The 114,117-nt window shown below is 66.5% G+C and carries 108 protein-coding genes, 1 pseudogene and 1 riboswitch (2 of these 110 cut by a window edge); of the genes and pseudogenes, 35 read left to right on the forward strand and 74 right to left on the reverse strand.

The window, feature by feature from the left end; translation table 11 throughout:
- The 5 genes from MUK71_RS13320 to MUK71_RS13340 form a co-directional block, all read left to right on the forward strand.
- Positions 1–235 carry the 3' end of an isochorismate synthase gene (locus MUK71_RS13320; protein ID WP_227902407.1) on the forward strand. Its footprint begins 1,115 nt before the window's first position, so only the last 235 of its 1,350 coding nucleotides appear in the window; its start codon lies off the left edge, out of view; the stop codon is at positions 233–235.
- Positions 236–421: 186 nt separating this feature from the next.
- Positions 422–1,204: a transporter substrate-binding domain-containing protein gene (locus tag MUK71_RS13325; RefSeq protein ID WP_227902408.1), complete on the forward strand. Its 783-nt coding sequence runs from the start codon at positions 422–424 to the stop codon at positions 1,202–1,204.
- Between the two features lie 154 nt (positions 1,205–1,358).
- Positions 1,359–2,147 (forward strand): transporter substrate-binding domain-containing protein, encoded by a 789-nt coding sequence (locus MUK71_RS13330; RefSeq protein WP_227902409.1) that lies wholly within the window; start codon positions 1,359–1,361, stop codon positions 2,145–2,147.
- Positions 2,148–2,219: 72 nt separating this feature from the next.
- A complete protein-coding gene (locus MUK71_RS13335) occupies positions 2,220–3,005 on the forward strand; it encodes an amino acid ABC transporter permease (protein WP_227928667.1) in 786 nt (261 codons plus the stop codon).
- Between the two features lie 5 nt (positions 3,006–3,010).
- Positions 3,011–3,760 carry an amino acid ABC transporter ATP-binding protein gene (locus MUK71_RS13340; protein WP_227902411.1) on the forward strand — a complete coding sequence of 250 codons (750 nt, stop codon included), beginning with the start codon at positions 3,011–3,013 and terminating at the stop codon, positions 3,758–3,760.
- A 64-nt stretch (positions 3,761–3,824) separates the two neighbouring features.
- Here the strand turns inward: MUK71_RS13340 and menD are convergent, their stop codons facing one another.
- The 3 genes from menD to MUK71_RS13355 form a co-directional block, all read right to left on the reverse strand.
- Positions 3,825–5,495, reverse strand: a complete 1,671-nt coding sequence (menD, locus tag MUK71_RS13345; protein WP_227928665.1) for a 2-succinyl-5-enolpyruvyl-6-hydroxy-3-cyclohexene-1-carboxylic-acid synthase — start codon at positions 5,493–5,495, stop codon at positions 3,825–3,827.
- A 65-nt stretch (positions 5,496–5,560) separates the two neighbouring features.
- Positions 5,561–7,132 (reverse strand): nucleobase:cation symporter-2 family protein, encoded by a 1,572-nt coding sequence (locus MUK71_RS13350; RefSeq protein WP_227928664.1) that lies wholly within the window; start codon positions 7,130–7,132, stop codon positions 5,561–5,563.
- A gap of 36 nt (positions 7,133–7,168) precedes the next feature.
- Positions 7,169–8,506 carry an amidohydrolase family protein gene (locus MUK71_RS13355; RefSeq protein ID WP_227928662.1) on the reverse strand — a complete coding sequence of 446 codons (1,338 nt, stop codon included), beginning with the start codon at positions 8,504–8,506 and terminating at the stop codon, positions 7,169–7,171.
- Between the two features lie 262 nt (positions 8,507–8,768).
- On the opposite strand from MUK71_RS13355, the gene MUK71_RS13360 reads away from it, so the two are divergent.
- Positions 8,769–9,215 (forward strand): ACT domain-containing protein, encoded by a 447-nt coding sequence (locus MUK71_RS13360; protein WP_227928661.1) that lies wholly within the window; start codon positions 8,769–8,771, stop codon positions 9,213–9,215.
- Between the two features lie 118 nt (positions 9,216–9,333).
- Here the strand turns inward: MUK71_RS13360 and MUK71_RS13365 are convergent, their stop codons facing one another.
- On the reverse strand, positions 9,334–10,359 hold the full coding sequence (locus MUK71_RS13365; protein WP_227928660.1) for an o-succinylbenzoate synthase: 1,026 nt from the start codon (positions 10,357–10,359) through the stop codon (positions 9,334–9,336).
- Positions 10,360–10,445: 86 nt separating this feature from the next.
- Between MUK71_RS13365 and MUK71_RS13370 the strand changes: the two genes are divergently transcribed.
- The gene (locus MUK71_RS13370) at positions 10,446–11,354 is read left to right on the forward strand and encodes a phosphatase PAP2 family protein (protein WP_227928658.1); all 909 of its coding nucleotides are present in this window, start codon (positions 10,446–10,448) and stop codon (positions 11,352–11,354) included.
- Here MUK71_RS13370 and MUK71_RS13375 read toward each other — a convergent pair.
- From MUK71_RS13375 to pdhA, 5 genes are all read right to left on the reverse strand, one after another.
- Positions 11,320–12,579, reverse strand: a complete 1,260-nt coding sequence (locus MUK71_RS13375) for an MFS transporter (protein ID WP_227902418.1) — start codon at positions 12,577–12,579, stop codon at positions 11,320–11,322. The genes MUK71_RS13370 and MUK71_RS13375 overlap by 35 nt on opposite strands.
- Before the next feature lie 41 nt (positions 12,580–12,620).
- Positions 12,621–13,481 (reverse strand): MBL fold metallo-hydrolase, encoded by an 861-nt coding sequence (locus tag MUK71_RS13380; protein ID WP_227902419.1) that lies wholly within the window; start codon positions 13,479–13,481, stop codon positions 12,621–12,623.
- A gap of 61 nt (positions 13,482–13,542) precedes the next feature.
- On the reverse strand, positions 13,543–15,072 hold the full coding sequence (locus tag MUK71_RS13385) for a dihydrolipoamide acetyltransferase family protein (RefSeq protein ID WP_227928681.1): 1,530 nt from the start codon (positions 15,070–15,072) through the stop codon (positions 13,543–13,545).
- A gap of 2 nt (positions 15,073–15,074) precedes the next feature.
- A complete protein-coding gene (locus MUK71_RS13390; protein ID WP_269436322.1) occupies positions 15,075–16,247 on the reverse strand; it encodes an alpha-ketoacid dehydrogenase subunit beta in 1,173 nt (390 codons plus the stop codon).
- A 23-nt stretch (positions 16,248–16,270) separates the two neighbouring features.
- The gene (gene pdhA / locus MUK71_RS13395) at positions 16,271–17,443 is read right to left on the reverse strand and encodes a pyruvate dehydrogenase (acetyl-transferring) E1 component subunit alpha (protein ID WP_227928656.1); all 1,173 of its coding nucleotides are present in this window, start codon (positions 17,441–17,443) and stop codon (positions 16,271–16,273) included.
- A 188-nt stretch (positions 17,444–17,631) separates the two neighbouring features.
- Here pdhA and MUK71_RS13400 point away from each other — a divergent pair, with 188 nt between their 5' ends.
- Positions 17,632–18,081 (forward strand): Lrp/AsnC family transcriptional regulator, encoded by a 450-nt coding sequence (locus MUK71_RS13400; protein ID WP_227902423.1) that lies wholly within the window; start codon positions 17,632–17,634, stop codon positions 18,079–18,081.
- A gap of 6 nt (positions 18,082–18,087) precedes the next feature.
- Here the strand turns inward: MUK71_RS13400 and MUK71_RS13405 are convergent, their stop codons facing one another.
- From MUK71_RS13405 to MUK71_RS13420, 4 genes are all read right to left on the reverse strand, one after another.
- Positions 18,088–19,410 (reverse strand): Dyp-type peroxidase, encoded by a 1,323-nt coding sequence (locus MUK71_RS13405; RefSeq protein ID WP_227928654.1) that lies wholly within the window; start codon positions 19,408–19,410, stop codon positions 18,088–18,090.
- Positions 19,407–19,961, reverse strand: a complete 555-nt coding sequence (locus MUK71_RS13410) for a copper chaperone PCu(A)C (RefSeq protein WP_227928653.1) — start codon at positions 19,959–19,961, stop codon at positions 19,407–19,409. Before MUK71_RS13410 ends, MUK71_RS13405 begins: the two co-directional genes overlap by 4 nt.
- A 375-nt stretch (positions 19,962–20,336) precedes the next feature.
- Positions 20,337–21,134 (reverse strand): copper resistance CopC family protein, encoded by a 798-nt coding sequence (locus MUK71_RS13415; protein ID WP_227928645.1) that lies wholly within the window; start codon positions 21,132–21,134, stop codon positions 20,337–20,339.
- Between the two features lie 109 nt (positions 21,135–21,243).
- Positions 21,244–21,906 (reverse strand): hypothetical protein, encoded by a 663-nt coding sequence (locus MUK71_RS13420; protein WP_227928643.1) that lies wholly within the window; start codon positions 21,904–21,906, stop codon positions 21,244–21,246.
- Between the two features lie 137 nt (positions 21,907–22,043).
- Between MUK71_RS13420 and MUK71_RS13425 the strand changes: the two genes are divergently transcribed.
- A complete protein-coding gene (locus MUK71_RS13425; RefSeq protein ID WP_227902424.1) occupies positions 22,044–22,862 on the forward strand; it encodes an SDR family oxidoreductase in 819 nt (272 codons plus the stop codon).
- 90 nt (positions 22,863–22,952) lie between these two features.
- Here MUK71_RS13425 and MUK71_RS13430 read toward each other — a convergent pair whose 3' ends face one another.
- The 7 genes from MUK71_RS13430 to paaA all read right to left on the reverse strand — a co-directional run bounded on the left by MUK71_RS13430 (position 22,953) and on the right by paaA (position 27,903).
- Positions 22,953–23,201: a DUF6480 family protein gene (locus MUK71_RS13430; protein WP_227902425.1), complete on the reverse strand. Its 249-nt coding sequence runs from the start codon at positions 23,199–23,201 to the stop codon at positions 22,953–22,955.
- 154 nt (positions 23,202–23,355) lie between these two features.
- Positions 23,356–24,123: an enoyl-CoA hydratase/isomerase family protein gene (locus tag MUK71_RS13435; RefSeq protein WP_227902426.1), complete on the reverse strand. Its 768-nt coding sequence runs from the start codon at positions 24,121–24,123 to the stop codon at positions 23,356–23,358.
- A 9-nt stretch (positions 24,124–24,132) separates the two neighbouring features.
- Positions 24,133–25,263 (reverse strand): 1,2-phenylacetyl-CoA epoxidase subunit PaaE, encoded by a 1,131-nt coding sequence (paaE, locus tag MUK71_RS13440; RefSeq protein ID WP_227928641.1) that lies wholly within the window; start codon positions 25,261–25,263, stop codon positions 24,133–24,135.
- A gap of 3 nt (positions 25,264–25,266) precedes the next feature.
- Entirely contained in the window at positions 25,267–25,770 is a 504-nt protein-coding gene (gene paaD / locus MUK71_RS13445) for a 1,2-phenylacetyl-CoA epoxidase subunit PaaD (protein ID WP_227928638.1), read from the reverse strand.
- A 5-nt stretch (positions 25,771–25,775) separates the two neighbouring features.
- On the reverse strand, positions 25,776–26,594 hold the full coding sequence (paaC, locus tag MUK71_RS13450; RefSeq protein ID WP_227928637.1) for a 1,2-phenylacetyl-CoA epoxidase subunit PaaC: 819 nt from the start codon (positions 26,592–26,594) through the stop codon (positions 25,776–25,778).
- Positions 26,591–26,971, reverse strand: a complete 381-nt coding sequence (gene paaB, locus MUK71_RS13455; RefSeq protein WP_227902430.1) for a 1,2-phenylacetyl-CoA epoxidase subunit PaaB — start codon at positions 26,969–26,971, stop codon at positions 26,591–26,593. Before paaB ends, paaC begins: the two co-directional genes overlap by 4 nt.
- Positions 26,972–26,973: 2 nt before the next feature.
- Positions 26,974–27,903 (reverse strand): 1,2-phenylacetyl-CoA epoxidase subunit PaaA, encoded by a 930-nt coding sequence (gene paaA / locus MUK71_RS13460; protein WP_227928635.1) that lies wholly within the window; start codon positions 27,901–27,903, stop codon positions 26,974–26,976.
- 147 nt (positions 27,904–28,050) lie between these two features.
- On the opposite strand from paaA, the gene MUK71_RS13465 reads away from it, so the two are divergent.
- Entirely contained in the window at positions 28,051–28,656 is a 606-nt protein-coding gene (locus tag MUK71_RS13465) for a hypothetical protein (protein ID WP_227928633.1), read from the forward strand.
- Between the two features lie 4 nt (positions 28,657–28,660).
- Here the strand turns inward: MUK71_RS13465 and MUK71_RS13470 are convergent, their stop codons facing one another.
- Positions 28,661–28,864, reverse strand: coding sequence for a helix-turn-helix transcriptional regulator (locus tag MUK71_RS13470; protein ID WP_227928631.1), 204 nt, complete (start codon positions 28,862–28,864; stop codon positions 28,661–28,663).
- 2 nt (positions 28,865–28,866) lie between these two features.
- Entirely contained in the window at positions 28,867–29,241 is a 375-nt protein-coding gene (locus tag MUK71_RS13475) for a hypothetical protein (protein ID WP_227928628.1), read from the reverse strand.
- 196 nt (positions 29,242–29,437) lie between these two features.
- On the opposite strand from MUK71_RS13475, the gene MUK71_RS13480 reads away from it, so the two are divergent.
- Positions 29,438–31,615: a S9 family peptidase gene (locus tag MUK71_RS13480; RefSeq protein WP_227928626.1), complete on the forward strand. Its 2,178-nt coding sequence runs from the start codon at positions 29,438–29,440 to the stop codon at positions 31,613–31,615.
- Positions 31,616–31,697: 82 nt separating this feature from the next.
- Here MUK71_RS13480 and MUK71_RS13485 read toward each other — a convergent pair whose 3' ends face one another.
- From MUK71_RS13485 to MUK71_RS13510, 6 genes and pseudogenes are all read right to left on the reverse strand, one after another.
- Positions 31,698–32,750, reverse strand: coding sequence for a LacI family DNA-binding transcriptional regulator (locus MUK71_RS13485; RefSeq protein WP_341482029.1), 1,053 nt, complete (start codon positions 32,748–32,750; stop codon positions 31,698–31,700).
- Positions 32,747–34,207 (reverse strand): GH1 family beta-glucosidase, encoded by a 1,461-nt coding sequence (locus MUK71_RS13490; protein ID WP_227902436.1) that lies wholly within the window; start codon positions 34,205–34,207, stop codon positions 32,747–32,749. Before MUK71_RS13490 ends, MUK71_RS13485 begins: the two co-directional genes overlap by 4 nt.
- Complete coding sequence (locus MUK71_RS13495; protein WP_227902437.1) at positions 34,204–35,151, reverse strand: carbohydrate ABC transporter permease; 948 nt, start codon at positions 35,149–35,151, stop codon at positions 34,204–34,206. Before MUK71_RS13495 ends, MUK71_RS13490 begins: the two co-directional genes overlap by 4 nt.
- Positions 35,148–36,107 carry a carbohydrate ABC transporter permease gene (locus MUK71_RS13500; protein WP_227902438.1) on the reverse strand — a complete coding sequence of 320 codons (960 nt, stop codon included), beginning with the start codon at positions 36,105–36,107 and terminating at the stop codon, positions 35,148–35,150. Before MUK71_RS13500 ends, MUK71_RS13495 begins: the two co-directional genes overlap by 4 nt.
- A 108-nt stretch (positions 36,108–36,215) precedes the next feature.
- Complete coding sequence (locus MUK71_RS13505; RefSeq protein ID WP_227928625.1) at positions 36,216–37,517, reverse strand: extracellular solute-binding protein; 1,302 nt, start codon at positions 37,515–37,517, stop codon at positions 36,216–36,218.
- Positions 37,518–38,535: 1,018 nt separating this feature from the next.
- A pseudogene (locus MUK71_RS13510) lies at positions 38,536–39,216 on the reverse strand (VTT domain-containing protein); the annotation flags it as partial.
- A gap of 253 nt (positions 39,217–39,469) precedes the next feature.
- On the opposite strand from MUK71_RS13510, the gene MUK71_RS13515 reads away from it, so the two are divergent.
- On the forward strand, positions 39,470–40,102 hold the full coding sequence (locus tag MUK71_RS13515; protein WP_227928624.1) for a TetR/AcrR family transcriptional regulator: 633 nt from the start codon (positions 39,470–39,472) through the stop codon (positions 40,100–40,102).
- Positions 40,099–40,239 (forward strand): hypothetical protein, encoded by a 141-nt coding sequence (locus MUK71_RS13520; RefSeq protein ID WP_227902441.1) that lies wholly within the window; start codon positions 40,099–40,101, stop codon positions 40,237–40,239. The genes MUK71_RS13515 and MUK71_RS13520 overlap by 4 nt, the downstream gene beginning before the upstream one ends.
- A gap of 1 nt (position 40,240) precedes the next feature.
- Here the strand turns inward: MUK71_RS13520 and paaZ are convergent, their stop codons facing one another.
- The gene (gene paaZ, locus MUK71_RS13525) at positions 40,241–42,313 is read right to left on the reverse strand and encodes a phenylacetic acid degradation bifunctional protein PaaZ (protein WP_227928622.1); all 2,073 of its coding nucleotides are present in this window, start codon (positions 42,311–42,313) and stop codon (positions 40,241–40,243) included.
- A 288-nt stretch (positions 42,314–42,601) separates the two neighbouring features.
- On the opposite strand from paaZ, the gene MUK71_RS13530 reads away from it, so the two are divergent.
- The gene (locus MUK71_RS13530; protein ID WP_227928620.1) at positions 42,602–43,648 is read left to right on the forward strand and encodes an SGNH/GDSL hydrolase family protein; all 1,047 of its coding nucleotides are present in this window, start codon (positions 42,602–42,604) and stop codon (positions 43,646–43,648) included.
- A gap of 54 nt (positions 43,649–43,702) precedes the next feature.
- Here the strand turns inward: MUK71_RS13530 and MUK71_RS13535 are convergent, their stop codons facing one another.
- From MUK71_RS13535 to MUK71_RS13550, 4 genes are all read right to left on the reverse strand, one after another.
- Positions 43,703–44,011, reverse strand: coding sequence for a transcriptional regulator (locus tag MUK71_RS13535; RefSeq protein ID WP_227902444.1), 309 nt, complete (start codon positions 44,009–44,011; stop codon positions 43,703–43,705).
- Complete coding sequence (locus tag MUK71_RS13540; protein WP_227928618.1) at positions 44,011–44,466, reverse strand: hypothetical protein; 456 nt, start codon at positions 44,464–44,466, stop codon at positions 44,011–44,013. Before MUK71_RS13540 ends, MUK71_RS13535 begins: the two co-directional genes overlap by 1 nt.
- 70 nt (positions 44,467–44,536) lie before the next feature.
- The gene (locus MUK71_RS13545) at positions 44,537–45,604 is read right to left on the reverse strand and encodes an ATP-dependent DNA ligase (RefSeq protein ID WP_227928616.1); all 1,068 of its coding nucleotides are present in this window, start codon (positions 45,602–45,604) and stop codon (positions 44,537–44,539) included.
- A 10-nt stretch (positions 45,605–45,614) separates the two neighbouring features.
- Entirely contained in the window at positions 45,615–46,166 is a 552-nt protein-coding gene (locus MUK71_RS13550; RefSeq protein ID WP_227902447.1) for an RBBP9/YdeN family alpha/beta hydrolase, read from the reverse strand.
- A gap of 91 nt (positions 46,167–46,257) precedes the next feature.
- Between MUK71_RS13550 and MUK71_RS13555 the strand changes: the two genes are divergently transcribed.
- The 4 genes from MUK71_RS13555 (at position 46,258) to MUK71_RS13570 (ending at position 48,977) form a co-directional block, all read left to right on the forward strand.
- Complete coding sequence (locus MUK71_RS13555; protein ID WP_227902679.1) at positions 46,258–47,277, forward strand: LLM class flavin-dependent oxidoreductase; 1,020 nt, start codon at positions 46,258–46,260, stop codon at positions 47,275–47,277.
- Positions 47,278–47,322: 45 nt separating this feature from the next.
- A complete protein-coding gene (locus MUK71_RS13560) occupies positions 47,323–47,616 on the forward strand; it encodes a hypothetical protein (protein WP_227928614.1) in 294 nt (97 codons plus the stop codon).
- Positions 47,617–47,879: 263 nt separating this feature from the next.
- Positions 47,880–48,012: riboswitch (SAM riboswitch) on the forward strand.
- Positions 48,013–48,027: 15 nt separating this feature from the next.
- Positions 48,028–48,462 (forward strand): hypothetical protein, encoded by a 435-nt coding sequence (locus MUK71_RS13565; protein WP_227928612.1) that lies wholly within the window; start codon positions 48,028–48,030, stop codon positions 48,460–48,462.
- An 80-nt stretch (positions 48,463–48,542) separates the two neighbouring features.
- The gene (locus MUK71_RS13570; RefSeq protein ID WP_227928611.1) at positions 48,543–48,977 is read left to right on the forward strand and encodes a VOC family protein; all 435 of its coding nucleotides are present in this window, start codon (positions 48,543–48,545) and stop codon (positions 48,975–48,977) included.
- A gap of 47 nt (positions 48,978–49,024) precedes the next feature.
- Here MUK71_RS13570 and MUK71_RS13575 read toward each other — a convergent pair whose 3' ends face one another.
- The 9 genes from MUK71_RS13575 to MUK71_RS13615 all read right to left on the reverse strand — a co-directional run bounded on the left by MUK71_RS13575 (position 49,025) and on the right by MUK71_RS13615 (position 60,093).
- A complete protein-coding gene (locus tag MUK71_RS13575; protein ID WP_227928610.1) occupies positions 49,025–49,168 on the reverse strand; it encodes a hypothetical protein in 144 nt (47 codons plus the stop codon).
- A gap of 127 nt (positions 49,169–49,295) precedes the next feature.
- Positions 49,296–50,057, reverse strand: a complete 762-nt coding sequence (locus tag MUK71_RS13580) for a CPBP family intramembrane glutamic endopeptidase (protein ID WP_227902452.1) — start codon at positions 50,055–50,057, stop codon at positions 49,296–49,298.
- Positions 50,058–50,141: 84 nt separating this feature from the next.
- Positions 50,142–51,023: an NAD(P)H-hydrate dehydratase gene (locus MUK71_RS13585; protein WP_341482028.1), complete on the reverse strand. Its 882-nt coding sequence runs from the start codon at positions 51,021–51,023 to the stop codon at positions 50,142–50,144.
- On the reverse strand, positions 51,004–51,744 hold the full coding sequence (locus MUK71_RS13590) for a histidine phosphatase family protein (protein ID WP_227928608.1): 741 nt from the start codon (positions 51,742–51,744) through the stop codon (positions 51,004–51,006). The genes MUK71_RS13585 and MUK71_RS13590 overlap by 20 nt, the downstream gene beginning before the upstream one ends.
- A gap of 61 nt (positions 51,745–51,805) precedes the next feature.
- On the reverse strand, positions 51,806–53,038 hold the full coding sequence (locus MUK71_RS13595) for an MFS transporter (RefSeq protein ID WP_227928606.1): 1,233 nt from the start codon (positions 53,036–53,038) through the stop codon (positions 51,806–51,808).
- A 35-nt stretch (positions 53,039–53,073) separates the two neighbouring features.
- A complete protein-coding gene (narI, locus tag MUK71_RS13600) occupies positions 53,074–53,889 on the reverse strand; it encodes a respiratory nitrate reductase subunit gamma (RefSeq protein WP_423724609.1) in 816 nt (271 codons plus the stop codon).
- The gene (gene narJ / locus MUK71_RS13605; RefSeq protein ID WP_227928605.1) at positions 53,886–54,584 is read right to left on the reverse strand and encodes a nitrate reductase molybdenum cofactor assembly chaperone; all 699 of its coding nucleotides are present in this window, start codon (positions 54,582–54,584) and stop codon (positions 53,886–53,888) included. The genes narI and narJ overlap by 4 nt, the downstream gene beginning before the upstream one ends.
- Complete coding sequence (gene narH, locus MUK71_RS13610) at positions 54,581–56,374, reverse strand: nitrate reductase subunit beta (protein WP_227902457.1); 1,794 nt, start codon at positions 56,372–56,374, stop codon at positions 54,581–54,583. The genes narJ and narH overlap by 4 nt, the downstream gene beginning before the upstream one ends.
- The gene (locus tag MUK71_RS13615; RefSeq protein ID WP_227928603.1) at positions 56,374–60,093 is read right to left on the reverse strand and encodes a nitrate reductase subunit alpha; all 3,720 of its coding nucleotides are present in this window, start codon (positions 60,091–60,093) and stop codon (positions 56,374–56,376) included. Before MUK71_RS13615 ends, narH begins: the two co-directional genes overlap by 1 nt.
- 127 nt (positions 60,094–60,220) lie before the next feature.
- Here MUK71_RS13615 and MUK71_RS13620 point away from each other — a divergent pair, with 127 nt between their 5' ends.
- Genes MUK71_RS13620 through MUK71_RS13630 form a run of 3 tightly spaced genes read left to right on the forward strand, consistent with a single transcriptional unit; the run spans position 60,221 to position 63,242 of the window.
- On the forward strand, positions 60,221–61,174 hold the full coding sequence (locus MUK71_RS13620) for a 1,4-dihydroxy-2-naphthoyl-CoA synthase (RefSeq protein WP_227902459.1): 954 nt from the start codon (positions 60,221–60,223) through the stop codon (positions 61,172–61,174).
- A 7-nt stretch (positions 61,175–61,181) separates the two neighbouring features.
- Positions 61,182–62,318 carry an AMP-binding protein gene (locus tag MUK71_RS13625; RefSeq protein ID WP_227902460.1) on the forward strand — a complete coding sequence of 379 codons (1,137 nt, stop codon included), beginning with the start codon at positions 61,182–61,184 and terminating at the stop codon, positions 62,316–62,318.
- A 39-nt stretch (positions 62,319–62,357) separates the two neighbouring features.
- On the forward strand, positions 62,358–63,242 hold the full coding sequence (locus MUK71_RS13630) for a 1,4-dihydroxy-2-naphthoate polyprenyltransferase (protein WP_227902461.1): 885 nt from the start codon (positions 62,358–62,360) through the stop codon (positions 63,240–63,242).
- Positions 63,243–63,308: 66 nt separating this feature from the next.
- Here the strand turns inward: MUK71_RS13630 and MUK71_RS13635 are convergent, their stop codons facing one another.
- Positions 63,309–63,614 carry a DUF4229 domain-containing protein gene (locus MUK71_RS13635; RefSeq protein ID WP_227902462.1) on the reverse strand — a complete coding sequence of 102 codons (306 nt, stop codon included), beginning with the start codon at positions 63,612–63,614 and terminating at the stop codon, positions 63,309–63,311.
- Between the two features lie 85 nt (positions 63,615–63,699).
- Between MUK71_RS13635 and MUK71_RS13640 the strand changes: the two genes are divergently transcribed.
- Positions 63,700–64,080: a PLD nuclease N-terminal domain-containing protein gene (locus MUK71_RS13640; RefSeq protein ID WP_227928602.1), complete on the forward strand. Its 381-nt coding sequence runs from the start codon at positions 63,700–63,702 to the stop codon at positions 64,078–64,080.
- Positions 64,081–64,209: 129 nt separating this feature from the next.
- Here MUK71_RS13640 and ccsB read toward each other — a convergent pair whose 3' ends face one another.
- The 5 genes from ccsB to MUK71_RS13665 all read right to left on the reverse strand — a co-directional run bounded on the left by ccsB (position 64,210) and on the right by MUK71_RS13665 (position 69,180).
- Complete coding sequence (gene ccsB, locus MUK71_RS13645; protein WP_227928600.1) at positions 64,210–65,241, reverse strand: c-type cytochrome biogenesis protein CcsB; 1,032 nt, start codon at positions 65,239–65,241, stop codon at positions 64,210–64,212.
- Positions 65,241–66,959 carry a cytochrome c biogenesis protein ResB gene (resB, locus tag MUK71_RS13650; RefSeq protein WP_423724608.1) on the reverse strand — a complete coding sequence of 573 codons (1,719 nt, stop codon included), beginning with the start codon at positions 66,957–66,959 and terminating at the stop codon, positions 65,241–65,243. The genes ccsB and resB overlap by 1 nt, the downstream gene beginning before the upstream one ends.
- Before the next feature lie 67 nt (positions 66,960–67,026).
- Positions 67,027–67,824: a cytochrome c biogenesis CcdA family protein gene (locus MUK71_RS13655; RefSeq protein WP_227902465.1), complete on the reverse strand. Its 798-nt coding sequence runs from the start codon at positions 67,822–67,824 to the stop codon at positions 67,027–67,029.
- A 4-nt stretch (positions 67,825–67,828) separates the two neighbouring features.
- On the reverse strand, positions 67,829–68,458 hold the full coding sequence (locus MUK71_RS13660) for a TlpA family protein disulfide reductase (protein WP_423724607.1): 630 nt from the start codon (positions 68,456–68,458) through the stop codon (positions 67,829–67,831).
- A 59-nt stretch (positions 68,459–68,517) separates the two neighbouring features.
- The gene (locus MUK71_RS13665; RefSeq protein ID WP_227902466.1) at positions 68,518–69,180 is read right to left on the reverse strand and encodes a histidine phosphatase family protein; all 663 of its coding nucleotides are present in this window, start codon (positions 69,178–69,180) and stop codon (positions 68,518–68,520) included.
- Between the two features lie 161 nt (positions 69,181–69,341).
- Between MUK71_RS13665 and MUK71_RS13670 the strand changes: the two genes are divergently transcribed.
- The 3 genes from MUK71_RS13670 (at position 69,342) to MUK71_RS13680 (ending at position 72,478) form a co-directional block, all read left to right on the forward strand.
- Positions 69,342–69,881: a YceI family protein gene (locus tag MUK71_RS13670; protein ID WP_227902467.1), complete on the forward strand. Its 540-nt coding sequence runs from the start codon at positions 69,342–69,344 to the stop codon at positions 69,879–69,881.
- Between the two features lie 231 nt (positions 69,882–70,112).
- Positions 70,113–70,778 (forward strand): hypothetical protein, encoded by a 666-nt coding sequence (locus MUK71_RS13675; RefSeq protein ID WP_227902470.1) that lies wholly within the window; start codon positions 70,113–70,115, stop codon positions 70,776–70,778.
- A 302-nt stretch (positions 70,779–71,080) separates the two neighbouring features.
- Positions 71,081–72,478, forward strand: a complete 1,398-nt coding sequence (locus MUK71_RS13680) for a hypothetical protein (RefSeq protein WP_244802782.1) — start codon at positions 71,081–71,083, stop codon at positions 72,476–72,478.
- Here the strand turns inward: MUK71_RS13680 and MUK71_RS13685 are convergent.
- Positions 72,475–73,233 (reverse strand): redox-sensing transcriptional repressor Rex, encoded by a 759-nt coding sequence (locus tag MUK71_RS13685; protein WP_227902474.1) that lies wholly within the window; start codon positions 73,231–73,233, stop codon positions 72,475–72,477. The genes MUK71_RS13680 and MUK71_RS13685 overlap by 4 nt on opposite strands.
- Entirely contained in the window at positions 73,233–73,484 is a 252-nt protein-coding gene (locus tag MUK71_RS13690) for a glutaredoxin family protein (protein WP_227902476.1), read from the reverse strand. Before MUK71_RS13690 ends, MUK71_RS13685 begins: the two co-directional genes overlap by 1 nt.
- A 66-nt stretch (positions 73,485–73,550) precedes the next feature.
- Between MUK71_RS13690 and MUK71_RS13695 the strand changes: the two genes are divergently transcribed.
- The gene (locus MUK71_RS13695; protein ID WP_227902478.1) at positions 73,551–74,363 is read left to right on the forward strand and encodes an HAD family hydrolase; all 813 of its coding nucleotides are present in this window, start codon (positions 73,551–73,553) and stop codon (positions 74,361–74,363) included.
- Positions 74,364–74,551: 188 nt separating this feature from the next.
- Here the strand turns inward: MUK71_RS13695 and MUK71_RS13700 are convergent, their stop codons facing one another.
- The 5 genes from MUK71_RS13700 to MUK71_RS13720 form a co-directional block, all read right to left on the reverse strand.
- Entirely contained in the window at positions 74,552–74,650 is a 99-nt protein-coding gene (locus tag MUK71_RS13700) for a 30S ribosomal protein bS22 (protein ID WP_003792170.1), read from the reverse strand.
- A gap of 182 nt (positions 74,651–74,832) precedes the next feature.
- The gene (locus MUK71_RS13705; RefSeq protein ID WP_227902479.1) at positions 74,833–75,045 is read right to left on the reverse strand and encodes a helix-turn-helix domain-containing protein; all 213 of its coding nucleotides are present in this window, start codon (positions 75,043–75,045) and stop codon (positions 74,833–74,835) included.
- Positions 75,046–75,257: 212 nt separating this feature from the next.
- Positions 75,258–76,598, reverse strand: coding sequence for an NADP-specific glutamate dehydrogenase (gene gdhA / locus MUK71_RS13710; RefSeq protein ID WP_227902480.1), 1,341 nt, complete (start codon positions 76,596–76,598; stop codon positions 75,258–75,260).
- Positions 76,599–76,705: 107 nt separating this feature from the next.
- A complete protein-coding gene (locus tag MUK71_RS13715) occupies positions 76,706–77,185 on the reverse strand; it encodes an ArsR/SmtB family transcription factor (protein WP_227902482.1) in 480 nt (159 codons plus the stop codon).
- Between the two features lie 53 nt (positions 77,186–77,238).
- Entirely contained in the window at positions 77,239–78,447 is a 1,209-nt protein-coding gene (locus tag MUK71_RS13720; protein ID WP_227902484.1) for an acetoin utilization protein AcuC, read from the reverse strand.
- Positions 78,448–78,598: 151 nt separating this feature from the next.
- Between MUK71_RS13720 and MUK71_RS13725 the strand changes: the two genes are divergently transcribed.
- On the forward strand, positions 78,599–80,008 hold the full coding sequence (locus tag MUK71_RS13725) for a TrkH family potassium uptake protein (RefSeq protein ID WP_227902485.1): 1,410 nt from the start codon (positions 78,599–78,601) through the stop codon (positions 80,006–80,008).
- Positions 80,001–80,669 (forward strand): potassium channel family protein, encoded by a 669-nt coding sequence (locus MUK71_RS13730; protein WP_227902487.1) that lies wholly within the window; start codon positions 80,001–80,003, stop codon positions 80,667–80,669. Before MUK71_RS13725 ends, MUK71_RS13730 begins: the two co-directional genes overlap by 8 nt.
- Positions 80,670–80,752: 83 nt before the next feature.
- Here the strand turns inward: MUK71_RS13730 and proC are convergent, their stop codons facing one another.
- The 7 genes from proC to trhO form a co-directional block, all read right to left on the reverse strand.
- Positions 80,753–81,598, reverse strand: a complete 846-nt coding sequence (gene proC, locus MUK71_RS13735) for a pyrroline-5-carboxylate reductase (RefSeq protein WP_227928596.1) — start codon at positions 81,596–81,598, stop codon at positions 80,753–80,755.
- A 57-nt stretch (positions 81,599–81,655) separates the two neighbouring features.
- Positions 81,656–82,483 carry a sugar phosphate isomerase/epimerase family protein gene (locus tag MUK71_RS13740; RefSeq protein WP_227928593.1) on the reverse strand — a complete coding sequence of 276 codons (828 nt, stop codon included), beginning with the start codon at positions 82,481–82,483 and terminating at the stop codon, positions 81,656–81,658.
- Entirely contained in the window at positions 82,484–83,530 is a 1,047-nt protein-coding gene (locus MUK71_RS13745; protein WP_227902491.1) for a Ppx/GppA phosphatase family protein, read from the reverse strand. It lies immediately after the preceding gene.
- A 27-nt stretch (positions 83,531–83,557) separates the two neighbouring features.
- Positions 83,558–86,293 carry a type I DNA topoisomerase gene (topA, locus tag MUK71_RS13750; protein ID WP_227928591.1) on the reverse strand — a complete coding sequence of 912 codons (2,736 nt, stop codon included), beginning with the start codon at positions 86,291–86,293 and terminating at the stop codon, positions 83,558–83,560.
- Between the two features lie 177 nt (positions 86,294–86,470).
- Positions 86,471–88,093: a DUF7059 domain-containing protein gene (locus tag MUK71_RS13755; RefSeq protein WP_227902494.1), complete on the reverse strand. Its 1,623-nt coding sequence runs from the start codon at positions 88,091–88,093 to the stop codon at positions 86,471–86,473.
- A 39-nt stretch (positions 88,094–88,132) separates the two neighbouring features.
- On the reverse strand, positions 88,133–89,992 hold the full coding sequence (locus tag MUK71_RS13760) for an FAD-binding protein (protein WP_227928590.1): 1,860 nt from the start codon (positions 89,990–89,992) through the stop codon (positions 88,133–88,135).
- Between the two features lie 163 nt (positions 89,993–90,155).
- Positions 90,156–91,049 carry an oxygen-dependent tRNA uridine(34) hydroxylase TrhO gene (gene trhO / locus MUK71_RS13765; protein ID WP_227902498.1) on the reverse strand — a complete coding sequence of 298 codons (894 nt, stop codon included), beginning with the start codon at positions 91,047–91,049 and terminating at the stop codon, positions 90,156–90,158.
- Between the two features lie 85 nt (positions 91,050–91,134).
- Between trhO and MUK71_RS13770 the strand changes: the two genes are divergently transcribed.
- Both MUK71_RS13770 and MUK71_RS13775 read left to right on the forward strand, forming a co-directional pair.
- The gene (locus MUK71_RS13770; protein ID WP_227928588.1) at positions 91,135–91,788 is read left to right on the forward strand and encodes a GNAT family N-acetyltransferase; all 654 of its coding nucleotides are present in this window, start codon (positions 91,135–91,137) and stop codon (positions 91,786–91,788) included.
- 82 nt (positions 91,789–91,870) lie between these two features.
- Complete coding sequence (locus MUK71_RS13775) at positions 91,871–94,210, forward strand: DEAD/DEAH box helicase (protein WP_227928587.1); 2,340 nt, start codon at positions 91,871–91,873, stop codon at positions 94,208–94,210.
- Positions 94,211–94,363: 153 nt separating this feature from the next.
- On the opposite strand, the gene MUK71_RS13780 is transcribed toward MUK71_RS13775, so the two are convergent.
- The 6 genes from MUK71_RS13780 to ssd form a co-directional block, all read right to left on the reverse strand.
- Positions 94,364–94,831: a hypothetical protein gene (locus tag MUK71_RS13780; protein WP_227928585.1), complete on the reverse strand. Its 468-nt coding sequence runs from the start codon at positions 94,829–94,831 to the stop codon at positions 94,364–94,366.
- Positions 94,832–94,925: 94 nt separating this feature from the next.
- Positions 94,926–95,270 carry a TadE family type IV pilus minor pilin gene (locus MUK71_RS13785; RefSeq protein ID WP_227928583.1) on the reverse strand — a complete coding sequence of 115 codons (345 nt, stop codon included), beginning with the start codon at positions 95,268–95,270 and terminating at the stop codon, positions 94,926–94,928.
- A gap of 206 nt (positions 95,271–95,476) precedes the next feature.
- A complete protein-coding gene (locus MUK71_RS13790; RefSeq protein WP_227928582.1) occupies positions 95,477–95,974 on the reverse strand; it encodes a DUF4244 domain-containing protein in 498 nt (165 codons plus the stop codon).
- 836 nt (positions 95,975–96,810) lie between these two features.
- Positions 96,811–97,557: a type II secretion system F family protein gene (locus MUK71_RS13800; protein ID WP_227928580.1), complete on the reverse strand. Its 747-nt coding sequence runs from the start codon at positions 97,555–97,557 to the stop codon at positions 96,811–96,813.
- On the reverse strand, positions 97,545–98,840 hold the full coding sequence (locus MUK71_RS13805; RefSeq protein ID WP_227928579.1) for a TadA family conjugal transfer-associated ATPase: 1,296 nt from the start codon (positions 98,838–98,840) through the stop codon (positions 97,545–97,547). Before MUK71_RS13805 ends, MUK71_RS13800 begins: the two co-directional genes overlap by 13 nt.
- Positions 98,837–99,889 carry a septum site-determining protein Ssd gene (gene ssd, locus MUK71_RS13810; protein ID WP_227928577.1) on the reverse strand — a complete coding sequence of 351 codons (1,053 nt, stop codon included), beginning with the start codon at positions 99,887–99,889 and terminating at the stop codon, positions 98,837–98,839. The genes MUK71_RS13805 and ssd overlap by 4 nt, the downstream gene beginning before the upstream one ends.
- A 363-nt stretch (positions 99,890–100,252) precedes the next feature.
- Here ssd and MUK71_RS13815 point away from each other — a divergent pair, with 363 nt between their 5' ends.
- The gene (locus MUK71_RS13815) at positions 100,253–102,688 is read left to right on the forward strand and encodes an alpha/beta fold hydrolase (RefSeq protein WP_227928575.1); all 2,436 of its coding nucleotides are present in this window, start codon (positions 100,253–100,255) and stop codon (positions 102,686–102,688) included.
- A 117-nt stretch (positions 102,689–102,805) separates the two neighbouring features.
- On the opposite strand, the gene MUK71_RS13820 is transcribed toward MUK71_RS13815, so the two are convergent.
- Positions 102,806–103,066, reverse strand: coding sequence for a hypothetical protein (locus MUK71_RS13820; protein ID WP_227902518.1), 261 nt, complete (start codon positions 103,064–103,066; stop codon positions 102,806–102,808).
- Between the two features lie 110 nt (positions 103,067–103,176).
- Between MUK71_RS13820 and MUK71_RS13825 the strand changes: the two genes are divergently transcribed.
- Complete coding sequence (locus MUK71_RS13825) at positions 103,177–104,895, forward strand: bifunctional 3'-5' exonuclease/DNA polymerase (RefSeq protein WP_227928574.1); 1,719 nt, start codon at positions 103,177–103,179, stop codon at positions 104,893–104,895.
- A 6-nt stretch (positions 104,896–104,901) separates the two neighbouring features.
- On the opposite strand, the gene MUK71_RS13830 is transcribed toward MUK71_RS13825, so the two are convergent.
- The 4 genes from MUK71_RS13830 to MUK71_RS13845 all read right to left on the reverse strand — a co-directional run bounded on the left by MUK71_RS13830 (position 104,902) and on the right by MUK71_RS13845 (position 109,986).
- Positions 104,902–107,025, reverse strand: a complete 2,124-nt coding sequence (locus MUK71_RS13830) for an acyltransferase family protein (RefSeq protein ID WP_227928572.1) — start codon at positions 107,023–107,025, stop codon at positions 104,902–104,904.
- A gap of 146 nt (positions 107,026–107,171) precedes the next feature.
- Positions 107,172–107,855 carry an NUDIX hydrolase gene (locus tag MUK71_RS13835; protein ID WP_227928571.1) on the reverse strand — a complete coding sequence of 228 codons (684 nt, stop codon included), beginning with the start codon at positions 107,853–107,855 and terminating at the stop codon, positions 107,172–107,174.
- Positions 107,852–108,649, reverse strand: coding sequence for an endonuclease III (gene nth, locus MUK71_RS13840; RefSeq protein WP_227902527.1), 798 nt, complete (start codon positions 108,647–108,649; stop codon positions 107,852–107,854). Before nth ends, MUK71_RS13835 begins: the two co-directional genes overlap by 4 nt.
- Positions 108,650–108,723: 74 nt before the next feature.
- Entirely contained in the window at positions 108,724–109,986 is a 1,263-nt protein-coding gene (locus MUK71_RS13845) for an ABC transporter permease family protein (protein ID WP_227928570.1), read from the reverse strand.
- A 300-nt stretch (positions 109,987–110,286) separates the two neighbouring features.
- Between MUK71_RS13845 and acs the strand changes: the two genes are divergently transcribed.
- Positions 110,287–112,272, forward strand: coding sequence for an acetate--CoA ligase (gene acs / locus MUK71_RS13850; RefSeq protein WP_227928568.1), 1,986 nt, complete (start codon positions 110,287–110,289; stop codon positions 112,270–112,272).
- Between the two features lie 79 nt (positions 112,273–112,351).
- On the opposite strand, the gene MUK71_RS13855 is transcribed toward acs, so the two are convergent.
- Positions 112,352–112,774 carry an organic hydroperoxide resistance protein gene (locus MUK71_RS13855; protein ID WP_227902531.1) on the reverse strand — a complete coding sequence of 141 codons (423 nt, stop codon included), beginning with the start codon at positions 112,772–112,774 and terminating at the stop codon, positions 112,352–112,354.
- Positions 112,775–112,902: 128 nt separating this feature from the next.
- Here MUK71_RS13855 and MUK71_RS13860 point away from each other — a divergent pair, with 128 nt between their 5' ends.
- Together MUK71_RS13860 and MUK71_RS13865 are read left to right on the forward strand one after the other, a co-directional pair.
- Positions 112,903–113,499 carry a TetR/AcrR family transcriptional regulator gene (locus tag MUK71_RS13860; protein ID WP_227928566.1) on the forward strand — a complete coding sequence of 199 codons (597 nt, stop codon included), beginning with the start codon at positions 112,903–112,905 and terminating at the stop codon, positions 113,497–113,499.
- A gap of 90 nt (positions 113,500–113,589) precedes the next feature.
- On the forward strand, positions 113,590–114,117 hold the beginning of the coding sequence (locus tag MUK71_RS13865) for an MFS transporter (protein ID WP_227902534.1). 813 nt of this gene lie beyond the right edge of the window; only the first 528 of its 1,341 coding nucleotides appear in the window; it begins with the start codon at positions 113,590–113,592; the stop codon falls past the right edge of the window.

Here is a 114,117-nt window from a genome sequence, read left to right on the forward strand (position 1 = left end):
GGATGGCGCCGGAAACGGGGAATGGGGCATTGCCCTGCGCGGCGCAGTGGTTGAAACCCCTACTGAAGTGCGGCTTTATGCAGGCTGCGGGATCGTCGCCGGATCCAATCCTGCCGCGGAACTAGAGGAAACCTGGAGCAAATTCCGGCCCATGCTGGAGGCCCTGGGATTGGACCGGCCCCGCGCGGTTCCGCGCCGCCCGTCAGAGTTTGCCTCTGCGCCCGCCGCATCCTGACGAGCCGGTCAGCAGTGCCGCTGAGTGCCACTGCATAGCCGTTTGGTCCTTTGCATAAATTTACATTAGGTAGAATAGAAACTCGGAAGCGGGTTGGGGCCCGTTTCTGTTAGCTGCCGCCTGGAGACAGATTGGTTTCCGCCTGCGGCCGAACCCTTTCCTACCGACCTAAGGTTCTGAATCGCCATGCTCCATAAAGCCCGCACCGCCGTTGTCGCCGCCCTGGCCGCCGGCGCGCTGTCCCTGACCGCCTGCGGCGGGGGAACCGATGCCGATGAATCCGGTCTGGCACTGGTCAATGACGGCACCCTCACCGTCTGCTCCAACATCCCCTTTGAACCGTTCGAATACGTAGTGGACGGCGAGTTCACCGGCTTCGACGTCGAACTCACCCGCGAAATCGCCACGGGGATGGGACTCGAGCACGAAATGCAGAACGTCGGCTTTGACGGCCTGCAGAGCGGCACCGTACTGGCAGCACGCCAGTGCGACATGATTGCCGCGGCCATGACCGTGACGGATGAACGTGCCGAAAAGCTCGCCTTCTCCGACCCGTACTACGATTCCCTGCAGTCCATCCTGGCCCCCGCCGGTTCCTCCATCGCCTCCCTGGCCGACCTGGACGGCAAGAAGATTGGTGTCCAGCAGGGCACCACCGGTGAGAGCTACGCCCGGGACAACGCCCCTGAGGGTGCAGAGATCATGTCCTTCCAGACCGACGCGGAACTCTTCCAGTCCCTGCAGGCCGGCGGCATCGACGCCGTGCTGCAGGACCTGCCGGTCAACCAGGACCACACCGAGGACGGCAAGTACGCCGTCACCGCCACCTTCGAAACCGGCGAGGTATACGCCTTCGCCATGAAGAAGGACAGCAGCACCGAACTGGCCGCCAAGGTGAACGAACAGCTTGCCAGCCTGCGGGAGAACGGTAAGTACCAGGAGCTCTACGACAAGTACTTCACGGAGTAGCACCCGCACCGAGGGCAGGCACCTTTGCGGCGGGCAGCGGACATGTTACCGAAATATGCGGTGCGTACGCTCTAGACTGCATCCCAATACCAGTAAAGGGTGAGCCGGGTCACAACGACCCGGCTCACACCGTCCGACGTAAGGTTGTAAAACAATGCCGCACAAAGCCCGTACCGCCGCCTTTGCCTTCCTGGCCATCGGCGCACTTTCGCTGACCGCTTGCGGCGGCGACGATTCCGCCGCCTCTGACGATGCAGGCTCAGAATTCAATCTGGTCTCCGAAGGGACCCTGACGGTCTGCTCCGACATCCCGTACGTGCCGTTCGAGTACGAAGAGAACGGTGAATACACCGGCTTCGACATGGACATCGTCAAGGAGATTGCCTCGGGGCTAGGCCTGGAACTTGCGGTCCAGGATGCCGGCTTCGAGGGCATTGCCAGCGGCACGGTGCTGGCGGCAAACCAGTGCGACCTTTCGGCCAGTGCCATCACCATCACGGAGGAACGCCAGGAAGCCATGGGCTTCGCCGAGCCGTACTACGACTCCCTGCAGTCGCTGCTGGTCCCCGTTGATTCGGATATCAAGAGCATTGAGGACCTGGACGGCAAGAAGCTCGGCGTCCAGGGCAATACCACCGGCGAGACCTATGCCCGGGACAATGCCACCGGCGCGGAGATCTTCGCCTACCCGAGCGATGCCGAACTGTTCCCGGCCATCCAGTCCGGCAACGTTGACGCCGTGCTTCAGGACCTGCCGGTTAACATTGGACACACCGAAGACGGCGATTTCACGATCGCCGAGGAATACGAGACCGACGAGTCCTACGGCTTCGCCATGGACAAGGACAACACCGCACTCGTCTCCGCCGTCAACGAGCAGCTCACTGAGATGCGGGACAACGGCAAGTACCAGGAGATCTACGACAAGTACTTCACCGAATAACGCCTAGACAATCGAGTCGTCCCGGGCCGGGTGCCCGGGACGACCCCTTTTCTTCCCCCGGAAGGCCCCATTTTGAAACCCTCCACCCGCAGACGCCTCTTCCAAGGTGTCCTGTATGCCATCTTTGTCCTTGCCCTGGCAGCCGTTGCACTGCTTGCCGATTGGGAAGCCATCGGCGAGAACTTCTTCGACCCCGAGGTGGCCCGCGAGGCGTTCCCGACCATCATCACGGTGGCCGTCAAAAACACCATCATCTACACGGTGATCGCCTTTGCCGGCGGCCTGTTGCTCGGTTTGGTGCTGGCCCTGATGAAGCTCTCCCCGGTGGCACCGTACCGCTGGGCTGCCACGGCATACATTGAACTGTTCCGCGGGCTTCCGGCCCTGTTGGTGATTTTCGGTTTCGCCTTCGCCGTCCCCATTGCCTTCAACTGGCGTCCGCCGGGCGGCAGCGCCGGTGCCGGCCTGCTGGCCCTGATCATCGTGTCCGGCGCGTACATTGCCGAGACCATCCGTGCAGGCATCCAGGCGGTTCCCGCCGGCCAGGCCGAAGCCGCCCGTTCGCTGGGCATGAGCCCGATGTGGACCATGATCTCGGTAACCCTCCCCCAGGCCTTCCGGATCATCACTCCCCCGCTGACCAACGAGCTGGTGATCCTGATCAAGGACACCTCGCTGCTCTTCATCGCCGGCATGGCACTGCAGGACCGCGAACTGACCACCTTTGCCCGCGACTCCGTCTCCCAGACGGCCAACGCCACCCCGCTGGTCCTTGCCGCGCTGATGTACCTGATCATTACGCTACCGCTGACCCAGCTGGTGGCCAAGCTTGAACGACACAACCAGAGAGGCAGGTAGCAGTCATGAGCGTCGAGAAGAACGCCGCCCCTGCCATCGAGGTCCGCAACCTTCACAAGTCCTTCGGCAGCAACGAAGTCCTCAAGGGCATCGACTTCCACGTTGACCAGGGCGAAGTGGTCTGCGTAATCGGGCCGTCCGGCTCGGGCAAATCCACCCTGCTGCGGTGCGTCAACCGACTGGAGGATCCCACCAGCGGAACCATCATGGTTGAAGGCGTGGACATTACTGACCCGGAGACGGATCTGGACAAGGTCCGCACCCGGATCGGCATGGTGTTCCAGCAGTTCAACCTGTTCCCGCACCTGAACGTGCTGCGGAACCTGACCCTGGCCCAGCGCCGGGCCAAGCGCCGCGGCAAGGCCGAAGCGGAGGAAACCGCCCGCCGGAACCTGGCCAAGGTGGGCCTGGCGGACCGCGCCGAGGCATTCCCCGCCCAGCTTTCCGGCGGCCAGCAGCAGCGCGTGGCCATTGCCCGTGCCCTGTCCATGGATCCGGACATGATGCTCTTTGACGAGCCCACCAGTGCCCTGGACCCCGAGTTGGTGGGCGATGTGCTCGAAGTAATGCGCCAGCTCGCCGAAGAGGGAATGACCATGATGGTGGTCACCCACGAAATGGGCTTTGCCCGCGAGGTGGGAGACCGCGTTGTCTTTATGGACGGCGGCGTTGTGGTGGAGCAGGGACGCCCCGAGGATGTCCTGGGCAACCCCCAGCATGAACGCACCCGTGCGTTCCTCTCCAAGGTCCTTTAGAGCAGCAGAGCTAAAAAGCGCGGTCCGCACCAGCAGGTGCGGACCGCGCTTTTTTGTTGCTTTGTTAACCCCGAAGTGAAGCGGCCACCGCGGCCTGCACCCGGGCGTGTAGGCCGCGAAGGGCATCCCGTGCCACGGGTACTTCCAGTACGGAACGGCCCTGCACCGGAGCTGCCAGGGCACTTTCCAGTTCGGCAGCCGAGCGGATGAGCTGGTGCCGCACCCCGTAACCCCGGCACAACGCGGCGAGGTCCGCGTTGTGCGGGGTACCGAAGAACCGTTCCACCAGTGCGGTGTATTTCGGGTCTTCGCCCAGGGCGCCGTGTTCCAGTACCGAGAAAATGCCGCCGCCGGAATCGTTCAGCACCACTATCTGCAGATCCGGTTCGGTTTCCCCCGGGCCCAGGAGCAGCGCGCCGACGTCGTGCAGGAACGTCAGGTCCCCCAACAGCAGCCGGGTCGGAATCCCGTTGGCGAGGGCGATGCCGGCAGCTGTGGAAATGGTCCCGTCAATGCCGGCGAGTCCGCGGTTGGCGTACACGTCCAACGGATGCCAGTCGGGGGAAGCCACCAGGTCCATATCGCGGATGACGTTGGAGGAGCCAAGCACCAGATTGGTGTCGGAGGCATCCCAGAGAAGGTCTGCCACCTGCAGCCCGGTCAGCTCCGTCTGTGTCTCCAGCAGGTTGGTGAGCGCGCTCTGCGCCGCCTCGGAGGCGGTCTGCCAGCGTTCCAGCCAGCCCGGGGCGCCTGTACCGGCAAAGGCCAGGAGTCCGGGGATGTCAGTGATGATGGTTTCGCTCCGACGCCCGGGGGTAAACCAGTTCACCGGCCGGGGAAGGTACAGTGCCTTCTCGACGTCGCTGCGTGCCAGCAGCGCCGCTACCGGACGGGAGAGCGTGGGCCGCCCGAAGACCACCACGCGTTCAATGTCCGGGCCCAGTTCCGGCAGCAGCAGCCGGTACGCGTTGACAGCGTTCGGGCCGAACCGGGCGTTTGAGGACGGCTCGGCCAGCAACGGCAGCCCGGTCCGTAGCGCGAAAAGAGCTGCCAGTTCCCCCGCCCCGTCACCGGCCACAACGACCGTACGGTGGGTACCGCGGGCGGGGGCGGCTTCAGCGGGTACCCGGTCCGCCGGCGAAGCTTCGGCGGGAAGGGCGGCCCGGGCATCCGGGGCATCGAGGAAGAGCGGATCGCCGGAATCGGGCGTGAGCGGATCGCGGAACTGCAGGTTCACGTGCACCGGGCCGGTGGGAACACCGCTGCCCAGCTGGGCCAGGGCGGCGGAAATGACCTCTGCCGGATCGGTGCCCGCTTCGACGTCCACGGCGGCGGTGGGGAAGCCGGAAAATATGCCCGGCTGCACGGTGGTCTGGTTCGCTCCGGTGCCATGCAGCTCGGCGGGCCGGTCCGCGGAGAGGACCACCAGCGGAACTCCGGCATGGTGGGCTTCCATCACTGCCGGGAGCAGTTCTCCCACGGCCGTGCCCGACGTCGTCACTACGGCGGACGGCCGGCGTCCGCCGCGGGCCAGGCCCAGAGCGGTGAATCCGGCGACCCGTTCATCAATGCGCACGTGCACGCGGATCCGATCCTGCAGTTCTGCCTCCGCCAGTGCGTAGGCCAGCGGGGCGCTGCGGGAGCCGGGGGCAATCACGACGTCGCGTACTCCGGCTTCCGCAAGTGCGGCGACGGCGGAGCGGGCGGCCTGCAGGGAACTCAGGGATCCAGTCACCCTTCCATCCTAGGGGGCCGGCGGACGCACCATCTGGTCCGCCGGCCCCATCCTGCCGCTGCGGGTCAGGCAGGCTCCCCTACGGACCGCGCCGGTTGCGCCGCGGGTTGGGCAGGCCTGCCCAGCGGCTGAGCGGGTCCACCCGCCTGTTGCCCCACCGGCTGTACCGACGTACCCGCCGGCTGGACCAACTCTCCCACCGACTGAACGGAGGTACCCACCGGCTGGGCCGACTCCCCCACCGGCTGAACGGACGTCGGCGCAGGCATAGTCCCGGTGCTCAAAACAGGCCCCTCTGCCGGCGCCGTTCCGGTGTCCGGAGCGTCCCCGCCCTGCCCGTCCTTCATCCTGCCCGCAACGTTGAAGATCAGGTTGAGCACAATGGCGGACAGGCAGGCCAGGACAATGCTGTTCTCCACAACTATCTGCAGTGACGCCGGGAAGCCGCTGAATATCCCCGGTTTGCTCACCGGGACCATGGCCAGGCCGAGGCTGACGCTGACAATCAGGATGTTGCGGGAATCGTTCAGGTTCACCCGGCCCAGGATGCCGATACCCACTGCGGCCACGCCGCCGAAGAGCACCATCGCGGCACCGCCCAGCACCGGCATGGGAATGGCTGCCACAACCGCGGAAATCTGCGGGAAAAGCCCCATCAGAACCAGCAACACCCCGGCGGCGGTGATGGCCCACCGGCTCTTCACTCCGGAGAGCCGGATGAGGCCAACGTTCTGGGCGTAGGCGGTAAACGGGAAGGAGTTGAACACTCCGCCCAGCATCGTGGACAGGCCGTCCGCCCGCAGGGTGGCGGCAACGCGTTTTTCGTCCACCTTCTCCCCCGTAATGTCTCCGATGGCCAGCGCATCACTGGTGGTTTCCACCATGGTGATCAGCATGACGATAATCATCGCGAGGACGGCGGAGAAGTGGAAGGTCGGCAGGCCGAAGGCGAAGGGGGCGGGGAACTCGAAAACAGATGCGGTGCCGACGCCGGAGAAGTCCACCAGCCCGAATGGGATGGCAATCAAGGTTCCGAGGACCAGACCCACCAGCACGGCAATCCGCCCCAGGAAACCGGAGAAGATGCGTGACACGGCAAGGATGATGACCAGGGTGGAGACCGCCAGCAGCAGGTTCAGACCTGAGATGGCAGTAACTGACTGGTCCCCTCCCACCATCCAGTTGGCAGCGATCGGGATCAGCGAAATGCCGATCGCGGCAATGGTGGTCCCGGTGACCACCGGCGGAAAGAGGAAGAGCACCCGGCTGAAGAACGGGGCGGCAATAAAAGTGAACAGACCGGCTGCAATCACCGAGCCGAAGATCGCCGGCAGCCCCCACTCCCCGCCGATCAGGATCATGGGTGCCACCGCGGTGAACGTGGTGCCCTGGACAATCGGCAGCCGGGCTCCGATGTTCCAGATGCCCACGGACTGCAGGATGGTCGCCACCCCGCTGGCCAGGGCGGTGACGGCCAGCAGGTAAATGACCTGTTCCTGCGGAAGCTGCAGGGCCACGGCAAGCACCAGCGGCGCCGCCGCGATACTCGCATACATGGCGAGCAGGTGCTGGGCCCCTGCCAGTACCAGCTTGGCCGGCGGGAGCTTTTCATCGACTCCGGTTAGCGCTGCGGACATGTCCGTTCCTTTCACTGGATTGGTGTTCTTCATGGTTCAGGCCCCGCTCCGTGCCCGGAGTGCGAGGGCGCTTTCGCGGAAGCGGCGGCGGACCTCGGTTTCGTCTACGCCGGGAATCTGTTTGTCATCAAGCAGGACCTCTCCCGCCACGATGGTGAAGCGGACATCGTCTGCACGGCTGGCATACGCGAGTGTGGATTCCGGATCGTAAACGGGCATGGTGTGGGCGGTATCGAAGTCCACCACCACAATGTCCGCAGGATGCCCGGGCGCCAGCCGGCCAAGCTCGGGCCGGTGCATGGCCGCCGCCGATCCGGTGGTGGCAAGGTTGAGCAGCTGCCGGGTCGGCAGGAACAGCGGGTCCTGCGTGCGGTCCTTGTGGATGAGGCCGGCGAACTTCATTTCCTGGAACAGATCCATGGTGTTGTGGCTGGCCGGTCCGTCCGTTGCCAGGCCCACAGTGATTCCCGCATCCGTGACCGCCCCCAGGTCCAGGGTGCCGGAGACCAGTTTCGCGTTGCTGACCGGACAGTGGGCAATCTTCACGCCGCGTTCGGCCATGATCCGCCGGTCGACGTCGTTCAGCCGGGTGCAGTGCGCGGCCGTGACGTCGGGGCCGAGGAAGCCCATGGACTCCAGCCACTGCACGCTGGTGGTGCCATAGGTGTCCTGCATATACCGCACTTCATTCATGCCCTCGGCCAGGTGGGTGTGGATGGAGACCCCGTGGTCGTCCGCCACTTTCCGGGTGAGTTTCCACATTTCCGCTCCCACCGAATAGGGGGCATGCGGAGACAGGGCCACCTGGATCCGGCCGTCGGCGCTCATGTGGTGCCGAGCGACCTTCTCGCCGAAGTTCTCCAAAGCCTTCCAGGACCATTCCGAGATGGGTTCGTAGATACCGCGGTCCGCAAACCCGTAGCCGAGGGTGGCGCGGAGCGGAATAATTTTCAGCGCCTCGACCTCCGGTTCCACGGCGTAGGCGTCAAAGTGCTCGTTGAAGCAGGTGATTCCGGAGCGGACCATTTCAATGAGGCCGCAGAGACTCGCCCAGTAAAGCGTTTCCGGGTCGAAGTTCTGCTTCAGCTTCCACATGGACTCCAGCCAGGACCACAGCTCGGCGTCTTCATCCAGGCCGCGCAGGAGCATGTTGGAGGCATTGTGCGTGTGCGAATTGATGAAGCCTGGCATGATCGCTCCGCCGCGGGCATCTATGATCCGGCCGGCGCCGCTGACATCAACGGATCCCGCAGTGCCGATCCGGTCAATGACCCCGCCGCTGAAGGTGACGACGCCGTCCGGTATGGGGGCCTGGTTGTTCATCGGCAGGACATAGCCGTTTATTACTGCGACATCTTCTGGACCCAAACTCACGGATAGCGCCTTCCATCTCGATCAATCCGGCGTTCAGGACGCCGTTGGACAGAGATTCGCAGACACATGTTTCCGGTGCGTGTTGTTTTGTTTCGACTGTGTTCCCCGCCCCGGCGGGATCCGGCCGACGGCCGTCATGACGCTTCATCCGGCGGCTGTCCCGCCGCTTCATCCGTTGACGGAAGCTTCTGGCATGATGGCGGGGTGCGATGAGCGCGGCCCTGCTGCACGGGCCTTCCGCACGGACAAACCAGGACATGCCATGACCCTTTCAACCCCCGCACCCACCGTGGAGCTGCACGCCCTTGCCGGTGACTACGTGATCGCACGGCTTCCCGTGACAGCAGAGGTTCCTGCGGCATTTACGGCGCCGGGCACAGGGGCAGGATTCATATCGGTCACCCGCACCCCGCAGGAACTTTCGCTGGTCTGCCCTGCCGCGCTGGCCCCGGCCGACGCCGAGACCGACGGCCCCTGGACGGCCCTCTACGCAGCGGGTCCCATGCCTTTCGGCCTGACCGGTGTGGTCACGTCGCTGGTGGCGCCGCTGTCCGCCGCAGGCTGCCCGGTATTTGTGGTTTCCACCTTTGACGGAGACATCCTGCTGGTTCCGTCAACGGATTACGCCCGGGCCTGCGACCTGCTGCTCGCGGCAGGCCACATACTCCGCCGGAACCTGGAGGCCGGGACGTCCGGGGCGGCGGGGTAACTGACCGGTAACTAAGCCCGGGAACCGGGGCACCCGGGAACCGGGGCCACCGGGGCCACCGGGGCCACCGGGGCCACCGGGCAACCAGGGTAACCCGGGTAACCGGAAGTAACGGCGGTCAGGCCTGCCCGTCTGCAGAGCCGGCCTGTCCCGACACCAGCAGCGCATGGACCCGGTCCAGACGGTCCAGCCACCACCGGGTGCGTTCCGGTGACGCGGCGAAACGTTCCAGCAGGTCTCCGGAAACCGGAACATCCCGCACGGCCAGGGCCCCGCCGTCGGGCAGCAGCGGTTCATTGGTCACATCACCGGCCATCAGGGACAGGGTGCCCAGTCCGCACGCGTAGGGCAGTTCCGGCAGCGCGGCGGCCAGAGCGACGCCGGTGCGGATGCCCACGGAGGTGTCAATGGCCGAGCTCACCACTGCCGGCAGCCCGGCCTGCTTCACTATTTCCACTGCCCGGCGCACTCCGCCCAGCGGGGCGGCCTTGATGACAATCAGGTCCGCGGCGTCTTCCCGCGCAACCTTCAGCGGATCCGTTTCCTTGCGTACACTTTCATCCGCTGCGATCAGGACCGGTACACCGCGGCGGCGCAGCTCTGTGCGCACCGCGCGCAGCCCGTTTATGCCGGCCACCGGCTGTTCCGCGTACTCCAGGCCGGCCTCGGCCAGCCGGCTCAGCGTATCGACGGCGGTGGGAATGTCCCAGCCTGCGTTGGCATCCACGCGGATCCCGGCCCCGGGCAGCAACCTGCGCACTTCCGCCACCCGGGCGAGGTCCTCGGCCGGGGACTGTCCTGCTTCGGCCACCTTCACCTTGACGGCGGACACTGACCCGAACCGGGCCAGCACTGCTTCGACCTGGCCCACGTCCACTGCGGGGACAGTTCCGTTGACCGGAATGGAGGTTCTGCGCGGCTCCGGGTACCCCTGCTGCGCGGCTTCGAGGGCGGATGCCAGCCAGGGAACAGCTTCGGCGTCCGCGTATTCCGGGAACGGGGAGAACTCGCCCCATCCGGCCGGTCCGTGCAGCAGCAGGGCCTCTCGGTGCAGGATGCCGCGGAATTTCACCCGCATGGGAATGGAAACCACACGGGCGCTTTCACGCAGGACGGAGGGCTCCGGATTTATCCAAGTCGACACCCTGCCAGCCTACGCTTTGCCGCCCTGCACCCGCCCTGGCCGGGCCGCTCAGGCAACCACCAAGATGATGTGGCAATCTGGAACCAATGGATACTCGCAATTTGCTGGCACAGCGCTCCCGGGCACAACGCCCGGCTGCGCATAATCCGGCGCTCTTCCTCTTTGCCGCTCTGTGCTGCGCTGCAGGCGTAGCCGTGACGTATTGGTTTTTTGTCCGGACCACCACCGGGCAGCTGGCTGACGAGTCGGCGTTTCAGGAAGCCGAACTGATCGCTGCCGGCAATCATCTGCCGGTGATCAGCTTCCTGGACAATCTGCCCCTGATCTCGGTGTTCATCGCCGGAATAGTGGTGGTGTTCGTGTCCATCCTGCGGCAGCGCCTTTCCCCGGCGGTCATTGCGCTGGGCACATTCGCGGCGGCAAACATCAGCAGCCAGCTGCTCAAACGGCTGGTTCTGGACCGGCCGGACCGCGGCGTCCTGACGCTGGACTTTAATTCCCTGCCTTCCGGGCACACCACGCTGGCTGCATCGGCAGCAGCGGCGGTCTTCCTGCTGGCCGCCCCGCGCTGGCGGCCGCTGGCAGCGTTCTGGGGCGGTTGTTACGCGATCCTCGCGGGCGCCGCCACGTTCCTCAACAGCTGGCACCGGCCGGCCGACGTCGTCGCCTCGCTCCTGGTGGTCTCGGCCTGGACCCTGATCGGGGGCCTGGTCATGATGCGGACCAACCCGGAGTGGAACCTGTGGCCCGCGTCCGGTCGGGGACAGGGCACGGCACGGGCGGTTACGCTGCTTTGCGCCATTCCCGGGACCCTCGCCGCCCTGGCCAGCCTTGGCCTGTATTTCTATGCCCGCTGGGATGCCGCGCCCATTGCCACCGCCGCACCCCTGTACTTCTGGGCGGGCCTGGCCCTGATAGCGGGCGTAGGCCTGCTGATCAGCGCCCTTGCCTGCTGGCTTTTCAGCCAGCAGGCCGGCGATCCGGCGCGGCGCTAGCGGACCTGCCGGGTTTTCCCTTGGGAACCCAGCACCAGAGGACGACGGCGCCGGCCAGTCCCAGCAGTGCGGTGGCCGCAATGCCGGCGGAGAGGGAGACCAGTGCGGTCACACCGGCGAGGATTCCCGGCCCGCCCATGTTGCCCAGATCGGCCAGCAGCCGCCAGATGCCCAGGAACTGCGGGCGGCCCGGCGAGGGTGAAAAGTCCGCTCCGAGGGTCATGACAATCCCCGAGCCGATACCGTTGCCGAAGCCGATCAACAGGGCTGCCAGCAGCAGGCCGGTGGCGTCGGTGGCCAGTGGCAGCAGTCCCAGCCCCACGCCCATTACGAGCATGCACGGCACGGCCACCGAACGCCTCCCCCAGGTGTCCATGGCTTTGCCTGCGGGGTAGAAAATCAGCATGTCGATGGCGCCGGACAGTCCGTAGATCAGCGCCGTCTGGGTGGGGTCCAGGCCAATGTGCTGGCCCCAGAGCGGAATGACTGCCTGGCGGGTGGCCCGCACCGCGGCGATCAGCAGTATGCCAATGCCGATGGTTCGGAACACCCGGGCATGGCTGCGCAGGATCGCCCGGACGGTGGGAGTGGGCACCGCCGCGGCCGCCGCGGCAGTGCCGGGTCCGGGCCGGGTGCCGTTTCGCTTGGCGGCCGCACGGACGGACAGGTCCGGCACGGTGAGGCTGAGCAGCCCCGCACCCACGGCGGCGGCTGCCCCCACCCAGTAGGCGCCCGCGGTACCGAGGAAGTGGATGGCTCCGGCACCTGCGAAGGGACCGATGAAGACCCCGATCCGGTTCACCCCGCCCAGGGTGGACAGCGCCCGTGCACGGAAATGCAGTGGTACGGCCTCCGTCAGGTAGCTCTGCCGGGCGAGCCCGAAGACCGATCCGGCCATACCGGTCATAAAAACGGCGAGTGCGAAGACCCAGAGGACGGGAACCGATGCCGCCAGGATCATGGCGAGGGCGCACCACGCCGCTGCGGCCGCTAGGGCCCACCTTTCCCCGAACCGCGTGGTGACCACCGTGGCCGGGACGTTGGTCAGGAGCGATCCCACGCCGGTGAGGGTAATTACCAGGGCAGCCAGGGCTACGGTGGCGCCGAGATCCCGGGCACTGAGTGCCACTACGGGCAGGATGGCTCCGGTTGCCAGTCCGTAGAGCAGGGTGGGCCCGTAGGCCGGAACGGCAATACGTCGAAGGCTGAAATCATCCGCTGGCACGGCCTCAGACTATCCCCCGCACTGGCAGTGTCCTGTCCGGACTACCGTTTCAGCCATTTCCATTTCGCCAGGGTCCGCAGCCGGGTGAGCAGCGCGCGGGACTGTTCGGGGCCGTACGGCAGGATGGGAATGGCCTTGGTCATGTCCACTGACGCCTGGTCCATGGCGCTGCGGGTCACGGCGACGGCGGTGCGCATTTTGTTCATCTGCGTGGACACGAAATCCACGGTGACGGGTTTGCCGTGGCCCGGCACGAAGACCGTATACAGGTCCTCCAGCGCGGTGACCTTGCCCAGGGTTCGGATCCATTCCTTCGGGAAGGAATCCTCGAACTGCGGATCGGCGCCCTGCTCCACCAGGTCCCCGGTGAAGAGCACGTCGCCCGCACCCACCAGCAGGTCGTGGTCCGTGTGCCCGCGTCCCAGATGGAAAAGCGTCACCGAAATGCCACCCAGGTCCAGATCCACCGGGGCGTTTTCCACCAGCTTGGTAGGCCCGGTGATGGCAGTGTGCTCGCCCATGGCCGAGGCCATTTCCGGTTCCGTGTCGGCGGCCTGCGGACGATGGTCCTCACCGTTTTCAAGGATGCTTGCGGCGCACCCGGCGGTGCCCCAGATATCCTCGACGCCGCGGGCCAGCATCAGCGTGTTTCCGAAGTAGTGGTCGAAGTGGGCATGCGTGTTCACTGCGGACAGCGGCAGATCCGTCAGCTGCCGTGCTGCCGCGTGGATTTCCTCTGCCATCACCGGGCCGGCACCGGTATCGATCAGCAGGGCACGCTCGTCGCCGATCACCAGGCCGGTGTTCACGGCGTACGCCTCGTTGCGCCGCACCCAGATGCGGGGGGCAATTTCCATCCAGCCCGCGGTGCTCACTGCGGGCTGGTGCGGTGTTTCGGTCATGTCAGCTTTCCCTTTCGCCGGCCTTCTCCAACCTACCGCGGGTAGGGATTCGGGGCACGTATTACAGGTCTACGAGGACCCTGCCCGGGTTTTCGACCGCGTCCGCCACGTACCGCAGGAAGCCTCCGGCCGTACCGCCGTCGCACACCCGGTGGTCGAAGACCAGGGTCAGCTCCGTCATCTTGCGCACGGCCAGTTCGCCCCGGACCACCCACGGTTTATCGATGATGCGGCCGACGCCGAGAATGGCGGATTCCGGGTAGTTGATGATTGCTGCGCTGCCGTCCACACCGAACACTCCGTAGTTGTTGAGGGTGAACGTGCCCGAGGTCAGCTCGGCAGCGGTGGCCCGGCCCGCCTGCGCCGCTGCGGTGAGCCTGCGGATTTCGGTGTCCAGGTCGCGGGTGGACAGGCTGTCCGCGCGACGGACTGCGGGGACCATCAGTCCCCGGCCGGCCTGGACAGCAATGCCCAGGTTGATGCCCTCGAAGGCCTCTATGGCGGCGTCGGGGGCATCGGCGGAAAGGCCGTCTGTGCCCATTCCACCGGGTACGTATCGGGTGTTGAGTTCCGGGAATCTGCGCAGGCCGGCCAGGGTGAAGCGGGCTAGGAAGGCCAGCAGCGAGGGGACCTCTCCGCCGCTGCGTCCGAGGTCGCTGCGCAGTTCCATCAGCGCCGTCGCGTCCACGTCCACCCAGACGGTGGCCTCCGGGATCAGGGCACGGCTGCGGGTGAGGTTCGCGGCCACCGTTCGACGCACGCCGCGCACGGGGGTGCGGGCAGCGACCTGCAGCCCGGTCCGCGGGTCAAGGGTTGCGGCGCTGCCGTCCGGGCCGGAGACCATGGTCTCGGCCGCGGATGCCGTGGTGTCGACCGGGCCGGAGACGGCGCCGACCAGCGCGGTCGCGGAAACCACCGCCGGCGTCCGGAATGACGACTCACCCTGGACGGGTACCGTGCGCAGTGCTGCCTGGACGTCGCGGCGCAGGATCAGTCCGTCCGGGCCGCTGCCGCTGAGATCGGCCAGCCGCAGGCCTGACTCACGTGCCATCCTCCGGACCAGCGGCGAGATGCAACGCGGTGCAGCGGATCGGGGCGGATTCATCTGGAGGGCAGGCCGCACGGGGCTTTTCGGAGGCCTGGTCCGGCGTGCCGTCTTCGCTGCTTCCGGAGTTCCGTAGCCGATCAGCACGTTCCCGGAACCCGCCTTCTCTTCCTGCCGGTAAGCCTCCCCTGCCGATGACACCGCCGCTTCCACGGTTCCCACGGCAGCGGCGGTTTCCAACCCGGCGGCCGGTGCAGCACCGCCCGGCGCAGTGTCCGCCGGTGCAGCACCGCCCGGCGCAGTGTCCGCCGGTGCAGTGTCCACCGAAATAAGCGGTCGCCCAACGTCCATGCTTTCGCCGGCATTGCCGTGCAGCTGCGCCACGCGGCCGGCATACGGCGACGGGACCTCGACCAGGGATTTGGCCGTCTCCACTTCAGCCACGGGCTGGTCCACCGCGACGGAGTCCCCCACCGCAACGAGCCAGCTGACCAGCTCGGCTTCGGTCAGCCCCTCGCCCAGATCCGGCAGCAGGAAGGTTCGCACGCTCACAGGTGGCCCTCCGAACCGGTATCCACAGCCGCGGTACCCCCGGCAAGGGAATCCCCGGCAAGCACATCCGCGCCGTCACCCGGTTCATCCCACTGCAGCTCATCCACCGCGTCCAGAATCCGGTCCACGCCGGGCAGGAACCAGTGTTCCAGTTTGGGAGCCGGGTACGGCACGTCGAATCCGGTCACGCGCCGCACCGGGGCGGCCAGGGAATGGAAGCAGCGTTCGGAGACACGGGCTGCGATCTCGGAGGCAACGGAGGCAAAACCCGGCGCTTCGGCAATCACCACGGCCCGGCCCGTGCGGCGGACCGAGGCGTCCACGGTGGCGTCGTCATACGGAACAATCGAGCGCAGGTCAATCACTTCCAGGGACCGGCCTTCAACCTCGGCAGCAGCCGCTGCCGCCAGGGCTGTGGATACGGAGGGTCCGTAGGCAATCAGTGTGGCATCGGTGCCCGGCCGCGCCACCGCCGCGGTACCGATGCCGCCGGCAGCGCTCCGGCCCGTCTGCGCCGCATCATCCGCCGCACGGCGCAGGCCGGCAAGATCCACTCTCTCCTTGGTCCAGTACAGCTTTTTGGGCTCCAGGAAAATCACCGGGTCATCGAGGCGGATGGCTTCGCGCAGCAGCGAATAGGCATCCGCCACGGTGGCGGGGGCCACTACGGTGAGGCCCGGGGTGTGGGCGTAGTAGGACTCGGAGGAATCACAGTGATGTTCCACCCCGCCGATCCCGCCGGCATAGGGAATCCGGATCACCATCGGAAGCTTGATCCGGGCCTTGGTCCGGTTCGGCATTTTGGCCACGTGGCTGACTATCTGCTCAAACGCGGGATAGGCAAAAGCATCGAACTGCATCTCCACCACCGGGCGCAACCCGTTCATGGCCATTCCCACGGCCATACCCACAATGCCCGATTCAGCCAGCGGGGTATCGAAACAGCGCTCGGCCCCGAACCGCGCCGTCAGGGAATCCGTGATCCGGAAGACCCCGCCCAGCGGCCCCACATCCTCGCCGAACATCACCACCGTGGAATCGGCAGCCATCTCATCAGCGAGGGCGGTATTGAGTGCCTTCGCGAACGTCAGCGGCGCGTTGTCGGTGCTGTCCGCGGTGTCGGCGGCCTGCCGGGTGCCCGGCGGCACCTCCGTGGTTGTTGCTGCCATGATGTGTGCCCTTCCGTGGGGAGTCAGCGCGTGGCGCCGGTGTCGCGGGTGTCCGGCTCCACGGCTGCGGCGTCGCGTTCCAGTTCGCTGCGCAGCAGCTCGGCCTGTTCCGCCAGCTGGGGAGTCCGGCGGCTGTAAACGTGCTCGAACAGGGCCATCGGTTCCGGCTCGACGTCGGCATTCAACCCGTCGCGCATGGCCGTCGCGACGGTCTCGGCGTCGGCTGCCAGCCCGGCCTCGGCGGCGTCGTCGAGCAGACCCGACGAGCGCAGAAAGGTCCGGATCCGCAGCAGCGGGTCCAGGGGTTCCCACCGCTGCACCTCGTCGGCCGTGCGGTACCTGGTGGCGTCATCGGCGTTTGTGTGGGGCTGCATCCGGTAGGTGTGGGCCTCCACCAGCGACGGACCGCCGCCTTCGCGTGCCCGCCGCACTGCAGCGCCCAGCACGGCCAGGAGGGCGGCGACGTCGTTCCCGTCCACCCGCTCTCCCGGCATGCCGTACCCCACTGCCTTATGTGCAAGGGAGGGGGCAACGGTCTGGCTGCGCAGCGGCACGGAAATCGCGTACTCGTTGTTCTGGACAAAAAACACCACGGGCACATGGAAGACCGCGGCAAAGTTCAGTGCCTCGTGGAAGTCGCCCTCGCTGGTGGCACCGTCACCGCACAGGGCCAGCACCACGGTGTCTTCACCCTTCAGTTTCGCAGCGTGGGCAACGCCGACGGCGTGGAGCAGCTGGGTGGCCAGCGGCGTCGCCTGCGGGGCCACCCTGTGTTCGTAGGGGTCATACCCGCTGTGCCAGTCCCCGCGGAGCAGGGTCAGCACCTGCAGGGGATCCACGCCGCGGGACATCACGGCCACGGAATCCCGGTAGGTGGGGAAAAGCCAGTCCCGGGCCTGCAGCACGGCTGCGGCTGCCACTTGGCATGCCTCCTGCCCGTGCGAGGACGGGTACACGGCCAGCCGGCCCTGCCGGACCAGGGCGTTGGCCTGGTCGTTGACCCGCCGTCCGGCCACCAGCCGCGCGTAGGCGTCCAGCAAGCTGTCGCCGGAGGGCAGCGGATAGCGTTCATCGCTGTGCTCCGCCCCGTCGGCATCGATCAGCCGGACGGGAACCGGGGACGGAAGAAGTCCGGTGTCTGCGGCGAAACCCGGGGATGGGGGAAACCCGGTGTGCCGCGGCGTCGAGATGGTCATCAGAGAGCCTCCGTCCGTGAGTGCCTGCGGCACCTTTGCACGCGGGTACTACTGTCTAGCCAGTATGCTGACCGGCGCTCATCAGGGGCCAGCATTCCCGGAAATCTTGGACGGAAAGCTCCGCTGCGGGTACTCTGATGGACACCTTGCAAATGTGACGCAGATTACTTGGGGAAAGCGTGGACATTATGACAGCAGCTCCGGCGGTACTGGATGAAACAGACCGGAAAATCCTGGCAGTGCTGCGCTCCGACGGGAGGGCATCCTTTACGGCCGTTGCGCAGGCGGTACACATTTCTCGGGCGCATGCCTATTCGCGGATTGCCCGGCTGACCGAATCGGGCGTACTCAGCCGCTTCACCGCATTGGTGGATCCGGAAAAGGCAGGATTGGGCTCCTCGGCCTATGTGACGCTGAAAGTCCGCCAGCACGCCTGGCGGGAGTTGAAGGACCGCCTCAGCGAGGTGCCGGAAATCCACCACATCGCCCTGGTGGGAGGGTCCTTCGACGTCATTGTGCTGGTACGGGCCGAGGACAACGTCCACCTGCGCCGGGTTATTTTCGACCAGCTGCAGTCCATGCCCGGAGTGCTGGACACCCAGACGTTCCTGGTCTTCGAGGAACGCGACACCCGCTGAGGGCTGTCAGTCGAAAAGTTCCGCGCCGACAAAGCTCCCTTCCCGTGCGCCCGGCGGAACCGCGAACACGGCGGAGCCCACCGGCGTCGTCCATTCGTTGAGGATGTCCAGCTCGTCCAGCCGCCGCTGGATCGGCACGAACTGCCGGTCGACGTCGGCCTGGTAGGACACAAAGATCTGGCCCGAGTTGGAGACGCCGCTTTCCGCGCCGCCCGTGACAGGCGCGTCGTCATAGTTGTAGGGACGGCGGAATATCCGCTGCCGTTCATCCTCCGGACGGGCCCGGCGCATGTGCGCGGATTCGGCAATCACCGGAAAACCGAGACTGTTGCGTGCCGAGAAGTCCGGCTCGTCATGTTCGGTTCCGCCCGTCAGCGGAGCCCCGTCACTGAGCCGCCGGCCCACGGTTTCCTCCCGTCCCCTTCGGTCCAGTTCATCCCATGTATCCAGGTTCATGGCGATGCGCCGGATCACCACGGAGGTCCCGTCCTTCAGCCACGGTTCGATGCCCTCCCCGCCCCACACCACACGTTCGAAGGCGCCGCCTCGGGGGTTGGCGGTACCGTCCAGCTGGCCGAACAGATTCCGTGGTGTCTCCTCTGCGGGGTTGGAACGGGCGGCGCGCAGAAACCCCGTCTGGGTCCATCGAAGGGTCGCAAAGGAGCGGCTGTCCTTGAGCAGCATGCGCCGTGCGTGGGCCACCGTCAGCGGGTCATCGGCGCACACCTGCAGCAGCAGATCTCCCCCGCTGTAGGCAGGCTCCAGCCGGTCAATTCCGAAGGCAGGCAGCGGTCGGAGCCAGGCGGGTGCCAGCCCCGGAGAAGCCAGCGCCACCAGCGCCGGACCGAACCCGAACGTCACCGTCAGCCGGGCCGGGCCTGCCGCCAGCTCAGGTTCCGTGTCAGCCAGCGCCGGCCGGCCCTGTGTCAGGGCGGCGGCGTCCTCGGACAGCAGCCGCAGCCAGGCGGCAAGCCGCTGCCGGGTTAGGCCCGGTTTCAGGTCCAGGCCCAGGAAGACGGCGTGGGTCTGGGCCGGCGTTTCGATGCCCGCCTGCCGCGGTCCGTAAAAGGGCACGACGTCGGAAGCGCCGGCTGAAGGGGCCGCGCCGGTCTCCGTGTTCTGCCCTTTCCGGCCGGCGGCATCCGGTTTGGTCCCGGCGGCGATCCCGGCTGCCGCCAGCGCTCCCAACCCAGCCGCTGCACCGCCGAATAACAGGTGCCGCCGCCTGACACCGCCGGAGGCCTCCTGTTCCGGCTTCTGCCCGTCTCCGCTGTGCTCGCTATGTTCGGGCTCGCCGTGGTCGGGCGCCACGCCCTCCGTGATGCTCATTCCCCGTGGTAGCTCTCATTGGCGCCGGAGAAGTCCTTAACGGTGGCGGTGAATTCCACAACGGTTCCGTCTTCCAGTTCCAGGTTGAGGATGACCTCGTCCCCGGCAAGGAGCGGTTCCGCCAGCCCCATCAGCATCAGGTGGTTTGCTCCGGGTTCCAGCGCAAAGTCCGCGCCAGCGGGGATGGTGAATCCGTCAGTGGTTTCGGCCATGGTGAACGTGCCGTCGGGACCCGCGACGGTCTCGTGCAGTTCAACCTTCTTGGCGGACGGCGACGTTGCCGCGACCACCCGGATATCTTCGGTGCCGTTGTTTGTGAGGACACCGAATGCCCCCGTCATACGGGATTCGGCAGCCTTCACCCACGGCTGGTGCACGGACAGCGGAGAAGCGGATGCCGTCGCGGATTCCGTGGCGGATTGCGGACCGGATGCTGGAGCTGCTTCCGTGGCGGACGGAGCCTGGGTCTGCGCCCCTGCTGCTGGCCCCTCGGGTGCGGGGTCAGCGGCACAACCGCCCAACAGCAGTCCGGCCAGGATGGTGGCAGCCACGGCCGGGAGCGCCTTTTTGCGGATGGGACGGGCGGGGAATGGGGCGGGCACCGGGGCGGAGCCACAAGCGGGCGCCACAGCCGGAGAGTGGTCGGGGCCCGCAGCGGGCAACCTGGTCGGAGAGTGGTCAGGGCCCATGGCGGGCAACCCGGTCGGAGACTGCCCGGGAACGGAAGTGTGGGCGGGGGTAGGCGGACGAGACGTCATGGTGGTGTAGCTCCTAAGTGTGAGAGGCGCTGTCGTGATGGAGCGCTGAAAGTTTTGCGCGCGCTGCCGTGGGGGCACTGAAATGAGGGACGCGCTGGAGTTGTGGGAGGTGCGCGGCCGGAAGCCGACTGGCCCACTCTGTGAGGTTGTTGCCGTTGCCGGGCAGCGCTAGTCCGAACTGCTGCGCTGCCGGCGGCGGGAGAACACTGCGTAGCCGGCATAGATCAGCAGCCCGGCTGCCGCGCCGCAGATCCCGGGAAGCACCCAGTCAGGCAGGCCCTCGTTGGCCTCGGCACCAGCATGGGCGGCGGCCTCAGCGGTGTCAGGTTCAGCGGCGTCGGTTTCAACGGCGTCGGTTTCAAGGGCGTCGGCCTGAGTGTCCCCGGCGGCGCCGGTTCCGTTTGCAGGCGTTTCGGCGCTTCCCTTCGCCGGCATGCCCGCGGCGTTGTCACTCCCGGCTGCATCCGTGCCCGGAACAGCGTCGACGGCAGATCCGGCCACGGCGTCCGCACCCACCAGGAATTCGAACCGGCCGGCGATCGGATGCCCGTCGGAGGACACCACACGCCAGCGCACCGAATACTCCCCGCGGGGCAGCTCCTCCGGCAGCGGCTGGACCAGGGTTTCCCGGTTCAGCCGGGGGTCGGCTCCCGCCCAGTCGCGGCCGTCAGCATCCAGAACCAGGACCTGATGGCCCACATCCATCAGCACCGAACTGAAGGTAAGTTCCAGCTGCTCGGGAGCCGCATCGAGGCGCTCGCCGGCTGCGGGTGCAGTGCCCACGAGCTGGTCGTGGGCCGCGGCCGGGGCAGCCGATGCCAACGCTGCAATAAGGCAGCCCACGGCCAAGCCCATAGCCAGGACCGCAGCGAGCACGGCACGGTAGGGGCCGGACCTGCGCGGCCGCGCCGGAACGGCAGCGGAAAAGGGCATGGGAAACGGAGGGGACAGGTTGATCGAAGGCATGACTGCTTTCCGCCGCCGGACGAGCGTCCGCGGCTGCTGGGGGATAGGTGTCCGCTGACGCGGTCAACCGGGGCATCCGCACGTTTGTGCGGATGCCCGAAAGCGCTCCTTAGCGGAACGCGGCAGCAGCTGGCGGGCCCCGGTGCCGCATCACCAGCAGTGGGATGCCGAGACGGGGTGCAGGTTCAATCCGCGCCATGTGCGCGGGCTTGGGCGCTTCCGGGCCCAGCGGCGCCGGCAGCGGCAACCGCGGAAATATGGCAACGATGCGCAGGCGGACGGCGCCCGCGAGGCGGAGCAGCGCGGCTTCACCGTGGCCGATGATCAGCATGGTAGCCGCCGCGGCCAGCAGATGCCCGAACCACATGCCTGCCGAAGGATGCCCCGAGGCCGTCACGCCTGCGCCAGCCACCACCTGGTCGGCGAGGGCCCCGGGATCAACGTGCCCCGCGTGGCCGGCATGCCCGGCTGCGGCACCCGCCGTCGAGAGTCCCGTGAAACCGCCTGCAGGGGAAGGCATACCGGCACCGCCGGCGGTAAACATCCAGTGGAAGAGGCCTTGGCTCACAAGAACGGCTCCCGCCGTACGCACGTGCGACAGGGCACGGCCTGCCAGAGCGCAGGAGACCATGGCGGACAGCGCAAGGCAGAGGACCAGGATGGACGGGTGAGGAATACTGCCGCCGGCCAGGATGTGCGCCGCAGCGGCAACCCCCGTGGCCGAGAGGGCGACAGCCCAGCCACGCAACTGACGTGCCGCGCGCGTGCCCATGCTTCCTCCCGAAGGGAATCCCGACCGGACGGATCGTCCGTCTGGTGCCAATTCTTCCCGGATTTCTACACGTTGTCGAATACGCGCGGCATCCGTGACACGCGCTGCAGCAGCCGTGCCGCGCTTACCATGGGCGGATGCACACGCACCCTCCCCTCCCCCTGTCCGGACGCACGGCTGTTATTACCGGGGTGAGCCGCCGCCAGGGAATCGGCTTCGCCATCGCCCGGCGGCTGGGCGGAATGGGAGCCAACCTTTTCCTGCAGCATCATGTGCCCCACGACGAGGCGCAGCCCTGGGGTGCCGATTCCATTCCGGACCTGGTCCGGGACCTGCAGACTTCCCTGCCCGACGGCATCCGGGTGGAACACGCCGGGATCGACCTCGCGCCGGCGGCCGGTGCTGCCGAACTCATTCAGCGCGCACAATCCGCACTGGGCCACCTGGACATCCTCTGCTGCAACCATGCCAAAAGCGGCAGCGACGGCGGACTGCTGGACATGACACCGGAAAACCTGGATGCCCACTGGCAGGTCAACACGCGCTCCACCCTGCTGGCCACCCGCTATTTCGCGGAGCAGCACGACGGCCGGGAGGGCGGGCGCGTGGTGTGGATGACGTCGGGCCAGTCACAGGGCCCCATGCCGGGCGAAATAGCCTATGCAACGTCGAAGGCCGCACTGGCCGGCGTGACGGCTTCAGTGGCGGACGGCCTGATGAGTCAGGGCATCATCCTCAATACCGTCAACCCGGGCCCGGTCAACACCGGCTACCTGAATGAGGAAACGGCGGACCGGCCGTCGGCGGAACTAAAGAGCGTGCTGGCGCATTTCCCGGGCGGACGGTTCGGCGAGCCCGACGACCCCGCCAGGCTCATCGCCTGGCTGGTCAGTGACGAAGGCCGCTGGATGGTAGGACAGGTCCTCAATACCGAGGGCGGTTTCCGCCGCTGGTAACCGTTCCTGCCCGGCAACGCCCGGCAACCCCCGCAAATGCAGACAGCACCCGCAGCAGTTGCTGCGGGTGCTGTCCGGTTGTGCGGCGATTCAGTTCTCGTCGTGGCCCTGGTCGCTGCTCATCTGGCCTTCGGCGGGCGGGGTCTCTCCCGGGGGAACTCCGCCGCCCGGCTCCAGTCCGGTGATGTTCCCCTCGGCGGGGTCCGGGTTGGGGCTGTCCGCCTTCGCCTCGCTGTGCGCGTGGTTGCCCGTCCCCTCCTGCGTGCCGGCACCCTTTTGCGCGTCCTTGGGCTTATCCGGATTTGCCGGGTCATTGTTCGGGTTGTAGCTCTCGGCCATGTTCTGCCTCCTCGGCATCTCTGCGCGTTCACCAGCCTTGGCAAGCATCGTACTAAGCATGCTTACGAGTTGCCTTCCAACCTAGTCCCCGTCCGGGCACATCTCAAGCCGGAGTCTTCAGGTTTCACCCGCGCAGAAGCTGCCCGGACGGAGATCAGCCGCGGAAAACAGGCTTCCGCTTGGCCAGGAAGGCGGTAAATCCTTCGGCGTAATCCGGTGTTTTACTCAGCTGCACCTGTACCTCGTTTTCGGCATCCAGGGCATCCCAATAGCCCATACGGTGGTCCCTGATCTGCCCCACGAGCTCCTTGGAGGCCGCGAACGCCTGGGTAGGGCCGGACGCTGCTTTGGCGACGGCGGCGCGCGTCTTCGCGAGCAGCTCCGTCGGGGCAACCGCCCGGCTGAACAGTCCCCCCGCCACGGCGTCCGCACCGCTCATCAGTTCGGCGGTGTAGATCAGGTCCAAGGTCCGCTGCGGTCCAAGCCGTTCAGTGAACAGCCAGTGCCCGCCCGAATCCAGGGCGGCACCCAGGTTGGCGAAGGGCGAGCCGATCTTCGCGTCGTCGGCAACATAAACGACGTCGGTGACAGCCAGCAGGCCGAGCCCCACCCCCAGGCACGCACCGTGCGCGGCCGCGAAGGTCGGCACGGGAAACTCAGCCATTTTCTTCAGCAGGGGCCGCAGGGCATCCACCAGATAGGTCCGGGCATCGTCATTTTCCGGTGACACGCCCGTCAGGTCCCTACCGGCGCAGAAAGCGCGGCCCTCCCCGCGAAGCAGCAGGGCCCGCACACCGGCGGCCCCGGCGTCGTCGTACGCCTGTGAAAGCTCCCCGAGTGCCTCACCGCTGAGCGCATTGAGTTTCGCCGGGGCGTTCAGCACCACTTCGGCGATGCCGTCCCGTATGTCCAAATCAATCATGGCGTGCTCCTAGGCGTCGTAGTCCACGGTGACTGATGGACTGGTGGGCCGGCTCTGGCAGGTCAGGATGTAGCCGCGCTCCAGCTCCTCCGGTTCCAGGGCGTAGTTCTCCTCCATCTCCACGGTCCCGGTGACGAGCTTGGCCCGGCAGGTGCCGCAGACCCCGCCGGCGCAGGCGAAGGGAACATCCGGACGCACACGCAGGGCGGCGTTCAGCACTGATTCCCGGGCATGCACCGGGCTGGAAACTTTTCCCTGCAGCCCGTCGAGGCGGAAGGCAATGTCGTAGCTGGCACCCGCACTGTCCGGAACCACCGGCCGTCCGGCGGAGCCCTCCGGCCGGTCCGGCCTGCCGGTGGTGAACAGCTCAAACCGGACCCTGGCCGGATCAATGCCGCGTTCCGCGAGCGCATCGCGGCAAAGCTGGACCAGGTCAAACGGACCGCAGAGAAACCATTCATCCACCGCATCTGCCGGAAGGACGGTGTCAATGAAGCTGGTGATTTTCTCTGCGTTGAGCCGCCCGCTGAGCAGCGGCGAGATCCGCTGCTCACGGGAAAGCACATGGTGCACGGCGAACCGCGAAGGGTAACGGTCCTTCAGGTCCGCCAGTTCCTCCAGGAACATCACGTCCATGGCTGCCTTGTTGGCATACACCAGGTCAAAGCGGGTGTGCTCCGAGGAGGCCAGGACGGACCGGGCAATGGCGATCACCGGGGTGATCCCCGATCCGGCTGCAACGGCAGCGAAGACCTGGCCGCGTGCCTGTTCAGCCGCCATCCCCGACACCGGGCGCACGGTAAAGCTGCCGGCGGGCGACATCACGTCCAGCATGTCTCCGGCCTTCAGATGCTCGTTGGCCCAGGAGGAAAACAGGCCCCCGAGGTCACGCTTGACGGCCACCTTCAGTTCTCCGGGACGGGGTTCGGCACAGATGGAATAGCTGCGCCGCAGTTCGGTGCCTTCCAGCACCGTGCGGAGGGCAACGTATTGCCCGGGCAGGTAGCCATAGGCGTCCGCCAGTTCGGGAGGAACCGCGAAGGTGACCTCCACGGCGTCTTCGGTCAGCCGGCGCACTGCCGCCACGGTCAGGGAATGGAAAGCGGCGCGCCGTACAGGCGCGGCGGGAAGAACGGTCATGGATCAGAGCACCTTGAAGTAGTCGAACGGTTCCAGGCAGTCCCGGCAGACCCAGAGGGCCTTGCACGAGGTAGAGCCGAACCGGGTCAGTTCCCGGGTGTTGAGCGAGGAGCACTGCGGGCATTTCACGCTCAGCCCCACGCGGACAGGACCGGCGGCGGCACTGCCCGACGGCGGGGCGATGCCGTAGGCGTCCAGCTTCGCCTTCCCGTCAGCGGTCAGCCAGTCAGTGGTCCAGGCCGGAGCCAGTTCCAGGGCAACCTGCACCTCGGCATACCCGGCCCCGTGCAGGGCAGCCGTGACGTCCTGGCGGATGGCGTCCATGGCCGGGCAGCCGGAGTAGGTGGGGGTGATGGCCACCTGCACGCCGGCGTCGGAAACCTCCACCCGTCGCAGCACCCCCAGGTCCTCGATGCTCAGTACGGGGATCTCCGGATCACACACCGTCGCGGCTACATCCCAGGCGGCGGCCGCCGCAGGATCTGCCGGCCGCAGGGAGGATGCCATCAGGCTCACCACGTGGCACCGGGATGTTCGCGGGCCAGGACCTGCAGTTCCGCCAGCAGGTAGCCCAGGTGCTCGCTGTGCCGTCCCTGCCTGCCGCCGCCGGGAGCCGGCTGAACCGCAGGTACCTGAAGCCCCGCCTCCTGCAATACGGCGGTGATGCTCCGCTCAAACTCCGGCTTCAGGCTGGACGGAAGGACCGCGCGCTCCCCCATCGCCACCGCCGCGTCGTCGTCCTCGAACAGCTCACCGACGTACGGCCAGGTCAGCTCCAGCGCGCGGATCATCCGCCGGCGGGATTCATCAGTGCCAAGGCCCAGCCGCAGCACCCACTGGACGCTGTGGTCCCGGTGGTAGTCCACTTCCTTGACCGCCTTCGCCGCGATGGCCGCCAGCGTGGGGTCCGCACAGTGCTGCAGCGAGCTGTACAGCCCGAACTGATAGAAGGAGACCGCCAGCTGGCGGGCTATGGTGCGGGCAAAATCGCCGTTCGGCTGCTCCATCAGGTGGGCGGAACGGAACTCCGATTCGCTCCGCCAGTAGGCCAGGTCATCCTCGGTGCGGCCGTCGGCACTGCCGGCGTAGGTGAGGAAGGACCGGGCGTGGCCGATCAGGTCCAGGGCAATGTTGCCCAGCGCCACGTCCTCTTCGAGTTCCGGGGCGCGGGAAATCCACCAGCCCAGCCGCTGGGCCAGGACTAGGGCGTCGTCGCCCAGGCGGAGGGCATATGCCGCGGCGTCGGCCGGTGCCCGGGTGCCCGCTGCGGCAATGTCCTCGGGCCGCAGCGCATTGCCGGGGGTGATGCGGGTGGCGCTGTCCGAACTCACAGGTGCCTCACTCCCTCGGACTTTGTGTAGTAGGTCGCGTGCCGGTAGTCCTTGCCCTGCGGGGATTCGAAGAGGCGCCCCCTGGCATCCGGGTCACTGGCGATGATGGCCGACGCCGGAACCACCCAGAGCGAGATGCCCTCGTTCCGGCGGGTGTACAGATCACGGGCGTTACGCACCGCCATGTCGGCATCCGGGGCGTGCAGGGACCCGGCGTGCACGTGGGAAAGGCCGCGGGAGGAACGCACAAAAACTTCCCACAATGGCCACACCGCGGACGGCGCTGCGGGCACGTCGGGCACGGGGGCAGCAGGGGCGGAAACCGCAGGCGCGGGTGCCAGGGCGCCGTCGTCGCCGGTTGTTGATCCACCTGTCATGGCTAGGCCACCTCCGTGGCATTCTGCCGGCGCGCATAGGCCGCTGCGGCCTCACGGACCCAGGCACCTTCCTCATGGGCTTCGCGGCGCCGGGCCAGCCGCTGCGAATTGCAGGGCCCCCGCCCGGCCAGGACCTCGCGGAACTCCTCCCAGTCAAGCGGCCCGTGCTCCCACCGTCCGGTTTCCGCGTTGAAGCGGATGGCCGGGTCAGGCAGGGTCAGGCCAAGGACCTGCACCTGCTCAACGATCATTCCGACGAACCGCGAGCGCAGTTCATCGTTGGAAAACCGCTTGATGTTCCAGGCCATGGACTGGCGCGAGTTCGGTGAATCATCATCGGGCGGGCCGAACATCATCAGGGACGGTGCGTACCAGCGGTTGATGGCATCCTGCGCCATCTCCTTCTGTGCGTCAGTGCCCCGGGCGAGTTCGAGCAGGATTTCAAAGCCCTGCCGCTGGTGAAAGGACTCTTCCTTGCAGATCCGCACCATCGCCCGGCCGTAGGGTCCGTAGGAAGCGCGGCACAGCGGGACCTGGTTGCAGATGGCCGCACCGTCCACCAGCCAGCCAATGGCGCCCATGTCCGCCCAAGACAATGCGGGATAGTTGAAGATCGAGGAATAGCGGGCCTTGCCGGCAATCAGGTCCTCGGTCATCCGGTCCCGGGGGGTGCCCAGGGTTTCTGCGGCGGAGTAGAGGTACAGGCCGTGCCCGGCTTCGTCCTGGACCTTGGCCATCAGGATGGCTTTGCGCTTGAGCGAGGGGGCACGGGAGATCCAGTTTCCCTCCGGCTGCATCCCGATGATTTCCGAGTGCGCATGCTGGGAGATCTGCCGGACCAGGGTCTTCCGGTATCCCTCCGGCATCCAGTCCCGCGGTTCCACCCGGGCATCAGCTGCGATCAATGCCTCGAACTGCTCTTGCCCGTCCATGCCTAACCCCGTTCAATAATTACCGACCGTTCGTTCAGGATATGGACGCGGGATGGGACCGTCAAGGGATCCGCTGCCGCCCGTCCGGCGCCCGCGGTTATGGAAAACTAGTGGTCTGGATAGTTTCCTCAGCGCAGAAGGAGTCATATGGGTATCCCCGAGCCCGACGCCGGACCGCCGGCCGTGGACGCCCTTGCCGCACGCCCCGCGGAGGACCCGGTTGAAAAGGACGGCGTTGATACCGCCACCGCTCCCCACTCCGGCTCCGCAGCGGCACTGATTGTTCCAACACTCCTGGGCCTGCTTGGGTTTGTTGCCGTAGCAGCCGCCGTAACCTCGGAAGCGGCCACGGTTGCCGTCACCGCCCCGGGGCTGATGCTGGCCTTTACCGCGCTGGTGGTGGCCGGAATCAGTCCGCTGTACCTGCGGCGTCCCACGCTGCGCTCGCTGCGGCGCCCGGCCATCCTGCTGGCCGCCTGCCTGCTGGTGGAAGCCGCACTGTTCCTGGCGGCCTCGCATCTGGTCCTTTTCTCACTGCCTGCCCTGCCGCTGGCCCTGTGCGGCGGTGCCGTCCTGCTGGGCACCAGCCTGTGGGGCCAGTTCCGCAAGGGCCCGGCTCCGGACCCGGTGCTGCGCCCTCGCAGCGAACTGCCGCCCCGGCCCTTCGCTTCCACCCTGCTGGCCGTGGCAGTGAACTGGCTGCTCTTCCTGACGGCTGGCGCCGTCTGTGCCTGGTTGCTGCTGGGCGACTAGCCCTCTAGCCCTCTAACTGTTCCGGCAGGAACAGTTCCTCGATCCGCCGGCCCAGCACGCGGGCCAGGCCAAAAGCCAGGGGCAGCGAGGGATCAAACCTGCCCTTTTCAATGGAAATGACCGTCTGCCGTGAGACCCCCAGGCGTTCCGCGAGCTGCACCTGCGACAATCCCAGCCGCACCCGCTCCTGCGCCACGCGGTTCTTCATTCCTAGGCGTTTCGGCGTCGGGCCGCGGCGTAGCGCAGCGCCCAGGCCGCCAGGCCGGCCGCGCAGAAGAGCGGAAGCGGGACGGTCCAGCCCGCCACAGCCTGCAGCGCAACCCCCAAGGACACCACCACCATCACATCGGTGAAGGCGGCGGCAGCCGCATCCCGGGACCAGGAACGTTCGACGTCGGCAGCACCTGCGGCCTCGATCCGGCGGGTTTCCGCCGAATTCAGGACCAGCATCCAGAAGGCAACCCCCACCATGGGCCCCACTGCCGCGGCAAACACCGGCACGTACAGCGCCGGGTCCCCTCCGTTGCTCAGCGCCACCGCCCAGCCCAGGGCCGCTCCCGCTGCGGCGCCCCCGGCCGTGCTCAATCCAATCCTGAGTCCGCGGGTCCGCCTGCCCGCTGTTTCCGTCGCCATGGCCGAAAGCCTGCCACCGACCCCGCCGACTGTAAAGGGTGCTTTACATTCCGGAGTGCCCGCTGCAGGACACCCGCCGGCTAAGCCGCGAGCATAAGCCCGGCGCGCGGCCCTTCGACACCGCCCCGCGGATGGATATATTCGAATCATGACTACTCCCCAGCCCCCGGTTGCCAAGAAAGTCCCTACTGAACGCACCCACCACGGCGATACGTTTGTGGATAACTATGAGTGGCTGCGGGAGAAGGAAAGCCCCGAGGTGGTGGCGCACCTGACCGCAGAGAACGAGTACACCGCCGCGGTCACCGCAGACCAGGAAGAGCTGCGCAACCGGATCTTCGAGGAGATCAGGAACCGTACCGAAGAGACTGACCTCTCCGTCCCCGCCCGCAAGAAGGGCTGGTGGTATTACACCCGCACCGAGGAGGGCAAGCAGTACGCGATCCACTGCCGCACCGCCGCCCGGGACACCGGTGACCTGGCCGCCGACTGGACTCCGCCGTCGGTCCTGCCCGGAGTGCCGGTAGAGGGCGAACAAATCCTGATCGACGGCAATGCGGAAGCGGAGGGCAAGCCTTTCTTCTCCCTCGGCGGCCTGGCCGTAACCGAGGACGGTCACCTGCTGGCCTACTCCGAGGACAACGCCGGTGATGAACGCTTCACCCTGCGGATCAAGGACCTGCGCACAGGCGACCTGCTGCCGGACAGCATCCCCAATGTCTTCTACTCGCTTGCGTTCTCCCCCGATGGCAACCGCGTGTTCTACACCGTGGTGGATGACTCCTGGCGCCCCTACCAGGTCAAGGCCCATACCCTCGGCACCCCGGTGGAAGACGACGTCGTCATCTACCAGGAGGACGACATTGCCATGTGGACCGGCTTTGACCTTTCCGCAGACCGCCGGCAGCTGCTCATCGGCATCAGCAGCTCCGAGTACAGCGAGTACCGGGTGCTGGACTTTGATGATCCCGCGGACACCGTCCGCGTGCTGATTCCGCGCAGTGAACGGATTCTTTACGAAGCCGAACCGCTCACTGTGGACGGGCGCCGTCAGTACCTGCTCACGCACAACCACGGGGCCCTGAACTCAATGCTTTCCCTGGTTGCGGAGGAGGAATTCGCTAAGCCGCTGGCCGATCAGCACTGGCAGACCGTCATTGCCCACGACGACACCGTGCGGGTCAACGGCGCCGCCGTAACCCGGACCCATGTGCTCGTCTCCGTCCGCAAGGACACAACGGAACGCGTTCAGATCCTCCCCTTGGAAGGCCTCGGCACTCCCGCCCAGGCGCCTGCGGTGGAACCGGCCTTCGACGAGGAGCTGTACACCGCCAACCTAGCGAACGCGGAATTCGATTCCCCGATCATCCGGCTCAGCTACACCTCCTTCCTCACCCCGCCGCGGGTTTACGACTACGTCCTGTCCACCGGTGACCTGGAACTGCGGAAGCAGACGCCGGTCAAGGGCGGCTACCGTTCCGAGGACTACGTGGCCGAACGTGAATGGGCGACGGCGGCGGACGGCACCCGCATTCCGCTCTCGGTCATCCGCCGGGCGGATCTGCGCCGGGACGGCAGCAACCCGGCACTGGTTTACGCCTACGGAAGCTATGAAGTGAGCATGGATCCCGGCTTCAATGTTGCCCGGTTGTCCCTGCTGGACCGCGGCGTGGTCTACGTGGTGGCCCACATCCGCGGCGGCGGCGAGATGGGCCGGGCCTGGTACGACGACGGCAAGAAGCTGAACAAAAAGAACACCTTCACGGACTTCGTGGATGCCACGGACTGGGTCGCGGCGTCGGGCTGGGCGGATCCGGGCCGGATCGCCGCCATGGGCGGCTCGGCCGGCGGGCTGCTGATGGGCGCAGTAGCGAACCTGGCACCGGAGAAATACCGGGCCATTGTGGCGCAGGTGCCGTTTGTGGATGCCCTGACCTCCATCCTGGATCCGGACCTGCCGCTCTCGGCTCTCGAGTGGGAGGAATGGGGCAACCCCATCACCGACCCCGAGGTGTACCGGTACATGAAGGAATACACCCCCTACGAAAACATCCGCGCCGTGGACTATCCGAAGATCGCAGCTGTCACCAGCTTTAATGACACCCGCGTCCTGTACGTGGAGCCGGCCAAATGGGTGGCGCAGCTGCGGGAAACCTCCACCGGGTCAGAACCCATCGTGCTCAAGATCGAAATGGACGGCGGCCACGGCGGGGCCTCCGGCCGGTACGAGGCATGGAAGGACCGGGCGTGGGACTACGCCTTCATCCTCGCCGCCCTCGGTGCGCGGGACCTGCTGCCGGCGGCCGCGCGCGAGGACGCCGCGTAGGCGAACGGGACATTCTGCGTAGCCCGCATCGCCGAGCGAGGAACGAGCGAGGTGTCTAAGGGCGGCGGAATGTCCCGGTAGCCTAGGCGGAGTGCCGGATCACCAGTTCCGGCGGGTACACCGCCGGTTCCAGCCGGGAGCCGGGCTCCTCGATTTCCTGCAGCAGCATCTCGGAGGCACGCCGGGCCATTTCGATCATGGGGTTTATGACGGTGGTCAGGCCCGGGGTGCTGGACGCGGCAAGCTGGTGGTTGTCATAGCCCACCAGCGCCACATCGCCGGGCACGGAAAGACCCCGCTCGCGCAGCACGTTCAGCACACCCAGGGCCATAAGATCCGACGCCGCGAAGATGGCGTCGATGTCCGGATTAGTGTCCAGCAGCCTGGCCGCTGCGGCCGCACCGCCCTCGGTGGTGAACTGGCCGCTTTCCATTCCCGCCGGTGCCAGGCCCGCTTCTGCCAGCCCTGCCCGCCATCCTTCGGTCCGGTCCTGGGCCGCGGTCATGTCCGCCGGTCCCGTGACAGTGGCAATGCGGCGGTAGCCCCGCTCCATCAGGTGCCGGGCAGCAAGCAGTCCTCCGGTGCGGTTGTCCGTGTCCACGAACACCAATCCGTCCCGGTCCTGCCAGGGGCGTCCGATAAAAACGGCCGGCAGGGGCGCATCCGCCAGCTGGGTTTCCAAGGCGTCCGCCTTGTGGTGGGAGACCACAATGGCTCCGTCCACGTGTCCGCTGCGCAGGTAGCGGATGATCTGCCCTTCCTTCTCGCCCTGCCGGGCAATCAGCAGCACCAGCTGGACTTCCGTGTCCTTCAGCGACTCCGTGATGCCGTTCAGCGTCATGGCGAAGAAGGGGTCCACCAGCACCCGGCCGTCCGGTTCCGGAATGACGAGGGCAATGGAATCGGCGCGGCTGGTGGCGAGGGACCGGGCCGCACGGTTGGGGGTGAACCCCAACTCACCAATGGCCGCATCAATGGCGGCCTGAGTCTGGGCGCTCACCCGTGCCCCGCCGTTAATCGCCCGCGAAACAGTGGAGCGGGAGACACCGGAAAGCGCCGCCACGTCCTCCAGCGTAGGGCTGGCCCTGCGGGGTTTGACCGGCGCGGTGCGGGTGCCGGGGTCCAAGCTGCTCACCCTACCGACGATACGACATGGGACCCCGCTCCGGAGGACCGTTCCGGCAACTCGTTGGCACGGGCAACTTCGGCGAACCACCGGCCGCTGGCCTTTGGCGTTCGCTGCTGCGTGGCATAGTCCACATGGACTATGCCGAACCGTTTCGCGTAGCCCCAGGCCCATTCGAAGTTGTCCATCAGTGACCAGGCAAAGTAGCCGCGGACATCCACACCGTCCGCTGCCGCCTGTTGGACCGCGGCCAGGTGCGCTTCGATAAACCCCAGCCGGTCCTCGTCCCGGACCACGCCGTCCACCACCTCGTCGTCGTCGAACGCCGCACCGTTTTCCGTGATGTACAGCTTCACGCCGGCCGGGCCGGTGTATTCGCGCTGCAGCCGCATCAGCAGCCGATGCAGGCCCTCAGGCTGGATTTCCCAGCCCATGTTGGTCACCGGCAGCCCGCGCGGCACGGTGTATACACCGTCCGCGGCGGGATACGGGCTGGCCGTGGGCCGTGCAGAGGGAGCGGCAGTGGTAATGGCCACCGCCGGTTCGGTTTTGGTCACCGCCTCACCGTGGTAATAATTCACACCGAGGAAGTCGATGGGGGTGCTGATCGCGGCCAGGTCGCCGTCGCGAATATGGCCCTGGAGCCCGTAGGGCGCCAGATCCGCCAGCACATCCTCGGGATACTGGCCACGGAACACCGGGTCGGCAAAGACCCGGTTGAACTGACCGTCAATGCGGCGGGCAGCGTCCACGTCATCCGGGTTCTGCGGATCCAGCGGATCAGCAACCGTGAAGTTCAGGGTCAGCCCCAGCTCCAGCGCTGCATCCCGTGCCCGCAGTTCCTGCGCGGCCAGCCCGTGGGCGAGCAGGAGGTGGTGGTTGGCGGCAACGGCCTGCGACCGGTCCTGCAGCCCCGGCGCATGTTCCCCGCTGGCATAGCCCACGTAGGCCGAGCACCACGGCTCGTTCAGGGTGGTCCAGGCCTGCACCCTGTCCCCCAGGACATCGTGGACGCTGAGCGCATACTCGGCAAAGCGGTAGGCGGTGTCGCGGTTGGCCCAGCCGCCGGCGTCCTGCAGTGCCTGCGGCAGGTCCCAGTGGTAGAGCGTCAGCCAGGGTTTGATTCCGGCGTCCAGCAGTTTGTCGGTGAGCCGGCTGTAGAAGTCCAGGCCCGCGGGGTTCACGGCACCGCCGTCGGGCCGGATCCGCGCCCAGGAGGTCGAGAACCGGTAGGAGGCCAGATTCAGGGACTGCATGAGCGCTACGTCCTCGTCGAGTCGGTGGTAATGGTCGCAGGCAACGTCTCCGTTGTCGCCGTTGGCCACGGCACCGGGAACCCGGGCGAAGGTGTCCCAGATGGAGTCCTTCCTGCCGTCCTCGGAGGCTGCCCCCTCCACCTGGTAGGCAGCGGTGGCCGCGCCCCACAGGAACCCCGGGGGGAACTGGCCGTTGTTGTTCTGCGTCATCCTTTGACCGCTCCCTGCATGATTCCTGCAACCAGGTGCCGTCCGGCGACGGCGAAGACAATAAACAGCGGAATGGTGGAAAGCACCACACCGGCAAGCACCACCGAGTAATCCACGAAGCGCGCCGACTGAAGCTGGGACAGCGCCACGGGCAGGGTGGGGTTTTGGGCGTTGAGCACAATGAACGGCCAGAAGAAGTTGGTCCATGTGGCCACGAAGGTAAACAGCGCCAGCATGGCGGCTGCCGGACGGCCCGCCGGCAGGGCTACATGCCAGAACGCCTGCCACATGTTCGCGCCGTCCATCCGGACGGCTTCGATGAGCTCATCGGGCAGCGCGTCCCGCAGATACTGCGTCATCCAGAACACTCCGAACGCGGTGACGAGGCCCGGAACAATAACCGCCCCCATGGTGCCGGTCCAACCCAGCTTCGACATCACGATGAACAGGGGAACCACACCCAGCTGTGTGGGCACGGCCATGGTGGCGACGACGAACACCAGCAGCACCTTGCTGCCCCGGAACCGCAGCTTGGCGAAGGCGAAACCTGCCAGCGAGGAGAAGATCACCACGGACGCTGCCGTCACCGTGGACACCAGGACGCTGTTGCCCAGCGCCTTCCAGAACGGAATGCTGTCCAGCACGGTGGCGGCGTTGATAAAGAAGTTGCCGCCCGGCAGCAGGGTCATGCCCGAGGCCAGGGCGTCGCTGTCGTGGCTGGCCACCAGGACGGACCAGAGAATGGGAAGCGCCGAACCGAGGATCACCGCTCCCAGCAGCCCGTAGGTCAGGAACCCGGGCCGCCGGTTGTAGCCGCCGGTTTTCCGGCCGCGTCCCGGGCGCCCGGGCCGCGGCGGGCGTGCCCCGGTCCGTTCCCGGCGTCGTTTGGCCGCGTCGGCGGCCTTCCGGCCGGCGGTTTGTTCAACCATGGGTACGGAAGTCATCTGCGTCCTCCCTGAGTGGCGATCCGTCTGGTGATGAGGAAATTGAGGGCGGCGATGATGACGATGATGACGAACAGCAGCCAGGCGACCGCCGAGGCGCGTCCGAAGCTGCGCTGGCCCCAGCCCATTTCCCAGATGTACATGGTCAGGGTCTGCCATTGCCGGTCCGCCCCGCCGAGTCCGGTGATGTCAAAGACCCGCGGCTCGTCGAAGATCTGAAGACCGCCGATGGTGGCGGTGATGACCACGAAAATGATGGTGGGCCGCAGCATCGGCACGGTCACCGAGATGAACTGGCGCCAGCGGCTGGCGCCGTCAATGATGGCGGCCTCGTACATGTCCCGGGGAACCGCCTGCATGGCGGCGAGGAAGATCAGGGCGTTGTATCCGGTCCAGCGGAAGTTCACCATGGTGGCAATGGCTGCGTGGCTGGCCAGCTGGTTGGAGTGCCATCCCACCGGGTCCAGGCCCACGGCCAGGAGCAGGGCGTTGATGGTGCCGGAATCATCGGCGAAGAGCCGGTTGAAGATCAGGCCCACGGCCACCGGGGCCACGATGTAGGGCACCAGCACGCCCATCCGCCAGAAGGTCTTGGCGCGCAGGTTCGCGTCCAGGACCGCTGCGATGGCGATGGCGATGATGATCTGCGGAACGGCGGAGATCAGGAAGATGCTGAAGGTGTTGCCCACGGCATTCCAGAAATAAGGCTGCGACAGGATAAACGTGTAGTTCTCCGCGCCCACGAAACCCTGGTTGCCGCCGATGAGGCTCCAGTTGTGCAGTGAAACCCAGCCCGTGTAAATGAGCGGGAAAAGGCCCACAATGCCAAAAAGGATGAAGAACGGCGAGATGTAGAGGTAGGGGGAGACTTTCACGTCCCAGCGGGCGAGCTTGCTGCGGAACCCGATCCTGCGGACCGGCGTGCGCACCGGCGGCGGCTTGACGGCGACAGCCATGGCTATCTTCCTAACGTTCAAGGGGAAAGAAGTTGGTTCCGGTGCCTGTGGCGCCCTTCCCGCGGGACTACGCGCGGGCGGCGGCCACAGGCACCGGAGGTTTGGGGGCTACTGCAGGGCGTTGACCCCGGTCACGAACTTCTCCCAGGAGGAGGCCGCGTCATCGGTCTTGACCACGTCTACGCGGTTCAGTGCCTGCTGCATGGCGTCATTGATGGGGAAGTACTTCTCGCCCTTGAAGGGCGTCACGGTGACGGCCTCCGCACGTTCGGCCAGGATTTCTCCCACCGGCGCATCGTTGAAGAACTCGTTGGTGGAGCTCAGCAGGGTTTCGGATTCCAGCGCTTCGGTCTGGCTGGGGAAGGTGCCCTTGGCTTCGAAGGCCTTGATCTGCTGCTCGGGGGCGGTCAGCCACTGTGCCAGCTTGATGGCTTCTTCCTGGTTCTTGCCCTGTGTGGGCACGGTCAGGTAGGAGCCGCCCCAGTTGCCGCCGCCGCCCGGGAAGACGTTGGCGATGTCCCAGCCTTCGACGCCGGCGGCGTTGCCTTCAATGCTGCCCAGCATCCAGCCCGGGCAGAAGGTGGTGGCAAAGGCGCCGCTCTGGAAGCCTGCCTTGTAGTCATCCGACCAGAGTTCCAGGTGGGCGGAGAGGCCCTTGTCCACGGAATTCTCCAGGACCTGGTTGTAAATGTCTTTTACTTCCTGGTTCTCGGTGGCGATGACGGTTCCGTCATTTTCCTCGTAGGCGTTCTCCACCTGGTTGATCATGGCCTGGTAGGTGGCCATGGCCGAGTCATACCAGGCGACGTCGGAGGCCGCGGTGAACTTCTCGCCCACCTCGAAGTAGTGGTCCCAGTCGCCTTCCAGCAGGGCTGCGACTTCCTCGCGGTCGGTCGGCAGTCCGGCAGCGGCGAAGAGATCCGAGCGGTAGCAGATGGCTTCCGGACCGATGTCGGTGCCGTAGCCGATGAGTTTGCCGTCCTCGGTGGTTGCGCCTTCGGTTTTCCACTCCAGCCAGCGGTCTTCCACCTCGGGGCTGGCCAGATCAGCGAATTGGTCCGGGTACTGCTTGAGCTCGGGCAGCCAGTCCACCTCGATACCCTCGATGTCCGAAAGGCCCGAGCCGGCAGCGAGCTTGGTGCTCAGGTTGTCGCGGGCAATGTTGGACGTGGCCTTTTTGTCATGAACGATCTTCACGTCGGGGTTGGCGTCCATGTACTCCTCGAACAGGTCCTCGTACCCGAACTCGTTGAAGGTACTGACGCTGAGCGTCACCTGGCCGTCTTCTCCGGCTGCTCCGTCATCTCCGCCGCCGCAGGCGGTCAGGAGAAGGGCTGCAGCTGCAACAGATGCGGCAACTGCGGGACCGCGGCGGCGCGCACGGGCGGCCAATGTCGGTTTGGTACTCATTGCTGACTCCTTTGTCTGTGACGAGTGCACGAGTGCGTCCGCGGTTTTCCGCGCCTGCCGTGCCGATGCCTAACGGATGCGCCCTGTGTGCCCGGATCGGCGGTGACGCCTGGTGGTGGGAGCGCTCCCACAAGCAATGCCTAAATGCTGGTGTGTGACAGATCACAAGTCAAGTGGGAGCGCTCCCATAACGACGGTCAAAAAAAGCGCATTGGTATACGTGCAGGTCAGACGGCATATTGGCGTCCAGCCTGTTATCCAATCGTTACCGGCAAACACGCCGGAAGAGCGGTTGGCTGGCACTGGGGGCACCGACCATGACTGGAGAAGCGGGCGCCGGCCACGGTGCATCCAGAGGTATGCCGAACCTTGCGGCGGGGGTGGGGTGGGGAGATACAGGGCGTTCCGGTCGGTGTCCAAGCGGGCCCGAAGGCGACGCTCCACGCAGCCAGGCAGGAAAAGGGCCCCGGGGACCACAACCGAGAACCTGCCTCGAGCCCGAGACCGATGAAGGCCCGCACCAAAAGGGCAGTGAGCCGGCCCGAATGGCAGCGAAACCGGTAGGTGTGGAGGGAACCGGGCCGGGCTTCGGGCTTCGGGCTTCGGGCTTCAGGCTTCAGGCTTCAGGCTTCAGGCTTCAGGCTTCAGGCTTCAGGCTTCAGGCTTCAGGCTTCAGGCTTCAGGCTTCAGGCTTCAGGCTTCAGGCTCAGTCTGCCGAACCGGCGCCTTCGACCTTCGGTTTGGGCCCGGCGAACCGGCGGCCATCAGTGGCCGCTGCATGCCGGGCCGGACGCCCTGCGGACTCTCCTGCGGATCCTGCAGAACCGGCGGACCCGCGCACGGCCTGACCGGAAGCAGTAGTGGGAGCGGAGGTTTCGGCTGCGTTGAGAGCGGTGGGAGCGGCAGCATCAGGTGCCTGTCCGCTACCGGCAGCGGACCCGGCGGGAGCGACCGACTCGGCGGGAGCGACGGACCCGGCGGGCTCGCCGTCGTCCTTGGTGGCGGCCTTATGGGACTGGCGCAGCACCTCGAACACGATCGGGATCACGGAGAGCACCACTACGCCCACGAAGATCAGATCCAGGTTTTCCCGGACAAAGGGCACGCGGTCCCCCAGTACGTACCCGAGCATGGTGACTCCCACGCCCCAGAGGAAGGCACCAATGACGTTGAATGCCACGAAGGTGCGGTAGTTCATCCGCGCGACACCAGCCACCACCGGGGTGAACGTACGCACCACGGGCACAAAGCGGGCCAGGATCACGGCCTTGCCGCCGTGCCGCTCGAAGAACACCTCCGCACGGCGGACGTTCTCCTGTTTAAACAGCCTGCTGTTGGGGCGTTTGAAAATGGCCGGGCCGGTCTTTTTGCCGATGTAATAGCCGGTCTGGTCGCCCACGAAGGCACTGATGAAAATCAGCAGGGCGAGCAGCCACACGTTGATGTTGATGGTGCCGGTGGCCACCAGCAATCCGGCCGTGAACAGCAGGGAATCACCGGGCAGGAAAAAGCCAATGAGGAGCCCGGTTTCGGCGAATACGATGCCGCAGACCAGCAGCACCACCCACGGACCAAGCGCAGGATCAGCCAGGAAAACCTGCGGATCCAGCCACTCCGGGAGGAGGGAAGAAGTGGGAGGCCGCACGGGACCGAAGGCGGCTGCGGCCGCAGAAAGAATCACTTCCTCAGGGTACGCCATGCCCCGCGGCGTCCTCTGGGAAATCCTGTATCTCCTCCGGGCTTCCCCTGCCTGGTCTTGACCTGCCTGTTCCGTGCCCGGGCATGAGGGCTGAGCGTGAGCCTGCGGGCCGCTGCTGCGGCATCGGGATGTCCCCGGCGGGGTTGCGGTCCGGTGTCACGGGGATCCGCTGACCATAAGCACTGTGGGACACTGCACAGGAACCGGGCACCGCGTAGCGGGGAAGCGGGTGCGGACGTGGGAAAATGGCGCCATGCCAGATGCCGACGCCACTCCCCCTGCCGCAGCGCCCCGCCGGGGCCGCCCGGGATATGACCAGCAGACGGTGCTGAACATGGCGGTGGATGTGTTCAACCGGCACGGCTACGAGGCCACGTCCATGGGGATCCTGGCCGAGAACCTGGGGCTGTCGAAGTCGGCGATCTACCATCATGTGCCATCCAAGGGCGATCTGCTCCGCCTGGCCCTGGACCATGCGCTGGATGGCTTGGAGGCGGTTCTGGATGATCCGCAGGCGTCCACGGGCGCCGCCGATGCACGGCTGGAATTCGTCCTGCGCGGCACCATCGAGGTGCTTACGCAGCGCCTGCCCTTCGTGACCCTGCTGCTGCGCCTGCGCGGCAACACGGAAATTGAACGCAATGCCCTGACCCGCCGCCGCGAGTTCGACCACCGTGTGGCCGATCTGGTGGACGCGGCCCGGCGCGAAGGCTCAGTGCGCCGCGACATTGACCCGCGCACCACCACCCGGCTGCTCTTCGGCACCATCAACTCGATTGTGGAATGGTACCGGCCCGGCGGCCCGCTGCCCGCGGACAAGCTGGCGGACAACATCATCACCATGGTCTTTGACGGACTGCATACCCGCGGGACTTCCGGCTCATGAGACACCGGCGCCGCTGGCTGTGGGCCGTAGTGGCAGTCGCCAGCGTCGCCCTGGCCGCTTACGGCGTGGTGTGGGTCAGCGACGTGCTGAGCCCGGAAACGGCCTGCGGCTGGGTGGTACGTGCCGGAGACTGCTAGGTCACTTCTCCACCAGCGTCAGGACGTCATAGGTGGCGACCAGCTCGTCGTTCCGGTTGGTGATCACGGCGTCCCAAGCCACTTCGCCGTACTCGTCGGTTTCCCGGGGCGTGATCTTCTTGGCAGTCAGAGTGACCCGGATGGCATCCCCGGCAGCCACCGGCGTGATGAACCGCAGGTTCTCCAGCCCGTAGTTGGCCAGCACCGGCCCCGGCGCCGGATCCACGAACAGCCCGGCAGCCCAGGAGAGCAGCAGGTAGCCGTGCGCCACGATGCCGGGGAAAAACGGATTGGCCTCAGCTGCAGCGGAGTCGGTATGCGCATAGAAGGTGTCGCCCGTGGTTTCCGCAAACGCGGCAATATCCTCCAGAGTGACGGTCCGCAGGTCCGAGCGCACCGCATCGCCGACCCGCAGTTCACTGAGCGGCTTGCGGAACGGATGTCCGGCGTCGAACCGCCGGTCTGCGCCGGAGTGCCAGATCCCGGTGAGGGCGGTGAGCATGTTGGGTGAGCCCTGCACGGCTGTGCGCTGCATGTAGTGCAGCACCGCCCGGATGCCGCCGAGCTCTTCTCCCCCGCCGGCACGTCCGGGACCCCCGTGGACCAGGTGCGGCACGGGTGATCCGTGGCCGGTGGAACTCGCGGCGTCCTCCCGGTTGAGGATGAGCACCCGGCCGTGGTGGCCGGCAATGCCGGTGAGCACCTCGGCCGCCACGGCCGGGTCATTGGTGCACACCGTTGCCACCAGCGATCCGCCGCCGCGGGCTGCCAGCCGCACGGCGTCGGCCACGCTGTCATATCCCACTACCGAGGCGACGGGTCCGAACGCCTCGACCGTGTGCAACGCATCCGCGTCGGCATCGGGCCAGGTCAGCAGCATCGGTGCCATAAATGCCCCGTCCGGCGCGGGACCGGTACGGCCGTCCGCGAGTACGACGTCGGGCGCGTCCAGCGTACCCAGCGCCAGTTCACCGCCGGCCTCCAGCAGGGAACGTACGGCGGCGCGGACCGCCTCCAGCTGCTCCAGGGAAGCCAGCGCACCCATGGTCACCTCTGCAGCGCGCGGATCACCCAGCACCACGCGCTGCCGGATGCGCTCCGCGGCGGCGGCAACGACGTCGTCCACCAGGGCACGGGGCACCAGTGCGCGGCGGATGCTGGTGCACTTCTGCCCTGCTTTGACGGTCACTTCGGTCACCAGCGACTTGATGTAGGCCTCGAACTCCGGAGTTCCGGGAACGGCATCCGGGCCCAGGATCGCCGCGTTGAGGGAATCCGTCTCCGCCGTGAAGCGAACTCCGCCCACCGCGACGTTCGGGTGGGCGCGCAGCGTGTCCGCAGTGGACGCCGAGCCGGTAAAGGAAACCATGTCGCGGTAGTCCAAGTGGTCCAGCAGGTCCCGCGCGGAACCGGAAATCAGCTGCAGCGATCCGGCGGGCAGGATGCCGGACTCCATGATCAGGCGCACGACAGCGGCGGCGAGGTACCCGGTGGGAGTGGCCGGCTTGGCGATGGTGGGGACGCCGGCGAGGAATGCCGGGGCAAGCTTTTCCAACATGCCCCAGACCGGGAAGTTGAAGGCGTTGATCTGCACGGCCGCCCCGGGGCGCCGGGTGTAGAGGTGCTCCCCGAGGAAGGATCCGTCCCTGGACAGTGTTTCCACGGCGCCGTCGGTGATGACCGTGGCATTGGGCAGCTCGCGCCGCCCCTTGGACCCGTAGGCAAACAGCACGCCGATCCCGCCGTCAATATCCACCAGCGAATCCCTGCGCGTGGCACCGGAGCGCGCGGACACCTCATAGAGCTCCTCCCGGTGTCCATTGAGGAAGGTGGCAAGGTCCTTCAGCAGCAGGGCGCGCTGGTGGAAGGTGTACTTTCCCAGCTCGTCCTGGCCGGTGGTCCGGGCATGCTCGACGGCAGCGGCCGTATCCAGTCCGTCACTGCTGACGAGGGCAAGCAGCTCCCCGGTGCTGGCATCCCGCACCCCGGTGCCGGGGACGGCGCCGCCAGGTGTCCACCAGGCGTCTCGGACATAGCTGGGCACGTACTCGACGTCGAGGGCCGTTGCCGTCATCTCGGAACCTTTCGCGGGGAACAGCGTTCCGGCGGCATTGCCGGGGCTGCACATCATGGATTACTGAACAGGCGGTCGGTATATCGCCAGCGTAGCGCAGCGCGGCCGTCCCGGCACCGCCGCCGGTCACAGGAAGGGGTCCGGGGCAAACGGCAGGCGGAGCGGGAAGCTGCAGCAAAAACGCCCGCCCACAGGAAGGATGTGGGGTTTTGGATTGCTGCCGGGCCGGCAGTGCGACAGACTGCTCCCCTTGGTGTGACCGCCCCCCTGTCCCGAAGGAGCGCAAAGATGAGCCCCGTCCAACACCCCTCCCGCCGAACATCACGTCGCGGAAGCCTTGCCGTCCTGGCCCTGGCTGTATCCGCCCTGCTGATCGGCGGTGTGGCGCCTGCCGCCGCAGACAGTCCGGCCCACCGCGGCGCGGGGAACGGCCATTCCCCCGAACACCGGGGCGGGCACGGCGCGGGCAACGGGCACGGCGGGGGCAACGGGCACGGCGGGGGCAACGGGCATGGCGGGGGCAACGGGCACGGCGGGGGCAACGGGCACGGCGGGGGCAACGGCTGGGGCCGAGACATCGATTATGTAGCCTTCGGGGATTCCTATGCCTCCGGGTTCGGTGGCGGTCCGCTGCTGGACGCCTGCGGGCGAACCGCACAGGGCTACCCCGCCCTGCTGGACGCCTTGAACCGGGTGGATCTGGAGACCGACGCCACCTGCGCCGGCGCCACTGCCCTGACTACCCCGCCGGATGCGCCGGCGGATCTCCCGGAACAGATCAGCGACGCCGCAGCCCGGGGCACGCTCAACGCCCGGACCGACGTCGTGACGGTAACCATCGGCGGAAACGACATCCGTTTCGGCACGGTGGTGGCCGCGTGTATCGGCCAGCAACTGCCGGCCACGTGTGCACCCGCCCTGGAACAGGCGAATACCTATGCATCGACGGTCCTTGCACCCCAGCTGGCAGCCCAGTTCGCACGGATCGCGGAGCTGGCACCACGGGCAACCCTGGTGGTCACGGGATACCCGTACCTCTTCGAAGCGGGCACGTCAGGACCGCTGAGCGCAGAGGCACAGACGCTGTTTAATGCCGGCACCGATGACCTGAACGCAGTGATTGCAGGGCAGGTTCCGGAAAGCGGCGTCTTTGTGGACGTGGTGGACGAGTTTGCCGGGCACGGCGTGGGAGCAGCGGATTCCTGGATCCGGCTCGAAGGCGGCCAGTTCGACCTTCACCCCAACGAAACGGGTTACCGGGAGGGTTATCTGGCAGCGATCCTCGCGGACGCCGGCAGCGAGTTCTCCGCCCCGGGATGCCGCGGCCGGCACTGAACCTGCGGACGGCCTGCCATCCTGCCCGTAGGAGGCAGGAGGCAGGGACACCGGTCAGGCGCCGTCGCCCTCCGGACCGGAAATAACCTCGCGCAGGAAGGCCACATGAGAGTCAAAGGCCGCCCTGCCTTTGACCGTCAGCTCCGCCCAGGTGTGGGTCCGTCCGGCCAGCCCGGGCCCCTTGCTCAGCTTGACGTACCCCGCCTGTTCGAGTTGCTTCAGGTGTTTACTCAGCGTGGGATCGCTGACTTCGAGGGTGTCCCGGAGCAGCGCAAATTCGGTGCTTCCCAGGCGTGACAGCAGTCCGCAGACCCGCAGCCGGACCGGGCCGTGCACTACCTCGTCAAAACGTGCCGCCGGCATCAGGGCTGCCCGTGGATGGACCGGACCAGGGCCCGCTCCATCCGGAGTCCGAGCACCAGCGTGGCTGCAAAGGTCAGCAGGGCTGCCGCGAAGAGGAGGGCCATGGAGCCTCCTGACTTGGAGACAACCATGCCGATCCCTACTGCGAGCGCAGCACAGCCAATGAATGTCAGGGCAACGCGCACGGACGCAGGGTAAGCCCACGGATCAGCCCGGGTTCCGGTGATCAGCGGACGCAGCATCCCCAGCAAAACCAGGGCAACTGCGGAAAGGGCGAACCCTGCGGATTCCCAGGGCCCCAGGCCGAAGGAGAGCACAAAGCCCGATATGCAGCAGGACTGGAGCAACACGTACCAGAACGGAGCTCCGGTGGACCCGCTGACTGCCGCCCCGTCGGCGTCCAGCGCCTCGAGGTGGTGCCTTGCGGTCTCCGGGGTGACATCTCGACTTTCCATATCGGCAACTCTAGACTTTCCAATCCGGAAAGTATAGGCCCCGGCGAAAATCCGCCAATCCCTCTCCCCGTCAGGCCCCGAGCACCTCTGCCAGATCAAACTTCACCGGCTCCTCCAACTGGTCGTACGTACAGGATTCCGGTGTGCGGTCGGGCCGCCAGCGCACAAACCGGGCCACGTGGCGGAACCGTTCACCCTCCATGTGGTCATACTTCACCTCCACCACCCGCTCCGGGCGCAGCGGCACAAAGGAGAGGTCCTTCTTTCCGCTCCACCGGCTGCCTTCGGAGTTCCGCGGCGTCCGGGTGCCGCCCTCCTGCTCCTGTGCGGCCCAGGGATGGCCGTCCTCCTCAGCGACCAGGGGCTGCAGTTCCTCGAAGAGCTCCCGCCGCCGGTCCATGGAAAAGGCCCCTGCCACGCCCACGTTGGTGAGCACGCCGTCGTCGTTGTATATCCCCAGCAGCAGCGAACCGATCAGGTCCGGGCCGGATTTGTGTACCCGGTAGCCGGCCAGCACGCAGTCGGCTGTGCGTTCGTGCTTGAGCTTGGCCATGGTGCGCTTGTTCGGCGCGTAGGGCCCGTCCAGCGGTTTGGCCACCACCCCGTCCAGCCCCGCACCTTCGAAGCGCTCGAACCAGTCCCGGGCCAGCGCCGGATCGTCCGTAGCCGCTGTCACGGACACCGGAGCCTTTGCTGCCTTGAACGCCTGCACGAGTGCCTCGCGCCGTTCGGCGAACGGCTTGTCCGTGTAATCGGTATCCCCCAGGGACAGCAGATCGAACGCCACGAACCGGGCCGGCGTTTCTTCCGCGAGCAGTTTCACCCGGCTGGCCGCGGGATGGATACGCTGCTGCAGCAGTTCAAAGTCCAGCCGTTTGCCGTCCGGTGCCACCATGACAATTTCGCCGTCCACCACGCAGCGCTCCGGGAGGTTGGCTTTAAGGGCTTCCACGAGTTCGGGGAAATAGCGCGTCATGGGCTTTTCGTTCCGGGACCCGATTTCGACGTCGTCCCCGTCCCGGAAAATGATGGAACGGAACCCGTCCCACTTGGGCTCGTAAAGATAGTCCCCCTCAGGGAGGGAACTGACCGCTTTGGCCAGCATGGGCGCAATGGGAGGCATCACCGGAAGTTGCATGAGCCCATTCTTATCCGAGCGGAGCCCGTTCCCCCAGCCCTGCGAGGAAGGCGGTAAGTAAATCCCTGCCCTGTTCCCAGTAGCCGACGCCGCTTTTCTCATTGATGTGGGCCAGTTCCCCCGCGCAGATCACGGGAACCCTCCATGCTCCGGCCATCGCCTCTGCTGCCGGCAACGCACAGTACGGGTCACTTTCGCTGGCCACGAGCAGAGCCGGAACGGGCAGCTCCTGCAGCCGCGGATTACGGAAGGTTCCGGCCGGTGCCGGGAAGGATGCGGCGGCGGGATCAGGCGGGCTGACGAGGAAGACGCCGCGGGCGCCACCGGGATTTCGCAGCAGCCATTCTGCGGCAGCCAGGCAGCCCAGGCTGTGCGCCACGAGCACGGTGTCTCCGTGCCGCTCTCCGGCGGCCCGGTCCAGCGCCGCCATCCAGTCCTCCAGCTCGGGTTCATCCCACGACGACGGCGCGAAACGGGTGACGTTGGGCAGCTCGGCTTCCCAGCGGCTCTGCCACTGGTCGGGTGGTGAGCCGTTGTAACCCGGGACCATGGTGATGTGCACTGTGCCTGTTTCCTTACGGTGGTTTCGCGGCGCCCGGCCGCGGGTCTGGACGGCCGGGAATACCGCAGAGTGCTCCGGCGCTGTGGCTGATATGAAACGAATAGGGTTCCTGTCCTTCGGACACTACCGGAACGCACTGGGGTCCCGGACGCCCAGTGCCCGGGACGCAGTATTGCAGCAGATCGAGCTGGCGGTAGCCGCGGAGGAAATCGGCGTCGACGGCGCGTACATGCGGGTGCACCACTTCGCCCCGCAGTTCTCCGCCCCGTTCCCCACGCTCGCCGCCATGGCCGCCCGGACCAGCAAAATCGAACTGGGCACCGGCGTGATCGATATGCGCTACATGAATCCGCTTTCGATGGCGGAAGATGCCGCAGTGGCGGACCTGATCAGCGGCGGACGGCTGCAGTTGGGCATCAGCCGGGGATCCCCCGAGCCTGCCCTGCGGGGCTATGAGTCCTTCGGTTACGTGCCAGGGCCGGACTCCACCGACGCGGACATGGCTCGCCAGCACACCGAGGTGTTCCGTGCCGCCATTGCCGGTGCCGGGGTGGCCCAGTCCGATCCGGCGATGACCGGGACCACCGCCCCCATGGCCATCGATCCCCTCTCCCCCGGTCTGCCTGAGCGCATCTGGTGGGGTTCGGGTACCCGCGCCACGGCGAAGTGGACCGGTGAGCAGGGCATGAACCTGATGAGCTCCACCCTGCTGACCGAAGACACCGGAGTTCCGTTCGACCAGCTGCAGGCCGAGCAGATCGAGGTCTACCGCAAGGCCTGGGCCGACGCCGGCCACCAGGGCACGCCGCGGGTCTCCGTGAGCCGCAGCGTCATCCCTCTGGTGACCGGGGAGGACCGGCATTACTTCGGTCTCCGCGCGCAGGCCGAGGGACGTGACCAGGTGGGCCACCTCGACGGGGGCCTCGCCCGGTTCGGCAAGAGCTACATCGGCGAACCCGACGTGATCGCTGCCGAACTGGCCGCTGACGCTGCCGTGCAGGCCGCAGACACCGTGCTCATCACCGTGCCCAACCAGCTCGGCGTGGACTACAACGCGCACCTGCTCGAAAGCATCGTCAAGCTCGTGGCTCCGGACGCCGGCTGGCGGTAACGGGGCGGTGTGAGGAATCGCTCCCTGCTCAGTAGGATCAAACGTATGGAGAGCGATCGCCACCCCGCAGATGAGGGGTGGGTGTTTGCCCCTGCACCGCCGGACACGAGTACCTATACGGGCCTTGGGACAATCACCGTCGACGGCGAGACGTTTGCAGTGCGCAGGCGTGACGAGGATGGAACGATTCTCTATGACTGGGTCTCGGGACCCAACAATGGTTATGGATTCAACGCCCTCGGCAGGCGTGAACCGCCCACGCATCAACAGCACGTGGCCGCTATTCGTGATTTCCTCTCGTCCATTGACCCCGCGACGGGGTATTTCCACGACCCGTAGGCTCAAGACTGCCAGCTGAATTGGTGATTGAGGCTAGTGCCTGACAGGCAAGTCAGGGTGCCATCGCCCAGACGAGATGCCGTGTGCCGGACGGGCCGGGTAAGGCGGCTTTATTAACTCTCGCGAGCGCTGCGAGCGGGAGTTTTCGTTGCCGCCGTCCCGGTCCGCCCGGCGTACCGCCGCCCGACGCCGCACGACCACACCAGACCCTGATATTGCGTCTCTGTCGAAATGTCGGTGCCCTCGGTTACAGTAGTTTCTAGCTTCACGAGATGTGGCCTTCGCCCGGTTCGCCGGGCATAAAAGCTCCGACTGGCCCCACACCAACCCCACTGTTCGGCGGGTGGTTCGGATGACGAAGCGGCCTGCTCCAACCGGTGCAGGCAAGGACAACCTGAAAAGGAACCCACTGTGAGCATGTCCAGTGTCAGCAACTCCGCTTCCAACAACTCCGGCTTCAACAACTCTTCCATCAGCAGCAGCTGCTCCGGTTTTGCGCCCGGCCACAACGTCCATTGGATCCACCGCCGCCGGCTCGAGGCGTGGGATCAGTGGTCCGACGTCGAGGTCGCAGCCGACCCGGAGCTGGATCTCATCCACCTCGTCATCGACGGAACGCAGCAGCTGATGTGGTTCCACAACGTGGGCGCCGTGGCCGCCGCCCTGGACGCCGCCGTCGACACACCACAGTGGTGCCAGCGATACTCCACACTGATGGTGCCCGGCGGTTTCGGCTCGGATGCCCGGAGCTCTTTTTTCTACTTGGCCCGGCCGGAGCGGGTGCTGCCCTGCATCGGCTCTCCGGTCCGGGCTCCCGAAACCGAGCGGATTGACGGCCAGGCCTGATTCCCGGCCGGTGAATATGCGGACTGCATCTGTCCGCATACCAATGACGGCCGTGCTGTTCGGGTTCTAGCCTCAATGCCATGACGAATATACAGATCTGCGTTGACTGCACCGATGCCCACCAACAGGCGGATTGGTGGGCCGAAACCCTGGGCTGGACGCTGGAGCCCGTGGACCAGGACTTCATTTCTTCCATGCTGGACCAGGGCTTGGCGAAACCGGAGGACGTTATCGAGCACAACGGTGTCCGGGTCTGGCGGGACGGCGCCGCCATCTGTCCTGCCGACGAGGTGGGCCGGAAGGACCGGTTGCGCATCCTGTTTCAGCCGGTTCCCGAGCCCAAAACCGTCAAGGACCGCATTCACCTGGATGTCCGGCTCCAGGGCCAGGATAAGGACGCGGCCCGGGCCGCCTTGGAGGAACGGGGTGCGTCCTTCCTGACCGAAGCAAGCCAGGGGCCGCACTCTTGGTACGTCATGGCGGATCCCGAGGGCAACGAGTTCTGCATCAGCTGACGGGGTTGCCGGGGACCGGCGGCGCAGGCCGCAGGCCCCCGGCCGCGTCAGTTAACCGTTCCGGTGTCTCCGCGCAACTCTCCGCGCAGCTGGGCAATCCGCAGCCGGAGGAAAATGATCACGAGTACCAGGGCCCAGACCACAAGGACGGCCACCGCGACCACCAACAGGAAATACAAAATTACGAACACTGCGCCGATTCCTGAGCCTACTGACACGCCGATCCCCCGATTCTGTGTGCCGGCCCCGGGACGGGTCCGGTCCTGCCACCGATGCTAGGGCATGGCTTCCTGCCGGGGCCGCATTCCCGCGGCGAGATTACTGCTGCAGCAGTTCCGGCGGAATGGCGTAGATCAGCACCACGCTGAGCAGGTTCTTCGCAGCATGCACGCCGTAGGACAGCATGAAGTTGTTTCCTGCCCATACGTACAGCCCGACCAGGACGGCACCGGTGGCCAGATAAGGCATCAGGACCGGCAGTGACAGGGATTCCTTACCCACAATGTGGATGGAGGCGAAGAGCAGGACCGACAGGATGCTGCACGCCCAGATGTTCCAGTAGCGGCTGAGTTTGCCGATGAGCAGGTGCCGGAAAATGTACTCCTCCACGAAGGGCGCCAGGATGACCACCAGCGGCACCACCAGCCAGGGAGACATTTCGGTGACCAGCCCCTGCACAGCCTCCTGGTTCACGGCGGTTTCGGCCTGGCCGGCGATGATCACGCCCACCATGGAAGCGATGATTGTGAGGATTACGCCAATCGGGATCAGGGCAGCAGTCAGCACCGGCCGGGTGGCAAGGACCCGGGTCTCGCGGGCAACATACCGCCGGGCGGCAATAAGGGCCAGAATTCCAGCGACCGCATAGAAGCCCAGATTGATGACGTAGGCCGCCACCACCGGGTCCGGAATCAGCACCGAGAGCCCGGGAATGTTGATGGGCACAAAACTCAGCAACAGCAGGAACAGGACGTAAAAGCCCGCCGCGACGCCGTCGCTGCGGGTGAACCGGTAGGAAAGCCACGGGATTTGTGCCGCTGCCCGCCCCGACGGGCCGGTCCGGTATTCGTTAGCTGTCATCACCTCAGGATAAGAGGCCGTGCCGCCCCGTGCAGCCCGTTCTTGGTTCAGCGCGTACGGCGGCCGCCAAAACGCGCCCGCTGCCTAGTTCAGTTCCGCAATCACAGGCGGCATGGCCTCCAGCAACTCGCGTGCCAGGAAGCTGAGGGGTCCGCGGGACGCCGAGAGCCGGTCCCCCGCCACGGCGTGCAGGTAGGTGCCCCAGCATGCCGCCTGTTCCGGCGTCGCCCCGCGGGCCAGGAAACCGCCTACCGCACCGGCCAGGACATCCCCGGAGCCGGAGGTCCCCAAACCGGGATTGCCGGCGGGTACTTCCCAGCTGGAACCCTCCGGTGCCGTGATGAGGTTCTGGGCCGTCACCACTGCCGAGTACTTCCGCGCCACCTCCAGCGAGGCGTCAGCCATGTCCAAAGACTCTTCGTCAGTGTCCTCCTCCCCCAGCAGGTGCAGGATCTCGGTCCGGTTCGGCGTCAGAACCAGCCGGCCAGCCAGCACCTTGGCCACCTCCGGCTGTCCGGGCAGGACCCCGAGCGCGTAGGCATCAAGCACCACCTGGGTCTTTTCTCCCAACAGGGGAACCACGGACACCAGCAGCGCCGCTGTCTGTTCAGCGTCCGCCAGGCCCGGCCCAATCACCACGGCGGCGGCCGAGTCCAGATCTGCTGCAAGGACCGCACCGGCAGCACCGCCGTCGATGTAGCCGCCGGACTCAGCGAGTCCCGCGACGCCGGCTTCAGGAACGGCGACGGCGACACTCACGGCAACGGACTCGGCCAGTCCCATGGTCAGCCGGCCGGCCCCGACGCGCAGCGCGGCAAGGCCCGTCAGCATTGCGGCACCCGGAGTGCGGCGTTCCCCGCCGATCACCAGCACCGTTCCGCGTTCCTTTTTGCCGGCGGTGTCGGTGGAGAGCTGCCAGCCGCGGAGCAGGTCCGGGGTAACCAGGTCAGCGCGGGTGGATGTCATGTTCATCTCCTGCGTGTTCGGTGACGGGCGCTCCGCTGTCCTGCAGGTGCAGCACGCTGTTGAAGGTGTGGACCTCCCACGGTCCGGTGCCCGACGGGCGCACCAGGCGGGTGACGGAGCCGTTGCGCACGCTGTTGGCCGCGGCCGTATCCAGCAGCTCCTGCTCGGAGAACCGTTCGCAGATGTAGCGGATCAGCATGATCACCGCGTCGTGGCAGACCACGGCCACCCGCTTGCCGTCCTCTTCCTCGTCCAGGTCCCGGAAGACCGAACGCAGCCGCAGGGCAACGTCTGCCCAGGACTCCCCGCCCGGCGGCCGGTAAACGAACTTGCCCAGCCAGGCCCGGCGTTCGGCTTCCTCCGGATAGCGGGCCGCGACTCCGGCGGAGGTGAACAGGTCAAGAACGCCCAGTTCCCGGTCACGAAGGCGTTCATCGATGCGCATCTGCCCGGCGATGCCGGGCAGTCCGGCCAGTTCCGCGGTCTGCCGGGCGCGAAGGTAGGGCGAGCACCACACGGCGTCGGGACGTTCGTCGGCAGGCAACCCGGCGAACCAGCGGCCCACTGCTTCTGCCTGGGATTCCCCGTCCGGGCTGAGCGGGACGTCGGGGTCCCGCCATTCGATCTCGATGCGCTGGGCACCTTCTCGGCTCGCGCGGGTGGCAGCCACGTTGCCTGCGCTTTCACCGTGCCGGATCAGGATCAGTTCGGTTGCACCCATGCCGGTGACCTTACTCCCGCCTGCACCGGCACGGGAGCGAAACGCGGTCCGCAGCAGGATCTCAGGTACGCGTCCGCTCATCCACCCGGCCGCCGTTGCGCACGGTGAAGGTCAGCAGGAACGCCACGGCGGCGAAGGCTGCCAGCAGAATCAGCCCCACAAAATAGCTCCGGTCCGCCGGGTCGTAGGTGGCTCCCATGACCAGGGGCGGAAAATATCCGCCCAGGCCGCCGGCCGCGGCAATAATTCCGCCGATGGTCCCGACGTCCTGGGCCGGTGCTGCACGGCCAACCCAGGCGAATACCCCGCCGGTCCCCAGCCCCAGGAACAGTGCCATCAGGATGAATGCGGTGCCGTAGACCCGTTCCTCCTCGGGCCGCAGCGCCACGATCACGGCCAGCACCACCGTTCCGGCCAGGGAAGTCAGGGTGACCAGTTTCGGGCCCACCTTGTCCGCGATAGTGCCGCCGATGGGCCGGGCAATGACGGCTGCCACTGCAAAACCCGCGGTACGGGTTCCGGCCGCCGTCGCGTCGTAGTCGTACACGTTGCCCAGGTACGTGGGCAGGTAGTTGGAGAACGCCACGAACGCGCCGAACACCACCCCGTACAAAAAGCACAGCTGCCAGGTCACGCGCAGGGTGAAGGCATGGGTGATCTTGGGCAGCACCGGTTCGGTGGGCCGGGACCAGGCCGGCGATTCGCGCAGCACCAGCCAGCTCAGCACGGCCATGGCGGCCACGACGGCGGCAATGGTGATGTGGGCGCCCATGTAGCCGACGGCGGTGACCAGGCGCGGAGTGAAAAAGGCGGAGACGGCGGTGCCGACCATGCCGGCTCCGAAGACGCCGGTGGCGAAGCCCTTGCGGCTGCGGTCATACCAGGCCGAGCAGAACGGGATGCCGATGGCGAACACTGTTCCCGCGATGCCCAGGAAGAAGGCGATAACCACAAGGAAGGGAAAGTTGCCCATCCCGCCCACGATGCCGGTGAGCAGAACCAGCGGAGCCGTGACGCCCAGGATGACCGTGAACATGATCCGGCCGCCGTACCGGTCCGTAAGGGCGCCTACCGGAATGCGGGCCACCGAGCCCACGAGGATGGGCATGGCCACCAGAATCGAGGTCTGCCCGGCGCCCAGGTCCATGTCCGCCGCATACCGGCTGGACAGCGGGCCGATCACCGTCCAGGCCCAAAAGCCGATGGTGGAGGCAATGGTGGCCACGACCAGGTTTCGCAGCTGGCCTGATTTCAGGTCCGGTGTTGGTGCCGGGGTAACCGGGGATGCCGGCATGGTGTCCTCGCTTCTGAGAAAGTGCCGTCAGGGAATCATTTCGGAGGCACGCCGGGCCGGTCCCGGTCCGGGGTGCCCACCGGGTCCCAGCCCCGCCGCGGCGTTCCCACACCCGGAGCCGGCCGCTTTCCACGCGAGCGGTACACGATGTAGGGGCGGAACAGGTACTGCAGCGGTGCGGTGAAGGCATGCACGAGCCGGGTGAACGGCCAGAGGGCAAAGAGCACCAGGCCCGTCAGCGTGTGGATCTTGAAGGACATGGAGGCTGCCGTCATGCCCACGAGGTCCGGCTGGAAGATGAAGATGGAGCGGAACCACGGTGAGACCGTGTCCCGGTAGTTCACGATCTTCGTGTCGAAGACGGAAAAGACCGTGGTCGCCAGCCCGGCGAGGATGGCGGCCAGCAGGAAAATGTACATCACCTTGTCGTTCCGGGTGGTGGCCATAAACACGGGACCGGTGGTGCGGCGCCGGTAGATCAGCAGCACGATCCCCACCAGGGTGGCTACCCCGGCGATGCTGCCAACGCTGAGGGCAAAGAAATGATACGTGTCCTCGTTTACCCCTGCGGCATCCATCCAGGTCTTGGGGATCACCAGACCCACAAAGTGGCCCACAATCACGGCCAGGATGCCGAAATGGAACAGCGGCGAGGCAATGCGCAGCAGCCGCGACTCGTACAGCTGCGAAGAGCGGGTGGTCCAGCCGAACTGGTCATACCGGTAGCGCCAAATGGAGCCGAGGATCAGGATGGCCAGCACCAGGTAGGGCAGCACGCCCCACAGCATCACGTCATCCAGCCCTACCTGCACATTCCCGGGGGGCGGCACATCCAGCGGCAGGCTCATCATGGGCTGTTCCTTTCACTCACCGGCAGCAGCCGCGAACTGTAGGGCTCCAGGCCAACCGTCTCAGTGGGCGGCCCGTACCCGGCCGTCCGCATCACCTCGGCCCTGTCCTCCGGAGATACCCCGGGCAGCGTGGTGCAGAGCAGGGTCAGCACCCCTTCATAGGGCAGCCCGTCATCCCGCAGGGCCAGGCGCAGCAGTTCCACGGAGGGCCGGTAACGCTGCAGCAGTTCGTAGCCGTCCTCCGGAGACACCTTGGCGGCGAATTCGAGCACCAGCGGCAGGTAGTCCGGCAGTTCGCTTCCCTCCGGCAGCGCGCCGTGGGAGCGGTAGACCTCCTTGAAGGCGGCCAGGGCCTCCCCACGCCGTCGGGTATCGCCGTCGGTCCAGTAGGTCAGGTGCAGGCTGTGCCGCTTGGAAAGATCAAACTCCTGCACGTAGCTTGCCTGCACCTCGCGCAGCGGTGTGTCGGTGAACCAGCTGAACAGGTCCTCCAGCTCGGAACCGGTGGCCCCGGCTTCGGCGAGCGCGGACCGCAGGGCAGGCAGAGCGTCCATCAGTGCCCGGTCCGGGTACTCGAGCAGCAGCGCCGCCGCCTGCCGGATGACCCGGCTGCGCGCAGGATGGGCGTCCGCGTAAGGTTCCGGGGCCACTGTGCCCTTGCCGGGTTTGCCCAGCAGTTTCTCGAGCAGGCTCACTGCCGTACCCCCGGCCCGGAGGACGGGGGTTCCCCGCCGTCGCTGTTCCCTGTCGCGGGAGCCGGTCCGTCACCGGCGGCCTGGTCATATCCGGCACCCTTATCCGCACCGGCATCGGCGTCCGCAGCACCGCGGTTGTTGTTCCGCGGAAACAGGCCCTTGGGTGATCCCCGTCCGTCCCAGTTCAGCAGGTTGACCCGTCCGCCCAGATCGCCGTTCCCTGTCGGGTCGTCTCCGCGCTGCCGGGCCTGCAGTGCCTCGAAGTTTTCCACCGCCACGGGGGTGGGACGGCCGGAGGCCTCACCGAAGACGCCGGTCTGGCCCATCCCGGGCCCGCCTTCCACATCCAGGGAACAGCCGATTTCCTCCAGGTTGTGGGCGTCCTCCAGGTGCGCGCTGGGGATCACGTACCGCTCTTCGTATTTGGCCACGGCCATCAGCCGGTACATCGCCACGATCTGCTCTCCGGACATGCCGACGTCGGCGGCGATCTTTTCATCCGGTGCGTCACCGAGGGTGATGTCGCGCATGTAGGCGCGCATGGCCGCGAGCTTGCGCAGCACCCCGGTGACCAGGTCCGTGTCCCCGGCGGTGAACAGCTCGGCCAGATACTCCACCGGAATCCGCAGCGCCTCGATGGCGCCGAAGAGGTTGTCCGCGCTCTCGCCGTCGTGCCCCTGTTCGTTCAAAACGTCCACAATCGGGGACAGCGGCGGGACGTACCAGACCATGGGCATGGTCCGGTATTCCGGGTGCAGCGGCAGCGCCACCCGGAAGGTTTTGGCCATCGCGTAGACCGGCGAGCGCCGGGCCGCGTCCAGCCAGTCCTCCGGAATGCCTTCGGCCCGGGCGCCGGCAATGACTTCCGGATCATTGGGGTCCATCATCAGGTCCAGCTGGGCCTCGTACAGGTCCTGCACGTTCGGCGTGGAGGCGGCCTCGGTGACGCGGTCGGCGTCGTACAGGAAAATCCCGATGTACCGCAGCCGTCCCACACAGGTCTCGGCGCACACGGTGGGAAGGCCCACCTCGATGCGGGGATAACAGAAGGTGCACTTCTCCGCCTTGCCGGAGCGGTGGTTGAAGTACATCTTTTTGTACGGGCACCCGGTGATGCACTGCCGCCAGCCGCGGCAGCGGTCCTGGTCCACCAGCACAATGCCGTCCTCTTCGCGCTTGTAGATGGCGCCGGAGGGACAGGAAGCCATGCAGGACGGGTTCAGGCAGTGCTCGCAGATCCGGGGCAGGTAGAACATAAAGGTGTTGTCGAAGTCCGCCTTGACCTTCTCTTCGGCCTCGCTGCGCAGCTTCTGGAGCACGGGGTCCTGCTGCTCGGTGTTTTTCGAACCGCCCAGGTCATCGTCCCAGTTCGCAGACCATTCAATATTCATGTTTTCGCCGGTGATCAGGGACTTGGGCCGGGCCACGGGGAAGTCCTTGCCTGCGGGGGCGTTGATCAGGTTTTCGTAGTCGTAGGTCCACGGCTCGTAGTAGTCATTCAGTTCGGGCTGGACCGGGCTGGCGAAAATGCCGAAGAGCTTGGCGAGCCGGCCGCCGGCCTTCAGCTTCAGCTTCCCGCGGCTGTTCAGTTCCCAGCCGCCCTTCCATTTCTCCTGGTCCTCATACCGGCGCGGGTAGCCCTGCCCGGGGCGGGTCTCCACGTTGTTGAACCACACGTATTCGGTGCCGGCCCGGTTGGTCCAGGCCTGTTTGCACGTCACTGAACAGGTATGGCAGCCAATGCACTTATCCAGTGCCATCACCATTGCCGTCTGCGCCATGATTCGCATCAGTACGCCACCTCCTGGGAACGCTTCCGGACGACGGAGACAATGTCGCGCTGGTTGCCGGTGGGGCCGAGGTAATTAAAGGCCCAGGACAGCTGCGCATAACCGCCGATCATGTGTGTGGGTTTGACCAGGATCCGGGTCACCGAATTATGGATGCCCCCGCGCCGGCCCGTGGCTTCGGACTTGGGCACGTCAATGATGCGCTCCTGCGCGTGGTAGACGTACAGCACCCCGGCAGGCATCCGGCTGCTGACGATCGCCCGGCCCACCAGCACCCCGTTGGTGGACACACACTCCACCCACTCGTTGTCCGACACTTCGATCAGCGCGGCGTCCTGCGGGCTGATCCAGACCGAGGTCCCGCCGCGGGAGAGGGAGAGCATCAGCAGGTTGTCCTGGTACTCCGAATGGATGGACCACTTGTTGTGCGGGGTCAGGTACCGCACGGCAACGGACAGCTCGCCGCGGGTCCCCAGCTGCGGTTCGCCGAACAGGCGGTGCATATCCAGTGGCGGCCGGTACACCGGCAGCGCCTCACCCATGTCCAGGATCCAGTCATGGTCCAGGAAGAAGTGCATCCGACCGGTCAGGGTATGGAACGGTTTGAGCCGTTCGATGTTGATGGTGAACGGCGCGTACCGCCGCCCGCCGGTCTCGGACCCGGACCACTCCGGGGAGGTAATCACCGGTGTGGGCCGGTCCTGGGTGTCGCGGAACGTGATCTGCCGGTCCTCCGCACCTTCGGCCAGATCCGCCAGCGGGACCCCGGTCCGCTTTTCCAGGGTTTTAAAGCCCTGCACGGCCAGTTCTCCGTTGGTGGTGCCCGAGAGCAGCAGGATGGCTTCGGCCATCCGGGCATCCGTGTCCACGGCTGGCCGCCCGGCCGCGGCGCCCCGGTCAAATACGCCGTGCTTGCGCGCCAGCTGGACCAGCGGACGGGACACATCGTAGGTGACGTATTTCGTGGTCAGGCCCAGCTTGTCCGCCAACGGTCCGATGGCCACGAACTTTTCACCGATCGCCGTGTAGTCCCGTTCCACCACCGCCAGGGAGGGCAGGTTCTTCCCCGGGACAGCGGGAATATCCGTGCCCTTCCAGTCCGGGGCGTGGCCGCCGGGCTGGGCGATCTCTCCGGGGGTGTCATGGGTCAGCGCCGTGGCCACCATGTCCTTGCGCACGCCCAGGTGCGTCAACGCCTGGCGGGAGAACTCCTCGGCGAGCAGCCGGAACAGATCGTAATCCGTCTTGGCTTCCCACGGCGGGGCGATGGCCGGCGTGAAGGCATGCACGTAGGGGTGCATGTCGGTGGAGGACAGGTCGTACTTCTCGTACCAGGTGGCGGCCGGGAACACGACGTCGGAAAGCAGCGTGGAACTGGTCATCCGGAAATCCGCGGAGACCAGCAGGTCGAGCTTGCCCTGCGGTGCTTCCTCGCGCCACACCACGTCTTTGGGACGGGCTTCGGCGTGGTCCTTGCCCATCACGTTGTTCAGGGTGCCCAGCAGGTGCTTCTGGAAGTACTCCTCCCCCTTGGCCGAGGAGCCCAGGAGGTTCGAGCGCCACAGGATCAGGGTCCGCGGCCAGTTCTCCGGGGCATCCACATCCTCCACGGCGAAACGCAGCTTCTCCTCCTTCAGCTGCCGTGCCACCCAGGCGGCCTCCGTGTCCGCCTCCCCGCGGGCCACGGCCGCCGCGGCGTCATCGGCCACGTCCAGGGAATTGCGCGCATCGAACTGGGGGAAGAACGGCATCCAGCCCATCCGGGTGGACTTCGCAACCACATCGGCGGTGTGCATGCCGCGCAGGTGGCCGGTGGCCAGCGGGGACTGCATGGCGTCGGAGGAATACCCGTCGGAGCGGAACTGGTCCGTGTGCATGTACCAGAATGCCGTGCCGATCATGAACCGGGGCGGCCGGTTCCAGTCCCCGGCGGAGGCCATGGCTGCCCAGCCGGTAATGGGCCGGCACTTCTCCTGGCCGACGTAGTGCGCCCAGCCGCCGCCGTTGCGGCCCTGGCAGCCGGTGAGCATCAGCATGGCCAGAATGGCACGGTAGGTCACATCGCCGTGGTACCACTGGCAGATGCCGGCGCCGAGGATGATCATGGACCGGCCCTTGGATTTTTCCGCGTTGGCGGCGAAATCCCGGGCCGTGCGGATGACGGCTTCCGGGCTGACGTTGGTGATTTCATGCTGCCACGCCGGCGTGTAGGGACTGGCGGCGTCGTCATACCCGGCCGCCCACTGTCCGGGCAGCCCGTCCCGGCCCACCCCGTACTGGGCCAGCATCAGGTCAAAGACGGTGGTGACCGTCCGCCCGGCCACCTCCATCACCGGCACGCCGCGCTGCACTACCGTTCCGACCCCGGACGGGTCGGTGAAGGCGGGCAGGTCCACCCGGCTGACCTTTTGGCTGTAGGAGGAGGCATCGGCCACCGACAGGGCGGGCACCACGCCCTGCAGGTCCAGGTTCCATTTCCCGGCGTCGGCCTCGTTGTACCGGAAGCCCACGGAACCGTTGGGCACCACCGGGGTGCCGGCGTCGCGGTCCAGCAGCACCGTCTTGAAGGCGGCGTCCGCGGCTTTGGCCTCGCCCCGCCCCAGCTCCGCGGCGGTGAGGAACTTGCCCGGAACCACGGTTCCGTCAGGGCCCTGCTCCAGTGCGACGAGGAACGGCAGATCGGTGTACTGCACCACGTAGTCCTCGAAGAACGGCACCCGCCGGTCCACGAAGTTCTCCTTCAGGATCACGTGGCCCATTGCCATCGCGAGCGCGGCGTCGGAGCCGGCCGCGGCGGGGAGCCATTCATCGGCGAACTTGGTGTTGTCCGCATAGTCCGGGCTGACCGAGACCACCTTGGTGCCGCGGTAGCGCCCTTCCACCATCCAGTGCGCGTCCGGAGTGCGGGTGACAGGGATATTGGAACCCCACATCATCAGATAGGTGGCGTCCCACCAGTCCCCGGATTCGGGTACGTCGGTCTGGTCCCCGAAGACCTGCGGACTGGCCACCGGCAGGTCCGCGTACCAGTCATAAAAGCTGTTCATCACCCCGCCAATGAGGTTGATGAACCGGGCACCGGCCGCGTGCGAGACCATGGACATGGCCGGGATGGGCGAGAACCCGGTGCAGCGGTCCGGGCCGAAGTTCTTCACCGTGGCGACGTGTGCGGCCGCAGTCATCTCCAGTGCCTCGGCCCAGCTGGAGCGCACCAGTCCGCCCTTGCCCCGTGCCTGCTGGTAGGTGCGCCGGCGCTGCGGATCATTCACAATCTCTTCCCACGCCAGCACCGGGTCCCCGGTTCGCTCCCTGGCAGCACGGTACATTTCCAGCAGCACCCCGCGGATATAGGGGAACCGGACCCGGGTGGGCGAATAGGTGTACCAGGAGAAAGCCGCGCCGCGCGGGCAGCCGCGCGGCTCGTACTCGGGCCGGTCCGGTCCCACGCTCGGGTAGTCGGTCTCCTGCGCCTCCCAGGTGATGATCCCGTCCTTGACGTACACCTTCCACGAGCAGGATCCCGTGCAGTTCACGCCGTGGGTGGAGCGCACCACCTTGTCGTGGCTCCACCGGTTCCGGTAGAAGGCGTCCCCCTGCCGGCCGCCTTCCCGGAACACGGCCCGTCCGTCAGCGGTCTCATCCCATCGGGTGAAGAACCGGCCGAGTTTGAGCATTGCGTCAGATGCGGGGCCATCGATCCCCGGAGCGGAGCCAGCCATAGGTACCAGCTTGGAACAGGGCGGCCCGCGCAAACAGGGGGAACCCGCATATCGCAGTCCCGACCCGGTAGTTTTTCGGACGGCGGCAGTGTCCGGCCGGTTTGGACCCGGGCGATAAACTCGATTTGTGAGCACAGAACTTCCAGCACAGGTGTCCGATATCTTCGACCCGCGGCAGTGGCGTCTCGTCTCCGGGTTCGAGGACCTGGCAGACATGACCTACCACCGCCAGGTGGAGCGCGACGCCGACGGCGCCGTCATACGTGACCTGCCGACCGTGCGGATCGCGTTCAACCGCCCCGAGGTGCGCAATGCTTTCCGTCCCGGCACCGTGGACGAGCTGTACCGGGCCATGGACCACGCCCGGATGACCCCCGACGTCGCCACCGTTCTGCTCACCGGCAACGGCCCCTCTCCCAAGGACGGCGGCCACTCCTTCTGCTCCGGCGGAGACCAGCGCATCCGCGGACGCGACGGCTACCGCTATGCCGAGGGCGAGACGAAGGAAACCATTGACCCCGCACGCGCCGGCCGGCTGCACATCCTGGAAGTCCAGCGGCTGATGCGCACCATGCCCAAGGTGGTCATCGCCGTCGTCAACGGCTGGGCAGCCGGCGGCGGGCACAGCCTGCACGTGGTCTCGGACCTGACCATCGCCTCCCGCCAGCACGGAAAATTCAAGCAGACCGACGCCACCGTGGGCAGTTTCGACGCCGGCTACGGCTCCGCGCTGCTGGCCCGGCAGATCGGCCAGAAGAAAGCACGTGAAATCTTCTTCCTGGCCCGCGAATACTCCGCCGAGGACATGGTGGCCATGGGCGCGGTCAATGAAGCGGTGGACCATGAAAACCTGGAAAAGGTGGCACTGGAATACGCGGCGGACATTGCCCGGCAGTCTCCGCAGGCCATCCGGATGCTGAAGTTCGCGTTCAACCTGGCCGACGACGGCCTGGCCGGACAGCAGGTCTTTGCCGGCGAGGCCACCCGGCTGGCGTACATGACGGATGAGGCGGTGGAAGGCAAAGAGGCGTTCCTGGCCAAACGGGAGCCGGACTGGTCCTCCTTCCCCTACTACTTCTAGGACCGCTTTGGAACTGCTCCCAGTCCTGATCTCCCCCGGATTCGATCCGGGGATGCTCCTTGCCCCGCTGGCCGATGCGCTGGCCGGCGAGGGGCCCGCCGTGGCACCGCACACGGATCCCGGCCAGACCTTCGACGGCGAACTGCCCAATGATGACATTGCGCTGGTGATCAGCACCTCCGGCTCCACCGGAACCCCGAAACAGACCATGCTCTCCACGGACGCACTGGCCGCGTCCTCGATGGCCACCGCCATGGCGCTGGAGGCCGACGGCCAGTGGCTCGCTGCGCTGCCGGTGAACTACATTGCCGGTGTCCAGGTCCTCATCCGGTCCCTCTATGCCGGCACGCAACCGGTGTTTATGGACCTGTCCGTTCCGTTCAGCGCGGAGGTATTTACCCGGGCGGCCGAGGACATGACGGACCGCAACCGGTTTACCTCCCTGGTGCCCACCCAGCTGCACCGGCTGCTGCAGGACCCGGCGCCGGAAACCCTCCGCGTGCTGCGCCGGTTCAACGCGATCCTGCTCGGCGGCGCCCCCGCAGGCGCTCCCCTGCTGGAGAAGGCACGCAGCCACGGCCTGAACGTGGTGACCACCTACGGGATGAGCGAAACCTGCGGCGGCTGCGTCTACAACGGTGTTCCGCTGCCCGGCATCGACGTCATCCGGGAGGAGGGACGCCTGTGGATTGCCGGCGACGTGCTGGCCGACGGTTACATGGGACGCCCCGAACTGACCCGGGACCGCTTCCGGTTCAATTCCGGACGCCGCTGGTTCCGCACCGATGACACCGGCACGGTGGATGATCAGGGCCGGGTTCATGTATCCGGCCGGCTGGACGACGTCATCGTCAGCGGTGGCATCAAGATCTCGGCTCAGGCGGTTGCCGGGGCCGTGGAAACCGTGGCCGGCGTGGAGCAGGCCTTTGTGCTGGGTCTCGACGACGCCGAGTGGGGCTCCCGGGTGGGCGCCGCCGTCGTCGGCAGCGTTGACCCGGAGCTGGTCCGCGAGGCCGTCCGCTCCCGGCTGGGAGCCGCGGCCGTGCCGAAGGTGGTCCTGCTGCTCGAATCCCTGCCGCTGCTGCCCAACGGCAAAGCGGACCGGATGACGCTGCTGCGGCTGCTTGCCGCGGCTAAACACTGAACCTGATTTCCCGTAACCGAAGAACTAAGGACTGAAACTGTGGCTACAGCCGCCCAATGGTTAGAAGGCGCCCGTCCCCGGACGCTGCCGATGGCAATAGCGCCGGTCATTATCGGCTCGGCTGCCGCCTACGACCTCGGAGCCTTCCATCCGGTCCGTGCCGCGCTGGCAGCCATTGTGGCCATCCTGCTGCAGGTGGGCGTGAACTACGCCAACGACTACTCCGACGGCATCCGCGGCACCGACGATAACCGGGTGGGCCCGCTGCGGCTCACCGGTTCCCGGCTGGCCACACCCAAGCAGGTCAAATACGCGGCCTTCGTGTGCTTCGGCGCCGCGATGGTGGCCGGCTTCGCACTGGTGATCCTGGCCTCGAGCTGGTACCTGATTCTGGTCGGCTTCGGCTGCGTGGCCGCCGCCTGGGGGTACACCGGCGGAAAGAACCCCTACGGCTACCTGGGCCTGGGCGATGTGTTTGTCTTCGTTTTCTTCGGCCTTGTCGCCACCCTCGGCACCACCTACACGCAGGCCCTGGAAATCAATACCGCTGCCGTGCTGGGAGCGGTGGGCACCGGGCTGATCGCCATGGCGCTGCTGATGGCCAACAACGTCCGGGACATTCCCACGGACCGTGAGGCTGGCAAGCGGACACTTGCCGTGCGGCTGGGCGATGGCCCCGCGCGGATCAGCTACGTGATGATGCTGGCCCTGGCCCTGCTGCTGCCGCTGCTGATCGCCGGCAGCTACCCGTGGATCCTGCTGGTGCTGCTACTGGTGCCGGCGTGCATCATGCCGTGCTGGCTGATGTTGACGGGCAAAAAGCGCGGAAGCCTGATCCCGGTCCTGAAGCAGACCGGGCTGATCAACCTGGGCTTCAGCGTGCTCTACGCTGCCGGGCTGGTCATCACCCGGCTCCTGGCCTAGCCGGGCCCGGCCGGCTCCCGGTCTGGCCGGACCGGCCGGCGGCGCGGCTTGCCTCCCGGCGGCGCTTTAGACGTCGCGGCGGCGGTCGTTGTCGATCTGCACATCGGGGTTACCGGCAACCAAACCGTCCTCGGCAGCTGAGTCATCCAGTTCGGCACGGTTGCGCTTGGGTGCCCGTTCCTCGGTGAAGCGGCGCTGAACGGTACGGGCCGCTTCGTCGCGCATGTTGCGGGCAAACAGATAGGTAACGCACCAGGCCAGGACTGCAGCGGCCAGCGCGGACACCAGGACGCCCAGTCCCATCCACAGGCAGATCACGAAGAAGACGGCCACCAAACCCAGGCGGAGTGCAGTAAATTTCCAGAAAGCCACGCCTCCATTCTAGGCGCACGCGGGTTCGGCCGGCTCCTTGGCGGCGCCGGAGCCTGCCGACGGGCCGCTCAACTACAATGGGCCTATGCCTCGTCTTGTGTTGTTCGGCGTCATCCTTGTCGCTGCTGTGATCATTTACGCCGTCATCGACTGCATCATGTCCCGCGCGAACGAGGTGCGGAGCATTTCGAAGGTCTCCTGGGTGCTTGCCATCATCCTGGTACCGGTGATCGGTGCTGCGCTGTGGTTCCTCTTCGGCCGGCCGTCCGGCGGTTCCGGCGGGTCCGGACCGCGGCAGCCCCGCCGTCCCTCAGCGCCCGACGACGATCCCGATTTCCTGCGTAACCTCGAAATCCGCCGCCGGCAGGAACAGAAGGAAGCCGAGCTCAAAGCCCGCGAGGCGGAGCTTCGGGCCCGCGAAGAACAACAGGACCGCCGAAGCGACGACGGCAAGCCCGGGGCCTAGGCTCCCCGCATTCGCGGCCGCCCGCCGCAGCAGGCATTCCTCCGCCATGAGCCCGCTGAAAAGGGCTTCCCCTCCAGGCGTAAAAAGGCCCGCCCCGGGATTCCGGGGCGGGCCTTTCCACTGGCGGGGTTAGACGCCGGCGTAGCTGTGCAGGCCGGAGAAGAACATGTTCACGATGGTGAAGTTGAAGACCACGCAGAGGTAACCGACAACCGAGAGCCAGGCGGCACGGGTACCGGTCCAGCCGCGGGTGGCGCGGGCGTGCAGGTAACCGGCGTAGACCACCCAGATCACGAAGGTCCAGACTTCCTTGGTGTCCCAGCCCCAGTAGCGGCCCCAGGCCTGTTCGGCCCAGATAGCGCCGGCCATGAGGGTGAAGGTCCACAGCACGAAGGAAACAGCGTTGATGCGGTAGGCCAGGTTCTCAAGGCTCTGGGCGGAGGGAACAATCCGCAGGAACGGCAGACGTTCCGGGCGTCCGGAGCGGATGCGGGTTTCCCGGTCAGCCTGCAGCAGCTGCAGCACCGACATGGCAAACGTGAGCGTAAACAGGGCCGAGGCAATCACGGCAACGGAAACGTGGATGATCAGCCAGTAGCTCTGCAGGGCCGGTACCAGGTGCGCCACCGGGGTGGGGAAGCCGATGGTGGCCGCCATCATCATGATCAGCACCAGACCGAGGACAAACGTGCCCAGGAAGCGCAGGTCGCGGCGGGTCAGCACCAGCAGGAACACTACGGTCACCACCAGCGCGCCCGTGGTGCAGAACTCGTACATGTTGCCCCAGGGCACGCGGTGGGCAGCCATGCCGCGGGTGATAACGCCCGCTGCGTGCACGGCGGCAGCCAGCACGGTCAGCGCCACGCCGACGCGGGCGGCGTTGCGGCGCGGACCGGTGTAGCCCATGCCGGCGTCGGCGGTCTGGGCTTCGCGCCCGCCGTCAGGGTCCCAGGACCGCGCGGAGCCGTTCTTCGGAGCGCCGGCCGGAACGGTTTCCCGCACCCGGGATTTGGTCTCCAGCCGGCTTTCGACCGCCTGAATGGTCTTGCTGCTCTTGGCCAGATCCCATGAAAAGGCCAGGAACGCGACCGTATAAGCGAATGCTGCCAGCAGCATAAACAGCTCGCTGTAACTCGCGAGGGTGTAATCGATGGATGGCATTACCGGTCCTTACCTGATTCTTCGGCGGTGCTGCGCTCCGCCGCTGCGTTTGCGGGTACGCTGACCCGCCCATCATTGTGTCCGTGCGTGTCCTGTTGTGCCAGCCACTTCTCCGAAAGCAGGCCCCGGATAGTGGACGCCTCGCTGGACAGGCGGGCATCCTCGCCGCGGGCCAGCAGGCCGTACTCGACCATCACGCGGCCGTCCGGATGCTGGCCGGCCCGGACCCAGACCCGCCGGCGGGCCAGGAACAGCGAGGCTGCCAGGCCGGAGAGGGACAGGACGGAGAAGATCAGTACACCGGTCTTGCCCGGATCGTGGTGGATGTCGAGGGCCGCGTAGCGCTTCAGCCCGTCAAAGGTGATTGACCCCTTGCCCTCCGGCAGTTCGTAGGTCTGGTTGGCGGCGAGCACAATGCCCCCGGCGTCCAGGTCACGGTTGTTCAGCGGGGTGAGGTCTTCGGTTTCCAGTACGTAGACGTTGGACGGCACGCCCTCATCCAGGCCAAGGTCCCCGTAGTAGGAGTTCAGGTTCAGCTGTGGGTTGATCGGATCCGGGTCCCCGGAGTAGCTGACCCCTGCCTCGTCGATCATGGCGGTGGGCAGGAAGAAGCCGACAAAGCCCAGCTGGTCCGGCTTGGCGTCGGGAGCCTTGATCACCGCCAGCGAGGTGTACACGCCGTCGGTGGGGACCGCGACGACCGGACCCTGCAGCGCCACGTTGCCCTCGCCGTCGCGCACCGTCACGGTGGGGGCGTAACCGTTGCCGACCAGGTACACGCGGGTGCCGCCCACCGTGAGGGGCGAGTTAACCTTGAGCAGCTCCTCGCGCGGTTCGGCGTCGGGGCTCTCCCTCACGGTCATGTAGGCGGAAAAGTCCAGCGGCTGGCCGTAGTGGGTCTCTGACTCGCGGTCGAATTCGACCTCGAACTTGTCCAGGGTGAGCGCGTACGGGCTCAGCTGGTTCTCGGTGAAGTTGGAGCCCGGTGTGAAGGTGTCATAACTGACCAGGGTGTTCACGAAGGACTCGCCTTCCACCACGATCTTCTGTCCGCTGTAGCCGAAGAGCCCGCCGATACCCACACAGGCCAGCACCCCAATCATGGAGGTATGGAAAACCAGGTTGCCCAGTTCCTTTGCGAACCCGCGCTCGGCGCCAACCGAGGGCCGGTCCGTGTCGGTCCCCCGGACATCCACGCGGTAGCCACGCTTGCGCAGGACCTTCGCGGCGTCGCGCACGGCGTCGGCCGGGGTCAGGGACGCGGACGCCGGAACGGTGAGGGTGCCGTACTCGGGCATCCGGGACAGTTTGCTGGGGGTGCGCGGCGGCTTGGAGCGCATGGCCTTGAAGTGCGCCTTGGCCCGCGGGATCACGCAGCCGATCAGGGAGATGAACAGCAGTAGGTAGATCGCGGAGAACCAGACCGAGGAGTACACATCAAAAAGCTGGAACCGGTCCAGCCACGGCCCGGTCTCGGGGTTGTCCTTGATGTACTGCGTGACCACCGACGGATCGGCGGGCCGCTGCGGAAACAGCGAACCGGGCACAGCCGCGACGGCGAGCAGCAGCAGCAGGAACAGCGCCGTCTTCATGCTGGTCAGCTGGTTCCAGGCCCACCGGAGCATGCCCAGCACGCCCAGCGCGGGCAGCGCCACGTCATCCCGGCCGGCCTTGGACGGGCGGGACGGGGATACGGGCTTTTTGGCTTTGTCAGTCACGTCATCCGGTTTCGGGGTCAAGGTGTTCTCATGCTTCGTCTGTTCTCACTGTTCATTCGCTCGTACATCAGATCGGCAGTGTCACGTTACCCAACCAACCTTGGAGCTGGTTGATCCACACGTTCCAGACGCCGCTGACCATCAGCACGCCCAAGGCAATCAGCATTCCGCCGCCGAAACGCTGCAGGGCGAGACGGTGCCGGCGGAAGACGCCCAGGGCACCCATTCCCCGCCGGAAGCCGACGGCCAGGAGCAGGAACGGCAGTCCCAGCCCGAGGCAGTAGACAAAAGTCAGCAGTGCACCCTTGGCGGCGCTGGCGTCACTGCCGGAGAAGGAGAGTAACTGTACAGCGGAGAGCGTCGGGCCGATGCACGGTGCCCATCCCAGCCCGAACGTGATTCCCAGCACCGGAGCGCCCCAGAGGCCTGCCGGCGGCTTGGCTTCGATCTTGCGGTCGCGCTGGAACCAGCTCATGCCGCCCATAAAGACAATGCCCAGCAGGATCACCACCACGCCAAGCGCCTGGGTGATCCATTCCTGTTCAGAACCCTTCAGCCAGGCCCCGAGCTGCCCGATGCCTGCACCGAGCGCCACGAACACCAGGGAAAACCCGAGCACAAACAGTCCGATGCCGGCGAACATACGCCCCCGGCGCTGCTTCTGCAGATCCACCCCGGTCAGTCCGGTGACGTACCCCAGGTATCCCGGGACCAGGGGAAGGACGCAGGGTGAGAGAAAGGAAACCAGCCCGGCGAGGGCAGCTACGGGGATGGCCAGCAGCACGGAGCCGTTGAGTACGGTGTCCGCAAAGGCATTGGCGGTGGATTCCGCGGCCGGGTTCACCGCTGCTGTAAGAAAGGACACGTCCCTACGCTGCCAGCGCGTCGCTGATCAGGGCCTTCAGGGTGCCCTTGTCCGCCAGTCCGAGGATGCGCGCTGCGACACGGCCCTGCCGGTCCAGCACCAGGGTGGTGGGTACGGCCTGCGGCGGAACCACGTTGGCCATCGCAAGCAGCACGCCGCCGTCCTTGTCATAAAAACTGGGGTACGGAACGTTGAAGTTCCGTTCAAAGGCTTCGGCCGTGGCCTTTTCGTCGCGGATGTTCACGCCGTAGAAACGCGCGCCGTCGGGTTCGAAGGTGTTGTGCAGCTCCACCAGGTCGGGGGCTTCCTTGCGGCAGGGGGCGCAGGCGGCGTACCAGAAGTTGAGGACGACGACGGCGCCTGCCCAGTCCGCGGAGCTCACTTCGGTGCCGTCAAAAAGCGTGCCGGAAAGCTGCACTGCTTCGCCGCGGTCGGCGGGATCGTATTCCGTGACTGAGCCGTCACCGGCAATGTAGTTCTTGTTGTCTCCTGCATTGGCCTGTTCTGCCAGCGGATCATCCGAGGAGCAGCCGGCAGCAGCGGCGACAAACGGTACGCTGACGGCCAGTCCGGCACCGAGCCGAAGGAAGGAGCGGCGCCCGAGGGCCGCGTCAGGGCTCTGACTTTTCTTCAAGGATTTCCAGCTTTCATCGCGGCAGGGGGAAGCCACTTCTACAACGCGTAGTAATTCTATTATGCTCCCGGGACATTTGCTGCGCCGGGAAGGAGGTCGGCACTGGGCTCCGCGTAGCGGACGCCTACGAGTTCTGCGCCGTCAAAATCCAGTGTGGTGACCGAGGTCAGGGTGCATTCCCGCTGGCGCGGATCATGCCAGAGCTTTTTGCCTTCGGCGGCGAGCCGGGTCACCCAGATGGGCAGCTGGTGGCTGACCAGGACAGCCTCTGCGTTATCTCCGCCGAGCTCCACGGCACGCATCCGCGCGTCGTCGACGGCAGCCATCACCCGGGCCACCTGCTTGGCATAGGGCTCACCCCAGGACGGACGCATGGGATTGCGCAGCAGTGGCCAGTAGCGCGGGTTCCGAAGCCTGCTCTGAATGTTGGACATGCCTTCGAAGCGGTTCTCAGCTTCCAGAATGCGCTCGTCGGTGGCGATATCCAGCTTCAGCGCGGCGGCAATCGGAGCAGCTGTCTCCTGCGCACGGGTCAGGGGCGAGGCGACGAGATAAACCAGATTGGCGCCGTCGTTGCGCCGTTCATCAAAGTGTCCGGCCACGCGGTCCGCCATCCGGCGTCCCAGATCGGACAGGTGGAACTCGGGAAGGCGCCCGTAAAGGACCTTGTCCGGATTGAAGACTTCACCGTGGCGCACGAGATGTATGGATGAGCGGGACATGTGTCCCAGTTTCGCAGAGATAGCGCCAGCCGCTAAATTCCCCAAACCAGACTCCGGGATTCACTTGAACCTTTAACCAATCCATGCAACACTGTATGCAAATGCATGAAAATGCTGCGGGGGTCTTCTCCGCACCACACTGTCACAGAAGGAGCAATCACATGATCCCCAGCGGCCTCACCACCGGAACCTGGAATTTCGACGCCTCACACAGCGAAGTCGGCTTCACCGTCCGGCACGCCGGCATCAGCAAGGTCCGCGGCAAGTTCGACAAGGTTGAAGCAACCCTGACTGTGGGCGAAACCATCGCAGACACCACGGTCACCGCTGTGATCGCTGCCGATTCCTTCAACTCCAATGACGCCAACCGCGACGGCCACGTCAAGGGCGCCGACTTCTTCGACGTCGAGCAGTTCCCGGAACTCACCTTCACCGCCACCGGCATCGAAGGCTCCGGCGAAACCTACAAGGTCACCGGCGATCTGACCATCAAGGGCATCACCCGCACCGTGGTCCTGGATACCGAATTCAACGGCGTGGCCGTGGATCCCTTCGGCGCCACCCGCGCCGGCTTCTCCGCCAGCACCGTCATCAGCCGCAAGGACTTCGGCCTGACCTGGAACGCAGCGCTGGAGACCGGCGGCGTCCTCGTGGGCGACAAGGTCACCATCACCGTGGACGCCGCTTTCGTAGCCGCGTAGGCAGCACTCCCTCTTCAGCACAGCCCCCCGCCATCCGGCAGGGGGCTGTGCTGTTTCTTTTTGTGATGTCTTTTGGCACCCGGGCCGGGGATGAACTTCCCGCGGCCCCTGACCCTTGCCGGCCGGGCGCGCTAGGCTGGATATCTGGCTGCGGGGGTGCCCGGCCCCTGTGTGCCGACGGCACTTTCCCACCGGACCGCCTCTTCGATACCGACCAGCAGGCAGGTGGATATGAGTACACCAGAGAACAACCCTGATCCCGGGAACAATCCGCAGGGGCCGCCCGATCCCCGCCCGGGACCCGCGGGAGGCGCCGACGGTGCCGGAAACACTATTGGAAACCGGCCGGAGCCCCAATATGGCCAATACGCTTCAGGCCCCTACGGCTATCAGGCCGCCCAGCCATCCGGGTACGTCTCACCGTCTTTCCCCGCCAAGCCTGCAAAGGGTCCGGCGCCCCGCGAGGTGCTTATCGGGTCCTGGCTCATTTTGGCTGCCGGTGCCCTGAGCTTCATCAACAATGTCATTACCTCGTTCGACCTTCCGTCCTTGCTGACTCCCGAGGAGCAGCAGACCATCACGGACGGCGGAATGGATGGCCAGAGCGTCAATTCCTTTCTCGTCTCGTTTGGCATTGTGGTAGCCGTGATCGGCCTGGGCTTCTACATTCTGATCGGGCTGATGGTGCGGCGTGGAAAGAACTGGGCCCGCATCCTGGGAACCGTCTTTGCCGCCTTCTCCCTGATCAGCATCGTCACCACCGCCGGCACGTATTTCAGCTCCCCCCTGGGCTTCCTGGCGCTGCTCTCCAGCCTGCTGGGGATCGCCGGGATTGTGCTGCTCTATCTGCCCGCGTCAAGACCATACTTCCGTTCTGCACCGCCCTACCCGTACTGACGGTGCCGGTCGCCAAAACAACTCAAAAGGGCGATGGAGAGTTTTCACCTCCGCAGGCCCGGGAAGCAGCCCGGAGGGGTCACATGCCGGTTATGCCCGCGTAGCGTTATGTCCTCCCCCGGTGAGAGCCAAGTTCACCGGAGGGCGCCGTTCCGCTGTGAAGGATGACCATGGCCGCACTGCTTCCGAACCCTCAAGCACCCAACTCCCAGACGCCGGCGGAGGACACCCCACTCCCCCACGCGCCGCAGCAGCACGATCCTCCCGCTCTTCCCGCGCGCGACCGGGAAGGTGTCCTGGCCGTGAGGCGCCCGCTCCACCTTCGGACACCGGTAGATGGGGAAAAACGGCCTCCTGCCGCTCCGGAGCGGACTGAACCTGTACTGCCGGATTGGCCGGCCGGTGGACCACGCACTGCATTCCTCTGGTTTGGTGCAGGCCTGGGGGCCGCTTTCGTCTGGATCGGCGCGGGACTGCGCTCAGCCTTCGCCTGGTTCCGGACCGGGCTGCATGCGGCTTTTACCTGGGTTGGGGCCGGGCTGGGTAGTGCCTACGCGTGGTTCCGCGAGGGAGCGCGTGCTGCGTATCTGTGGGGCCGCGGCACCGCCCGGGCCGGGACGGCCCGGGTCCAGGCCGGTGCACGCACCACCGCCAACCACGTCCACGCCGGAGCCGTCCGCGTCCGGGACGGCGCCCACGCAGCCTCCGTCCGCACCTCCAACACCGCCCGCGCCGGAGCTGTCCGGGTCCAGGCCGGTGCCCACGCAGCCTCCGTCCGCACCTCCAACACCGCCCGCGCCGGAGCCGCTAAAGTCCAGGCCGGCGCACGCACCACCGCCAACCACGTCCACGCCGGAGCCGTCCGCGTCCGGGACGGCGCCCACGCAGCCTCCGTCCGCACCTCCAACACCGCCCGCGCCGGAGCCCTCCGGGTCCAAGCCGGCGCACGCACCACCGCCAACCACGTCCACGCCGGAGCCGTCCGCGTCCGGGACGGCGCCCACGCAGCCTCCGTCCGCACCTCCAACACCGCCCGCGCCGGAGCCCTCCGGGTCCAAGCCGGCGCACGCACCACCGCCACCCACGTCCACGCCGGAGCCGTCCGCGTCCAGGCCGGCGCCCACACAGCTGCCGTCCGCACCTCCAACACCGCCCGCGCCGGAGCCGCGCGGGTTCATGCCGGCGCCAGCGCGGCATCGACGCGGGTCGTTGCCGTGGCGCGCAGCCTGCAACGCAGGCTTCCGGCCCATACCGGCAACCCCGTTCCGGTCATAGTTGCCGCGTATGCCCTGATCGCCGGCGCGGGCATTATGAACCTGATGGCCACGCTGGCGGCCGTTGCACGGCTCCCGGGCAGTGACACCCTGCCGCCGTATCTAGGCCTGTTGGAGCGCTACGGCTTCAACGCATCCCTGTATGGCCGGATCCTTGCGGCCGTGGACGTCGCCTACGCAGTGGTGATTTTCGGGATTGCGATGCTGCTTGCCTCCTTGGTCCGGGACAAACGCCGGTGGGCGCGGGTGGCCTCCGCCGTGCTGGCCGCTGTCGCGCTTTTGTACTGCATCAACCTGGGCACGGGATGGCAGCTCGCCGCGGCGTGCCTCGCCGCGGCCGGGGCGGCGGCAACGTTCACCAAGGGAGCGGCACCCTGGTTCCGTCCGCGCACCCTGCAGACAGGCAGCATACGCCGCAGCAGCTAGCGTGCCAGGCGGGCGCGGGCATCCGATGCGATCTCCGATACCTGGGCCCGCTGCGCGTGATAGGCGAGGATCTGCAGCTCCGTGGCCATGTCCACTTTGCGGATCTGGACATTCTTGGGAGCCTGAAGCACCACGGGAGCAAAACTGAGGATGCTGGTAATTCCTGAGGCAACCAACCGGTCACAGAGCTCCTGCGCAACCTCGGCAGGCACCGAAAGAACCGCCATATTCGCCTCGGTCTTCTCGAGCTCCGCTTCCAGCGCGGAAACCGGCCGGATCTTCAGCCCGCCGACTTCCTGGCCGATCATCGTCTGATCCGCGTCGAACAGGGCCACCACCTCGAAACCCCGTGTGCCAAACCCGGGGTACCCGGCCAGGGCGCGGCCAAGGTTGCCGGCACCGACAATGGCCACCCGCCAGTTCAGAGTCAGCCCCAGAGCAGCGGATATCTGTCCACTCAGGTAGGAGACGTCATATCCAACTCCTCTGGTTCCGTAGGAGCCCAGATAGGACAGATCCTTACGCAGCATCGGGGAATTCACGCCAGCTGCTTCGGCGAGTTCCTCCGAGGAAACCCGCTCAATGCCGTCGGTCAGCATCACGGACAGGGCCCGCAGGTAGATGGTGAGGCGGGCCAGGGAAGCCGGCGGAATATGCCTTTTTGACCCTGCCGTGCCGGCCGCTGGCCTGCCAGTGCCGGCTGCTACGGGCTGTAACCCGGCGGCTTCGCCGGAACGGGCCTCGTCAGGATCCATCACGCCTCCAAAAGGCGCCGCAGCCGCGTCTCGTCAATGGTCCAGAAATCACGTTGGATGCCGTCAATGAAGAGCACGGGAATCTCTTCGCCAAAGCGGGCCGCCAGTTCAGGCGCGTCATCCGCGCTGCGCTCCTGCCAGGCAACTCCCAGATCCTGCCCCACACGCTGAAGCACCAGCCGGGCATCTTCGCACAGGTGGCAGCCCGGCCTGGTCAGGAGGACAACTTCCGGTGCTGCGGATTCACTCATGAATCCAAAATAGCCCCAAAGTCCCGTTTTTCCGCGCTCGGGCCGCGTTTTGCGTAGACTCGGATTATGCCCCGATCCACTGCTGTCCGAGCCAACGGAACCACTGGCGCGGCAGGCAGACCGGGTGAGGCCGCCTTCTTCGACGTCGACAACACGCTCATGCGCGGAGCAAGCCTTTTCCACGTCGGCCGCAAGATGTACCAGCGCAAAGTCTTTACCCTCCGCGAAGCCGCGGGCTTCGCCCGGAAACAACTGCGCTTCATCCTGCAGGGCGAGAACCTGAAGGACGTCCATTCCGTTCGGGATGCCGCGCTGGCCTTCGCCGTCGGCCTGTCCTCGGAAGATGTCCGGACGCTCGGCGAAGAGGTCTATGACGAGATGATTGTCTCGAAGATCTGGCCCGGCACCCGTGCCCTGACCGAACAGCATATGAAGTCCGGGCGGCCGGTCTGGCTGGTCACCGGCACACCCGTGGAGGTTGCCTCCGTCATCGCTTCCCGGCTGAACCTCACCGGCGCCCTGGGCACGGTCAGCGAGGTCACCGACGGGCTGTATACCGGCCGCCTTGTGGGCGAGTTTCTGCACGGCCCGGCGAAGGCTGCCGGTGTCCGGGCCCTGGCAGAGAAGGAAGGGCTGGATCTGCAGAACTGCTGGGCCTACAGCGACTCCTATAACGACGTGCCGCTGCTGAGCCTGGTGGGCCATCCCGTAGCCATCAATCCGGACGCCCGGCTCCGCCGCCACGCCCGGGACCGGAACTGGCCCATCTATGACTTCCGTTCCGGCCGCCGTGCCGCGACCCTGGGCCTGAAATCGGCCACAGTCGCCGGAGCGGCCTACGGCCTGTGGCGCGGCCTGGGCTGGGTCCGTTCGCGCTAACCGTTCGGGTCTGGGCCTGCTCCTGTCCCGCGCTTAGCGGTGGCATCTCCGTGAGTGGTCCACCGACGGCGCGGGGCTTAAAAACCGGAGCCCGCCTATCCACAAGGGACTGACGGGCTCTTGCGCAGTTGCGCGGATCCTGCGCGGGGCAGGGCCGGCAACTGACTGCGGTCGCTGAGAAGAAGTTATTACTTCTTATTGCGACGCTGGTGACGGGTCTTGCGAAGCAGTTTACGGTGCTTCTTCTTGGCCATACGCTTGCGGCGCTTCTTGATTACTGAACCCACAGAGTCCTCACAAACTATTAGGAGTCACCGGATCCTCTCCCTGCAGCCGTGGGCGCAGGGGTTGAACACCGGCAGTTACTTGCGATTGAAAACGTTCCTTAACAGGGTACAGCTTCGTTGCTGCAGAAATTGACAGCGGGAGCCTGAGCGCCGGAACGGCGGGATACCGTGCAGCGTCACGGCTAGGCCGTGTCTGACCGCCGGTCTATGACCGCGTCACGCAGCACCTTCTGGACTGCCGACTCCGGCACCCGGTAGGAGCGTCCGAAGCGGACAGCAGGCAGGTCACCGGAGTGGACCAGCCGATACACCGTCATCTTCGAAACACGCATGACGTCGGCGACTTCCGACACCGTCAGAAACCGCACATCCGAGAAGTTCCCCTCGTCTGCCATCTATTCCTGTTCCTTTGCTCATTAAGCTGCTGCCCGCAGCAGCGGCATTCGCGGAACGCCTGAGGCTGAGGGACATCTTGTGGGGAAACACTTCACCGGACTTCCGGCGACGTATGTCACAGATGTCCCCGTATTGTCCCTACTGTAGTGGCTGAAGTAACCATAGTGGAAGTTCCTCCCGCCGGGTCAGCCGCCAAGTGGCGGAAGAGAACCTAGATCACACCCTGGGCCAGCATTGCGTCCGCGACTTTAACGAACCCGCTGATGTTCGCACCCACCACGTAATCCCCGGGAGACCCGTATTCCTCGGCGGTACGGGCGCAGCGCTCATGGATGTTGACCATGATCTCGCTAAGCCGCCGCTCCGTGTGCTCGAAGGACCAGGAATCCCGGCTGGCATTCTGCTGCATCTCCAGCGCCGAGGTCGCTACACCGCCCGCATTGGCAGCCTTCCCCGGCCCGAACAGCACCCCGGCGCTTTGGAACGCACTGATGGCCGCGGGGGTGCAGGGCATGTTTGCGCCTTCGGCCACCGCACGCACACCGGATTTGATCAATGCCAGCGCATCGTCTTCATTCAGTTCGTTCTGCGTGGCGCAGGGCAGGGCGACGCCGGCTCCTGCATCCCAGATGGACCCGCCGGACACGTAGCGCACATGCGAACCGCGGCGCTGCGCATATTCGGAGATCCGTGCGCGCTCGGTTTCCTTGATCTGGCGCAGCAGCGGCACGTCAATGCCTTTTTCATCCACCACGTAACCGGAGGAATCCGAACACGCCACCACGGTGGCACCGAGCATCTGCGCCTTATCAATGGCGTTGATGGCCACATTGCCTGAACCGGAGACAATAACCCGCTGCCCGTCAAGGCTCATGCCCTTGGTCTTAAGCATCTCCTGCACAAACATCACGGCACCGTAGCCGGTTGCTTCCGGACGGACCAGGGAACCTCCCCAGCTCACGCCCTTGCCGGTGAGAACCCCGGATTCGTACCGGTTGGTGATGCGCTTGTACTGTCCGAACAGGTATCCGATCTCCCGTCCGCCCACACCGATATCACCGGCGGGGACGTCCGTGTATTCGCCGATGTGCCGGTACAGCTCGGTCATAAAGGACTGGCAGAAACGCATCACTTCGGCGTCGGATTTGCCGCGCGGATCAAAGTCCGAACCGCCTTTGCCTCCGCCGATGGGCATGCCGGTCAGCGCATTCTTGAAAATCTGTTCAAATCCGAGGAACTTGACGATGCCCAGGTAAACGGACGGATGGAAGCGCAGCCCGCCCTTGTACGGGCCCAGTGCTGAATTGAATTCCACCCGGAAGCCGCGGTTGATCTGGACCTGTCCCTTGTCATCGACCCAGGGCACCCGGAAAATGATCTGCCGTTCCGGCTCGCAGATCCGCTGCAGAATGGCCGCTTCGGCGAACTCCGGATGCTTGCGGAGCACGGGGGCGAGGGAGTCGAACACTTCCACCACCGCCTGGTGGAACTCCGTTTCGCCCGGATTCCGGCGGAATACGTCGTCGCGCACGCGTGTGAGTACACGTTCCATATGCTGTTGCTCCTTATGCGTCTGGTTCTCCCCCGGTACGCACTACGCTAATACCGCGTCCGCCAAGGCGCGATGCGGGGCGTAACGAAGGCGCGCAAAAGTCCCGCCTACGGGCGGCGGCGGCGGAACTTGGGCAGCTGGCCCAGAAGGTCCGCGGCACGTTCTGCCGCACGGCCCACGGTCCGGCCGAGGTGGACACCGGCGTCGACCGGCAGCGGCCGGGGCTCGGCTGCACCGGATACCAGCGCACTTGAAGCTGCAGCGGCGGCGCTCTGTGCGGGACCGGCGGACACGGCGGCCAGACGGGGCGCCTGCTCCGTCATGGAGGGCAGGCTGAAGGCGCGCAGCCACAGCGCCAGCTCCTCCAGCGGCGCGGCCTGCAGGGAGTAGTACCGCCGCTGGCCTTCGGCCCGCATGGTGACGAGTCCGGCTTCGCGGAGCACCTTCAGGTGCTTGGAAACGGTGGGCTGGCTGACCTCCAGTTCCTCCACCAGTGTTCCCACCGATTTGTCGCCCGTACGCAGGGCGCCCAGGATCTCCCGGCGCGTTCCTTCCGCGATCACTGCAAATACATCGTCAAAGACCATGGGAATTACCCTAACCGCATATGTCTGGCGCGGCATACCGGTGTGACGCGGGTCTAATCAAACCAGGGATCCAGCCCGTGCAGCGGGAACAACTCCTTACGCGTGGACATGACGGTCCGGTCAATCTCATCATTGGGGTCGTATCCGACTTCCCAGGACCGCCACCAGAGATCCACCCCGTCCCCCATCGTCTCCCCGCACCGGACCCCGTGCTTCTCCAGCACATAATCGCGCCAGGCGGCGGGCAGCGGGGTGGCCGGGCGCACCTTGCCGTTGACGGCCACCGACATCAGGAGCGCCCAGGAGCGGGGCACTACCGAGGCCACGTTGTACCCGCCGCCGCCGGTGGCGATCCAGCGCCCTTCACACAGCCTGCCGGCCAGATCGCTGATGGTCAGGGCAGCCTGCCGCTGCGCCTCGACACTGATCCGCAGGCTGGTCAGCGGATCATCGGTGTGGCTGTCGCAGCCGTGCTGGCTGACAATGACTTCCGGGGCGAAGGCCTCGGTGAGCTGCGGCACGACGGCGTGGAAGGCCCGCAGCCAACCGGCGTCGGAGGTGCGGGCTGGCAGGGCAATGTTCACCGCAGTGCCTTCGGCTCCCTTGCCGCCGGTTTCGTTGGCGAACCCCGTGCCGGGGAACAGCGTCAGTCCGCTTTCATGCAGTGAAATGGTCATCACGCGCGGGTCGTCCCAGAAAATGTTCTGTGTGCCGTCACCGTGGTGGGCGTCGACGTCGATGTACACCACCCGTTGCACGCCCTTGGCCAGCAGACGTGCGACGGCGGCCGCGGCGTCGTTATAGATGCAGAAACCGGACGCCTTCGCGCGCCCGGCATGGTGCATCCCGCCCGAAAAGTTCACTGCGTGCAGCACGCTGCCGGACAGCACGGCATCCGCTGCGGCCAGGGACCCGCCCACCAGCCGCGCACTGGCCTCATGCATCCCGGCGAACGCCGGAGTGTCTTCGGTGCCCAGGCCCATGCTTTGGTCGCTGCCGGCCGGATCCGCACTGGCAGCCTGTACGGCACTGACGTATTCATAACTGTGCACGGTCAATAGGTCCGCGGCGGCGGCGACGTAGGGCTGTTCCAGCCGCACCCCCTCGACGTCGAACAGTCCTACCTCCCGGGCCAGCCGGGCGGTGAGTTCAAGGCGTGCCGGGGCCATCGGATGCCCCTGCCCGAAGTTGTAGGCCAGCAGGGATTCATCCCAGACAATGCACGTTGGCATAACGGGAAGGCTGAGCCCGGAACTGATCATGCAGACAGGCTACGCGATGTGGGGGTTACCCTGATATTGGTGTCCGCGCGCATCCGCCGGATCAGGAGTTTTACCCGCCCCATCTGTTGTGCTGAATTCTCAACCGTGCGCACTCCCTGCGGACAAGAACTGGAACTGGAACGACTTGAATATGCCATTGCCTCCGCAGCGTCCGCTGCGCACGGAGCAACGCACCGGCCCCGCGGTCCTTACCGGGATCCGGGACTTCGCTGCAGGCGTGTTCAGCGGCCGGCCGGCACGGCTGGCACTGTTTGTCTTCATCCTCGTCATCCTCCTTTTCACCGCACTGCTGAGCCTGCCGGCAGCCTCCAGCAGCGGCGAGCCCGCGCCCCTGCATGACGCGTTCTTCACGGCGGTCTCCGCCGTCTGCGTCACCGGACTCACCGTGGTGTCCACCGCCACGTACTGGTCCGCCTTCGGCCAGGTCATGATCCTCATCGCCATCCAGGTGGGCGGACTGGGCATCCTCACCCTGGCATCCCTCCTGGCCCTGGCCGTCAACAAACGCCTCGGCGTCCGCGGAAAGCTTCTTGCCCAGGAAGGCATGAACACCGGCCGGCTGGGCGAGGTGGGCCACCTGCTCCGCATTGTCTTCAGCACCGCCGTCATCATTGAACTGGCACTGGCGCTGGTCCTGGCGCCCCGGTTCATGATCCTGGGCGAATCCTTCGGCCAGGCCGTCTGGCACGCCGTGTTTTACTCAATCTCAGCCTTCAACAACGCCGGATTCACCCCGCACTCCGACGGTCTGGTGCCCTATGACGAGGACCTGTGGATCCTCATCCCCCTGATGGTGGGCGTCTTCATCGGCTCCCTCGGCTTCCCGGTGATCATGGTGCTCATCAGCACCCGGCACCGCATCAGCAAATGGAACCTGCACACCAAGCTGACCGTGCTGGTCTCCCTGATCCTGCTGGTGGTGGGAGCCCTGGTCTGGGCCGCCTTCGAATGGTTCAACACCCGCACCATCGGTGACCTGTCCGTGGGGGACAAAATCATCCACGCCATTTTCGCTTCCGTCATGACACGCTCCGGCGGCTTCAACCTGGTGTCCATGTCCGATCTGGACTCCAGCACCCTGCTGGTCACGGACATGCTGATGTTTGCCGGCGGCGGCTCGGCGTCAACGGCCGGCGGCATCAAGGTCACCACCATTGCGGTCCTGTTCCTCGCCATTGTGGCCGAGGCGCGCGGCGATGCCGATGTGCGTGCCTTCGGCCGGACCATTCCGCAGAGCGCCATGCGCGTGGCCATTTCCGTAACCATCCTGGGCGCCACTCTGGTGGCAGTGGCCACCCTGGCACTGCTGGTGATTACCGATGAGACCCTGCAGCCGGTGCTGTTCGAGGTGATCTCCGCCTTTGCCACGGTGGGCCTGAGTACCGGGCTCAGCGAGATACTGCCGCCGTCGGGCAAATACGTGCTTGCCCTGCTTATGTTTGCCGGCCGCGTCGGTACCATCACCCTCGCCGCGGCGCTGGCAGTACGCCAGCGCACCACGCTTTATCACTTCCCCGAAGAAAGGCCGATCATTGGCTGACAGACCCGCCCACAACGCCCCGGTACTGGTCATTGGACTGGGCCGCTTCGGCGCCGCCACCGCAGAGCAGCTGGTCCGCCAGGGCCGTGAAGTCCTGGCCGTGGAACGCGACCCCGAGCTGGTACAGAAGGCCTCCGGCATCCTCACCCACGTGGTGCAGGCCGACGCCACTAACATTGAAGCGCTCAAGCAGCTGGGCGCCGAGGACTTCTCCGCCGCCGTGGTGGGCGTGGGCACCTCGATCGAGTCCAGCGTGCTGATCACCGTAAACCTGGTGGACCTGGGCATTGAACACCTGTGGGTCAAGGCCATCACCCCTGCCCACGGGAAGATCCTCACCCGGATCGGCGCCAACCACGTTATTTACCCCGAAGCCGACGCCGGACGCCGCGCCGCACACCTGGTGGGCGGCCGGATGCTTGATTTCATCGAATTCGACGACGGCTTCGCCATTGTCAAAATGCATCCGCCCAAGGAAACCCAGGGCTTTACCCTGGGCGAGGCGAACGTCCGGGCCAAGTACGGCGTCACCGTGGTCGGGGTGAAATCCCCGGGCGAGGATTTCACCTACGCACAGCCGGACACGAAGGTCTCCAGCCGCGACACCCTGATTGTGGCCGGCCACGTGGACCTGCTGGAACGCTTCGCCGCACGGCCCTAGGCTGCTGCGGGCGACCGCGCCGGCCGCCGCCTCCGGTGGTGAGCCGGCGCGGGTAGTGAGCCGGCGCGGGTAGTGAGTCCGCCCTAGGCGGTGAGCTGGGCCGTGATTTCCTCGGCACGGGCCGCCGCCGCACGGGCACCAGCCGCAATAATGCCGGGCAGGTCCTGCTCGTCGAAGGTCCTGATGGCCGCTTCGGTGGTGCCGTTGGGGCTGGTGACACCACGCCGCAGAGCCGGAGCGTCCGCATCGGGCTCAGCGAGCATGTACCCGGCACCTGCCACGGTTTCGCGGGCCAGGAGGGCCGAAAGGTCGGGGTCCAGCCCGAGTTCGACGCCGGCCCGTGCCATGGCTTCGGCCAGATAGAACGCGTATGCGGGGCCCGAGCCGCTGACAGCGGACACTGCATCAACCTGGTCTTCGGGAACTTCCACCACCGTGCCGGTCGCCGAGAGGACCTGCCGGGCCAGTTCCATGGCCTCAGGGCCGGCGGAGCTGCCCGCGGAAATCGACACCACGCCGCGGCCCAGCCGCGAGGGTGTGTTCGGCATGGCCCGGATCACGGGCTGGCCCGCGGGAAGGAGCTCTTCCATCAGCACCAGCGGCACGGCGGCCGCCACACTGAGGACGACGGCGGTTGCGGGAAGAGCCGTGGAAATCTCACGCAGCAGGTCCGCCACACCGACGGGCTTAACGCCCACGATCACCAGATCGGCACCGGCCACCGCCTTGGCGTTTGCGGCCGGATCCTCGCTCCCGGCCAGCACCGTGATTCCGTGGGCCGACCTGAGCTCCGCGGCACGCTCCGCGCGCCGGACCGTGGCCGTGACCTGCTCCGGTGCCAGCCCGCCGGCAAGGATGCCGCCAAGAATTGCTTCGTTCATCGAGCCGCAGCCCAGGAATGTCAGTCGGGGGTTCTGTGCGCTGTCCATGGCTTCGATTCTGTCATGCGGCGCTCCGGAGAGTGTCCCGGGGGCGTTCCCGGGTCACTAGCGGGAGACCGGCGCCTTGGGGCGCAGATGCTCCCGGGCAAACTCGAGGGTCTGCTTGAGTTGTTCCTCGCGCCCCCCGGCCCCCTTGGCCTTCCGGGTGCTGACCTCAATGGCCACCACCCCCTTGAAATCGTTGTCCGCCAGGTAGGAGAGCGCTTCGGCACAGCGCTGGGTTCCCTCTCCGGGAAGCAGGTGCTCGTCCTTGCCGTTGGGCGTGCCGTCGGTGAGGTGAACGTGGCTGAGCCGGTCGCCAAGTTTGCGGATTTCCTCGAAGGAGTCCATTCCGGCGATTGCGGCGTGGGAGAAGTCCCAGGTCACGTGCTCGTAGGGTTCCGGCACCGGGTTCCAGTGCGGCAGGTAGGCCTTGGCTTCCCGTCCGCGGACGCGCCACGGATACATGTTTTCCACGGCGATGGTGACGCCGTACTGCTCCGCGATGTTGCGCACACCTTCGGCGAAATTCTCTGCGTAACCGGTCTGCCAGCGGAACGGCGGATGGGTCACCACGGTGGAGGCGCCGACCTCTGCGGCCATTGCGGCGGAGAGCTCAATCTTGGTCCAGGCCTTCCCCCACACCTGCTGGGTCAGCAGCAGCGTAGGTGCGTGGATTGCCATGATCGGCTGCTGGTACCGTTCGCTGAGCCCGCGGAGGGTGTCCGGGTTCTGGCTGATCTGGCTGTTGGTGACCATGACTTCCACGCCGTCGTAGCCGAGGTCGTTGGCTACCGCGAAGGCATCGTGCACGGAGAGCGGATAGACCGACGCACTGGAGAGCGCCACCGGGATGGTGGCGGGCTCGGTCGCTGGCAGTGGTGAGGTGGGCATTTAGCTGGGCTTTCCGTTGGGGGAAATTCCGTGGACAGCTGACGGGGCGGGCGCTGCCGCGGCGGCCACGAGGAATTCCTCGCCTTCGGCCGGGCCGCGGGGCAGCTCGCCGGGAGTTTCAAAGCGCAGGGTGTCGAAGCGTCGCAGGATCAGGCCCTCACGGAGGGCCCAGGGGCAGATCCGCAGGACGGGGACGTCGAAGGCTTCCATGGCCGCCTGCGCCACAAGGGCACCGGCGAGCATCTGCGGGGCACGCAGCGCGGAAACGCCGTCCAGCCTGGACCGGTCCCGGGCACTCATCGCGCCGAGCTGCTTGGTCCAGACGGACAGGTCATCGCGGCTGAGCCTGCGGCGGACAAAGGGACCGGCAGCGGACGGCGCCGCGCCGGCAATCCGGGCCAGCGAACGGAAGGTCTTGGACGTTCCGGTCACCAGGTCCGGCCGGCCGAAAGGCGCGAATTCCTCGGCCGCTTCCCGGACCAGTTCCCTGATGTACTTGCGCAGCTTCTTGATGCTTTTGGGGGTGGGCGGGTCTTCGGGGAGCCAGTCCCGGGTCAGCCGGCCGGCACCGAGCGGAAGGGACCGGGCGATCTCCGGCAGTTCATCCGCCCCGAGTGCCATCTCAAAGGAGCCGCCGCCGATGTCCAGGTCAAGGATGGTCCCGGCACCCCAGCCGTACCAGCGCCGGGTTGCCAGGAACGTCATGGCTGCTTCGTCCGCGCCGGAGAGTTCCTCCAGCCGCACCGGGGTTTCCCGGTGTACCCGGTCCAGCACCCGGGTACCGTTGGCGGCCTCGCGGATGGCCGAGGTGGAAAACGCCAGCAGGTCCTGCGCACCGTGCCGGCGGGCGAAGTCCCAGGCTTCGTTGACGAAGCCGATCAGTTCCAGCTGGCCTGCCTCGCTGACGGCACCGTCCGCATCCAGGTAGGAAACCAGCTGGAGCGGGCGTTTGTGCGAGGCGAACGGGACCGGGCGGGCACCGGGATGCGCGTCCACCAGCAGCAGGTGGACGGTGTTGGACCCGATGTCGAGGACGCCTAGGCGCATGTTCCCATTATCGCTCTACCCCGCACGCTACTTCTTCGCCGCAGCCTTCTTGGGGGCCGCACGCTTCCGGGCCGGCTTCTTGGCCGGTCCCTTTTCGCGCTTCTCCGCCAGCAGCTCGATGGCCTGTTCCCGGGTGAGCTCCTCGATTGCGGTGGAGCGGGGCACCGTGATGTTCGTGATGCCGTCGGTGATGTAGGGACCGAAGCGGCCGTCCTTGACCACAATGGGCTTCTCGGACACGGGATCGGTGCCGAACTCGGCCAGCGGTGCCGCGGCCTGCCGGCCCCCGCGCTGCTTGGGCTGGGAGTAGATCTCCAGTGCCTGTTCCAGGGTGATCGTGAAGATTTCCTCTTCAGTGCCGATGGAGCGCGAGTCGGTGCCCTTCTTCAGATACGGGCCGAAGCGCCCGTTCTGCACGGTGATCTCGTTGCCCTCGGCGTCGGTGCCCAGGACGCGCGGCAGCTTCATCAGCTTCAGCGCTTCCTCAAGCGTGACCGTTTCCACGCTCATGGACTTGAACAGCGAACCGGTGCGCGGCTTGACCTTCACCGGCTTCTTCGGGGGCTTGGGCTTGCCGTTCTTGTAGTACTCCACCGGCTGGTTGGCCAGTTCCTCTTCAGTGGGCTCCGGAATGAGCTCAATGACGTACGGACCGTAACGGCCGTTGCGCGCCACGATGGTGCGGCCGGTCTCCGGATCGGTGCCGAGCACGCGTTCCTCGGGGGCTGCCGTTTCCATGAGTTCGATGGCCTTGGCGGCGGTCAGCTCGTCCGGCGCCAGGTCCTCGGGCACGTTGGCCCGCTCCGGTTCGGTTCCCTCCGGAGCGTCGGCGGGCAGCGGGCGTTCCAAGTAGGGGCCGAACTTGCCCACGCGCAGCACAATGCCGTCGGCAATCTCGATGGAGTTGATCGCCTTGGCATCAATCTCGCCCAGGTCGTTGACGATGGTGTGCAGGCCGGTCTCGACGCGGTCGCCGTAGTAGAACTGGTTCAGCCATTCCACGCGTCCGGCCTCGCCGCGGGCAATGCGGTCCAGGTCCTCTTCGAGCTCGGCGGTGAAGTCGTAATCCACGTAGTCGGTGAAGTGCTCCTCCAGGAGGCGGACCACAGAGAACGCAATCCAGCTCGGCACCAGCGCCTGGCCGCGGCTGGTGACGTAGCCGCGGTCCATGATGGTGGAAATGGTGGCTGCATAGGTGGACGGACGTCCGATGCCGAGCTCTTCCAGCATTTTCACCAGGGACGCTTCAGTGAAGCGCGGCGGCGGGGAGGTTTCGTGCCCGTTGGCGGCAATGTCCGTGCCTGTCAGCCGGTCCTCGGCCTTCAGCACCGGAAGACGGGCGCCCTCGGTGCCCTCGGCGTCGTCGTCCTCGCGCACGGCGTCGCGGCCCTCTTCATAGGCCGCCATAAAGCCGCGGAAGGTGATGACCGTGCCGGAGGCCGAGAACTCGGCGTCGCGGCCGTCCGTGGAGACGGCGCCGAGGCGCACGGAAGCAGTGGAGCCCTTGGCATCCGCCATCTGCGAGGCGACGGTACGCTTCCAGATCAGTTCGTAAAGCTTGAATTCATCGCCGCGCAGCGAGGACGCCACCTGGGCCGGAGTCCGGAAGGAATCACCGGCGGGGCGGATGGCCTCGTGGGCTTCCTGGGCGTTCTTGGACTTGCCCTTGTAGATACGCCGCGCGTCGGGCACATATTCGGGACCGTAGAGTTCCGAGGCCTGCCGGCGGGCAGCGTTGATCGCCTGGTCCGACAGCGCCGGGGAATCGGTACGCATATAGGTGATGTAGCCGTTTTCATACAGCCGCTGGGCCACCTGCATGGTCACCCGCGAGGAGAACCGCAGCTTGCGGCCCGCTTCCTGCTGCAGGGTGGAGGTGGTGAACGGTGCCGCGGGGCGCCGGGTGTAGGGCTTGGTGTCCACCGAACGGACGGTAAACGCTGCCGATTCCAGTCCGGCGGCCAGCGAAACGGCCGAGGCCTCATCCAGGTGGACGGCGGTCTTGGACTTCAGCTCACCGCGGTCGGTGAAATCCTTGCCGGTGGCCACGCGGGCGCCGTCAACGGATACCAGGCGGGCTTTGAACTTCTCCGCAGCCTCGGTGGCGAAGGTACCGATCAGGTCCCAGTACGACGCCGGGCGGAACGCCATGCGCTCACGCTCACGCTCAACCACCAGCCGGGTGGCCACGGACTGCACACGGCCGGCGGAAAGACCGCGGGCAACCTTACGCCAGAGCACGGGGGAAATCTCGTAGCCGTACAGGCGGTCAAGGATGCGCCGGGTTTCCTGGGCATCCACCATGGCGACGTCGACGTCGCGCATCTCCAGCAGAGCGCGCTGGATTGCCTCACGGGTGATTTCGGGGAACGTCAGGCGGTGAACCGGAACCTTGGGCTTGAGCACCTGCAGGAGGTGCCACGCAATGGCCTCGCCTTCACGGTCACCGTCAGTTGCGAGGTAAAGTTCGTCGGCGTCCTTGAGGGCGGCCTTGAGTTCGGCCACCTTCTTCTTTTTGTCCGCGGACACCACGTAATACGGCTCAAAGTCCTTATCCAGGTCCACTGCGAACTTGCCGACAGCCGTCTTTTTCAGCTCGGCAGGCAGGTCGGAGGGCTGGGGAAGGTCACGGATATGTCCCATGGACGCCGTCACCTCGAAACCTTCGCCGAGGTACCCGGCGATGGTCTTGCCCTTGGCCGGAGACTCGACAATTACAAGCTTCTTCTTGCCGGTCTTCTTGTCCGTAGCCTTAACTGGCACTGTTCTCCTACGTAACGGGTGGTTCAAATGAGTGGGGCTGCTTTAATCCCGGGTGTCCGGCGCATCTCCGATTCGGGCATCGAGTCCGGCTCATCCACAGACAGTATGCGCGATGCCCCAGCACTAGGGTAACCGGAAAGCACCGAAGGTACGTTCCGACGCCCTCCCGGGCACCGCTTATCCGGATACCGGAACCAGGAAGCCGTCCAAGACAAGGTTACGCACTTCCTGCATCAGGTCCGGCGCAAACGCGGCATCGGTGCGGTCCAGGAGCGCTGCCAGCGCCGACGATATCTGGCCGGCGGAGAGTTCACCGTCACAGGCCGAGACAAACCCGGTGAGTTCGGTGCTCATCAGGTTGGTCCGCCGCAGTCCGGCGCCCTGACGGAGCAGGATGACGCCGGGGTGTTCGGCGCCGGGCCGCTGGTGGCGTTCCTCGGTTACGTCCTCGGCCACCAGAAGGTGGGCCGCTGCCAGATCGGAGCTGCCGGCAAGCCAGTCGAAGCGTTCGACGGCGGCCTGCAGGTGGGGTCCCACCGGCTGTTCAATGGGGTGGGTGATTTCCTCGAAACGCCGCAGGGCTTCGGCCCCGGGGTTCTGCCGACGGCGTAGCCACACTGAGCCGAAGCCCACGGAACCCACGTCCCGGGAGGCGAAGTCCGCGAGGTATCCGGCGTAGGCCGCCACGTAGTCCTCCCGGTCCCGGCCCTGGGCCGCGTCGCGGAGCCACATTTCGGCGTATTCCGGCGGGGTGAGGCGCTCCCGCTGGATCACCCAGGCATCCGTCCCCTCGGGCAGCCACTGCTCCAGCCGCTCTGACCATGCCTCCTCGCGGCCTGCGGGGATTTCCCAGTTGCCGAGCATCTGGGCGGTGCCGCCGGGCGCCAGCACCGTTTCGAGGCCGGACATCAGGGCGGCCACGATGCCGTCCCCGGCCAGGCCGCCGTCGCGGTAGGTAAACCGGTCCGCGTCCGTTTCGGTTCCGGTGCGCGGAGTAATAACGAAGGGCGGGTTGGATACCACCAGGTCGAAGGATTCCCCCTGCACGGGTTCGAGCAGGCTGCCCAGGCGCAACGTGAAGCGCTCGTCGGGCTGTTCCGGATCGATACCCAGCTGGGGTGCGTTGAGCAGGAGATTGAACCGGGCAAACGCGAGGGCGCGCTCGGAGATGTCCGTGGCCGTGACGTGCCGGGCGTGCCGCAGGAGGTGGAAGGTCTGGATGCCGCAGCCGGTGCCCAGGTCCAGGGCACGGTCCACGGGGGTCCTTACGGTGAGCTGCGCCAGGCTCAGCGATGCCTGGCCGATGCCCAGCACGTGATCGCGTCGCAGCACCCCGGGCCGCTGGTGGCTGCCCAGGTCGCTGGCGACCCACAGGTCACCGCCGGGATTCTCCGCCGTGCCGGCTCCGCCGTCGTCCGCAGCGTAGGGCCGCAGGTCAACGGCGGCGCGGAAGGTGCCGAAGATGCGTCCGCGTTCAATCAGCCCCAGCTCCAGCAGGCCTTCCGTACCGGTGCGGGGCAGGGCGGCATCCAGCTGCGCACGCTCCACGGTCTCCCCCAGCAGCCAGAGCAGGACCGGCAGGGCCAGCCGCCTGGGCTGCTCCGCCTCCGCTTCGGCCCGGCAGGCAAGCAGTGCAGGAACCAGCTGGTCCCGCTGCAGCGCAGCCGATGCATCATCGCCGAGGAAACCGGCTACGCCGTCAACGGTGTAGCCGGCCTCCCCGAGATCGGCGGCAAGCGCTTTGAGCAGCCAGGTATCCCGGCTGCGGGGCGCGGAGGGCACAAACGAGAAATCACTCACCAGCCCAGTCTAGGACGTGCCGCAGGCGCCGAAGCCCGCTTAGCCCGCGGCCGGCTCCAGCGGCTCACCGGCTGCGCTGCCAGCCGCGGGGGCGGCGCTGCCGGCTGCGGCGGGCATTCCGGCAGTACCTGCACTGTCGGTCCCGCCGGACCGCCCTGCAGCATGCTGAGCCGCCCGGTAGCCGAAGACGACGGCGGGGGCGATGGTGGCCCCCGCTCCGGGATAGGTGCGGCCCATCACCGACGCCGTGGTGTTGCCGGCGGCGTACAGCCCCGGGATCACGCTGCCGTCCTCCCGCAGGACCCGCGCGTCAGCATCCGTGACCAGGCCGCCTTTGGTGCCAAGATCCCCCGGATAGAGGCGGACAGCCGAGAACGGGCCCTTTTCCAGCGGGCCAAGGTTCGGGTTGGGCTTCACGCGAGGATCGCTGTAATAGGTGTCGTACACCGTGTCGCCGCGGTGGAAGTCCTCATCAATCCCGGTCTTCGCGAAACCGTTGAACCGCTCCACCGTGGCCTGCAGGGCGGCCGGCGGGACGCCCATTTTTCCGGCCAGCCCGGTCAGCGATTCATCCTGCAGCAGCAGCCCCTGGTTCTTCCATTCCTTGCGGCCCTGCAGCAGGGCGTTGAACAGGTAGCGGCGGGCGTGCCGGGCATCGAACACCAGCCATGCCGGATCCCCGGGGACCTTGTGGTTGTTTTCGAGCATGTGGTGGCCGAAGTCCACATAGGATTCGGACTCGTTCAGGAAGCGTTTGCCGGCGGCGTCAACCACCAGGGAAAACGGCATGGACCGTTCGGCCAGGGTAAACGTGACCGCGCCCTTCGGTCCCACGGTGGTTGGCCCCCACCACGCGTCATCCATCAGGGCGAGGGCTCCCCCGCGTGCGGCCACTATGTCGATAGCCTGGCCCAGGTCTCCGTCCGGTGCCGAGGAGTACTCCTTTTCCAGGCCCTGGTACTTCTCGCGCCACTCGGCGTTGCGGGCAAAGCCGCCGGCCCCCAGCACCACGCCCCTGCGGGCCCGGATCCGGATGTCCCGGCCGTCCCGGCGGACCACCGCTCCGAGCACGGCGCCGTCGTCGTCCTGCACCAGATCCGTCAGCGGCGCCGACAGCCAGACGGGCGTCTGCTGGTTGCGCACGATGTACATCAGCGAGGAGGCCAGTGCGCCACCCAGCCCGTAGAGCCGCTTGCCGCGCAGCAGGCCGCCGACGGTGCGGAAGACAAACCGGGCACCGCGGATAAAGCCGCTGGGAGTGGACCAGGCCCGGGAAAGCTCCCAGACATCATCGGTGGCCAGCGGTGCCGGGATGCCGGAGGCCGCCGGCCGGGACTGCTTAAACCAAGGGCCCAGCAGCTTGGTATCAAAGGCCTTCACCTCGAGGGAACGCCCCACCATGCCACCGGGCCGGTCCGGGTAGTAATCCGGATAGTCCTTGGACCGCATCCACTGCACGCCCAGGTTTCCCAGGAACGTCACCACCTCAGGGATGGTGTCCAGGAACGCCAGCTTGCGTTCGCGCGAGGAGACCGGCCCGACGTCGGCAATCACCTCCTCCATATAGGTGAGCGCATTCTGCCGGCTGTCCTGCACGCCCGCTTTTTTCATCAGCGGATTATTGGGCATCCAGAGCCCTCCGCCGGAAATGGACGTGGTGCCGCCCCAGAGTTTGGTGCTCTCCACCACCAGGACGTCCAGGCCCTCGTCGGCGGCCTTAATCGCCGCTGTCAGGGCGGCTGCGCCGGTTCCCACCACCAGGACATCGACTATCCGGTCCCAGTCCTGCTGCCCCTGCGCTGACCGTGCCCGGGTCCCGGCGGACGGCTTCGCTACCGCCTGCCCGTTGCCGTTACTTCCGTTGCTTCCGTTGCCTTCGCTTACCGCTGCTTCTGCCACTTCTACACATCCCCGCCTCGTGCCGCGCCCGTTCCCGGCTCGCCCGGCGAAAGCCGGGACCGTTCGGGCCTGTCGCGGGCCGTCGGCCCGTGTGCGGGAGACTAGCAGCGGGGTCTGCGGAAGTACATAGTTTTCTTAGGCAGCGGCTAAGTAAGTGTGGCGGCTAATCCTCGCAGCCGTCCGGGCAGCGCAGGGTGGACGGATCGGAGGCGCACTCGGCGCAGTACAGTGTGAGCTTGCGGCAGGACGGGTTGGAGCAGTTCTCGAACTTGCTGGTGGGCGCCTCGCAGCGGACGCAGCGGCCGATGGTCACGGCCTCATCAGTGAACTCGGTGTGCATCCGCTTGTCGAAGACGTACAGGGAACCTTCCCATAGGCCCTTGTCACCGTAGGTTTCCCCATACCGGACAATGCCGCCCTTCATCTGGTAAACCTCTTTGAATCCCCGGTTCACCATCAGGCTGGAAAGCACCTCGCAGCGGATCCCGCCGGTGCAGTAGGTGACCACGGGCTTGTCCTTGAGATCGTCATACTTCCCGGACTCCAGCTCGCTGATGAAGTCGTGCGTGGTGGACACATCCGGAACCACAGCGCCCTTGAACTTGCCGATCTGCGCTTCGAAGGCGTTGCGGCCGTCGAAGAACACCACTTCCTCCCCGGCCTTTTCCTTCTCAGCCACCAGATCATGCAGTTCCTCCGGCCGCAGGTGGGTGCCGCCGCCAACCACGCCGTTTTCGTCCACCTTCAACTCGCCGGGTGCACCGAAGCTCACGATTTCCTCGCGGACCTTCACGCTCAGCCGCGGAAAATCCTCCGCCGAGCCCTCGGAGTACTTCACATCCATCTTCTTGAAGGCGGGGTATTCGCGCGTCGCCTTCACGTAGGCCTTCACGGCGTCGAGGGGCCCGCCCACGGTTCCGTTGATGCCGTCCCGGGAGATCAGGATCCGTCCGCGCAGGCCCAGCTTCTCGCACAGGGTGCGCTGCCAGAGCCGGACGGCGTCGGGGTCGGAGAGGGGGGTGAAAGCGTAATACAGTGCGATTCGGTTCAGTGCCACATCACTAGGGTAGACCGCTGCGCAGGACGTGCATTTCACCCGGCATCCATACCTTTACCCCCGAAGGCACCGTTAGGGTTCAGCTATGAGAGCGCTGGACGATGATCTGCTGGAGACCTGGGTCAGGGGCTGGGCACAGGCACGTGGCTACCGGATGCGGCGCGAGGGACGTTTTCCGGCAGCACTGCTGCATGACCGGACCAATGACTGGGAGTACTTTGCCCTCGAGCCCTCGCACGACGAATTCGCTGCCCTGGCCTCGTCCGCCCGGCACAGCTCCACCCGGCTGTTCACTATCGTGACCACGCGCGCCAATGAAATATACGGCGCCGCCACCGTCTACGGGCTCCAGGTCCGTTCCACCGATGAGGTGCTGATGGTGGCCGATATGTCCGGCCAGGATGTGGAGGCACCAGTGCAGCCGTGGGACGACTTCTCCACCGAGACCAGCCACGCAAACAACATCGGATCTGTGACCGTTCTCTCGGGGGGCACGCCGGTTGCGCAGGGCAGCGTGGCGGTGGTCAACGGGTACGCCGTCTTTGACCGCATCCTCACCGAGCCGGCCTTCCGCCGCCGCGGCCTTGGCAGCTACGTGATGCGCGCCCTGACCGCCGTGGCCCTGGAGGACGACGCCGAGGCCGGGCTGCTTGTCGCCTCGGTGGACGGGCAGGAACTGTACCGGTATCTGGGGTGGGAATCCCTGGCCAGCGTGGTGATGTTCGAGCCCCGAATGTGAGCTTTTGCCGGGAGCCGTTGGACATGGTTCCCCCCGCAGTGAACATGGCCCGGGGCCGTTTTGCCGGTGGGAGAATGGGCACGTGGCCCTACATGATTCCCTGATCCCGCTGCTTGGCGGCGGCGCCGAGCCGGAGCAGCTGATGCACGTCCATCAGATCCCTGCCCGCCGCGCCGTCACGGCGCCGTGGCCCCGGTGGGCCCACCCCGACGTCGTTGCCGCCTACCGGAATCTGGGCATCCAGGAACCCTGGGCGCACCAGATGGAGGCCGCCGAAGCTGCGCATAGCGGCAGCCACACGATCATTGCCACCGGCACCGCGTCCGGAAAGTCGCTCGCCTATCAGCTGCCGGTACTGGACGCCATCCACCGGACGTCCCTCGATGACCGGGCGACGCTGGAACCCAGCGGCGCCGTCGCGCTCTATCTTGCCCCTACCAAGGCGCTGGCCGCGGACCAGCTGGCGGCAGTCAATTCGCTGAAGCTGCCAACGGTCCGGGCGGAAACGTACGACGGCGACACGGACACCGGTGCGCGGCGCTGGATCCGGGACCACGCCAACCTGGTCCTGGCCAACCCGGACATGCTGCACTTCGGTGTGCTGCCCAACCACACCTGGTGGGCCCGCTTCTTCCGGCGGCTGAAATACGTCATCATCGACGAGGCGCACAGCTACCGCGGGGTGTTCGGCTCCAACGTTGCCAACCTCATGCGACGGCTGCGGCGGATCTGCCGGTATTACGGGTCCGACCCGGTGTTCATCGGCGCCTCGGCAACCTCCGCCGACCCGGAACAGTCCTTCAGCCGGCTGATCGGCGCTCCCGTGACCGCCGTGACGGAGGACCGGTCACCACACGGCTCCACCACCGTGGCCCTGTGGGAGCCGCAGCTGACTGAGCTCAAGGGTGAGAACGGTGCCCGGTCCCGGCGCACCGTGGTGGCCGAGACCGCGGACCTGCTCGCGAATCTGGTGGCCGCACAGGTGCGCACCATCGCGTTCATCAAGTCCCGCCGCGGTGCGGAAACCATTTCCACCATCACCCGCCGCCTGCTGGACGAGGTGCATCCCTCCCTGCCCGGCCGCGTGGCCGCCTACCGTTCGGGCTACCTGCCGGAAGAACGGCGGGAGCTGGAACGGCGGCTGCGCAGCGGGGAGCTGCTGGGCATTGCCAGCACCTCCGCCTTGGAGCTGGGCATTGATATTTCCGGACTGGACGCCGTACTGGTGGCGGGCTGGCCCGGAACCCGGGCATCCCTGTTCCAGCAGATCGGCCGGGCCGGGCGGTCCGGCCAGGATGCGCTGGCCGCGTTTGTGGCCAGTGACGACCCGCTGGATACCTACCTGGTGCACCATCCCGAAGCCATCTTCGACATTTCCGTGGAAGCGACGGTTTTTGACCCGTCCAATCCCTACGTCCTGGGTCCGCATCTGTGCGCCGCGGCCGCCGAGCTGCCCGTGACGCCCGACGAGCGTGAACTGTTCGGTCCGGCTGCGGCCGGGCTGCTGGACCAGCTGGTGGCGCAGGGATACCTGCGCAAACGGCCGTCCGGCTGGTTCTGGACGCACCCGGAAAGCGCCGCATCGATGGTGAACCTGCGCGCCGCCGGTGGTGGGCCGATCAACATTGTGGAATCCGAAACCGGCACCCTGCTGGGCACCATGGACTCCCCGCAGGCCCAGTACCAGGCCCACACCGGGGCAATTTACGTTCATCAGGGCACCACGTATCTGGTGGACGAACTGAACGAAGCCGACCACTGCGCCATGGTGACCCGGACCAACCCCGAGTTCTACACCCAGGCCCGGGACATCACCCAGGTTGCGGTGCTGGAGACCGAACGCACAGAGGAGTGGAACGGCATCCAGGCCTGTTTCGGCACGGTGAAAGTCACCACTCAGGTGGTCTCCTACCAGCGCAAGGCCCTCATATCCAACGAAATCCTTGGGGAAGAACCGCTGGAGCTGGAGGCCAAGGAACTCTTCACCAAGGCGGTCTGGTTTGTCATTGATGAGAAGTTCCTCGTCTCGGCCGGACTGGCCCCGGCGGACTTCCCCGGTTCCCTGCATGCCGCCGAACACGCGTCCATCGGCATGCTGCCGCTGGTGGCCACCAGCGACCGCTGGGACATCGGAGGGGTGTCCACTGCCCTGCATGCGGACACCGAGAAGCCGACCATCTTTGTCTACGACGGGCATCCCGGCGGTGCCGGTTTTGCCGAACGCGGTTACGAGGCCGCCCGGACCTGGCTGACGGCGACCCGGGATGCAATCCGTGCCTGCGAATGTGAGGGCGGCTGTCCGTCCTGCGTTCAGTCCCCGAAGTGCGGCAACAAAAACAATCCGCTGGATAAGAAGGGGGCCGTTACGCTGCTCAACGTTCTGCTGGAGCATGCCCCTGATGCCCTGGCGCTGACTTCCTAGGCACAGGCCCGGCGCCGGGCCTGTGGCGGGCTTGCTGGCCTGGCCCGCCACCTGCCGGGCTCGCAAGTGCCTGCCCGCCGGTGAAATCGCCGTCTTGGAGCCTCATGCGCCCGATTCTCACATCACCGGGTCCCCGGCAGCCCGCCCGACGGCTCAGCCGGGTGGACCTGCCCGCGCCCTGCCCGTGGCCGGAACCGGCAGGGCAGGGACGGCCACCTCCGTTTCGACCCTGAGGATGCCTGTTGCCTCATCGGCGGCACAGGTGCTGACCACCCCGCCGTTCCGGAGGGCTACGCGACGTGCCACACCGCACCCATCATCACCTCCCCCGCGCACGTGGGCACTGGCCAGGGCGCCGGTTTCCGTCAATCTGTCTCCGCCGGGGGGACTCCCGGACAGCATTGCGATTCCCGGCACGCTCCGTCCCGAAAGCGGTGTGGCACCGCCCGGCCCCAACCCGCGCAGCGCATCCGCTCCCGCGAGCGCTGCCAGGTCGGCAGCGGTGGCGGCACGTACAGCAGCAACGGAGGCCTGGGCCAGTATGAGGCCAGCCATGGAAAACCCCAGCAGCGCCAGGCAGATCCCCATTGCGGCGATTGTCCCTGCTCCCCTCTCGTTCATTCCCCTGTCATTCGCTCCCCTGTTGTTCACGTCCTTTACCGGCCGGACATGCGGCGTATCAGCAGGTTTCTGCTTTCCTTCCTCAGCGGGACTTTCACCGGGCCGGAGTGCCAACGGGATAACCTCCGTCCCCCGGGAAGGCCACGGCGTCCGCGGTTAGTTCCAGGGGCAGCAGGCTCAGCACCGGAAGCGACAGGGAACTGCGCACCTCCACTACCGTCCACTCCCCGTCCCGGGTCAGCACCAGCTGAGCTGATCCGCCTGCCAGACGCTGAACTGCAGCCTCCGCCGCCGTGGTGTCAGCCCGCATCACCTCCCGTGCTGCCGCGCGGGCCGCTTCTTCCAACCGCAGCTGGGTAATGCCTGCGGATATCCCGGTTAGCCCGAACACCAGCACCAAAACGATGGCCGGCAATGCCGTCGCGAACTCGGCCGTCACGGCACCCCTCTCCGGCGGATCCAAGCCTGCCGGGCGGCCCCCAACTACCCGGCGCTCCCGGTGCACCCGTTGCTCCCGGCTTTCCCGGCGCTCCCGGTTTGCCCGGAACTCCCGGTGCTTCCTGCCTGCGGGTCCGCCCCGGCCTGTCCGGTGTCCCCGCATTCCCGACATGTCCCGCATTCCCGACGTGTCCACAAGGGTTATCCCTATCCCAATGTCAGCGCGGAACGAATCAACGAGATCAGCATGGCGCGGACTTCGTCGCCGCCGAGGATAACCGCCAGCAATCCCGCAAAAGCAACGGCTGCAAGGGTTGCGATGGCGTATTCGGCGGTGGCCATGCCTGCTTCCCGGTCGGAACCGGCCAACGGCTCCGGCCGGAACTCAGGAACTGTGCCGCAAGACGGCTTTTGCTCCCGCGGCGGCCGGAGCCGGCCCGGCCTTTTTTCCGGTAACGGGGACGGCAGCGTCCCCGTCAGCAGGGCCCGCCGGGCCGCACCGGAACGTGCCGTCAGACCATGCAGCCCGTGGGTTCCGTCCGATTCCGGATTGGGGCAATAGGCGCGCTCTGGGTGCTTGCGGTTCGGTTCCCGGGCCCCTTCTGCCAGCGGGATATGGCCGGACTGCTGGCTGGGCGGAAACGGTTGCACAGCCGGATTCGGCTCGGCGGGGCGGTGCTTGTCGAGCCTGGTGTTTGTTTGCATGGGCTTTTCCTCCTAATGAAAAGGTCCGGAACCTGATCCTGTCCGGTTATGCCGGCTCCCGGCCCCTGGAGCAGGGAAGCCGGGGACAAGGCCGGGCGCGCAGCGGCCTGTGGAGGGAGCATGGGGGCGGGCTCGGTTCCGTCATGCCGGAAGCAGTCACAACCGGCCCGGCAACAGGGACATCAGCAGCGGAACGACAGTCAGTGCCACAAATGCCGGAAGGGAGCACAACCCCAGCGGTACCACCAGGCGGACCCCAAGGGCGGCAGCCCTGCGTCTCCCCTCCGCCTGCCGGCGCCGGCGGAGGGCATCCGCCTGGGAATGCAGCACAGCTGCCGATGGGGCCCCCGTCAGTGCCGTGAACCGCAGTGCCGGACCCAGCGCCCTGAACGCCGCCGAAGAAGGTACAACCACACCAGTCACATCCGATGCCGGTAGATCGGCCGGTGTGCCGGACGCTGGCGGCTCGGTCGTGTGCGGGTGCTGGCGGAGCCGCTGTCTCCGACTCTGCAACGGGACGCGCCCGGTACCGGCGCCGGCGGATAACTGCCAGGCGGCGTCCCATGGCATCCCCAGTTCCAGTGCCCGCAGCAAACGCTCGAGTCCCCGGGCAGTGCCCGGGTCCACTCCCTCCCGGAGTATCCCCAGGGCGGACACAAGTGGTTGACCGGCTTCAAGCATCGCGGCGACCAGGTCCAGCATCAGCGCCGGGTCTCCGATCGATCCTTCTTCCTGCGGTTCGCTGGGCGGCCCGGAATCCTGCAGCGGAGCGATTCTGCCGGCGCCACCGAATAAAAGGGCAGATGCGGAGAGCAACCCAAAGACCAGCAACCCCGTCATCCCGGTACGCCCTCAGCCGGCTTTGCGGCGTCCCTGACCAGCCGCCCGGACCAGACGCGGCCTGCCAGCCAGAACCCGCCTCCGGCTGCGGCGGCGGACCAGCCAAGCGGCGTCGCTGTCAGAATCTGCAGCGGGTTGCCGCCCAGCAGGTACCCGAGGATGATCCCGCCACCGGGCAGCCAGGTCAGCAGGCGCATGGTTGCCCGCGGCCCCGCCAATGCGCTCTCTCGGTCCGAGGCTGCATCGCGGGCAGCGTCCAGCTGACCGGCGTAGCGGGTGAGCACTCGGGACAAGGGTGCTCCGCTGCGCTCGGACACGCGGACACAGACGGCCAGGCCCGCCCATAGCTCCCGCAGCAACGGATCCGGCGCGCCGTCATCTGCCCGCCCCGCTGCCGCCAGCACCGGAACGGGACTGAGTCCCAGGGCAGCCGACGCCGCAGCTGCCTGCAGCACGGCAGCAAAGGGATGAGCCGGTGCGTTCCGCGGCGCCCCGGCCGCGTAGAGCGTAGCCGCGTCGGCCCAGATCCGGTACGCCGGACGGCCTGCCGCCAGCAGGCCGGCAAGTTCGCGGACCAGCAGCGCCGGCGCATCCGCATCCGTCCTGTCCCTGCGTTTTCGGGCTTTGCCCGGGGAAGGACCATTTGGGCCTCTTCCCCGGCGGCGAATCTGCCGGTCCGGTCTCCTGCCGAACAGCAGCACTGCAGCTGCGGCGAGCAGCATGGTGATGGTCAGGCCTGCCATGCCGTCACGCGTGGTCCTTCCGTTGCGGGTCTGTCCGCTGCAGGTCCATCCGCAGCAGGTCCATCCGCAGCAGGTCCATCATCGGCTTCCGCCGCAGCGCGCAGCTGAAGCCGGCGTTCGAGTTCCGCCCACCCACTCTCTCGCCGGTAGGTCGCTCCTTCGCGCCGGAGGGCCGGGACAGCGGTCAGCTGACCGTTCGAAAGCATCAGGACGGCAACTTCGGAGATAGTGCGGACACCGGCCGCCCGGTGCAGGTGGATCACAACGTCCAGCGCTGCCGCAGCCTGCAATGCCACCGCTTCCGGGCTCATTCCCGCGAGCGCTCCCAGCGCCGCCAGTCGTGCCGGAACACCTGATGCCGAGTTCGCGTGGATGGTCCCGCCCGCTCCGTCGTGGCCGGTGTTCAGTGCCGCCAGCAGTTCACGGACTTCAGCTCCCCGGCATTCCCCGACCACCAGCCGGTCCGGCCGCATCCGAAGAGCCTGCCGGACCAGCTCGGTTTGATCCAGCACCCCGGTGCCTTCCACGTTCCCATGCCGGGTCTGCAGGCCCACCACGTGGGGATGGTCCGGTTCCAGTTCCGCTGCGTCCTCCACCAGCACCAGCCGTTCCCGGGGTCCGCTGAGTGAGAGAAGCGTCGAGAGGAGCGTGGTTTTGCCGGTGCCCGTTGCGCCGCTGACCATGAAGTTCAAGCGGTGTCTGATGATTGAGCGGAGCACCCGTTCGCACTCAATATCCAGTGTTCCGGTCCGCGTCAGCTCGGCAAGGGTGAAGGTCCGGGTCCGGTGAATCCGGATGGAGAGGAGCGTGGACCCGGTGGACACGGGACGAAGCACTGCGTGCACCCGATATCCCGGCAGCTGCACATCAACGCAGGGGCAGGAGTCGTCCAGACGCCGGCCCCCGGCCGCGACCAGACGGGTTGCCAGTGACTGGACTTCGGCGTCACCGGCAAACCGGATACCGGTGAGTTCCAGGCCGTGGCCGCTGTCCACCCACACCCGGTCCGGGCCGTTGACCAGGATGTCGCTGACCCCCGGGTGCAGCGCCAGTGGCTGCAAAGGCCCAAGCCCCTGCAGTTCGGCGCGCATCCGGTCCACTGCATGGAGCGTTCCTTCGGACCCCAGCAGGCGTCCGCTGGCCTGCACTGCGGCGGCCAGCCGTGCCCCGGTCACCGGCTCCGGGTGTGCCAGCATCCGGTCCCGGACCCGGGCCAGCAGAGGGTCGGCGCCCGGCAGCTGCCGGGCCCCGCGGGGCGGACCGCCGTTCTCCCCGACGCTCACGTCACCTCCCCTGCCGGGGCCGGCGATACTTTGGCCAGGATCCGCTGCGCAGCCCGCCGGATCCGCGGGCGTCCGGCGTCGGCCAGCACCCTGCCGGAACCCTCTGAGCGGGCAGTGGCGCGCAGGAAGGGAAGATACCCTGCCAGCGGGAGTCCAAGGGCATTGGCCACCAGGAGCTCATCCAACCCGTCTCCGAGCGGTCCCCGCACCACCGCGTGAGGTTTCGCACTGCCAAGGCGGAGCAGCAGGGACCGGGCGCCGAGGACGCCGCTGACCCGGCCGGGCACCACCAGTAAAAGCTCCTCACAGAGGTGCAGCAGCGGCTCGGTACCGGTGCTGCTGCCCAGATCCACGATGGTCAGCTCAAATCCGCTGCGCGCGGCGTCAAGGACTGCACCGGTCACCGCTTCATCCGCGGGAAGCAGTCCCGGCCCTCGTGCCAGCAGGGAAAAACCGCCCAGAGCCGGCAGGCCGGCGGCCAGCTGCACAGGGTTCAGGCTGCCACTGATTCCCTCCAGGTCCGGCCATCGAACACCTTGCAGGTCGCCGGCATCCAGTGCCCACTCAAGTCCGGCACCCCACGGGTCTGCTTCCAACAGCAGAACTGATACTCCCGTTTCGACGGCGGCGGCGGCCAGCCAGCAGGCCGTTGTGGACGCGCCGGCGCCGCCGCTTCCCAGCACGCCGAGCACCGTTCCCCCGCCGGAGCTGTTGCGCCGGCGGCCCAGATAACCCGCAAGCCAGCCCGCCGCGGCGGGCAGGACAGCAACCCGCGCCGCGGAACTGTAGGCCGCAACATCCCAGACAGCCGTGTCCCCGGCCAGCCCTATGACTATGACGTCAGGGGTTCCCGCCCCGCTTCCGGCCGTTGCACCGCCCCTGCCGGGCAGGAGACGGAGCCGGCCGCTGTCCAGCAGCAGCACTTCGGGTCGCATCGCGAGGGCGGTACCGATATCCACGGCCAGTGAGATTTCCACTCCCGCTGCTGCGCCCACCCGTGCCACTTCGTCCTGCACCCCCTGGTCCCCGGACACGAGGACCGCTGCCACCGCTGGCCGGCCACCGTCGCCCTGGAGCGTTCTCCGGCCCTGCCTTCCCGTGAGCCGTCCGGAAACGGTGCCCCCGGCGTCTGTATACCTGTCTCCCGGCGGCGCCGTATGCCCAGCGCCATGTTCTAGGTTCATCAGCCCACCCTGACAGGCAGCACCGCGCCGCCCGCGCCCTCGACAGGGAATGCGGACAACCCGGCGCCGGTGACCCGGTGTGGAGGGAAAGAGCCGCACACCGTCCGGTGCTGACAAAACCCGGTGAGTGGCGGGTGAAACGTTAGACCAACCGGATAACGTGGGAGGGTTCCGATAGGGTCGCGGTAACCGGGCATAAAGGCGTGCCCGCAGAGGAAACGGGGAGTCATGGATTCGGGCGTGGAACATCTGGACGTGTTGATCATCGGCGCCGGGCTCAGCGGCATTGGGGTCGCCTGCCGTCTGCGCGAAGACCACCCGGGCCGTTCCGTCGCCCTCCTGGAAACCCGGGGCCGCCCGGGCGGGACCTGGGACCTGTTCCGCTATCCCGGCGTCCGTTCCGACTCAGACCTGTACACCTTCGGTTATGACTTCCGTCCTTGGCGGGAAGAGAAGGCCATAGCCGACGGCGCCAGCATTCTGGAATATCTGAAGGGCACTGCCGCCGAGTACGGCGTGGATGCCCTGATTCGCTACCACCACAAGGTGCTTTCCGCTGACTGGTCCACCAGGGATGCGCGCTGGACCGTGACCGTGGAGCGCACCCGCACCCCGGAAGCCGGCCCGGACGGTGCCGCCGCCGAGCCAGTGGAAAGCGGAGAGATCCTTCATCTGACAGCCAACTGGATCTTCAACGCCGCCGGCTATTACCGCTACGACCAGGGGTATGCCCCCGATTTACCCGGCAGGGAACAGTTCACCGGGCCGGTGGTGCATCCGCAGCACTGGCCCGAAGACCTGGAGGTCGCCGGCAGGCGGATCGCCGTCATCGGCAGCGGAGCCACCGCCGTCACTCTGGTTCCGGCCCTGGCGGAACTGGGTGCGCAGGTCACCATGGTCCAGCGCACCCCCACCTACATCCTCCCCGTTCCCGCAACGGACCCGGTGGCCCGGCGGCTACGCGGCGTCGTCGGCCCCGAACGCACCGGCCGGATCATGGCCGAGGTCAGCGCCCGCCGCCAGCTGGCCATCTGGTCCTTCTGCCGGCGCTGGCCGAAGCTGGCACGCAAGGTCATCCGCGGCATCCAGTCCCGTGCCGTTCCGGAGGGTTTCGAGCGGGAGCACCTGAACCCGCCGTATCAGCCGTGGGACCAGCGCTTATGCGCCGTTCCGGACGGCGATTTCTTTGCCGCACTGCGCAGCGGCAAAGCCACCATGGTCACCGGACAGACCACAGGATTCACCGAACGCGGCCTCCGTCTGGCCTCAGGGGCGGAAGTGGAAGCCGACGTCGTAGTGACTGCCACGGGATTCACTGTGCAGGTCTTCGGCGGCATGGACCTTCGCCTGGACGGCACGCCGGTGGACCTGACCGACCACGTTGCCTACCGCGGAGTGATGCTCAGCGGTATCCCGAACATGGCATTCGCCATCGGTTACACCAATGCCTCCTGGACCTTGAAGATCGGGCTGGTGACCAGATGGTTCTCCCGTCTGCTCACGGCTATGGACCGGCAGGAGTACGCCGCGGCCGTGCCGGTGGCGCCTTCTGGCATGCCCACCAGGCCGCTGTTGGATTTCGGCGCCGGGTACGTCCAGCGCAGCCTGGCGGAACTCCCCCGGCAGGGAATGGCGGCGCCATGGCTGATGACAATGAACTTCCTGGCCGACCGCCGGGACCTGCAAAAAGGTGCATTGGTGGACAAATACCTGCAGTTCAGCGGGCCGCAGGGCCAGGTGCCCGGCGAGGTGCCGGACGGTACCGACCGCTTCGTCACGCTGGAGTCAGGGCTGCGCCTCTGCTACCGCGCGGAAGGCCCCGAGGGCGGTGAGCCGGTAGTTTTGCTATCCGGTCTGGGACTGGACCTGACCGCGTGGCCCGCCCCGTTCGTGGCGGGCCTTACCTCGGCCGGTCACCGCGTGATCCGCCTGGACAACCGCGACGCCGGGCGTTCCGACCGGATGGATACGCCCACCCCCACGGTGCTGCATCAGGCTCTGGCCCGGCCAATGCCCGGCGCCTACCTGATTGAGGACATGGCCGACGACGTCATCGGGCTGCTGGATCATCTGCAGGTGGAGCGGGCGCATGTGGTGGGAATGTCGCTGGGCGGGATGATTGCCCAGTCGGTTGCCGCCCACCACCCGGACCGGGTGCTCACGCTGACCTCGCTGATCTCCACAACCGGTGCCCGGCACGTCGGCGCCGCGGCGTTCTCCACCAAGCGCCGGTTCGCAGCCCGTCCGCCGCGGACCCGCGAGGAATTCATCCGGGCCCGGGTGGGAATGATGCGGCATCTTTCCGGGCGGGCCAACCCGGCGGACCCGTCCACCGAAGCGGAGCTGGCCGGCCAGGTCTGGGACCGCGGTGCCTACCCGGACGGCGGAACTGCCCGCGCCCGGCAGCTGGGTGCGATCAATGCCTCGGCAGACCGCACCGGCGATCTCGCTCGGATCAAGGCTCCCACGCTGGTAATCCACGGCGACAAGGACCCGATTGTGCATCCAAGCGGAGGCGCGGCAACAGCTGCGGCCATCCCGGGCGCACGCTCGCTGACGATCCCGGGCATGGGGCACTACTTCCATCCGGCAGTGGTGCCCGATCTGCTGCGGCATGTCTCCGGGCATCTGGGCGCCGACGCATCCGCTGCTTCCTCCGGCTGAAACTGCGTCATTCCGGCTGAGCCTGTTTTCATCCGGCAGCCCCTGGGGCCCAGCCGAGCGAGGGTCCCGGCTGCCGGGGCCTCTCCCAGGGTCCCGTCCCGGCGGCCCCGGGGATGCTTACTCCCCCATGTCGGGGGAAACCGGAACCGCATTGATCTTGGCATTCCGGGGCAGCTTGGCCGTCCGGGAGAAGCCCTTGGCGTCCAAATGGTTCTTTGCGCGGAACACGGCCACTGCGTCGTCGTACGCCCGATTCACCCGCGCGCCGGTGAACACCCCGGTGCTTCCGTCGCTGAAGCTGATCCGGATGCTTGCGGACAGGGGAAAGTGCCGCTCCATCCGGATGAAGCCGTCATTGTCCTGCGCAAGAGTGATCACGTGGTTTCCGCCCTGAGAGTTGGTGAGCTACCAGTCTCCCCCATTACGGGACCCGCCGGTGCACCGCCGGCGGGAACCACCGGAGCCCGGTTCCGGGTGAGAATAGAGGCATGTATATCGTCCTCGCTCCCGGTCCGGCATCGGGCCGGCTGCCGGAGGGTGACTGGACGCTTCAGGAAACGGACGACGCCGGGGCCCCGTTGGCGCCGGCGGTCACCGTGCCGGCCAGGGACCTGCCCGATGCCGTCAGGCACTACGAGCAGCGTCCCGTCCGCTGGGTGTGGGAATCTGCCCGCCGCACCTATGCTCCGTTGCTGGCCGCGGGGATCATGGTCGAGCGGTGCCATGACCTGGACCTCGTCCGAGGCATCCTCCGCTTCGCCGAGTCCGCCCCGCCGACTCCGTACATCGAAAAACTCCGGGCCGAGGCACCGGACGTGGAAGCGGATCTGGCGCCCCGGCAGCTGCCGCCGCTGCGGCAGTCACCGAACCAGACCTCCATCTTCGACACCCTGGATGCCCCGGATGATGTGTCCGCGGGTCCGCGCCGGAACGGCATCGCCGAGCTGACGGCGGAGCTGGCCGACCAGCTTCACGCCGTGGCCCGGTCCGAGGCCCCGGCGAAGCTCACCCTGCTCACGGTCGCTGAGTCCACCGGCGGCATGATCGCGGTGGAAATGGAGCACGCCGGCATCCCCTGGCGGCGTGACCTCCACGAGGCCATGCTCATGGACGCGCTCGGTCCGCGCCCGCCGGAAGGGCGGCGCCCGGAGAAACTTGAAGGTCTTGCGAATGAGCTGCGCCGGCTGCTGGGCAACCCCGGGTTCAACCCGGATTCCCCGCATGAGCTTCTGCGCGCCCTGCACCGGGCCGGTATAGAAGTGCGCAGCACACGCTCGTGGGAACTGCAGCAGCACCACCATCCGGCTATCGGGCCGCTGCTGGAATACAAGAAGCTCGCCAGGCTGCTCACGGCCAATGGATGGACCTGGCTGGATGCCTGGGTGGAGGGCGGCCGGTTCCGCACCGAGTATGTGGTGGGCGGGGTGGTGTCGGGGCGGTGGGCCTCCCGCGGCGGAGGCGCCCTGCAGATTCCCAAAACCGTACGCGATGCCGTCCGTCCCGATCCCGGACACCGGTTTGTGGTGGCCGACGCTGCCCAGCTGGAGCCCCGGGTGCTTGCTGCCCTGGGGCAGGATTCGGCGCTGGCAGCGGCCGCCCGCGGCAAGGACCTCTATCAGGGAATCGCGGACGTTAATTTCGACGGCGACCGGGCCAAGGCCAAAATGGCGATGCTGGGTGCCATGTACGGTGCTACGAGCGGCGAATCCGGGCGCCTGATGCCCGTGCTGACCCGCGCCTACCCCCAGGCCATCGGCGTGGTGGAGCGCGGCGCCCGGGCCGGGGAGGCCGGACGGGTGGTCAGCAGCCATCTCGGGCGCAGCTGCCCGCCGCCGTCGGAGCGCTGGCTGCAGACCCAGCGCAGCGCCAGCGCGGAGGAACAGCGCCGCGCGGAATCCCTGGCCCGCTCCCGCGGACGGTTCACCCGCAACTTCGTCGTCCAGGCCAGCGCCGCGGAATGGGCGTTGTGCTGGCTGGCAGAGATCCGGCGCCGGCTGCGCGCGGCCTCTTCCGCCTCCCCCGCGGGAGAACTGGTCTTTTTCCTGCATGACGAAGTGATGCTCCACGTCCCGGCGGACCGGGTGGAGGAAGTCAGCGCCCTGGTGTCCGACGCCGCCGCCGCGGCGACCAGGCTGCTTTTCGGTTCCATTCCGCTGGAGTTTCCCGTACTGGTCACTCCCGTGGATTCCTACGCCGACGCCAAGTAACCCGGGTCAGTCCAAGACCGTTGCAATATGGGGGGCAAGCTGACGTGAGTACTGTGCGTTCATATGGTTGCCGTCGAAGTAGACGGACATGCCTCCCACGGCTGCATAGCAATTGCGCAAATCGCAGAAGAAATCGGTCAGGTCGACAGGTCTGACGTTCTCGCTTCCCATCCGTTCTGCCGCCCCTGCGAAGGGGTTCGCGCTCACCGCTTGCTCCCTCGGGGCCGCACATTCAAGGGGAGTGGTGGAGTTCAGGGAAAGACACATAGGGTCCCGGACCATTCCATTGAGCGGCGGGTCTGCAAGGGGAATCACGACGGACCCTGCATCGACCCAGCGTTGCCAGTCCCGGCTCAGCGCCTGGATGTACTGCTCGTTCTGTGAAGCCCCGGTCCCGTCATCAATGACCTCCCCGGCTACGAACATGCTCACAAACACCCTGTCGGGTGCGTCTTCCTCGATGGTATCGGTAACGTAGCGACCCCATTTCTGGCAGTACTCCACATAAGCCGGGTGCGTATTCTTGCCTTGGTAGGACACGATGGGTGCGTCCAGGAGAGGACAGGCGCCGAGGTAGCTGATGTTGACCTTCCAACCGTGTTCCTTCCCCAGCATCAGCACCGGCTCCTGCCAGTGCTGGGCGTGGGAATCTCCCACCAACCAGGCGGTTTCAGCTTCGGGATTGCCTCCCGAAAAATCACAGACTACGGGGCCGCCGCCCTCCTTCATTTTGTCTTCGGTTCCAGCGCACTCCGTAGGGAGTGTCCAGTACTCGTTTTCCTTACCCATATGGGGAACGGCTACCGGAATGGCGAAAGGGTTGCTGCACTCCCGGTTCTCCAGGGCTGCGACGCCGTAGCACGGGCCGGAAGCTCCGGCGGCAGCGAGTTCCAGGGCTTGTTCCTCTTTCGTGTCACCGACGACACCTAAAAGTGCTGCTGCAACCGCGACAGCAGCCATACCGGCGACCGGTGCCCGGAATCCCGGGACCTGTGCAGCGTGGCGCCCAATATGCCGACGGGTCCGTCCGGAGCCCGGCTTGATCCAGGTGTCTTCCACCCACCGCTTAGTGCCCCAGGCCAGCAGGATGGCGGCGGCCAGGATGCCCAGTTTGTATGGGGCCGTCGGTACGACTCCAAGTGCGTAAGGTGCCACCACGATCAGCGGCCAGTGCCAAAGGTAAAGCGAGTAGGAAATCTTGCCGACAAACTGCACGGGTGGCAGAGCCGTCAGGACATCGTGAATGAGCCCTCGGCGGCCAGCCCCTGCGAGGATCACCAAGGCCGAGCCCAGTACGGGCGCCAGCGCAGTCCAGCCCGGAAACGGTGTTTCGGCATCGAAGGTGAGGGCGCTTGCCAGGATCAGGCCGAAGCCCGCGATAGCCAGCACATTGCGGAAGACAATAGAGCGTAGCTGCACAGCGGCCAAGCCCACCCCAGCTCCGACGGCAAACTCCCATACCCTGGCAGGAGTCACGAAGTATGCCTGTTCCGGAGAACTCACCGTGACATAGACGCTGTAAAGAAGGGACATAGCCGCCACGCCGAAAACCGCTAGAAGCAGCACATTACGGACGTGACGCCCACGGCGCCGGGCCAAGGCTGCAAACAGAATCAGGGCCAAAGGCCACAACAGGTAGAACTGCTCTTCCACCGAGAGGGACCAGTAATGCTGAACGGCGGAGGCGGCCTCCGTCATGGCTGAATAGTCCACACTCTTAGCGGCAAGCAACCAGTTCTCGGCATAGAAAACGCTGGCCAGGACTTCCTGCGCCGTGGCCATCCATTGGGGGTAGGGGAGGAACAGCAAGGTCAGCAGCATGGATGCGGCGAGGACCAGGAAGGCAGCAGGAAACAGGCGGCGTGCACGGCGCGCGTAAAATGCGCCGAGCCTCAAACGGCCCGTGGCCTCAATCTCGCGTACCAGATGTGACGTGATCAGGAACCCGGAAATCACAAAGAACACGTCAACGCCAACATAGCCGCCGGGGAGTCTCTGGGGCCACAGATGGTTCAGTACGACCAGGGACACGGCAAGGGCACGCATGGCCTGGATGTCGGTACGGAACCGTTTACCCGCCGGTGGTGCCGCTTTGCTCCGGTGCCGCGCTTGTGTGGCCGCCACGGCCATAGTTTCCCCCTGATAGCCGGACGGCATTCCCCTGGACGGGGCGGATCGCTTCTCTGCCCGATTCTTCGGGCATCTAAAGAATAGCCCTGCCCGGGAGGGTACGCGGCCCCGACACAGAGTTGGGACGGGATGGAGGGGTTGGCCTCCTACAGAGCCGGGACGATCTCCCGGCTCTCGTCCCAGGGCTGTGCCCAGCCGAGTTCATCCAGGACGCTGGAGAGGATGATGCCGGTGAAGCCCCAGACGAGGACGTCATTGACCAGGAAGGCAGGGGTGCCTGTTGACCGGCCCTGGCCCGGGAGGACTGCGGTCCGGCGGTTTTCGGGATTGATCAGGTCCGCCACGGGGACCCGGAAAACCGCTGCCGATTCGCCGTAGTCCACCACATCCACAGGAGTGGGTTTGTCCCACCAGCCCAGCACCGGGGTCACCAGGAAGTTGCTGAACGGCAGTCCGATCTGGGGCAGCGACCCGAGGACCCGGACGCCGGCGGGGTCCAGGCCGGTTTCCTCGCGTGCCTCACGGAGGGCGGCGTCCACCGCACTGGCGTCCTCCGCGTCCACCGATCCGCCGGGGAACGCGACCTGTCCGGGGTGGTCGTTCAGGGTAGCGGCCCGCTCGATCAGCAGGACGTCGACGTCGGCCGGTACCGCGTCTGCGGAAAAGTCCGCCGGCCGGTCATCCAGCACGCCGAAGAGGATCAGCACGGCGGCCGGACGTGCGGTTGCCGGGTCGACGCTGCGGCGCAGCAGGTTGATGTTGGCGTTGAAGGATGTGGTGCCGGCAGCGACAGCAGCGGCCAGCGTTTCCAGGTCCGTTACGGCGCTCATGCTTCCAGTCCGTATCCGGCAGCACGCAGCTGCGCGCGGGTTTCGGCCGCCATCATCCGGGCGTGCAGTTCCTCGCGTCCCGGGGCCAGCTCGTATTTGAGGAGCTTTCGTGCCTTCTCGGGATCGGTTTCGCCCTCCCCGTAGGAGGGACAAAGCTGGGCGACGGCGCACGCGCCGCAGGCAGGTTTTTTGGCATGGCAGACCCGACGTCCGTGAAAGACCACCCGGTTGGACAGCGGGGTCCAGTCCTTGGGCTCGAACAGCGCCGCCACGTCCTCTTCCACCTTGACCGGGTCCTTGGACGTGGTCCACCCGAACCGGCGCGCCAGCCGCCCGAAGTGTGTATCCACCGTGATCCCCGGAATACCGAAGGCGTTGCCCAGCACCACATTGGCCGTTTTCCGGCCGACGCCGGGCAGTGTCACCAGGTCCTCAAGCCGGTTCGGCACCTCGCCGTCGTACTCATCCACCAGCCGGGCGGACAGCGCCTTCACGCTCGCAGCCTTCGCCCGGAAGAACCCGGTGGGTCGGATGATCTCCTGCAGCGTCTCCTCGTCTGCCTCGGAGAGTGCCCTGGCATCCGGGTACCGGGCAAACAGGATCGGCGTCACCGCATTCACCCGGATGTCCGTGGTCTGCGCCGACAGCACCGTGGCGACGAGGAGTTCAAACGCGTTCCCAAAGTCCAGCTCGGCCACCGCATACGGGTAAACCTCGCCCAGCATCCGGTTGATCCGCCGGGCCCTCCGCTTCAGGGCGAGGAGGGACGGATCATTACCGGTTGCCTTAGCCAATGCTGCTGTCCTTCTGCTGACGGTTGTGCGCTGCTGGCAGCGCGTTGCTGATGCCGGTGCCGGCAGGAGCCGCTTTACTGGTCGGTGTCCACGCGCTCGATGTTGCTCAGGTCCCGCAACACGCCAATCCGGCCGGTGCGCTTGTCCTGGACCAGGAATTCGTCGCCGCGGTCTTCCAGTCCCAGTTCCCAGTCTCCGGGGTGGAACATAAACAGCGGCAGGCCGGTGCGCTCATCAACAATCTGCCGCGGTGTTCCCACGGCGAACCAGAAGGCCTCCACGACAGACTCGGACTCATCCCGGGTGGCGGTGATGGGTTCGGCATCGCTTTCCCCGGCCGCAGGCGCTGCAGGCTCCGAGCTTCTCACGACTGGGTTGACGGTGGTCGCTGCCAGCGGCTCTGAACTTCCGCCGGAAGGCGCGGCGGGCGCCTGGACATCCTGTGCCTGAGTGGCCGGGGCGGCCGCGGGCTGTTCAGCGGCCGGTGCCGTGACGTTGCCCGGCTGCGCAGGCTGCGGCTGGCTTCCCTGCGCCTTGGTGGCGCCTGCAGTACCAACGACGGCGGTTCCGGCGGCGGAGGCGGCTGCCGCGGTGCCGGCAGAAGCACCGGTGCCGCGTTCGGTTACCGGGCCATCGGTTCCCGCTCCGCTGTGACGGCGGAGGGGGTTCTCGAAGCGGCGGGGTGCCGGCGATGATGCGTTGGCGGACTCGGTCTTGGGGCGGGCCGGACGCTGCCGCAGCGGCAGGGTTTCACGTGCAGCCGGAACAGCGGGAACCTCGGGACGTTCCTTGAACTCCGCGGCAAAGAACGGAAGGTGCGGAGCCAGCGTGGTCGCAACCACCATGCCCAGGGACCCGATGAGGGCAATCATCGGACCGACGGCGAAGTCCGTCACCGTCTGGATGAAGAAGAAGGCGAGCGCCAGGACGGCCGAGACCGAGGCGAACTGGTCGAGGGATAGCGATCCCACGCGCAGCTTCGTCCCGGGAGCCAGCCGGCGTGCGGCGAACAGGCCGGCAACCAGCAGCGGCAGCAGGATGCCGATGCCGACGAAGAACAGGGAGAACCCGTTCCACAGGTTCAGGTTGCGCACAATGCCCAGGTTAAAAACGGTGATGAACGGCAGCACGCTGCCCACAAGCATCACGAGTGCGGAAGCACCCACCACAATGTCGCGGAGTCCGAACGGTCCGGCGAGCGCCTCGCGCGTGCTGCGGCCGGCGGTCCCGGTGTGCGGCTGCGCCGCGGAACCGGGTGCCGTTGCGGAGGGATGGCCGCCGGTTTCCGAAGAGCCGGCCGTGCTGCTGGTCTCGTTCTCAACAGGTGGGTTATTCATACTGATCTCCATTCACGACCTCCGCGCCGGAGCCCTGCGGGCCTGCGGATAACGGGAGGTGCGCATATACGGCACAAAAGCGGTTACTTCCTTCAGACAGCCTAAATCAACGACGGCGAGGCAGACTAGCCGAGCAACGGCGCGCCCCGAGGCAGTGACATACCGCTCACCGCATAATCAGGCCGTTTTGTAACTCTTTGTGTGACCGCTGCCACAACAGTGGAAAACCGGCGTTAGTGTGGATGCCAGCCATCCACCATCACCATGTGATGGATTGACGCGAAGTGAAAGGGTTCAACTATGTCTGATCAGTCCCCTGCAAAGAAGCACGGAGACGCCTTCGAGAACCTGCTGCACGAAAGCCGAAGCTTCCCGCCCAGCGCCGAATTCGCGGCCGCTGCGGTGGCGCAGCCGTCCCTGTACGAGGATGCGGCTGACGGTCCGGAGTTCTGGGCCCGGCAGGCCCGCAGCATTCTGGCCTGGGACCAGGACTTCGACCAGGCCCTGGACTGGTCCGATGCCCCGTTTGCCAAGTGGTTTGTGGGCGGGAAGCTCAACGCCGCCTACAACGCCCTGGACCGGCATGTGGAGGAGGGCCGCGGGGACCGGGTGGCTATCTACTTTGAAGGTGAACCGGGCGATACCCGCACCTACACGTACGCAGCCCTCACGGAAGAGGTCAAGAAGGCAGCCAATGCCTTTGAGTCCCTGGGCGTGGCCAAGGGCGACCGGGTCGCGGTGTACCTCCCGATGATTCCCGAAGCCGTGATCACCATGCTGGCCTGTGCCCGGATCGGTGCAGTGCACTCTGTGGTCTTCGGCGGTTTCTCGGCGGACGCCCTGCGCAGCCGAATTGACGATGCGGAAGCCAAACTGGTGGTCACCGCCGACGGTTCCTACCGCCGCGGCAAGCCCAGCGCACTCAAGCCCGCCGTTGACGCAGCCCTCGCCGCGCCCGGCCACACCGTGGAAAACGTGCTGGTGGTCCGCCGCAACGGCGAACCCGTGGAGTGGACCGACGGCCTGGACCGCTGGTGGCACGAGGTCGTGGATACCGCGGACACCGAACACACCGCCGTCGGACACGACTCGGAGCATCCGCTGTTCATCCTCTACACCTCCGGCACCACCGGCAAGCCCAAGGGCATCCTGCACACCACCGGCGGCTTCCTGACCCAGACGGCATTCACCCACCGGAACACCTTTGACCTGCAGCCGGAGACGGACGTGTACTGGTGCACCGCGGATATCGGCTGGGTCACCGGGCACAGCTACGTGGCCTATGCACCGCTGATTAACGGAGCCACCCAGCTGATGTACGAGGGGACACCGGACACCCCGCATCAGGGCCGCTGGTGGGAGTTGGTGGAAAAGTACAAGGTCTCCATCCTTTACACCGCCCCCACCGCCATCCGCACCTGCATGAAATGGGGCCGGGACATCCCGCAGAAATTCAACCTGGATTCCATCCGGGTGCTGGGGACCGTGGGCGAGCCCATCAACCCGGAGGCCTGGATGTGGTACCGGAACGTCATTGGCGCGAACGGCGGGAAGAAGGAGAACCCGGCTCCGATCGTGGACACCTGGTGGCAGACCGAAACCGGCGGGCACATGATCGCCCCCATGCCGGGGGTCACGGCCACCAAGCCTGGCTCGGCCCAGGTAGCCGTGCCGGGCATCTCGGTGGACGTGGTGGATGAAATGGGCGAACCGGTTCCGAACGGTTCCGGCGGCTTCCTGGTGGTCAAGGAGCCGTGGCCGTCCATGCTGCGCGGCATCTGGGGAGATCCGGAGCGGTTCAAGGAAACCTACTGGTCCCGGTTCGACAACATGTATTTCGCCGGAGACGGCGCCAAGAAGGATGAGGACGGCGACATTTGGCTGCTGGGCCGCGTGGATGACGTGATGAACGTGTCCGGGCACCGGCTCTCCACCACCGAGATTGAATCGGCACTGGTGAGCCACCCGTCGGTGGCCGAGGCCGCCGTCGTCGGCGCGGCGGATGACACCACCGGCGAGGCCGTGGTGGCGTTCGTGATCCTGCGCGGCAGCGCCAAGGACGATGACGATATTGTCACCACCCTCCGCAACCATGTGGGCAAGGAGATTGGCCCCATTGCCAAGCCGCGGCACATCCTGGTGGTTCCCGAACTGCCCAAGACCCGCAGCGGAAAGATCATGCGGCGTCTCCTGAAGGATGTGGCGGAAGGTCGCGAAGCCGGGGACTCAAGCACCCTGGCCGACAACACGGTGATGCAGCAGATCGCCGAATCACTGCGGAAGTAACCGCTCCCGGCATAACAGCACAGGCGCCCTCCCCCGGACCGGGGAGGGCGCCTGTGGCGTTTATGGCAGTTGCCGGTGATTAGCCGACAGTGACGTCCAGCTCCACCTCAATGTTGCCGCGGGTGGCATTGGAGTAAGGGCAGACCTGGTGCGCGGCCTGGACCAGCTTGTCCGCCGTCGCCTCGTCCACACCGGACATCTCCACGTGCAGGGCCACGCCGAGCTTGAAGCCGCCTTCGTCCTGCTTGTAGATGCTGACGTCCGCTGTCACTGCGGCATCTGCGATGGCTGCCTTCTCCATCCGGGCAACCATCTTCAGGGCCGAGAGGAAGCAGGCTGCGTAACCGGTGGCAAAAAGCTGCTCGGGGTTGGTGCCCTCACCGGAACCGCCCATTTCGGTAGGAGTGGAGAGGTTCACCTCAAGCTTGCCGTCGCTGGTGCGGGCTTCGCCGTTGCGTCCGTCTCCGGTGGCGGTGGCAGCTGCGGTGTACAAAGCGCTCATGGGAACTCCTTCGTGATGGAAAACTCGGTCCCCTTCAAGGTAGACTAACTAGTACGTCTACCGCAACAGATGGACACAAGAGGTGGACACAGCAGGTCACAGCAGCAGCGGAAGCAGGGGAACAGGAAATGGCAGCCAAACCGTCGGATGTGCGCGAACGAATCCTTCGCCGGGCCTCAAGCCTCTTCTACACCGAGGGCGTACGCGCCGTCAGCGCGGACAAGATCATTGCCGCAGCCGGCACCACGAAGGTCACCTTTTACCGTCACTTCCGCTCCAAGGACGATCTGGTGGTTGCCTACCTGCAGGACCAGTCCGAGGGCATGCGCCGGCAGGCCGAGCAGCTGGATCCGGATCCATGCACCGGCCTGCGCCAGCTCGCAGAAGCCATGGGCACCGAAGCCTGCACTCCGGACTTCCGCGGCTGTCCCTTCATAAATGCGGCCGCCGAATATCCGGATCCGGAGCATCCGGTCCGTGCTGTGGTCTCCGCGCACCGCCAATGGCTGCACGGCCTGGTTGCCGGCTGGCTCGCCCAACTGGGGATCCGGGACCCGGAGCAGCTGGCGGACCAGCTGCTGATGCTGCGCGACGGCGCCATGGTGCACGGGTACGTGCAGGACGCAGCGGCCGTGGGCCCGGCACTGACCGCTGCCGGCCGCGCGTTGATCCTCGCCCGGCTACCGGAGGATTCCCCCGCCCGCGCCAGGATTTCCGGGGAGTAGCGGGCAGCTTCCGCTCGGCGGAACGGCGTGAATGTGACCTTGGACTCAGGAACTTGGCGAAAGTGACGGCGGATAGGACAATTCCTTTCCGTGTCTACTTCACTCACACCGGCCACACCGGACGCCCCCTCATCAGCCAAGATGGCCCGCAAGGTTGCCGGCGCATCTTTCCTAGGCACCGCACTGGAGTCCTATGACTTCTATGTCTTCGGCACCGCCGCAGCGCTGATCCTCAACCGGATTTTCTTCCCGGACGTGGATCCCCTGACCGGCACCCTGCTCTCCTTCCTGACGCTGGGCATGGGTTTCGTGGCCCGTCCGCTCGGAGCCATTCTGTTCGGACACATCGGTGACCGGGTGGGTCGGAAAACCTCCCTGATCGGCACCATTGTCCTGATGGGTGTTGCCACCGGTGCCGTGGGCCTGCTCCCGGACTACAACACCATCGGCGTCTGGGCTCCGCTGCTGCTCGTCCTGCTCCGCCTCCTGCAGGGCCTGGCCGTGGGTGGTGAATGGGGCGGTTCCATCCTGATCGCCACCGAGCACGCAGCACCCCGGAAGCGTGCCCTGTACGCAGCCATCCCGCAGATCGGCTCACCGGTAGGCACCATCATGGTC

It is taken from the genome of Arthrobacter zhangbolii, from assembly GCF_022869865.1.
GTDB lineage: Bacteria > Actinomycetota > Actinomycetes > Actinomycetales > Micrococcaceae > Arthrobacter_B > Arthrobacter_B zhangbolii.

Bases quoted from the DNA above. Each gene is read 5' to 3' on its own strand.
- MUK71_RS13325 (WP_227902408.1), top strand. From the start codon at position 422: ATGCTCCATAAAGCCCGCACCGCCGTTGTCGCCGCCCTGGCCGCCGGC.
- MUK71_RS13330 (WP_227902409.1), top strand. From the start codon at position 1,359: ATGCCGCACAAAGCCCGTACCGCCGCCTTTGCCTTCCTGGCCATCGGC.
- MUK71_RS13340 (WP_227902411.1), top strand. From the start codon at position 3,011: ATGAGCGTCGAGAAGAACGCCGCCCCTGCCATCGAGGTCCGCAACCTT.
- MUK71_RS13350 (WP_227928664.1), bottom strand. From the start codon at position 7,132: ATGTCCGCAGCGCTAACCGGAGTCGATGAAAAGCTCCCGCCGGCCAAG.
- MUK71_RS13360 (WP_227928661.1), top strand. From the start codon at position 8,769: ATGACCCTTTCAACCCCCGCACCCACCGTGGAGCTGCACGCCCTTGCC.
- MUK71_RS13370 (WP_227928658.1), top strand. From the start codon at position 10,446: ATGGATACTCGCAATTTGCTGGCACAGCGCTCCCGGGCACAACGCCCG.
- MUK71_RS13380 (WP_227902419.1), bottom strand. From the start codon at position 13,481: ATGACCGAAACACCGCACCAGCCCGCAGTGAGCACCGCGGGCTGGATG.
- MUK71_RS13390 (WP_269436322.1), bottom strand. From the start codon at position 16,247: ATGGCAGCAACAACCACGGAGGTGCCGCCGGGCACCCGGCAGGCCGCC.
- pdhA (WP_227928656.1), bottom strand. From the start codon at position 17,443: ATGACCATCTCGACGCCGCGGCACACCGGGTTTCCCCCATCCCCGGGT.
- MUK71_RS13400 (WP_227902423.1), top strand. From the start codon at position 17,632: ATGACAGCAGCTCCGGCGGTACTGGATGAAACAGACCGGAAAATCCTG.
- MUK71_RS13405 (WP_227928654.1), bottom strand. From the start codon at position 19,410: ATGAGCATCACGGAGGGCGTGGCGCCCGACCACGGCGAGCCCGAACAT.
- MUK71_RS13415 (WP_227928645.1), bottom strand. From the start codon at position 21,134: ATGCCTTCGATCAACCTGTCCCCTCCGTTTCCCATGCCCTTTTCCGCT.
- MUK71_RS13420 (WP_227928643.1), bottom strand. From the start codon at position 21,906: ATGGGCACGCGCGCGGCACGTCAGTTGCGTGGCTGGGCTGTCGCCCTC.
- MUK71_RS13425 (WP_227902424.1), top strand. From the start codon at position 22,044: ATGCACACGCACCCTCCCCTCCCCCTGTCCGGACGCACGGCTGTTATT.
- MUK71_RS13430 (WP_227902425.1), bottom strand. From the start codon at position 23,201: ATGGCCGAGAGCTACAACCCGAACAATGACCCGGCAAATCCGGATAAG.
- MUK71_RS13435 (WP_227902426.1), bottom strand. From the start codon at position 24,123: ATGATTGATTTGGACATACGGGACGGCATCGCCGAAGTGGTGCTGAAC.
- paaE (WP_227928641.1), bottom strand. From the start codon at position 25,263: ATGACCGTTCTTCCCGCCGCGCCTGTACGGCGCGCCGCTTTCCATTCC.
- paaD (WP_227928638.1), bottom strand. From the start codon at position 25,770: ATGGCATCCTCCCTGCGGCCGGCAGATCCTGCGGCGGCCGCCGCCTGG.
- paaB (WP_227902430.1), bottom strand. From the start codon at position 26,971: ATGACAGGTGGATCAACAACCGGCGACGACGGCGCCCTGGCACCCGCG.
- paaA (WP_227928635.1), bottom strand. From the start codon at position 27,903: ATGGACGGGCAAGAGCAGTTCGAGGCATTGATCGCAGCTGATGCCCGG.
- MUK71_RS13465 (WP_227928633.1), top strand. From the start codon at position 28,051: ATGGGTATCCCCGAGCCCGACGCCGGACCGCCGGCCGTGGACGCCCTT.
- MUK71_RS13470 (WP_227928631.1), bottom strand. From the start codon at position 28,864: ATGAAGAACCGCGTGGCGCAGGAGCGGGTGCGGCTGGGATTGTCGCAG.
- MUK71_RS13480 (WP_227928626.1), top strand. From the start codon at position 29,438: ATGACTACTCCCCAGCCCCCGGTTGCCAAGAAAGTCCCTACTGAACGC.
- MUK71_RS13490 (WP_227902436.1), bottom strand. From the start codon at position 34,207: ATGACGCAGAACAACAACGGCCAGTTCCCCCCGGGGTTCCTGTGGGGC.
- MUK71_RS13495 (WP_227902437.1), bottom strand. From the start codon at position 35,151: ATGACTTCCGTACCCATGGTTGAACAAACCGCCGGCCGGAAGGCCGCC.
- MUK71_RS13500 (WP_227902438.1), bottom strand. From the start codon at position 36,107: ATGGCTGTCGCCGTCAAGCCGCCGCCGGTGCGCACGCCGGTCCGCAGG.
- MUK71_RS13505 (WP_227928625.1), bottom strand. From the start codon at position 37,517: ATGAGTACCAAACCGACATTGGCCGCCCGTGCGCGCCGCCGCGGTCCC.
- MUK71_RS13515 (WP_227928624.1), top strand. From the start codon at position 39,470: ATGCCAGATGCCGACGCCACTCCCCCTGCCGCAGCGCCCCGCCGGGGC.
- MUK71_RS13520 (WP_227902441.1), top strand. From the start codon at position 40,099: ATGAGACACCGGCGCCGCTGGCTGTGGGCCGTAGTGGCAGTCGCCAGC.
- paaZ (WP_227928622.1), bottom strand. From the start codon at position 42,313: ATGACGGCAACGGCCCTCGACGTCGAGTACGTGCCCAGCTATGTCCGA.
- MUK71_RS13530 (WP_227928620.1), top strand. From the start codon at position 42,602: ATGAGCCCCGTCCAACACCCCTCCCGCCGAACATCACGTCGCGGAAGC.
- MUK71_RS13535 (WP_227902444.1), bottom strand. From the start codon at position 44,011: ATGCCGGCGGCACGTTTTGACGAGGTAGTGCACGGCCCGGTCCGGCTG.
- MUK71_RS13540 (WP_227928618.1), bottom strand. From the start codon at position 44,466: ATGGAAAGTCGAGATGTCACCCCGGAGACCGCAAGGCACCACCTCGAG.
- MUK71_RS13545 (WP_227928616.1), bottom strand. From the start codon at position 45,604: ATGCAACTTCCGGTGATGCCTCCCATTGCGCCCATGCTGGCCAAAGCG.
- MUK71_RS13555 (WP_227902679.1), top strand. From the start codon at position 46,258: ATGAAACGAATAGGGTTCCTGTCCTTCGGACACTACCGGAACGCACTG.
- MUK71_RS13560 (WP_227928614.1), top strand. From the start codon at position 47,323: ATGGAGAGCGATCGCCACCCCGCAGATGAGGGGTGGGTGTTTGCCCCT.
- MUK71_RS13570 (WP_227928611.1), top strand. From the start codon at position 48,543: ATGACGAATATACAGATCTGCGTTGACTGCACCGATGCCCACCAACAG.
- MUK71_RS13580 (WP_227902452.1), bottom strand. From the start codon at position 50,057: ATGACAGCTAACGAATACCGGACCGGCCCGTCGGGGCGGGCAGCGGCA.
- MUK71_RS13585 (WP_341482028.1), bottom strand. From the start codon at position 51,023: ATGACATCCACCCGCGCTGACCTGGTTACCCCGGACCTGCTCCGCGGC.
- MUK71_RS13590 (WP_227928608.1), bottom strand. From the start codon at position 51,744: ATGGGTGCAACCGAACTGATCCTGATCCGGCACGGTGAAAGCGCAGGC.
- MUK71_RS13595 (WP_227928606.1), bottom strand. From the start codon at position 53,038: ATGCCGGCATCCCCGGTTACCCCGGCACCAACACCGGACCTGAAATCA.
- narI (WP_423724609.1), bottom strand. From the start codon at position 53,889: ATGATGAGCCTGCCGCTGGATGTGCCGCCCCCCGGGAATGTGCAGGTA.
- narH (WP_227902457.1), bottom strand. From the start codon at position 56,374: ATGCGAATCATGGCGCAGACGGCAATGGTGATGGCACTGGATAAGTGC.
- MUK71_RS13615 (WP_227928603.1), bottom strand. From the start codon at position 60,093: ATGGCTGGCTCCGCTCCGGGGATCGATGGCCCCGCATCTGACGCAATG.
- MUK71_RS13640 (WP_227928602.1), top strand. From the start codon at position 63,700: ATGCCTCGTCTTGTGTTGTTCGGCGTCATCCTTGTCGCTGCTGTGATC.
- ccsB (WP_227928600.1), bottom strand. From the start codon at position 65,241: ATGCCATCCATCGATTACACCCTCGCGAGTTACAGCGAGCTGTTTATG.
- MUK71_RS13665 (WP_227902466.1), bottom strand. From the start codon at position 69,180: ATGTCCCGCTCATCCATACATCTCGTGCGCCACGGTGAAGTCTTCAAT.
- MUK71_RS13670 (WP_227902467.1), top strand. From the start codon at position 69,342: ATGATCCCCAGCGGCCTCACCACCGGAACCTGGAATTTCGACGCCTCA.
- MUK71_RS13675 (WP_227902470.1), top strand. From the start codon at position 70,113: ATGAGTACACCAGAGAACAACCCTGATCCCGGGAACAATCCGCAGGGG.
- MUK71_RS13685 (WP_227902474.1), bottom strand. From the start codon at position 73,233: ATGGATCCTGACGAGGCCCGTTCCGGCGAAGCCGCCGGGTTACAGCCC.
- MUK71_RS13690 (WP_227902476.1), bottom strand. From the start codon at position 73,484: ATGAGTGAATCCGCAGCACCGGAAGTTGTCCTCCTGACCAGGCCGGGC.
- MUK71_RS13695 (WP_227902478.1), top strand. From the start codon at position 73,551: ATGCCCCGATCCACTGCTGTCCGAGCCAACGGAACCACTGGCGCGGCA.
- MUK71_RS13705 (WP_227902479.1), bottom strand. From the start codon at position 75,045: ATGGCAGACGAGGGGAACTTCTCGGATGTGCGGTTTCTGACGGTGTCG.
- gdhA (WP_227902480.1), bottom strand. From the start codon at position 76,598: ATGGAACGTGTACTCACACGCGTGCGCGACGACGTATTCCGCCGGAAT.
- MUK71_RS13715 (WP_227902482.1), bottom strand. From the start codon at position 77,185: ATGGTCTTTGACGATGTATTTGCAGTGATCGCGGAAGGAACGCGCCGG.
- MUK71_RS13720 (WP_227902484.1), bottom strand. From the start codon at position 78,447: ATGATCAGTTCCGGGCTCAGCCTTCCCGTTATGCCAACGTGCATTGTC.
- MUK71_RS13725 (WP_227902485.1), top strand. From the start codon at position 78,599: ATGCCATTGCCTCCGCAGCGTCCGCTGCGCACGGAGCAACGCACCGGC.
- proC (WP_227928596.1), bottom strand. From the start codon at position 81,598: ATGGACAGCGCACAGAACCCCCGACTGACATTCCTGGGCTGCGGCTCG.
- MUK71_RS13740 (WP_227928593.1), bottom strand. From the start codon at position 82,483: ATGCCCACCTCACCACTGCCAGCGACCGAGCCCGCCACCATCCCGGTG.
- MUK71_RS13745 (WP_227902491.1), bottom strand. From the start codon at position 83,530: ATGCGCCTAGGCGTCCTCGACATCGGGTCCAACACCGTCCACCTGCTG.
- MUK71_RS13770 (WP_227928588.1), top strand. From the start codon at position 91,135: ATGAGAGCGCTGGACGATGATCTGCTGGAGACCTGGGTCAGGGGCTGG.
- MUK71_RS13780 (WP_227928585.1), bottom strand. From the start codon at position 94,831: ATGAACGAGAGGGGAGCAGGGACAATCGCCGCAATGGGGATCTGCCTG.
- MUK71_RS13790 (WP_227928582.1), bottom strand. From the start codon at position 95,974: ATGCAAACAAACACCAGGCTCGACAAGCACCGCCCCGCCGAGCCGAAT.
- MUK71_RS13800 (WP_227928580.1), bottom strand. From the start codon at position 97,557: ATGGCAGGCCTGACCATCACCATGCTGCTCGCCGCAGCTGCAGTGCTG.
- MUK71_RS13815 (WP_227928575.1), top strand. From the start codon at position 100,253: ATGGATTCGGGCGTGGAACATCTGGACGTGTTGATCATCGGCGCCGGG.
- MUK71_RS13825 (WP_227928574.1), top strand. From the start codon at position 103,177: ATGTATATCGTCCTCGCTCCCGGTCCGGCATCGGGCCGGCTGCCGGAG.
- MUK71_RS13830 (WP_227928572.1), bottom strand. From the start codon at position 107,025: ATGGCCGTGGCGGCCACACAAGCGCGGCACCGGAGCAAAGCGGCACCA.
- MUK71_RS13835 (WP_227928571.1), bottom strand. From the start codon at position 107,855: ATGAGCGCCGTAACGGACCTGGAAACGCTGGCCGCTGCTGTCGCTGCC.
- MUK71_RS13845 (WP_227928570.1), bottom strand. From the start codon at position 109,986: ATGAATAACCCACCTGTTGAGAACGAGACCAGCAGCACGGCCGGCTCT.
- acs (WP_227928568.1), top strand. From the start codon at position 110,287: ATGTCTGATCAGTCCCCTGCAAAGAAGCACGGAGACGCCTTCGAGAAC.
- MUK71_RS13855 (WP_227902531.1), bottom strand. From the start codon at position 112,774: ATGAGCGCTTTGTACACCGCAGCTGCCACCGCCACCGGAGACGGACGC.
- MUK71_RS13860 (WP_227928566.1), top strand. From the start codon at position 112,903: ATGGCAGCCAAACCGTCGGATGTGCGCGAACGAATCCTTCGCCGGGCC.